Genomic DNA, 112923 nt, shown 5'->3' on the forward strand with positions numbered 1-112923 from the left:
GCCGCGCAGCGGCAGGTGCAGCCGGCCTCGGATGCGGGTTCGTATCTGGTGATGGGTTCGGACTTCGGGCGTGCGATCTGTGTGCAGTACGGGACGGCGCATGTGGTGGCCGTGCCGGTGGAGGCCGGCCCGGGTGGTCAGCCGGTGCCGCCGCAGTTCGTGAATTCGGGGCTGCCGGAGTTCGTCCGGTCGCTGGCTCTGCTGGGCCGGATGTGGCGGCTGCGGTTCGGGCTGACTCCGGAGCAGGCGGGCCGATGGACGGTCGATTTCCAGGCGCAGCTGATGATGCTGGATCCGGCGGCGCTGGGTTCGCCGGAGAGCTGGTGGTCGGTGCTGCTCGAGCAGATGTGGGACGGCTTGCTCTGAGCAGTTGAGCTGATCGTGTGGGTGAGGCGCCCGGCCGCATTGCGGTCGGGCGCCTTCGTCGTGTGCGCTGCTGTGTCCGGATGCGGGGGTTGTTCGGCGCCGTGATGCCGACTTACGGGGCGAGGTGACGCATCCTGGTGGGATGGGATGGGCGGAGTGTCGCATTATGAGTGCTTCGTGGTGTTCCAGCAAGATGTGCGCGAGTTGCGCCGAGCTGCGTTGAGTGTCGTACCGGTGCTTTGCGGGGTGCTGTGTCGGTTGCCGAGTCGCGTGCCGTGTCGCGTGTCGTGTCGAAGAGGGGCTTGAAGGATGAGTGCAGCATCGGAGTCACCGCATGGCTTCGCGGGTGTGCGGGGCCGCGGGTACCGGGCGGAGCAGGTGGACCGGTTCGTTGCCGGGCTTTCCGCGGAGCGTGATGAGGCGTGGGAGCGGGCGGCGCGGCTGACCGTGCTCGAGAAGGAGATGGCGGCTGCCACGGCGGAGCTGGCCGAGCAGGTGGCGGCGCTGCCGCCGCAGACGTACGAGTCGCTCGGGGAGCGGGCACAGGCGATGATCGCGCTGGCCACCGAGGAGGCCGATGAGCTGCGGTCGGAGGCTCGGGCGACCGCGCAGCAGTTGCACGACGAGACGGGTGCGGCGGCGCGGCAGGTGCGGGATGCGGCACGTGCGCATGCCGATGCGGTGCTGGCGTCGGCGGAGGCGCATGCCCAGCAGGTGCTGGCGGCCGCGGCGGCCGAGTCGGAGAAGCTGCGGGTCGGGTCGCGGCAGGATGTGAAGCAGTGGCGTGCGGAGGCGCTGGCCCTGTTGCGGGAAACGCGGGAGCGGACGGCGGGAGAGCTGGCCGGGCTGGAGAAGGGTCACCGGAAGCGCTGGGAGAGCGCGGAGCGTGAACTCGTGGCGAGGGACGTCGAATTCGACACCCGGCACGCCGAGTTGATCACCCGGGCCGAGGCTCGTCTGGTGGATGCTCAGCGGGCCCTGACGGAGACCGAGGAGGCGGCCAGGCACGGTCAGGAGGAAGCTGAGGCCCGGGCCGCGGAGCTGGTTTCGCGGGCGGGGGTGCGGGCGGAGCGGGTGGAGCGGGAGACGGAGCGGCTGCTCCGGGAGAACGCGGCCGCGCAGGAGGAGCTGCGGGCGCATCTGACGCACGTGCGCAGCAGCCTGGCGGCGCTGACCGGCCGGGCGCCGGCGGAGGGCTGACCGGCTTTCCCGGCCCCCGCCCGGGCCGGGTGCCGCCGGTGACCCCGAGAGCCGCCCCGCTCGCGGGGTGAGGTCCCTTAAGGTCCGTCCCCTACTGATGGCCGGGGGGCTGTTCGTCCACGCGGAGGACGAGCGGAGCCCGGCCGGTCCTTAGCGTTTGTTGATGGCTGCCGGGGCGTCCGCCCGAGGGTTCGGGTGGGGAAAACCCCAGGGCGCAGTCGGATACGTGCACCAGTGTGCGGGCGTGGTGAGCTCGGCAGACTTCTGGTGTACCGGCTGACCGGCACGTGAGACGGACCGACTGAGGAGATTGACCGTGACAACGGCTGTGAGCATTCCCAGGCACGGGGGCACTGGAGGGCGTACGGCCGTTGCCGCGCGAGCGCGGCAGGTCGTCAAGGCGTACGGGTCGGGGGAGACCCGGGTGGTTGCCCTGGACCATGTCGATGTGGACATCGCCCGTGGCGAGTTCACCGCGATCATGGGTCCTTCGGGCTCGGGCAAGTCGACCTTGATGCACTGCCTGGCGGGTCTCGACACGGTCAGTTCGGGGCAGATCATGCTGGCCGATACGGAGATCACCGGGCTGAAGGACAAGAAGCTCACGCAGTTGCGCAGGGATCGCGTCGGTTTCATCTTCCAGGCGTTCAATCTGCTGCCGACGCTGAACGCGATCGAGAACATCACGCTGCCGATGGACATAGCGGGCCGCAAGCCTGACGCCCCGTGGCTGCGTCAGGTGGTGGAGACGGTGGGTCTCGCGGACCGGTTGAAGCACCGGCCGACGCAGTTGTCCGGTGGTCAGCAGCAGCGGGTCGCGGTGGCGAGGGCGCTGGCGGCGCGGCCGGAGATCATCTTCGGTGACGAGCCGACCGGGAATCTGGACTCGCGGGCCGGCGCGGAGGTGCTGGGCTTCCTGCGGAGGTCGGTGTCCGAGCTGGGGCAGACCATCGTGATGGTCACCCATGACCCGGTGGCCGCCTCGTATGCGGACCGGGTGCTGTATCTGGCGGACGGCAGGATCGTGGACGAGATGTACGGTCCCACCGCCGACCAGGTCCTCGACCGCATGAAGGACTTCGACGCGCGCGGGCGGACGTCATGACCGTCTGGAAGACCTCGATGCGCAACTTCTTCGCGCACAAGGGGCGGATGGCGCTTTCCGCCATCGCGGTCCTGTTGTCGGTGGCGTTCGTGTGCGGCACGCTCGTTTTCACCGACACCATGAACACCACGTTCGACAAGCTTTTCTCGGCCACGGCCCCGGATGTCACCGTCTCGCCGAAGTCCGCGAAGGGCGCGGACGACACCCCGCGGAACGGCAGGCCGGTGTCGTTGCCGGCTTCCGCGGTGCGGCAGGTGGCCAAGGCCGACGGCGTGAAGTCGGCCGACGGCACGGTCAGCAGTATGAGCGTGACCGTCGTCAACAGCGCCAACAAGAACATGGGTTCCAGCACCGGCGCGCCGACCATCGCGGGTAACTGGACGACGAGCGACGCCAAGTCGATGGAGGTCACCTCCGGTCACCGGCCGCGTGGTCCGGGCGAGGTGATGGTGGACGCGGACACCGCGAAGAAGCACCACCTGGAGATCGGTGACCCGCTGCGCACCATCGCGGTGACCGGTGACATCCGGGCCAGGATCTCCGGTATCGCCACCTTCAAGGTGACCAATCCGGGTGCGGCCATCGTGTACTTCGACACCGCGACGGCGCAGCAGAAGCTGCTGGGCGGGCCGGGCCTGTTCACCGGTATCGCGGTGACCGCGAAGCCCGGCGTCAGCGATGTCCAGTTGAAGCGGAACGTGGCCGCGGTGCTGCCGGGTCCGTACAAGTTCCAGACGCAGAAGGAGAACGCGGACGCCAACCGTGACTCCATGGGGTCGTTCCTCGATGTGATGAAGTACGCGATGCTGGGCTTCGCGGGGATCGCTTTCCTCGTCGGCATCTTCCTGATCATCAACACGTTCTCGATGCTGGTGGCCCAGCGGACCCGGGAGATCGGCCTGATGCGGGCCCTGGGGTCCAGCCGCAAGCAGGTCAATCGTTCGGTGCTGGTCGAGGCCCTGCTGCTGGGCGTGTTCGGTTCGGTGCTCGGGGTCGGTGCGGGGGTCGGGCTCGCGGTGGGGCTGATGAAGCTCATGGGCGCCGTGGGGATGGACCTGACGACCGGTGACCTGACGGTGAAGTGGACGACGCCGGCCGTGGGTGTGCTGCTCGGCGTGCTCGTGACGGTCGTCGCCGCGTACGTGCCGGCCCGGCGGGCCGGGAAGACCTCGCCGATGGCGGCGCTGCGGGACGCCGGTACGCCGGCGGACGGCCGGGCGGGGCTGGTGCGTGCGGTGATCGGTCTGGTGCTCACCGGCGCCGGTACGGCGGGTCTCTTCCTGGCGGCGGGCGCCGACAAGTCGGGTGAGGGTTCGCTCTGGTTGGGTCTGGGCGTGGTGCTCACGCTGATCGGTTTCGTGGTGATCGGCCCGCTGCTGGCGGGTGTGGTGGTCCGGGCGATCAGTGCGGTGGTGCTGCGGTTGTTCGGTCCGGTCGGGCGGCTCGCGGAGCGCAACGCGCTGCGTAACCCGCGGCGTACCGGGGCGACGGGTGCCGCGCTGATGATCGGACTGGCGCTGGTGGCCTGCCTGTCGGTGGTCGGCTCGTCGATGGTCGCTTCGGCGACGGACGAGCTGGACAAGTCGGTGGGTGCGGACTTCCTGGTGCAGAGCGACGCCGGCGGGCCGATCGTGCCGGCGGCGGCGAAGGCGATGGCGTCGGTGCCGGGTCTGGATCACGTCACCCAGTACAAGGTGATCGACGCGACGCTCACCGCGCCGAACGGGGTGATGGAGACCACCACGGTCACCGCCGCAGACCCGTCGTACCAGAAGGATCTGCAGCGCAAGACGGTCTCGGGCGATCTGGCGGGTGCGTACGCCAGGAATTCGATGTCGGTCGGCGACGGCTACGCCAAGGCCAAGCACGTCAAGGTCGGTGACCGGCTGAGCGTGGCCTTCCAGGACGGGCGCACGGCGCGGCTGACGGTCGCGGCGATCACCTCGGACGACACCGTCGTCGACCAGGGCGCCATGTACATGAGCATCTCGACGGCCGAGAGTTACGTCCCGGCCGCGAAGATGCCGCTGAACCAGATCATGTTCGCCGGAGCCAAGGACGGCCAGGAGAAGCAGGCGTACGCCTCGCTCAAGCACGCCATGGCCGCCTACCCGCAGTACCAGGTGCGTGACCAGACGGACTTCAAGCAGAACCTGAAGGACCAGATCGGTCAGCTGCTCAACATCGTCTACGGTCTGCTGGCGCTGGCCATCATCGTCGCGGTGCTGGGTGTGGTGAACACCCTGGCCCTGTCGGTGGTGGAGCGGACCAGGGAGATCGGCCTGATGCGGGCGATCGGCCTCTCGCGCCGTCAGCTGCGCCGGATGATCCGGCTGGAGTCGGTGGTCATCGCGCTCTTCGGTGCGCTGCTCGGCCTGGGCCTCGGGATGGGCTGGGGCGCCACCGCGCACCAGCTCCTCGCCCTGGAGGGCATGCGGGTGCTGGACATCCCGTGGCCGACGATCATCGGGGTCTTCGTCGCCTCGGCGTTCGTGGGACTGTTCGCCGCGCTGATCCCGGCGTTCCGGGCGGGCCGGATGAACGTACTGAACGCGATCGCCAGCGACTAGGTCCTGCCCGGCGGAGATCGGCCGGACGGGACCTGGCGAAGCCGGGGGAACGGGGACGGGGGTGCGGCCCCGGTGAGCGCCAGGTGCGCTTGCCGGGGCCGGATCATGTCCGGCCCGGCCGGGGCGGGGCGTCAGCGGCGGTCGGCTCCGAGCGGCGGCCGGCGCTCGTCACGTCGTACGCTGGAGAGCCCCGGCCCGTGACACGTGTCGGGCCCTTCGCGTTGCCCCCCGCGTTGCCCCCGGACGGAAAGCGTTCTTCATGAGCCTGCACGGTCTGCTCGATGCCACTCTGTCGGACCCCGCGCTCGCCGAAGCGGTGAAGGCCGCCACCGACGGGCAGCGGAGCCATGTCGACCTGGTCGGTCCGCCCGCCGCGCGGCCCTTCGCCGTCGCGGCGCTGGCGCGGGAGACCCGGCGGACCGTGCTCGCGGTGACCGCCACCGGGCGGGAGGCGGAGGATCTGGCGGCGGCGCTGCGTTCGCTGATGCCGGCGGGCCACGAGGACGCGGTGGTGGAGTACCCGTCCTGGGAGACGCTGCCGCACGAGCGGCTCTCCCCGCGCTCGGACACGGTGGGCCGGCGGATCGCGGTGCTGCGCAGGCTTGCGCATCCGCAGGCGGACGACCCGTCGGCGGGGCCGGTGAGCGTGGTCGTCGCACCGATCAGGTCGGTGCTGCAGCCGCAGGTCAAGGGGCTCGGTGACCTGGAGCCGGTGTCGCTGCGCTCAGGGCGGTCGGCGGACCTGAGCGAGGTGACCGAGGCGCTCGCGGCGGCCGCGTACGCCCGGGTCGAGCTGGTCGAGAAGCGAGGCGAGTTCGCCGTCCGCGGCGGCATCCTCGATGTGTTCCCGCCGACCGAGGAACATCCGCTGCGGCTGGAGTTCTGGGGCGACGAGGTCGAGGAGATCCGTTACTTCAAGGTCGCCGACCAGCGTTCCCTGGAGGTCGCCGAGCACGGTCTGTGGGCGCCGCCCTGCCGTGAGCTGCTGCTGACCGGTGAGGTGAGGGAGAGGGCCGCCGCCCTGGCGCTGGCCCATCCCGAGCTCGGCGAGCTGCTGAACAAGATCGCCGAGGGGATCGCCGTGGAGGGCATGGAGTCGCTGGCTCCGGTGCTCGTCGACGACATGGAGCTGCTGCTCGACGTGCTGCCCGCGGGTGCGATGACCGTGGTGTGCGACCCGGAGCGGGTACGCAGCAGGGCGGCGGACCTGGTGGCCACCTCGCAGGAGTTCCTGGAGGCGTCCTGGGCGGCCACCGCCGGTGGAGGCGAGGCACCCATCGACGTGGGGGCCGCATCGCTGTGGGGGATGGCGGACGTCCGCGACCGGGCCCGTGAGCTCGGCATGATGTGGTGGTCGGTGAGCCCGTTCGCCGCCGACGAAGAACTCGACGGGGACACCCTCAAACTGGGCATGCACGCCCCGGAGTCCTACCGCGGCGACACCGCGCGGGCCCTCGCCGACACCAAGGGCTGGCTCGCCGAGGGCTGGCGCACGGTGTACATCACGGAGGGCCACGGCCCGGCCGGCCGTACCGTCGAGGTGCTCGGTGGCGAGGGCATCGCCGCCCGCCTCGACCAGGACCTCGGCGAGCTCGTCCCGTCGGTGGTGCACGTGTCCTGCGGGTCGATCGACTACGGGTTCATCGACCCGGCGATCAAACTGGCCGTGCTGTCCGAGACCGACCTCACCGGTCAGCGCACCGCGTCGAAGGACCTGGGCCGGATGCCGGTGCGCCGCAGGAAGACCATCGACCCGCTGACGCTGGAGACCGGCGACTTCATCGTCCACGAGCAGCACGGTGTCGGCCGCTACATCGAGATGGTGCAGCGCACGGTGCAGGGCGCGACCCGTGAGTACCTGCTCGTCGAATACGCCCCCGCCAAGCGCGGCCAGCCCGGTGACCGGCTCTACATCCCCACCGACCAGCTGGAGCAGGTCACCAAGTACGTCGGCGGTGAGGCGCCCACCCTGCACCGGCTCGGCGGCGCCGACTGGACGAAGACCAAGGCACGGGCCAAGAAGGCCGTCAAGGAGATCGCCGGGGACCTGATCAAGCTGTACTCGGCGCGGATGGCGGCGCCCGGCCACGCCTTCGCCACGGACACCCCGTGGCAGCGGGAGCTGGAGGACGCCTTCCCCTACGTGGAGACCCCCGATCAGCTGTCCACCATCGCCGAGGTCAAGGAGGACATGGAGAAGACGGTCCCGATGGACCGGCTGATCTGCGGTGACGTCGGTTACGGCAAGACCGAGATCGCGGTGCGCGCCGCGTTCAAGGCGGTCCAGGACGGCAAGCAGGTGGCGGTGCTGGTCCCCACCACGCTGCTGGTCCAGCAGCACTTCGGTACCTTCACCGAGCGGTACGCGCAGTTCCCGGTGGTCGTGCGGGCGCTGAGCCGTTTCCAGACCGACACCGAGGCGAAGGCCACCCTGGAAGGTCTGCGGGACGGCTCGGTCGACTTGGTCATCGGCACGCACCGGCTGTTCTCCTCGGAGACCAGGTTCAAGGACCTCGGCCTGGTCATCGTGGACGAGGAGCAGCGCTTCGGTGTGGAGCACAAGGAGCAGCTGAAGAAGCTCCGCGCCAACGTCGACGTGCTGACGATGTCGGCGACGCCGATCCCCCGGACGCTGGAGATGGCGGTGACCGGCATCCGTGAGATGTCGACGATCACCACGCCCCCCGAGGAGCGCCACCCGGTGCTGACGTTCGTCGGGCCGTACGAGGAGAAGCAGATCGGTGCCGCCGTCCGGCGTGAACTGCTGCGCGAGGGCCAGGTCTTCTACATCCACAACCGGGTTGACTCGATCGACCGGGCGGCCGCCCGGCTGCGCGAGATCGTGCCCGAGGCGCGGATCCGTACCGCCCACGGGCAGATGGGGGAGAGCGCGCTGGAGCAGGTCGTGGTGGACTTCTGGGAGAAGCGGTTCGATGTGCTGGTCTCCACGACGATCGTCGAGTCCGGTATCGACATCTCCAACGCGAACACGCTGATCGTGGAGCGCGGCGACAACTTCGGGCTCTCCCAGCTCCATCAGCTGCGCGGCCGGGTGGGCCGCGGCCGCGACCGGGGGTACGCGTACTTCCTGTACCCGCCGGAGAAGCCGCTGACGGAGACCGCGCACGAGCGGCTCGCGACGATCGCCCAGCACACCGAGATGGGCGCCGGCATGTATGTGGCGATGAAGGACCTGGAGATCCGCGGCGCGGGCAACATGCTCGGTGGCGAGCAGTCCGGCCATATCGCGGGGGTCGGTTTCGACCTCTACATCCGGATGGTCGGCGAGGCGGTGGCGGACTACCGCACCGCGATCGACGGCGGTGCGGAGGAGGAGCCCCCGCTGGAGGTCAAGATCGAGCTGCCGGTCGACGCGCACGTCCCGCACGAGTACGCCCCCGGCGAGCGGCTGCGCCTGCAGGCCTACCGGTCGATCGCCTCCGCCAACTCGGAGGAGGACATCAAGGCGGTACGCGAGGAGCTGACCGACCGCTACGGCAAGCTTCCCGAGCAGGTCGAGAACCTGCTCCTGGTGGCCGGCCTGCGGATGCTGGCGCGGGCCTGCGGGGTCGGCGAGATCGTCCTGCAGGGCCCCAACATCCGTTTCGCTCCGGTGGAGTTGCGGGAGTCGCAGGAGCTGCGCCTCAAGCGTCTCTACCCGCGTACGGTCATCAAGGCGCCGGCCCGTCAGATTCTGGTGCCGCGCCCGACGGCGGGGCGGATCGGTGGCAAGCCGGTGGTGGGCCGCGAACTGCTGTCGTGGACCGGGGAGTTCCTGGCGAGCATTCTGGGCTCCTGACCGGCTGTCCTGACCAGCCGTTCCGACCGGCTGTCCTGACCGGCTGTCCTGAGGGCCGGTCGGATGCCCGGTCGGCTGCCCCGTCAGTGCTCCCGGTTCCGGCGGCGCTTCTGCAGGTGGCGGGCGACGAACACGGCCAGGGCCACGGCGGCCGCGACGACGACCCAGATCGTGTAGCGGCTGATCTGCTCGTAGATGGTCCCGATGTGTGTGCCGGTCAGATAGCCGAGGCTCGCCCACAGCCCGACCCACAGCACCGCGCCCAGCGTGTTGAAGACGAGGAAGCGCCGCCAGGGCATGCCGCTGGTTCCGGCGATGATGCCGTTGGCCTGGCGCAGTCCCTCGATGAACCGCGCGACGGTGACGACCTTGCCGCCGTGCCGGGTGAAGAAGTCCTCGGCCTTCTGGAACCGGGCGGGGGTGAGGAAGACGTAGCGGCCCCAGCGGTGCACGAAGGCACGGCCGCCGGTACGGCCGATCAGGTAGCCGATGTTGTCGCCGAGGACGGCTGCCAGCACCGCGATCACGGCGACCAGGATGATGTTCAGCTGCCCGGCTCCGGCGTACACGGCGGCGGCGATCAGGATCGTCTCGCCGGGTACCGGGACGCCGAAGTCCTCGATGCAGATCACCACACCGACGGCCAGATAGCCGTAGTCGTCCAGCAGCGGAGCCAGGGCGGCCAGCGGGCCGGGCAGCGGCGGGGCCATGCGCTTCACCCTACGCGCGGGCCGCCGGTGTCGCCGGTACCGGCGCGATCACGTCAGCCGGTGGATTTGGCCGGCGCCTCGGTGGGGTTGCCGCCCGACGGCAGCTTCAGGTCCGGGCAGCCCTGCAGCACCCGCCCCATTGCGTCCTTCTCGGCCTGCGTCACCCACACCCCGTACTTCTTCTTGACCGCCGTCTGGCCCGCCACATAGGTGCAGCGGTAGGACCTGTTGGCGGGCAGCCAGGTCGCCGCGTCGCCGTCCCCCTTCTGGCGGTTGGCGGAGGAATCGGCGGCGACCAGATTGAGCGGGTCGTTGGCGAAAGCACGCCGCTTGCCGTCGTCCCACTGCTGCGCGCCCTTCTGCCAGGCGTCCGACAGAGCGACGAGGTGGTCTATGTCGACCTTGCTGTGCCCTCGTACGTAACGGACGCGGGTGCCGGTGTAGGGGTCCGGCTCGAGCGTGCCGCCCAGTACCTTGCAGCCGTCCGACGCCCGGGTGACCGACCGGAGCTGATGGGCCAGGATGTCGTCCCTGGTGCCGCAGCCGTTGTGGTCGGTATCGGCCCAGGCGGCGCCGAACTTGTCCCGTTCGTAGCCGGTCTTGGGCGCCCGCCCCTTCACGGGGAGACGTTCGACGGCGTGCAGCGCGGTTCCCGCTGCCGCAGTTCCCGATTGCGAGGTTCCCGTTGCCGTGGAGGCGGTCCCGGGGTGCGAGTCCGCAGGCCCGGTATCAGCCTTGCAGCCGGCCAGCGCGAGTGCGCCCGTCAGCAGGACGGCGACCGGTATGAGAGGGCGGGTGCGGCGGGTGGCACGAGGAGGTATCACGGCGGTCCAGGGTGAGGTGTCGACGGTGGGAGCCGGCGCTCATGTCGTGTCTGCGCCACAAGTTCCACCAGTATGCCGCCGTGCGGCGTTGGAGGGTACCGGCGGTCGGCGCCGACGGTGGTGCGGCCGGACAGCGGCAGAGTGACCCGGGGGACCCCCGGGCCCGCTGGTGTGAGTTGATGTGATCAGTCGGACAACGGTTCCGTACAACCGATGACCGGTTGTCGGTGTCGGTGTATACGCTCGAATCCACGTCCCACCAGGTCCCAGGAGCAGCCATGTTCGGCCCCAGCCCCGCGCCGCCTGCGCCGCCTTCGTCGAGGGCGGGCAGCAGGATCGCTCTGCGCGTGGTCTTCGCCGTCGCTGCCTTTCTGACCTGTGGCCTGCTCTCCTGTCTCCCACTGTTCCGGATCGCGATGATGCGGGGACGCTGGTACGACTGGACGGCCGCCTGGCTGAGTCTGCCGGTGTCCATCGGCGCTTTCGCGGTGGTCGGTTCGCTGCCCGAATCGAGCCACGGGACCGATGTGGCCATGTCCTGTGTCCTGCTGCTCGGGGCAGGCAGCGCCGTCCACTTCGTCATCTTCGACATACGGGACCTGCAGCGGCAGCGGGCGGCGGCCCCGTCGTACTTCGCGTCGCGGCCGGGGTACAGCGCCCCGACGCAGCCGCAGGTCGGTTACGGATACCCGCCGCAGGCCCCGACACCGGTCCCGGGCGCGCAGGCGCACCCGCAGAGGCAGCAGCCGCAGGCGCCCCGGCCCCCGTTTCCGCAACAGGCTCCGTACGCCCAGCCGCAGCCGCAGCCGCAGCCGCAGCCGCAGCCGCAGTCGCTACCGCAACCGCAGCCGCAGTCGCTACCGCAACCGCAGCCGCCCCTTCCGGCGGACCGGCCGGCGCATCGCATCGACCAGGTCCGTGCCGAACTCGACGAGCTCAGTGACCTGCTGCGCAAGGACACCGACGGACGCCGGGGGGAGGGCCGTTGACCAGTGGACGCGTCGTCGCCGAGCGCTATGAGCTCGCTTCGATCCTCGGCCAGGGCGGCATGGGTCAGGTCTGGACGGCGTACGACAAGCGACTGGACCGCCGGGTCGCGGTGAAACTGCTGCGCCCCGACCGGGTCGCGGGATCCGCCGACGCCGAGGAGTTGCGCCGCCGCTTCGTGCGGGAGTGCCGGGTCACCGCGCAGGTCGATCACCCCGGTCTGGTCACCGTGCACGACGCGGGCAGCGACCACGAGGACCTCTACCTCGTCATGCAGCACGTCGAGGGCGCCGACCTCGCCGACCACCTGGCCGAGCACCCCCCGTACCCCTGGCCCTGGGCGGTGTCCGTCGCCGCCCAGTTGTGTGCGGTGCTGTCCGCCGTGCATGCGGTGCCGATCGTGCACCGTGACCTCAAGCCGCGCAACGTGATGGTGCGTCCGGACGGTACGGTCACCGTGCTCGACCTCGGGGTCGCCTCGGTACTCGACACCGAGACCGACACCACCCGCCTCACCCACACCGGTACGCCCATCGGTTCCCCGGCGTACATGGCCCCGGAGCAGGCGATGGGCGGCGCGGTCGGCCCGTACACCGACCTCTACGCCCTCGGCGTGGTCCTGCACGAACTCCTCAGCGGGGACGTGCCGTTCGCCGGATCGACCGCGCTGGGTGTGCTGCACCGCCATCTGTACGAGCCGCCGCTGCCGGTCCGCCGGGCCCGGCCGGAAGTCCCCCCGCAGCTGGAGAACCTCGTACTGCGCCTGCTGGCCAAGGACCCGCAGCACCGGCCGGCGAGCGCCCAAGAGGTGTACGAACACCTCATACCGCTGCTGCCGGCCCGGGGCTCCGGACAGCCGTCCGGCCCGCTGGACCCGACCCGCCCGTTCCTGCGCCCGCAGGCGCCGTGGCCCGACCGCGTCACCACCCCGCCCGCCGCGCAACCGGCCCCGGTGACGGCCAAACCGGATGTGGCGGCCGCGGTCGACGAGGTCAAGAAGCTGCTCGGGGAGGGCCGGATCACCCAGGCCGTCGACATCCTCGGCGGCATACTGCCGGCCGCGGCCGAGCAGCACGGCGAGCGTTCACCCGTGGTCCGCATCCTGCGCAAGCAGTACGCGGCCACTCTGATGGACGACGGCCAGTACCGCCGGGCCCTGCCCGAACTGCGCAAACTGACCGACATCCGCGCATCGGAGTCGGGCACCGCGGACGAACAGGCGCTGCAGTTCCGCTTCGACGCGGCGCAGTGCCTCGAGCAGCTGGGTGATGCGGCCGCCGCCCTGGCCGAATACCGCGCGATGCTGCCGTACTACAGGAACCAGTACGCGACCGGCACCGACCCGGCCCGCTCCTTCGAGATCCGCCACCGCATCGGACACCTGCTGCTCGCCCTGGGCGACCACGCGGAGGCGCACCGCCAGCTCGAGGAACTGCTCTACGACACGGAACGCCTGTACGGCCCGCACCACCCGCTCCCGGTGGAACTGCGCCGGGCGCTGCTGCGGAACCGCGAGATGCGGCGGGGCTGAGGCGCGGGCCGGCTTCGTCGGCGGTTGTGGTGCACGCCACATGAGGCCGGCGCAAAGATGCGGCAACCTTTCACAGCTTTCACAGGTCACACATGCGCAATCAACAGCCCCGCCCGTGTGCCGCCACATCCACCAGGGGCCCTTCATCGTCGGCACGGCGCACCACCTGGTACGCCGCATCATTACGAGGTCTGCATGAAGCTTCGCCATGCCATAGCCGTCGCTGCCGCGACGGCTGCCATCGCACCGGCCGCTCTCCTGGCGGCTCCGGCCGCGTTCGCCGCCGACGACCCTGCTCTTGGGCACTCGGCTCCGGCCGAGAGCGGGAGCACATCCCCGAGCGCTTCCGAGTCGGTGGACACCACGGCTCCGGACACGGCGTCCGACGACACGGCGTCCGACGACACGGCGTCCGACGACACGTCGAGCAACGACACAGCCTCAGACGACACGCCGTCCAAGGACGGGAAGCCGAGTACGACGGCGTCGACTCCTTCCGGGAAGGACACGCCGTCAGGCACCCCGTCGGACGCTGCGAGCACGCCTCCCGGCGGTGACGAGCCGCCCAAGGCGTGTGACAAAGCCCAGCTCGACGGGCCTGCCGGGCAAGATCTCCGCAGGCAGCGGATGGCACAAGTTCACGCTGAACGTCTACAACTCCTCGGACGCGGTCGCGAAGGGCGTCGCCTTCTTCGCCGGAGCGTCTCCGGACAAGAACGGTGAGAACTTCTTCGCGTCCAAGAAGGTCGCACTGCAGGCCCTCAACCCGCAGACCAACGTCTGGGAGGACCTCAGCGAGAACGGCCGGGCGGTCGGCTACGTCGGAGAGACGGAGCAGCTGAAGCCGGACTACGAGGTCAACATCCCGCTGCGGATCAACGTCACGTCGTCCGCCCCCGCCGGAGCCGGCTTCACGCTCGGCGCGGGCATCTATCTCGGGGCCGACGACTGTGTGGGCTCCGACGACGTGGCGTACAAGTTCCGGATCGTGGCCGCCGGTACTGACACCAGTGGCACCAAGCCGCAGGAGGGCGGCGAGGCTCCGGTCCCGACCAAGAAGCCCGACACCTCCACCACCGTGCCGGTCGAGGGCAGCCTCGCCGAGACCGGTTCGTCGTCCATGGTGCCGACCATCGGGATCGCGGGCGGCGTCGCCGTGGTGCTCGGTGCCGGTGCGCTGTTCGTCGTGCGCCGCCGCAAGACCGGGCCCGTCGCCTGACCGGTGACCAGGTAGCCGTATGAGCAGGCAGGGGCCGCACTCGCGACGAGTGCGGCCCCTGCTTTGTCTGGCAACCGTCCGCGCGTGGGCGGCTGTTCGGCAATGGATTCACCAAACTTCCGCAATATATTCGCGCATCACCTGCACCAGGGGTTCTACCAGGGGTTCGGCGTGAGATTGTGATCTGCCGCCGAGCCCGCTGTCGATGCGCGCGGCTCGGCTCCCCCTTCTTTTCTTCTTCGAGAACCGTCGAGGTCTCTGTGTCGAATCACCGCATATCCAAAAAGCGGCGTTATATCGGGATGTCCGTGGCGGGCCTGGCCGTTCTGGTCGGTGGCGCGTTCGCCGCCGAGGCCGCCACCGCGACCACGGTCACCCGGCCCGCTCCGAAGATCTTCACCGGTCATGTCTTCGACACCTGCACCGCCCCGTCGCTGACCGCGATGAAGGGCTGGTACGCCACGTCGGTCTACCGCGGGGCCGCCGTGTACGTCGGTGGGAAGAACCGGGGCTGCGCCCAGCCGAACCTCACCGCCTCCTGGGTGAAGTCGGTCAGCGCCACCGGCTGGAAGCTGGTCCCGCTGTACGTGGGCGCGCAGCCGCCCTGCCAGACCAGCAACAACCCGGAGAAGATGACCGCGTCGAACGCCACCTCGCTGGCCGCCGCCGACGCCGCGGACGCGGTGAAGAAGGAGTCGGCGCTCGGGATGAAGGCCGGCAGCCCGGTCTACCTCGACATGGAGTACTTCGACCCGAAGAACACCTCCTGCGTGAACACCGTCCTCTCCTACATCCGGTCCTTCGACAAGACCGTCAAGGCCAAGGGCTACTGGTCCGGTTTCTACGGCTTCAGCAACTCCAGCGCCGCCGTCGTCGCCAACGCCAAGACGCGTACGGACCTGCCGGAGATTCTCTGGTACGCCCGCTACGACGACGTCTACTCGACCACCAAGGGCTTCCCGTACGCCTCGACGCTGTACACCGGGCACCGCCGCGGACATCAGTACGCCGTCAACAAGAAGGTCACCCACACCGGGGGCACCCTCACCATCGACCGCGACGCGTGGGACGCGCCGGTCGCGATCGTGGCGTCATGAACAGCCGTCGGAGACGCCAGGTCCTGGACGCCGCCACCACACTCCTCATCGCGGGCGAGCAGATCGAGTTCACCGGTCTGGCCAAGGTCGGAACCGTATCGGTGAAGCGCCAGGTGCTCACCAGCGCACTGGTCGGGGTGCTCAGCGCGGGCACCGTCATCGCCACCGTCCAGCCGCGGCCGATGTATCTGGCCCTGACGGACCGGCGGTTGCTCTTTCTCGACGGCGCCACCACGAGCGGCAAGCCGGGAAAGCCCCTGATGTCGCTGGAGCGGGGGCTGCTCGCCGCGGCGCCGCTGACCAAGGCGCTGCTCGGTCTCGGCCTGAAGACGGTCATCACCGTGCAAGGTGAGACCGACGGCCTGAAGTTGGTCTTCCCGCCCGCCTTCAAGGCCGACGGCCGTGAGCTCGTCACCAGGCTCCCGGTCGGTGCCTGAGCGGCTGCCGCGCGGTGTGGCACGGAGGAGGGGCGGTCCTGGTGGACCGCCCCTCCTCCGCCTGTGCCCGGTGCTGCTACGGCGCCTTGTTGTAGACGGCGACGTAGTCGACGTTCATCCGGCCGCCGGACACCGTGGCCGCGTTGGGGCCGCCGCCGAACGCGTTGGGGAAGCCGCCGCCCATGGCGAGGTCGTAGATGATGAAGAACGGGTGGTCGACGGCGCTCGACCAGGTCGCAGCGTCGACCTTCGTGGAGTCGATGCTGAAGTACTGCTTGCCGTCGAGGTAATAGCGGATCTGCTCCGGCGAGACCGAGCGGTCGATCTGCACGGCGTACGTGTGGTAGCCGCTCTGGCAGCCGGCGCAGGCGTGTTCGCCGCTGCCGATGCCGGTGCTCTCGTTGCAGGGGCCGCCCGGGTTGGTACCGCAGTGCAAGGTGCCGAAGACCGAACTGCGGCCGTTGATGTCCTCCATGATGTCCACCTCGCCGGAGGTCGGCCAGGTGGTGCCGGTGCGCAGCGTGGAGCCCAGCATCCAGAAGGCCGGCCAGTATCCGGCGCCGTTGGCGGTGCTGACGTCGGGTTGCTGGATGGACGACACCATCTCGACCACCCCGCCGGCCGGGGCGCCGAAGGTGGCCGCCTGGGTCTCGACCCGTCCGGAGGTCCAGCCCGCTGCCGGGTCGCCGCCGGTGTGGTTGGCGCGCAGGACGAGGTGGCCGTTTCCGTCGTGGAAGACGTTCGCGGTGGAGTCGGTCATCGTCTCGATCTCACCCGTGCCGAAGCTGCTGCCCGGCCCGGTGTCGTACTTCCAGGTGCCGGTCTCCAGCCCGGTGCCCGACGCGCCGTTGAAGTCGTCGCTCCAGGTGGTGGTGAAACCGGCGGGCGGCGCCGGCACTTCGCTCTGCGCCGCGGCGGCCTTCACGGCGGCGGCCGTCGGGGTGGCCGCGCCGCCGGGCGCCGCGATGACCCCCAGGCCTGCCGCGGCCAGCGCGCCGACCGCCAGCGCGGCGAGCGTGATCCGCGCCCGTGACCGCCGCGACCGGTGGGTGCCGCCACTTCCCTGGCTGGGTATCCGTTCCTGCTCCGGTGTCTGTCCGAGGTGCATACGGTGCTCCTGAGGTGGGGGATGCGCCCGTGCACGGTGGGGGGTGCGGTGGGGGGTACGGCAGCGGGCGCATGACGGGGAGGCCGACTTCTCGTTGAGAGCGCTCTCAAAGAGGCTTGTTGTCTACAACTCTGACTGGTCCACGTCAAGCTTTTGGTCATCACTCGCAGGTCGGACGGGTCGCCCCCATCGCCCGCGCCGGCTCAGTCGCTGTCCCGCAGCGTCGGGTTCGACTCGGCCTTCAGCTCCAGCATCCTGCGCGCTCCGTCCGACCGGAGGATCTCGCTCCGTACCACCGTCTCCAGGTCGCGCAGGAACTGTCCGCGGTCCTCGTTGACGAGCACGTAGTCGTACACCCAGGCCCAGGTGAGCTGATCGGTGCGGATGCGCAGCCGCTGGTTGGCCTCGTCACCCTGCCCGCGGCGGTGCAGCCGCTGCCGCAGTTCGTCCTCGGAGGTGGTGGTCACGAAGATGCCGATCACCCGGCGCCGGGAGGCGGCCCGCACCCGTACGAAACCGCCGGGGTCGAGCTCGGTCAGCAGCGGATCGGCCTGGTCGTCGGCGAGCAGCCGCTGCGGAGAGCCGTAGTAGCTGGCGGAGTACGTCCGGGTGTACTCGAAGATCGTTCCCTCGTGGTGCAGCCGGAAGAACTCGTCCTCGCCCACGAAGATGTAGTCCGTCCCGGGTTTCTCGTGCGTGCGCGGCTGCCGGGTGGTGTACGTGGGGACCCGCTGGAGCAGGGGCGCCCCGGTGAGGAACCGCAGCGCCGTTCCCTTACCGGCGCCGCTGGGGCCGGAAATGACGAACATCAGTGGCCGCGCGTCCAAATGCGTCATTGCTCGCGCTCCTCGATCGCTCACGGGAGTGGTCTGTCGATTCTTGCCCGGCAGAGCATCATCCCGCTCGGTCAGAGATCGTCGGGCAGGATCCGGAAATGCGTGCGCCTGCCTCCCAACGGCCTGACGGTCCGGAAATCGCGGATGTCCCGGGTCAGGACGGCGTCCGTCTCGTACTCGGCAGCCAGAGCCACGTTCACCGCATCGACCAGATCCAGGTCGAGGGCTCCGTATCTTGCCCGCACGGAGAGAGCGGAATCCAGGATTTCGGGCGTGGACGGTGCCAGCACCAGGCACATCGCTTTGCCGCGAGGCGCATCGAGCGGTCGTTGGCGGTCTGGGTGTACAGCACCACCGGCTCGCCGGGACGCGCGTGGGCGAACCAGCCGAGCGCTGCCGCGCACGCCTCGGTGCCGTACCCGCGTCCCCACGCCCCCGGCAGGAACAGGTAGCCGAGCTCGGACTTCCCGACATTCGAACGGACGTGCCCCGCACCCTCCGCGCCGTGCCGTTTGAGCTCGACCATGCCGATCATCGTTCCGTCGAGATCGATCACGAAAAGGCCAGGCCGCCGTTCGGGTATCTCGGGCATCTCCCGCTCGAGCTCATGACGCGATCGGGGGCCACCGAGGGCGGCCGCCGCGCCCCTGCTGGCCGTCTGCCCGGCGGGTCTTGCCGACGGCGTGCGCACGGACGTCGTCCTCAGCCCTGCGGATCTGCTTGCCGCCTGGCGGAGCTGAGTGGCACGGTGGAGCGGCCCCGGCGGACCACCGGCGCGGCTCGTATCCCTGGGGAGCAAGCAGATGACCGGCCGCCTCGCGCAGATGGTGCGCTTCGCCTGCGTGGGCGTGGTGAACACCGCCACGTACTACGCGTGCTACCGGGTGCTGCTCACCGGGCTGCCCTATCTCGCCGCACACACCCTGGCGTTCTGTCTCAGCATGATCGGGTCGTTCTTCCTCAATGCCAGGTTCACCTACCGGGTGCGGCCGACCTGGCGGAAGTTCCTGCTGTTCCCGCTGACCAACGCGGCGAATTTCGTGATCACGACGAGCGGGGTGTACCTGCTGGTGGGCCTCGGCAACGTCAGTAGTCACTACGCGCCGCTGATCGCGGCAGGGGCGGCCGTTCCGATCACATTTGTCGTCTCGCGGACGATCATGCTCCGTCCTGACAACCGGGAAGCCTCCGAATCGTTGGTCGAACCAGTGGCCCCCGCCACGCCAAGTGCCTAACATCATTTCCCGCAAGGTCTTGTGAACCGAGGCACAAACTCGCGCCCCCCAGGAGGCCCCTTTGCACCGCCGCCGTCGCACTGTGCTCTCCGTATCCGCTGTTCTTGCCGTCGCGTCCCCGCTGCTCGCTGCCTGCGGCAGCCAGGCCCATCCGGGAGCGGCCGCCGTCGTGGGCAAGGAGCGGATCACGGTCGCTGCCGTTCAGGCACAGGTCAGGGACGTGCGTGCGGCCCAGAAGAAGTCGCCGCAGGCCGCTGAGATGATCAAGAGTAGTAACAACCTCACCGGCATGAAGCTCGGCAACATGATCTTCGACCGGGTGCTCGCCCGGGCGGCGAAGGACGCCGGTGCGACGATCAGTCGCAAGGAGGTGCAGGACGCGCGGGCGCAGCTCGTGCAGCAGGCCGGCAGCGAGGCGCGGCTTCAGCAGGTGTATCTGGAGCAGAACGGTGTCGCCCCCGGTCAGATCGACCAGGCGCTCCAGGAGCAGGTCACCGCGAACAAGCTGGCCCGGGCGCTCGGCGCCGATCTGGGCAACGCGGCCGGGCAGGCGGCCGTGCTGCAGGCCATGACGAAGGCTTCCAAGGCGCTGGGCGTGGACGTCAATCCGCGGTACGGGGTGTGGGACGCCAGGAAGAGCCAGCTCGGCCCGTACAAGGCTCCGTGGATCACCCAGGTCACCCAGCAACAGTCCGCATCGGCGGGCGCGTAGCCGGGGGAGGTAGTTTCGACGGGTGACCGTTGAAAACGCCCCCGACACCGCCGACCAGGCCGACGGCTCCGGCCGGATCGTGCTGCTCACCACCAGCCACCGGGTCGCGCCGGGGCTCCTGTCCTGGCCCGCCTGGCAGCTGCTGCACGCCGCCGACCGGGTGCTGTGTCCGGACGAGGCGCACGCCCAGTTGCCGTACCTGCGCGAGGCCGGCGTCACCGTCGAGCATGTGTCGCCCGACGCGGAGCACCTGGTCGAGGAGTGCGCGGGCGGGCGTACGGTCGTGGTCGTCCTCTCGGGCGAGGGCGACCGGCGGCTGACCGACGGTCTGGCCCGGCTGGCCGGCAGCGGCCGGGTGCGCATGCCGGATCTGGAGCTGCTGCCCGGTTCGTACGACCTGCCGGGCGCGCGACTGCTGGACCTGGTGCAGGTGATGGACCGGGTCCGCCGCGAGTGCCCGTGGACGTCGCAGCAGACGCACCAGGGGCTCGCCAAGTACCTCATCGAGGAGGCGTACGAACTCGTTGAGGCGATCGAGGCCGGTGACCGGGAGGAACTCCGCGAGGAACTGGGCGATGTGCTGCTGCAGGTCGTCTTCCACGCGCGGATCGCGCAGGAGGACGCGGAGGAGCCCTTCTCGATCGACGATGTGGCCGGCGGCCTCGTCGAGAAGCTGATCCACCGCCACCCGCACATCTTCGGTGACGAGACCGCGGAGACCGCGGAGGACGTGCACGCACACTGGAACCGTACGAAGGCGGCCGAGAAGCAGCGTGACTCGGTGACCGAGGGGGTGCCGGTCGGTCAGCCCGCGCTGGCGCTGGCCGCCAAGCTGGCGTCCCGGGTTCGCGGCGGTGGCCTGGAGGTTCCGCTGCCGGAGGGGGAGTCCGTCGGTTACCGGCTGCTCGCGATGACGGTGCGGGCCGAGGCCGCGGGCACCGACCCGGAGGCCGCTCTACGGGCCGCGGCGCGGGCGTACCGGGACGCGATCCTGGCCGCGGAAGGGGCCGGCAGGTGACGGCAGGACCCCAGCCCGAGCTGTTCACCTGGGAGTTCGCCACCGATCCGTACCCCGCGTACGCCTGGTTGCGGGAGAACGCGCCGGTGCACCTGGCGGCGCTGCCCAGCGGGGTCGAAGCCTGGCTGGTGACGCGCTACCAGGACGCCCGGACCGCCCTGGCCGAGCCCCGGCTGTCGAAGAACCCGGCGCACCACGCCGCGTCCCCGCACGCCAAGGGCAAGACCGGCATCCCGGGGGAACGCAAGGCGGAGTTGATGACGCATCTGCTGAACATCGATCCGCCGGATCACACCCGGCTGCGGCGGCTGGTGTCGAAGGCGTTCACCCCGCGCACGGTGGCGCGGTTCGCGCCGCGGGTGCAGGAGCTGACGGATCAGCTGATCGACGCGTTCGTGGAAAAGGGAGAGGCCGACCTCATCCATGAGTTCGCTTTCCCTCTCCCTATTTATGCGATCTGCGATCTGCTGGGTGTGCCGCGGGAGGACCAGGACGAATTCCGCGACTGGGCCGGAATGATGCTGCGCCATACGAAAGCGGGCCAGGGCGGCGGCCCGCGCGGTGGTGTGGCCCGCTCGGTGAAGAAGATGCGCAGCTATCTCGCGGAGCTCATCCACCGCAAAAGGGAGAACCTGGGCGACGACCTCATTTCCGGGCTGATCCGGGCGAGCGACGGCGGCGAGCATCTGACGGAGAACGAGGCCGCCGCGATGGCGTTCATCCTGCTCTTCGCCGGTTTCGAGACGACCGTCAACCTCATCGGCAACGGCGTGTACGCGCTGCTGCGCAACCCGGACCAGCGCGCGCGGCTTCAGGAGTCACTCGCCGCCGGCGAGACCGAGCTGCTGGCCACCGGGGTCGAGGAACTACTCCGCTATGACGGGCCCGTTGAGCTCGCCACCTGGCGGTTCGCCACCGAGCGGCTGACCCTGGGCGGCCAGGAGGTGGCCGAGGGCGATCCGGTGCTGGTCGTGCTGGCGGCCGCCGACCGGGATCCCGAGCGCTTCACCGAACCGGACACGCTCGACCTCGCGCGCGTCGACAATCAGCATCTCGGTTACGGGCACGGCATTCATTACTGTCTGGGCGCCCCGCTGGCCCGGCTGGAGGCGCAGACCGCTCTCGCCACCTTGTTGCGGCGGCTGCCGGATATACGGCTTGCGGTGGATCCGGCCGATTTGCGCTGGCGCGGTGGACTCATCATGCGGGGATTGCGCACGCTACCGGTGGAGTTCGACCGTCATGCGTACTGACTCGCCGTCAATACTGTGACTTTCACGTGATCTGCGCTGCATCGACTTGTGATGGGCATTCGACTACGGCTACGTTCACCGTTCGAATCATCCGTCACACGGAAGGCCACCGCATGCGCACCGGGAACGGTCGGCACCGACGCCCCCGTCAGGCTCCAGCCATCGTGGTAGCGGCAGGAGTTACGGGATCCGCCATCGCCATTCCGCTGCTGGGCGCAGCCGGCGCACACGCAGCCGATGCCACCACCTGGGACCGCGTCGCGCTCTGCGAGACCGGCGGCATCTGGAGCGCCGACCTCGGCAACGGCTACTACGGCGGCCTGCAGTTCTCGCAGGACACCTGGGACCAGTACGGCGGTGGGCAGTACGCGTCCCGGCCGGACCTCGCCAGCCGCTCCCAGCAGATAGCCGTGGCCGAGAAGGTCTACGCGGCTGAGGGCGCCAAGCCCTGGCTCAGCTGCGCGACCGTCTCCGGCCTGACGAAGGACGACGCCGCCACGGCAACGGTGGACCCGGGCGTTCCGGACACCGCGAGCCCTACGCCGTCGGACGAAGCCTCGGACGAAGCCTCGGACGATGCGTCGGCCTCCGCGACACCGTCGGACTCGGTCGACGGTGCGCACACGGGCTCCGATGCGGGCTCGGACACCAGTTCGGCCTCGCCGTCCGATGCGCCGACGGCCGCCGCCACCGACCCCGCCGCCGACTCCGGTTCGGGTTCCGGCTCGGACGCGGCCGGCAGCCGGCGGTCATCGGATGCCGACTCCCCCGAGCCCACCGACTCCGCGACGCCCTCCGACCCGGCGTCGGCCTCGACGGGCACGCCGGCGCCCTCACGGAGCGCAACCACCGGCAAGCACCGCGGCGACGAGGCCAACGAGCCGTCGCACGACGCCCGGGCGGGCGACGACAACGGCCGGCACGCGTCGCGGTCCGAAAGCCCGACACGCGGCGACGCTCGTTCGGACGACAGCTATACCGTCCGCCCGGGTGACAATCTCTCGGCAATTGCGGATGCACACGATCTGCCCGGCGGATGGCCCGCGCTGTATGCCGCGAACCACCGCACGATCGGTGGCGATCCGGACCTCATCCTCCCTGGCCAGGCCCTTGATCTCAGCCCGAAACAGGGCTAGTTGATCCGACTATGTCCGGTTTTGGCGGCGGTGAGACATGGCTCTCGTCCGTCGCTACGAATGTCCGGGCCGACTGCGCCGCCCATGCCGCGCCTCACCTGCGGAAATGCCTTCTGCACAGGTGCGACGCGCCGTGCACTCCCTCCGATGTTCATCTTTGAATATCGGAGGGATTTGTGTTTCGGTCAGAACCGCTCGCACCGCGGGCACCCTCGATCGTCACGCCGAATCCTGCCATCGGTCGGGGGAAGACACAGTCGACGCGTAACGCGCCGTAGGCAGGAGCGGGGGACCCAGGTAAGCGCCGGGTCCGGCCGCCCACGCGGAGTCCGAATCATCGGAATCCGGGACGGGACGGACGGAAACGGCTTGGGGTGAAGCTGTGCGCAGGTAGCGCAGCCGGGCAACTCATTGGCCCGAACCCGACAGCTCACCTCGTAGGCGTCGGTGAGGAGATACGTCATGCTCTTTTCTGCCAGCAAGTCCAAGCACCGCCGCCCGTCCAAGGCCGTCCGCTACGCCACGCTTGCCGGCGTCACCGGTGCCGCCGTGGCCGTACCGCTGCTGGGCGCGACCTCCGCTTCGGCCGCTTCCGTCTCCACCTGGGACGCTGTCGCCCAGTGCGAGTCCGGCGGCAACTGGTCGATCAACACGGGCAACGGCTACTACGGTGGCCTGCAGTTCTCGAACTCCAGCTGGGCCGCCGCCGGTGGTACGAAGTACGCCCCGCGCGCCGACCTCGCCACCAAGGACCAGCAGATCGCCGTCGCCGAGAAGCTGCTCGACATGCAGGGCCCGGGTGCCTGGTCCTGCGCGGGTGCCGGCGGCCTGACCAACGATGGTGTGGACCCGGGCGTGAACCCGTCCGGTGCGAGCGCTGGTTCGAAGACCGCTCCGCAGCAGGAGACCCACAGCAACGCGCAGTCCGCTTCGCGCAGCGAGGCCCGTAAGGCCCCCGCGAAGCACGCCGCCCCGGCGAAGATCAAGAAGGGCGACGGCGAGTACAAGGTCAAGGCCGGCGACACGCTCGCCCGGATCGCCAAGTCCCAGCACCTTTCCGGCGGCTGGGAGAAGCTCTACCACCTGAACAAGGACATCGTGCAGGACGCCGACCTGATCTTCCCGGGTCAGCAGCTGCACCTGAGCTGATCCCGGCTCCCCCTGAGCACCCCGGTCCGGCGCGACTCCCCCGTACGCGCCGGACCGGGGTTTCTTTCGGTCAGTTCGGTTACCAGCAAGTATATTTGCCGAGCTTCGGGTAGTAATAAGGTCTTTTGGGCGCTTTTTCGTCCCAGGGGCCGGGCGCCCGGCCGGTCGGGGGCCGCGGGCCGGTTAGGCTCATGTCGCAAGGCCAAAGAGACCCTGCACCCATAGCGTCACATCCCAGAAGGAGATGCTCGTGCCGTCCATCGACGTCGTCGTAGCCCGGGAAATCCTGGACTCCCGAGGTAACCCCACGGTCGAGGTCGAGGTCGGCCTCGACGACGGCAGCACGGGTCGTGCTGCAGTTCCGTCCGGCGCCTCCACCGGTGCCTTCGAGGCCATCGAGCTTCGTGACGGTGACCCCAACCGTTACCAGGGCAAGGGTGTCGAAAAGGCCGTCCTCGCCGTCATCGAGCAGATCGGCCCGGAGCTCGTCGGTTACGACGCGACCGAGCAGCGCCTCATCGACCAGGCGATGTTCGACCTGGACGCGACCGACAACAAGGGCTCGCTGGGCGCGAACGCGATCCTCGGCGTTTCGCTCGCCGTGGCACACGCCGCCTCCGAGGCGTCGGACCTGCCGCTCTTCCGCTACCTCGGTGGCCCGAACGCGCACCTGCTGCCGGTGCCGATGATGAACATCCTCAACGGTGGGTCGCACGCCGACTCCAACGTCGACATCCAGGAGTTCATGATCGCGCCGATCGGCGCCGAGTCCTTCTCCGAGGCGCTGCGCTGGGGCGCCGAGGTCTACCACACGCTGAAGAAGGTCCTGAAGGCCAAGGGTCTGGCGACCGGCCTCGGCGACGAGGGCGGCTTCGCGCCGAACCTCGATTCGAACCGGGCCGCGCTCGACCTCATCCTCGAGGCCATCACCGAGGCCGGTTACGTCCCGGGCAAGGACATCGCGCTCGCGCTGGACGTCGCCGCGTCCGAGTTCTACAAGGACGGCTCGTACGAGTTCGAGGGCAAGTCCCGTTCGGCCGCCGAGATGACCGAGTACTACGAGGAGCTCGTCGCCTCGTATCCGCTGGTCTCCATCGAGGACCCGCTGTTCGAGGACGACTGGGCCGGCTGGCACGTCCTCACCGAGAAGCTGGGATCCAAGATCCAGATCGTCGGCGACGACCTCTTCGTCACCAACCCCGAGCGGCTGGCGCGTGGCATCGAGGAGGACTCGGCCAACGCGCTGCTCGTCAAGGTCAACCAGATCGGTTCGCTGACCGAGACGCTGGACGCCGTCGAACTGGCCCAGCGCAACGGCTTCAAGTGCATGATGTCCCACCGCTCCGGTGAGACCGAGGACGTCACCATCGCCGACCTGGCCGTCGCCACCAACTGCGGCCAGATCAAGACCGGCGCCCCGGCCCGCTCCGAGCGCGTCGCCAAGTACAACCAGCTGCTGCGCATCGAGGAGATCCTCGACGACGCCGCGGTGTACGCGGGCCGGTCGGCCTTCCCGCGGTTTCGCACGAACAGCTGAGCGCCGCGGGGCTGATGCCGAATCACCCAAAAAGAACTGAATAAGCAGCAAAGGCGCAGCGCAGTGCAGCCGTCCTCGTACGCGGTCCCGTACCGTGTCCGGGGACGGACGTGCGTGCGTATACGGGGAGGCGGCATGGCAGGGGACCGGGACCGGTTCTCGACCGCGACCAGGCTGAAAGTGCTGGGCGAGCAGACCGCCGCCCGGGTCTACCGCTCCCAGTCCAGGCGTCAGGCCCGCCGCCCGCGGCTGACCGGCCGGGCGGCGATACTGCTGATGGTGCTCTGCACGCTGGTCGTCGCCCTCGCCTATCCGATGCGGCAGTACGTCTCGCAGCGCAACGACATCGCCGACCAGCGGCAGCAGGTGCGCGACGCGAAGGCCCGGGTCGAGCAGTTGCGGGACGAGAAGGCGCGGCTGCAGGACGACGCGTACGTGGAGCGGCTGGCCCGTGAACATCTGCATTACGTACGGCCGGGGGAGACGAGTTACACCGTCATCGACCCGGACGCGCGCAAGCGGGCGCCGCGGGACCGGGGGGCCACGGACCGGCCCTGGTACACCAACCTCTGGGACGGCGTGGACACCGCGGACCGGGCCGGCGACCGGTGACCGGCTTCCGGTAGGCGCCCGCCTGACACCCTCACAAGTAGATCTGGATTCAAGGCACCATGGAAACGCCCCCTCCGCAGACCGACCGCACCGAGCCGACCGACGTGGACATCGCCGCGTTCCAGCAGCAGCTGGGCCGCCCGCCGCGCGGCCTCCGTGCGATCGCGCACCGCTGCCCGTGCGGAAACCCCGACGTGGTGGAAACCGCGCCACGCCTGGAGGACGGCACGCCGTTCCCCACCACGTACTACCTCACGTGCCCGCGGGCGGCTTCGGCGATCGGCACGCTCGAAGCGAACGGCGTGATGAAGGAGATGACCGAACGCCTCGCCGCCGACCCGGAGTTGGCGGCCGCGTATCGGGCAGCCCACGAGGACTACATCGCCCGGCGGGACGCGATCGAGGTCCTCGAGGGCTTTCCCAGCGCCGGCGGTATGCCGGACCGGGTGAAGTGCCTGCACGTCCTGGTCGGCCACGCACTGGCCGCCGGTCCGGGGGTCAACCCGCTGGGGGACGAGGCGATCGCGATGCTGCCGGAGTGGTGGGCGAAGGGCCCGTGCGTGACGCCCTGCCCGGAGAACGGCTGAGCGGCACGGGTGGTCAGGCCGGAGGGTGCAGGTGGCTGCGCTCTCCGTCGTGGTCGAGGATGACCAGGATCTCCGCCGGTCCGCCGTGCGCTTTGATGGCGTGCGGGATCATGGTGGAGAACTGGGCCGCCTGGCCCGTCTCGACGTGGATGGTGCGCTCGCCGAGCAGCAGCGTGACGGTTCCCGACAGGACGGTGAACCAGTCCTTGCCGGGGTGCACCCCGAGCTCATCGGTCCCGTCCCTGCGGGCTTCTTGGGTGATGCGCATCTTGGCGACGGTGGCCCCGGACGGCCCCGGCCCGCGGCTCAGCAGCCAGGTGGTCACCCCGCGCTGTTCGTCGCGCTGGGGCCGGATCACGATGTCGTCATCGTCGACGGACGCCACCAGCTGATCGAGGGACGTACCCAGCGCGCGGGCCAGTGAGGTCAGCTGGTCGAGGCTGATGCGCCGGTGCCCGGTCTCGATCCGGCTCAGCGTGGAGGGACTGAGGAAGGCGCGCTCGGCCAGGTTGTCCAAGGACCAGCCGCGAGCCTGCCGCAGTCCCCGGATGCGCAGGCGGACGGTGCTGTCCAGATCGCTTTCTTGCGCCATACGCAAGAGTGTATGCCGTGCCGGCATGGCGGCGTTAGCGTCGGCGTATGAACGACGCGAACAGCACGGGCATGCACGGCACCCACCGGGATCACGAGCCGGCAGGCGCCGGCACCTTCGCCATGGCGGAGCTCCTGGATCTCGACGCCGAGGTTCTGCACGCCCACCTCGACGAGCTGACCGGTTGGCTGGCGGAGCTCGCCACCCCGGCACCCAGTCGCATCCTCGACCTGGGCAGCGGAACCGGGACGGGCACGCTCGCCCTGCTGAAGCGCTTCCCGCAGGCCGGGGCCAGCGCCCTGGACGTGTCTCCCCAGATGTTGCACCACCTCTCGAAGAAGGCTCACGCCCTGGGCCTGGCGGACCGGCTCGACACCGTCCGGGCGGACCTGGACGCCGACTGGCCCGGCCTCGGGCCGGCCGACCTGGTGTGGGCGGCCTCCTCGCTGCACCACCTGGCCGATCCTGACCGGGCGCTGGCCCGGGCCTTCGACGCGCTGCGGCCAGATGGCCTGCTGGCGGTGACCGAGATGGACTTCTTCCCCCGCTTCCTGCCCGACGACACAGTGCAGGGCGCTGTCGAGGCCCGTCTGCACGCGGCACTGAACGACCGTCCCGCCGTCGACTGGACGGACCACCTCACCCGAGCCGGCTTCCATCTGGAAGAGCGGCGGCCCTTTGCCATCGATCTGCGCGCCCCGCTGCCGGCGGCCGCCGGCCGCTATGCGCAGGCATCCCTGCGCATACTGCGCTCCCACGCGGACGGCCGGTTGTCCGAAACCGACCTGGTCGCGCTCGACACCCTGCTGGACGGCGACGGCCGGCACAGCATCCTGCGGCGCCAGGACCTCACCGTCCGCTCCGCCCGCACCACCTGGGCCGCCCGCCGCCCGTGATCCTGCGGCGGCCGGGGGCCTCCCGGCGGTAGCCGGTGGCGATGGAGGTCATGATTGAGGCAGGGACGGCGCGGCCCGCGCTCGAGCGGGCCGGTCGTCCCTGGGTTGCCCCCGACCACCGGGGGCGGGCCCGGGTAGCGGAGAGGAACCCCTTATGACCCGCGTTGCCGCGATCGACTGCGGTACGAACTCCATCCGGCTGCTTGTCGCGGACGCCGATCCGGCAACCGGTGAGCTCACCGACCTCGACCGGCGGATGACCATCGTCCGGCTCGGCCAGGACGTCGACAGGACCGGACGGCTCGCCCCGGAAGCACTGGAGCGGACGTTCGCCGCCTGCAAGGAGTACGCCGAGGTGATCAAGGCGCACGGCGCCCTGCGCACCCGCTTCGTCGCCACATCCGCCTCCCGGGACGCCGAGAACCGCGACGAGTTCGTCCGCGGCGTGGTGGACATCCTCGGCGTCGATCCGGAGGTGATCACGGGGGACCAGGAGGCCGAGTTCTCGTTCACCGGGGCCACTCGGGAGCTCGCGGGCCGGGGCGGCAGCTATCTGGTCGTGGATATCGGCGGTGGATCGACCGAGTTCGTCGTCGGTGAGGAACACGCGGGCGCCGCCCGGTCCGTGGACATCGGGTGCGTGCGGCTCACCGAGCGGCACGTCCGGCACGACCCGCTGACCCTCGGCGAGATCACCGCGATCCGGGCCGACATCGCCGCCGCGCTCGACCTGGCGGAGGAGACCGTCCCGCTGACCGAGGATCGTACGCTCGTCGGGCTCGCCGGATCGGTGACCACCGTCGGCGGCATCGCGCTGGACCTCGACGCGTACGACTCCGCAGCCATCCACCACTCGCGGATCACCGCCGAGCGGGTGGGCGAGGTCGCCGCCATGCTGCTCTCCTCGACCCACGAGGAGCGCGCGGCGATCCCCGTGATGCACCCCGGGCGGGTCGATGTGATCACCGCGGGGGCGCTGATTCTGCACGAGGTCATGCGGCGGACGGGGGCCCGCGAAGTGGTCGTGAGCGAGCACGACATCCTCGACGGGATCGCTTGGTCGATCGCCTGACGGGGGCCGCCCGAGAAAGTTCGTGAAGTTCTTCACAAGGAATCGGGGCCCGGCGGCCGAAGTTTTTCCGCCGTTGGTCCTTTACGGGGGGCCAGAGGCCCCGGGGCCGGGCGGGCCGGACTACCCGACGTATGTGACGGACGGATGAACTCCGGCCGTGGTTCGGTTGGTCCGGTGCGGTGAGGTCCAGCTCAGGAGGGGTGGGCGGCGAGTATCCGGTGCTGTGGTTTCCCCGTGAGGCGATGGCCTCCGTGAAGCGAGCCGCGCAGTGTAGCAGAGAGGGCACCCGACCTTGTGAAGGGGCGCACGAGGTACCCCCCTCCATGAGGTGGATACTCGTTGCCATGAGCACCACGGAGCGTCCCAGGATCCTCGTTGTTGGAGGCGGGTACGTAGGCCTGTACGCAGCTCGTCGCATTCTGAAGAAGATGCGCTACGGCGAGGCGACCGTCACGGTCGTCGACCCGCGCTCGTACATGACGTACCAGCCCTTCCTCCCCGAAGCTGCTGCCGGCAGCATCTCGCCTCGGCATGTCGTCGTCCCGCTGCGACGCGTGCTGCCCAAGGCTGAGGTTCTCACCGGCCGAGTCACCACCATCGACCAGGACCGCAAGGTCGCCACGGTCGCGCCGCTCGTCGGCGAGGCCTACGAGCTGCCGTTCGACTACCTGGTCATCGCGCTCGGCGCGGTCTCCCGTACCTTCCCGATTCCCGGCCTCGCCGAGCAGGGCATCGGCATGAAGGGCGTCGAGGAGGCCATCGGTCTCCGCAACCACGTGCTCGAGCAGCTCGACAAGGCCGACTCGACGAACGACGAGGATGTCCGCCGCAAGGCGTTGACCTTCGTCTTCGTCGGCGGTGGCTTCGCAGGCGCGGAGACCATCGGCGAGGTCGAGGACATGGCGCGGGACGCGGCCAAGTACTACACCAACGTCAAGCGCGAGGACATGCGCTTCGTGCTGGTCGATGTGGCCGACAAGATCCTTCCGGAGGTCGGGCCGAAACTCGGCGCGTACGGCAAGGAGCACCTGGAGTCCCGCGGTATCGAGGTCTACCTCAAGACCGGCATGGACTCCTGCATCGACGGCCATGTGGTCCTGAACAACGGCCTTGAGGTCGACTCCAACACCCTGGTGTGGACCGCGGGCGTCAAGCCCAACCCGGTGCTGGCCCGCTACGGCCTGCCGCTCGGCCCCCGTGGCCACGTGGACACCTCCGAGAAGCTCCAGGTGCAGGGCACCGACTACATCTGGGCCGCGGGCGACAACGCCCAGGTCCCGGACGTGGCGGCCCGCGAGGCCGGCGTCGAGAACGCCTGGTGCCCGCCGAACGCCCAGCACGCGCTGCGCCAGGCCAAGGTCCTCGGCGACAACGTCATCTCGGGCATGCGGGGCTTCCCGCAGGGCACCTACAAGCACGCCAACAAGGGTGCGGTGGCCGGCCTCGGCCTCCACAAGGGTGTCGCGATGATCGTCATGGGCAAGATGAAGATCAAGCTCAAGGGCCGTCTCGCCTGGTACATGCACCGGGGCTACCACGGTCTGGCGGTGCCGACCTGGAACCGCAAGATTCGCGTCGTCGCCGACTGGACCCTCGCGATGTTCCTCAAGCGCGAGGTGGTCTCGCTGGGCGCCATGGAGACCCCCCGCGAGGAGTTCTACGAGGCGGCCAAGCCCGCTCCGGCTCCGGTCGCGGTCAAGCCCGAGAGTGAGAAGGCCAAGGCCTCCTGACCCGGCGTCAGCAAGTCGGGTTCCTTCCGAAGGGGCCGTCCGCCATCCGTGGTGCGGGCGGCCCCTTCGGCGTTCCGCGCGAAATGTACATGTATTAACCATGGATTTTACGGACCCGTTATGTGGTATTGGGACTTCAGGGGCAGGTATTCGTTGTTCTCCTGCTGTTGAGCCTTTCCGCGTCTGTACGGAGGTGTGCGCCATGGCCGACGCCGCGCTGCGGCTGACCACTCTCGCCGAGGACCTGCTGGGAGCCCCGCTCCCGATAAGGATCCGGGCCTGGGACGGCAGCGAGTCCGGACCTCCGGGTACGCCCGTTCTGGTGATCCGCCATCGCCGGGCCCTGCGCAGGTTGTTGTGGAAGCCGGGCGAGCTCGGACTCGCCCGCGCCTGGGTGGCCGGTGAGATCGACGTGGAGGGAGATCTGTACGCGGCCCTGGAACTGCTGGCCGGGCTGATCTGGGAACACGACGACGAGCAGGACAAGAAGCGGCCGCTGCACCCGCTGCTCGACTCGAGGCTGCGGACGGCCGCCCGCGGGCTGCTGGACCTCGGCGGGCCGCTGCCCCCGCCGCCCCCGCCGGCCGAGGAGATCCGCAGACGCCGCGGTCCGATCCACACCAAGCACCGCGACAAGCAGGCCATCAGCCACCACTACGACGTGGGCAACGACTTCTACGAGTTGGTGCTCGGTCCTTCGATGGTCTACTCCTGTGCCTACTGGGCCGACGACTCCACCCTGGAGACCGCGCAGCGCGACAAGCTCGACCTGGTCTGCCGCAAGCTGGCGCTCAAGGAGGGCATGCGACTGCTCGATGTCGGCTGCGGCTGGGGCTCGATGGCCATCCATGCGGCCCGTGAGTACGGCGTTCAGGTCACCGGTGTCACCCTCTCGCGTGAGCAGGCGGCGTACGCCCGTAAGCGCATCGCCGACGAGGGGCTCACCGACCGGATCGAGATCCGGGTGCAGGACTACCGGGACGTCAAGGACGGTCCGTACGACGCGATTTCGTCGATCGGCATGGCCGAACACGTCGGCTCGGTCCGCTACCGGGAGTACGCCGACGATGTGTTCGCCCTGCTGAAGCCGGGCGGCCGTCTGCTCAACCACCAGATCGGCCGCCGCCCCGAGCGGGACGAGTCCGCCTACGAGATCGACGGCTTCATCGACGCCTACGTCTTCCCCGACGGGGAACTGGCGCCGCTGGGCCGCACGGTGGCGACCCTGGAGGAGGCGGGCTTCGAAGCCCGCGACGTACAGGCGCTGCGCGAGCACTACGGGCTCACCCTGCGCCAATGGGTGGCCAACCTGGAAACGCACTGGCAGGAGGCGGTACGGCTGACGAGCCCGGGGCGGGCCCGGGTCTGGCGCCTCTACATGGCGGCGTCCGCACTGGCCTTCGAACGCAACCGGATCGGTGTCAACCAGATCCTGGCGGTGAAGACTCCGGCGGAAGGCGCGTCGGGGGTGCCGCGCCGGGTGTACGACTGGCGCTGAGGAGCTACGCACCGGTGGGGCCGGCCCGGAACATCGTCCGGGCCGGCCCCACCTGCGTATCCGACTATCCGCGTGCCGCTACTCGGTCTTGATCGCCGTCAGCATGTTCAGCCGGGCGGCGCTGCGGGCCGGCCACAGCGAGGCAAGCACCCCGACCAACGCGGCGAGCAGCAGGAAGACGCCGATCCGTGTCCACGGCATGACCAGCACGTAGTTCGGGATGCTCGACTTGATCGTCTGTCCGATCGCCCAGGCGAGGAACGAGCCGAGCCCGATGCCGATCACCGCGCCGAAGACCGAGATCACCACCGCCTCCAGCCGGATCATCCGCTTCACCTTCGCACGGTCCAGGCCGATCGCCCGGATCATCCCGATCTCCTGCTGGCGTTCGAAGACCGACATCGCCAGGGTGTTGACGACCCCGAGCACCGCGATGATCAGGGCCATCGCGAGCAGCCCGTACATGATGTTCAGCGCGGTATTGATCGCGCCGCCGAACTGGTTGCGGATGTCCTGCTGATTCCAGATGGAGATGGCGGGGTTGTCACCCATGGCGTCCACCAGGGCCTGCTGGTTGGCCTTGCTCTCGCCGCCGTCCGTCTTCACGAAGATCTGCTGGATTTCCGGCTTCTTCTCGTGCCGGGCCAGCACGTCGGTGGCGGCCAGCACGGGGGAGACGAAGTCGTTGTCCTTGTAGACCGCGCCGACGGTCAGCTCGCCCTTCTTGTCGTCGAGGTATGTCACCGGCAGCTTGGTGCCCGTCTTCCAGCCCTGCTTGTCCGCGGTCTTCTCGGCGATCGCGATCCGGCCCCGGCCGAGCGAGTCGAGCGAACCGGAGACGGTGTCGAGGGTGAGGACCTGCTGGATGTCGCCGGGGGTGACGCCCGAGACCGATTCGTCCCGGCCGTCGATGGCGATCTGGCTGCCGCTCTGCGGTGACGCGGCGGTGACCCCCTTGGCCTTGTGCAGGGCGGTGACCGTGGCAGGGTCGAGCGACATGCCGTTGGCCATCTCGACCATGTAGTCGCCCTTGAAGTTGTCCGTGGTCATCCGGTCGACGGCCTGGCCCATGGTGGCGCCCAGTACCGAGAGCCCGGTGACCAGGGTGAGACCGATCGCCAGCGCCGACGCGGTGGCCCCGGTGCGGCGCGGATTGCGCACCGCGTTCTGGCCGGCCAGCTTGCCGGACACCCCGAACAGCCGGTGCAGCAACGGCCGTACGACGGCGATCGCCGGGCGGGACAGCAGCGGGATCAGCACGATCACGCCGATCAGCGTCAGGAACGCGCCAGCCGCGATCATCGTCCGGCCGCCGGACCCGGCGGCCGCACCCGCGACGATCACCGCGGCGCCGAGCAGGGTGATGACACCGCCGATGGAGTTCCGCACCACCAGGGACTTGGTGGTCGCCGGGAGGTGGGCGCTGCCCATGGCCGCCACCGGGGGGATCTTCGCCGCTCTGCGGGCCGGCAGCCAGGCGGCCAGCATGGTGATCACCACGCCGACACCGAACGCGGCGAGCGCGGTGGTGGGCGCCACGACCAGCGGGCCACCGGGCACCTTGGCACCGAAGGCTCCCATCGCGGAGCGCAGCCCCACGGCGAGGCCGATTCCCAGGACGAACCCGATCGCCGATGCGACCGCGCCGACCACCAGGGCTTCGGCGAGTACCGATCGGGTGACCTGCTTGCGCGAGGCGCCGACCGCACGCAGCAGAGCCAGCTCCTTGGTGCGCTGGGCGACCAGCATGGTGAAGGTGTTGGAGATCAGGAAGATGCCGACGAAGAGCGCGACCCCGGCGAAGGCAAGCAGTAGCTGGCTGAGCCCGGACATGCCCTTCTCGATCTGCTTGGCCTGGTCGTCGGCGAGCTGCTTGCCGGTCTGCGCGTCGGCGTTCTTCGGCAGCAGCGGCTTGACGTCGGCCAGGATCCGCTGGGCCGATGCGCCGCCGGCGGCGGCCACGTTGACGTCCTCGAAGTAGCCCGGCTCCAGATACAGCTTCTGCGCCACGGACGTGTCGAAGAGCACCAGGCTGCCGCCGGCGCTGACCGCGCCGTCCTCGGTGTCGAAGATGCCGGCGAGTTCGTACTCCCGCACCGGCCCGTTGGTGGCGACCCGCACGGTGTCGCCGACCTGGTAGCCGCCCTTGTCGGCGGTGGACCGGTCGAGGGCGATCTGGCCGTCGCGCACCGGGCCAGAGCCGTCGGTGAAGGTGTACTGGCTGTCCTTGCCCTGCTTGTCCGGGGCGTAGTTGCCCCCGGTGTTGGACCAGCCGTTGCCGATCAGCTTGCCGTGCCGGTCGGCGACGCCGGCGAATCCGGAGACCCGGCCGGTGGCGGAAGAGACGCCGTCGAGGCCGCGTATCCGCTCCAGAGTCTTCGCGCTGACGCCGGGGTTCTGGTGGGCGCCGCTGTCGTCGCTGTACGAGGTGACGGAGACCGCGACATCGTCGTAGCTCTTCGCCGACTGGTTGCGGTAGGCGTGGCCGAGGGTGTCGGTGAAGACCAGGGTGCCGGAGACGAAGGCCACGCCGAGCATCACGGCGAGCAGCGTCATCAGCAGCCTGGCCTTGTGCGCGAGCACATTGCGCAAGGCGGTACGGAACATGGTGTTGTCAGTCCTGAAAGTTGTGGAGGCCCTGGAGTGGTGGAGGCGCGGTACGGGCGGCGGAGCCCGCCGGTGTCAGCTGGTCCGGCCCCGGGCGTCGAACTCCTTCATCCGGTCGAGCACGCCGTCGGCGGTGGGGGTCAGCATCTCGTCGACGATCCGGCCGTCGGCGAGGAAGATCACCCGGTCCGCGTAGGCCGCGGCCACCGGGTCGTGGGTCACCATGACGACGGTCTGGCCCAGCTCACGCACGGAGTTGCGCAGGAAGCCCAGCACCTCGGCGCCGGAGCGGGAGTCCAGGTTCCCGGTCGGCTCGTCACCGAAGATGATCTCGGGCTGCGAGGCCAGAGCGCGCGCCACTGCCACCCGCTGCTGCTGGCCGCCGGACAGCTGGGTCGGCCGGTGCTTGAGCCGGTCCCCGAGGCCGACCATCTCGATGACACTCGCCAGCCACGCCTTGTCGGGCCGGCGGCCCGCGATGTCCATCGGCAGCGTGATGTTCTCGGCCGCGGTCAGCGTGGGCAGCAGGTTGAACGCCTGGAAGATGAAGCCGATCTTGTCCCGGCGCAGCTGGGTGAGCTGCTTGTCCTTGAGCGTGCCGAGCTCGGTCTCGCCGATCCGTACCGAGCCGGAGCTGAAGGTGTCCAGCCCCGCCACGCAGTGCATCAGCGTCGACTTGCCGGAGCCCGACGGGCCCATGATCGCGGTGAACTCGCCCTGCCTGAAGTCCACGGTGACCTGGTCCAGGGCAACGACCTGGGTCTCACCCTGTCCGTACACCTTGGACAGTTCGACGGCGCGTGCGGCCACCGCGGTGGCGCGGCTGGCGGTGGTGTACGTGGTCACGGTGAAGCTCCTGTCGGGGCGGTCTGCGGGGACTTCTTCATCCTCGCTGCCGCCCGGCGCCCGGACGTCCCTCCGCATGCCCGTTCCCGGGGCCGCCTTGAGACTGACCGGGGAGCCGCCGCCTCCTCCTCGGGTATGACCCGACCCCCGAGGCGGCCCCCCAGCGGTAGCTTCTCAGCGCCTCGCGGCCCGGCGCGGCGCGGCGGTGCGGTGCTGCCGCCAAGGGAACAGCCGGGCGGGCGCGTCCTCGAATCCGGACGGTTCGCCGCCCGCGATCAGGTCCAGCAGGGCGCGCGCATGACCGGTGTCACCCTCCTGATCCGGCCACCCTCGGCCCGCACCCGCTACCGCGCTGCGTCAACGACCGCACCGGACGGCCCGCACCGTCCCCCTGGCCGGGCGGCGACTTTCCGTCATTCCTGTACTCCCGGGTACGACCCCGTCACGGCACGTGGCAAGTGCCAATGGCGTTCCCGCCCACTGACGAGCCCTCAGGTACCAATAAAATAAGACAACATCGGGATCTTATCCGGCTGACCAGGGGTCACCTCCGGATAGGCTCTGATCTCACGTAACGCGGAGCCGCGCGCCTTGCCCGGATGGTGGAATGCAGACACGGCGAGCTTAAACCTCGCTGCCCTCTCGGGGGCGTACCGGTTCAAGTCCGGTTCCGGGCACCTCTCCGAGCAAGGCGTTGATCTGCGAAAACGGCTCATACCTGCCTTTAGTGCGTTCGGTGCACCGCGGGTGCACCACCGTGCCTACGATCCGGGCATGGCGCACATCGTGGAGCGGCAAAACAAGGCTGGCGAGGTCTCGAGCTACCAGGTGAGGTGGCGGCTCAGCGGTTCCCGTTCGGCGCCCGTCCAGACCGAGCGGTTCGACGACGTGGATTCGGACGAGTGCCAGCAGCAGTGGCACTCGTGAGACCCGGCCGCGGGCACGGTCGGCGGCGGCGGAGATCACCATCCCGCCGTAGCTGTGGCCGACCAGCGTCGCGCTGGTGATGTGAGCGCCATCGAGGAGGTGCAACACGTCGTCAGCGTGGGTGTCGAGGTCGGCGGTCGCAACCGTCGCGTTGTCGTCGTCGGGGCGCAATCCGGTCAGGTCAGGGCGTGAACGGTGTGACCGGCACGCTCCAGCAGCGGAACTACCGGGTCAAATGACCACGCGCCGTGCCAACCGCCGGGCACGAGGACGTACGTCGCCATGGGCTTCTCCTCTCTTCAGCCGCGTCATCGAGGCACGCCCCCGGTGACGTGTGGTTCTGCAAGCCGTTGTCCGCGGCGCATGACCACCCCAGACCATCACGTCGGGGCATGGCTGACTACCGAAAAACTGCACCCCCTGCTACGGCGGTGAGTACGCGTACTCATGTGCGCCAGGACGCCGGTTGGCAGGCTCCGCGGTATGACGAGTGGCAGAGGGGCGCTCACGGCCCTGCATCTCTTTCTGGTCTGGGCGGTGATGACGGCCGTGGTGCCGGCGCTCGGCTTCGGGCTGCTGGCAGCGGCCTGGGGCGGCGGTGCCGGTGCGCTGCTGCTGGTCTTGGCATTGGGTGTGCCGCTGACAGTGGCTCTGCTGACCGCAGCGGGCCAACCGGCGAAAACCTTGGTGCCGCTGTGCGGCTCACCGCGGCGGCGGTGGGGCTGGGCAGTACTGGTCTTCGTCCCCGGCACGATCGGCGTCCTGGCAGGTCTGGCCGCCTACGGTGGGGACGTTGATCTCGGGAGCGCCGGTGCCCGGATCACGCTGACGGGGGTGCCGTACGCGGTGGCCGCGGCGTTCTTCGTGCCGAGCCGGTGGGTGCGGTCAGGGGCACTGGCCGTGCTGGCGGCCGGGGTCGCCTACGGGGGCTACATCGGTCCGGCGCAGGCACAGCAACGTCAACACGCGGCGGAGGTCGCGCAGTACCGGGAGAAGCCGGAGCTGCTGTACCTGGGCGCTGCGCCGCCGGGCATGCACGTATCCCGTGCCGAGCTCGGCCCCGCCTCCTTCCTCGTCGACTACCGCCCTCTCCGGGAGGGGTACGAGTTGGGCTATGTGGACCTCGTGGTGCGCTCACCTTTCACTCCGTCACCCGGATGTCCCGCGACTGCGGAGAAGGGCGTGACCTGCACGGTGGACGCACACCGTGAGACGGTCACGGTCCGCGACCTGTCCGGCGGCGCCCGCGAGGTCACCCTTACCCGCCGCCACCGGAACACGGAGTTCGAGGTCAACAGTCAGACCCTTGACGAACCCGGTCTACGCCATCTCCTGGACACTCTGCACCCGTTGTCGGACGCCGAGTTGGGTGAGCTGATGCGGGAAAAGAAGATCGACCATGGATTTTGAGCCAGGTTCGCTCCGGGGTTACGGGCGGACCGGGCTGCTGATGGCGTGACCAAGAGATGGCGTGACCAAGACCAGGTTGAGGGCGTTCTCATGAACGGCGCCACCTCCGGCGCCGACACGAAGGAACGGAGCAACCTTGATGCGTGGAACAAGGCTGGGAGCAGCCGCGTTGCTGTCCGGCGCCGCGATCCTGTGCGGTGCCACGACGGCCACGGCAGACCCAGGACAGACCGACTTCGCCCAGGACAACCCCGTGACCCGGCTCGTGGGCACCGTCAGGGGCCCGCTGGCCAACTCTCCGGCGCCCTGCGCTGCCCCGTATGTGGGGCATCGCATCCTCCTGGGCGACCGTGGCGGGTGCACAGACGTGCAGATCAACCGGGCCTGACCATACCGGCGGTGCCGGGAACTGCGATCACGCAGGGCACGTCGGTAAGGGCATGAAGGAGCGAGCAGAGCCCGCGAGTGGCATCGGCTGCCTCGTGGCGGCCATCGGTATGGGTGTCGGGTTCGGGGTGTGGCTGCGGGGTGCCCGCCCGGCTCTTCAGGGGAGTTTCGAAGGCCGGCGGGACTGGAGCCTGCTGTATGTGGAGCTGCCGTTCATGCTGTTCGGGGTGCCGGTGATCACGCTGGCGGCCTGGGCAGTCACCAGCGGCCTGCTCCGCCGCCGGGCCGGGAGAAGCGCGCGGACCGCGGCATCGGGTGGGGTGGCCGCGGTCACGATGGCCGCCCTCGCATGGGCCGGTCTCGCGTGGTTGGACATCCGGGTCGACGTCTTCCTCCAGGGCGACGCGTGACCCGGGACGCCGGGCCAGGACTTCCCGCGAGGCGGCGGAGCAGACGCGGTGGACGGCCGTCTTTTCCGCTTGATCGCGGCTGGACGAGACTGGTGTCCTTGGATTTCGTGGGGTCGGCAGGGACGAGTGATGACCACGATGAGAACCGGTACCGGCCGGAGGGAAGACGGAACACCGCGCCCGTCAAGGGCCGGCCCACGCCTGCTGATGGGTGCGGTGCTGATCGTGTCGTCACTGGCCGCCACACTGACCTGCTACTTCGTCTTCGTCACCTGGCTGCCCGCCGATCGTGTCCGCTACCGGGAGTACAAGGCAGCCGAGGCGTGCCCCGCACGCACGGTGATACCGAGGTCGGAGGACTGCCTCCGGAAGCTCACCTTCACCGTCGAGGGCACCCGGAACAGCCCCAGGCACATGCAGGCGACCGTGAACGGCCCGGAGCCCTTCTCAAGGGTGGTCGTGCCTTTCGGTGACCCGGGGCCGGTGCTGAGCGGGCTCCAGCGGGGGGACCGGGCCACCGGTACCGTCTGGCGTGGTGTCATCGTCGTGGTCGCTCAGGGGGACACCCGGCAGAATTCCGCCGACGCGCCTCGCGATGAACCGCAGATGGCCGCAGCCGTCGGCACGTTCGCGGGCCTGCTGGCGGCGTTGGGGCTGATGTTCGGTGCGGTGCGGCTGGCCCGGCCGCGCGGCCCCGGACTCTTCACCTGGCGCCCGTACGGCAAGTGGCTGCTCATCGTCTCGGGTGCCACCTGCGCCGTCGTGGGTCTGACCACCGTGTGGACGGGCCTCCCGTGGTTGCTCGTGCCCACGGTCTGCGGGGCGGCCGTCGCAGGTACGGCGTGGTTTCTCCATCGGGGTCTGCGGCACGACCAGGCCGGCCGGTAGAACGGACTCGCAACCGGGGACGGTAGCGGTGGAGCGCCGGTGGGCGGACTGCTCGGCCACCGGATCAGCTACCGGTGCGCCTGTGGACGGGCCTGTCCGGCGCGGTCATGCAGGCACTCGTGGATGAGTGGCGGCTCAGGGGCGGGGCGCTTTCTCGCCGTGAACGGCTGTGTATTCGGCGGCGAGCCAGGGCCCCAGGTCGTCGATGAGCATGCTGAGTACCGCCGGATCCGCGGAGGGAGCGCGGCCGGTGGCCGCGGCCACGCGCATCTGCTCGACGCGCTCGGGGTAGTAGCGGCCGAAGAGTTCGGCGGACTCGCTGAGGTCGCTGGTCCAGCCGCCCCAGCGAGGCATGATCAGGGTGAATCCGGTGCGCACGACCTTGCGGGCGGCGAGACGGCTGAGGGTCCTGCGGTCCGCGTCCGTGGCGGCTTCGGTCGCTCGCTCGCGCCAGCGTGGGAGGGCGAGCGAGAGGTCACCGTTCGTCTCGCGGGCGAGCAGGGTAGTGGGGTGGTAGCGGGGAAGCTGTCCGGCGAGGTCGCTGCCCAGCAGCGGGGTGCACAGACAAGCGACGAAGAAACCGCCGTCATGACGCTCGAGTGAACTGAGCAGGACGCGGCTGCTGGACAGGAGGATCCCGACGCCGTTGATCTGGGTGAAGGAACCATCGAGAGTGGCCTCGATCGTCCTGGCGTCCGACCGGTCGGCCTCGGTGGGCTCATGGCGGAGGGCGAGAAGCAGGTCGAGGTCGGATACGCCGGGGATGGCGGCGCCGCGGGGGATGCTGCCGTAGAGATAGGCGCTGTGCAGCCGGGCGCTGTCGAACATCTCGGTGATCCGAGCGCGGGCGGCTTCGATGACGGGGGCGAAGGTTTCCGGCACACGGCTCAGTGCACCTTCCCGTGCGATCGTCCCGTCCTTCTCCAGCCCGCTGCCGCTCATGGGGCCACTGTGCCCTGTGTCCTCGTCCGCTGCCGAGCGGTTTTCCGAGGGGCATGTCAGCGCTCGCCCCACTCGACCAGGTGGTACGAGCCTGCTCGGCCTGGTGCCCGCCCGGCTCCCTCTGCAAGACCCACGGGACCGGGCCGGTGTTCGTATGCAAACGTTTGTGAGCGCTTCGGTTCGCGACGTAGCGATGCGGTCGGGCGGTCCGTTATCGATGTCTCTGACCACATCGGTCGAACCACTGAGAGCCGCAAGGAGGACGAGCTGATGAGATCGCCTCACCACGCGACAGCTCGCGGAGCCGTGTTCACCCTGTTCAGGCTGCTTGCCGTGTTCGCGCTGGCAGTAGGAACTCTGACGACATTCGGGTCGGGCCAGGCGCACGCGTCCACCAACCAGTACAGGGGCGTGAACTGGGCCGACCCGCGGGACAACTTCGTCAACGGCGTGCTGTACCCGTCCGGTCTCAGCTCGTCGGACACACACGCGTCGGCAGCAACCGTGGCGGATCGGGTGGTCGGCCAGATGTACTCGATCACCGGCGCGAACACCGTCCGCATGCCGATCAACGAGCCCACCGTCTCCAGCTATTGGCCGACGTACACCGGGGCCATCGACAAAGCGCTCAGCAAGGGCAAGGTCATCCTGGCCTATTGGGCGTACGCCAACGGCAAGCCGGCCGACACGGCCGGCTTCAACCGGATGTGGGACACCGTCGTCGCCAAGTACGGGAGCAACCCGAACGCCTACTTCGAGGTCATCAACGAGCCGTACGCCTACGGCACCTCAGCCCTCGACGACCTGTACAACGACTGGCTGTCCAGGTACCCCAAGGTGCCGCGCGGCAGGGTGATCCTCGACGGCGCCGGCTACGCACAGAACGTCGCGGCGGTCGGAGGGGACAGCCGTCTGAACAACACACTGCTCGCGGTGCACGACTACTCGTTCTTCGCGAGCTACGAGGACGAGACCAGCTGGGCGAACCACCTCGCCGGCTACATCGGCGCATACGCCGGCCGGACCATCGCCACCGAATGGGGCGGCCCGATGAGCCCCGGCAGCAAGAACGGCGTCCAGTACAACACCATCGACTACAGCATTCCGAGCGGATCGTTCTTCGCCGACTACATCAGGGGTGTCAGCAGCGAACTGCACAACCTCGGTATGGGCAGCGTGTACTGGCCCGGTCTGCGCGACGGTGACTGGTACAGCTTGACGACCAGGAGCGGAAGCGGCGCGGGTATCAAGCTGTCGCTGGTCAACACCTCCGGGCTGACCCGGCTGCGGTACGCGTGGGGCATCGGCAACGGAGGCGGCACCTACGTCAGGATCACCAACGCTGCCACCGGCCTCTACATCGACGGCGCCGGCCGCACTGCCAACGGATCCAACGCCGACCTGTGGGGGAACAGCGGCAGCCGCTACGAGGAGCAGTGGACCATCGAGAACGACGGCAACTTCGTACGCATCAGGAACCGTGCCACCGGGCTCTACCTGGACGGCCAGGGCCGCACCTCCAACGGCGCCGCGGTGGGCCAGTACGACGGGACCGGCAGTACCAACCAGCAGTGGTCGGTCCTGACCGATGCGAACAACGTGCGCATCAAGAACCGAGCCACCGGCTTGTACATCGACGGTATGGGCCGCACGGGTGTCGGCTCCGACCTGGGGCAGTACAGCGACTCGAACAGCAGCAACCAGCAGTGGCGGATCACGGCAGTCGGCTGACCGGGCGTTGACCCCGCTTCGCTCGGGTTCATCCCGCCCGGCGATGGGCACCGGACATGCCGATGGAGTGAGCGTTCCGGTGGCCGATCGTGAGCCTGACCGAAGCATGTCCGGGCCGCGGCCGACGGACGCACAGCCCGGTACGGCCGGGCCGGGCGAGGGTCCGTCGGCCGGGTCGCCCCGAGTCGTCCTGGTGGTGATGTGTGCGGGGTACTTCCTGACCGCACGCCAGACCGGCGGAGCCGTGGGCACTGCCCGCGTTCGGCGCGCTCGCGGGCAGCGCCGCCCACCCGCCGTCCTTCCTCACCGGCATGCACCAGGCGGCTTTTGCCGCTGCCGGGCTCTACCTGGCAGCCGCGCTGGCCACCCTCGCCGCCGTTCCCCGCCGGCTCCCGTCCGAAGGCTGACCCCCCGGGCGGTGGATCCGACGGCAGCGGCTCCCGCTGCACGCCGGGCGGGAACAGGGCTTCAGCCCTTGGCGGTCACGGAGACGGTGTGCGCGAGGCTGTCCGTCAGTGCGCACAGGGCGTCCGTGTGCGCGACGGCGCGCCACGAGCTGATCAGCACGAGGCCCCACTTCTCGGCCGGGCAGATGCCGTAGGCGCAGGTCTCCATGACGGTGCCCGTCCCGTCCCGGTCGGAGTCCTGAACGTACGCGTGCCGCACCCGGACCGAGGGGCCGGCGGGAAGGGTCCGCAGCTCCGCCTCGGGCGGACGGAGTGAGATGTCCGTCGGAGTGGTCAGGTAGCGGTGGAGGAGATCGACGGTCATGGTGGGGTACGTCTCGTCTGCCACCAGCGCCGACAACTCGATGCGGGCCAGTTCTCCGAGCTGTGGGTCGGGGACGTACGACAGCGCAGTGACCGGCCCGCGAGCGCGCGAGTCCACGGCGGCCTCACGCAGTTCGGTGGCGAGCGCCTCGATCAGCCGCTTGTCGCCTTCGGGGCCCACCCGCAGCCGGGCCGCGTCAGCGGCCCAGGAATCCAGGTCGACCAGTTCACGCACCGGTAGGGAGACGGCGTCGTCCGGCGCCTGCATGCGTACCGTGGAAGCGGCGAACTCGGGCATCAGGCCATCCATTGCAGGGTGTGGGCGATCGAGTCGAAGAGTGTCACCAGCGCGTCCGCGAGCGGCTCCATCGACGTCGGCGTCGGGGTGGAGAACGAGAGCAGCAGGCGCTGCCCACTGCACGGCACCGCCAGGTAGAGGTCCAGGTGCGTGAGCGGCAGCTTGTTGCCGTCCGGGTCGTCGGCGGCGGGACGTTGACGGTGGAGGTGGCGCACGGCCGGGCCTGCGGGCAGGTCGGTCATGGTGACGTCGGCGCCGCGCGCCGCCAGGGACAGGGCGATCTCGGACAGGTCCGCCGCCGCGGTGTCCTGCGGGGGCTGCAGGACGGTGACGACCAGGCCGGCGGACACCGGCACCTGGCCGATGATCTGGTTGACGACGTACATCTCCACGCCACCGTTCGCGTGCGCGGCCTCGGCCTGCTCCCGGAGCCGGTCGGCGAGCGCGGCCTTCAACTGCGGATTGGCCTTCGTCCGGCGCAGCCCGCGGTTGACCACCTTGTCGATGCGGTGGGTCCAGCGGTCGGGGTCGAGGACGACTCGTTCCCAGCCTTCGGGAACGGCTATGCGGTAGTCGGAAGGGGGTGCGGTGGCCGTGCGGCCCCTGTCGGAGGGCGTGCTGCCCGAACCGGGAGATGTGGTCACGCCGTCATTCCGCTCGGTCGATCGTCTCGGTTTCGCCGTGGCCTGCCGATGACAGCGCCCGCCGGTGCCAGAACCAGTACGGCGCCCGCTGCCAGGGACACGACGGTCTCGACGGTGTCACCTAGGTCGGACTCGGGGCCGAGGAACGGGCGGAAGCGACCGGACGGATCGACCACGGCGGTACTCGTGGCCCCGATCCGGTCGGCGCAGTCCTCCCTGTTGCGGAACACCTGGTGGACGGTACCGTCCGGCAACCGGACCCGGCAGTGCGTCTGGCGAGACCCGTGGGCCCACTGGTGGCTGGGCACGGTGATGGTGACCGTCTGCTCCACTCCGCGCAACTGCAGGTACCACTCCTGGGCGGAGTAGGAAGCGACGAGGATCAGGACGAAGTACGCCGCCACCGTGAGCCACCGCAGGACCAGTCCCCCGTGCGACTCCCGGGTCCCGAGTGCCGCGAAGATGACACCCACTCCGCCGAGGACCCCCACCAACAGGGAGAGCCCGGTGCCCAGCACGAGGGTGGACAGTTCGCACAGGACGAACCCGGCGACGCCGGCCAGCAGCAGTCGCAGCCAGGGCCACACGGCGGTCCGCTCTGCCGGGCCCTCGTCGTCACCCGGGCGTCGCGGATCGGCTTCGGCGGTGAACTCGGAGAGGATGCCGCGTACTCTCCGCATGCCGCCGTCGCCGACGGAGATACGGCGCAGTTCCGGCAGTCCCATGCCGATCTCTTCCAGCGTCCGCCGCCCGTCCTCCGGCAGCTCCGCGAACAGATCGTCGACGGTTCGCTCATCCTCACTCGCCACGTGGTCCTTGCTTTCCTTGCTCAGTGAACCTGCTCTGCGGCGGCGTTCCGTGGAGTCCCGCAGCCGATCGGGTCAGCCGCCGTCCCCGGGTGTACTCCAGCGCCAGTTGTAGAACGGTATTCCTCCGGCCCCCAAGCCCGGAATTTCCTTCACCCTGCCCAGGCCGTCCGGCCCGGTGACCCACGACTCCCCATCGCTGACCGGTGCGAGGTTCGACCAGCCGGCCGCGAGCGGCAGTGTCTGGCTGCTGATGAAGAGCCCCTTGCCGTAACCCGCCATGCTTTTGAACGAGGAGCCGGTGATCTGCGCGAGCTTGGGAGCACCCTCGGTGACCAGGCTTTCCTCGCCCGGCAGTTTTCCGGCGGCTACCCGGACGTCGTTGACGTAGGCCTTGGCATTCAGGGACTCCTTGACCACGGACCGCATCCGCGGAAGGAGTTCGGCGGGCCCCTCGGCCAGGGCCTTGCCGATTTGGCCAGGTTTGATGCCGTTGAGAGACTCGGCGAGTCCGCGGGCCGCCGCCGGGTTCAGCCCGATGTCCCGCGCCAGCTGGACGTCCTTGACGGCGGAGGAGCCGCGCGCCGCCACGGCCGCCTCCTTCGCCGTAGTGCCGAGGATCCGGCCGGCACCGAAGGACAGGACACCGATCGCGTCGATGGCGACGTCCAGCCAGGTGCCTTTGCCGTCCAGGGCCGAGATCGTGTCGCAGACCAGAGCGACCACCGAGGCCACCAGGGCCAGCGCCGCGAGAACCTCACCGAGGACGGGCACCCAGCTCAGGACGAGGGCCAGCACACCCAGAATGGCCGCGGCCACCCCGGCCCAGTGGCCGATCTTCGCGACCCAGTCCTCCACACTGTCCCACCAGTGGTGTTCGGGATCCTTCAGCCCGTCGTGGTCGACGGCGTCGTGAATGGCCGACTTGGCGTAACCGGCCTGGGTGTCCCGGTAGGACAGCGCGTGACGGAGGTCCGTCTTGGCGTCCTCCAGGTCCGAGTCCGCCGACGTCTTCTGCTTCTGCAGCTTCTGCTTGCCGGGGTGGTCGTCGTGGCCCGGATGGTGGTCGATCTGCTTCTGATAGTGGCTGCCGTCCGCATCGGCTGCTTTGGCCTTCTTGAGCGCCGTACGGACCAGGTTCTGCGCGTGGTTGAGGGCGGTGGCCCAGTTCTCCCGCGCCTCGTCGGAAACGGGTTCGAGGCCCACCGAGGAGCCGAGAGCACCGGCGGCGGCCGCGTACCGCTGGTGCGACTTCGTGAGCAGCCCGACCGTTTCCGCGGTCTTCTTCGTGAACTCACGCCCGGCGTCGGAGTCCCAGCCGTTGCCGTCGACCAGGTTGTGCAGCTTGGTGGCCTGATCCTGGATCATGGCGGCGGTGTCGGCGATGCGCTTGCCGAGCCGGGCCACCTCATAGGGGTCGCCGGGGGTGAATTCGTTGTCGTCGTAGCGGGCGGTCTGCCAGTCGACGCCCGAGAAGTCGTCGCTCATTCGCCCTTGCCACTCTTCGGCTCGGATTTCAGCAGGGCCTGAGCGAGGTGCTGGTCGAGGCCGTCGTAGGCCTTGGCCGCCGCGCCGGCCGTTTTGCCGAGGAACTCCAGGCCGTCGCAGAGCTGCTTGCGCTTCTTCTTCCAGTCGTCCGCGAAGTCATCGAGCGCGCTCGCGACATCGCCCGATCCCATCTCCGTGTCGTAGGAGTCGACCAGGTCCTTGGCATTCTCGAAGTGCGACTTCAGCTTCGCCACCGACCGGCTGATTTCCCGCAGTTCCGTCGTGGACACCGCTATGTGGTCCGCCACTCCGACCCCCGTTACTCGTGCTCTCCGGCGGGCTGTCCGTCCGCCTCGTCCGGCTCGTCCGGCTCTCCGGCCGGGAACGACCGCGCTTACTGTCCTGCATGGCCTTCCGGCTCAGCAACCAACGGAATGCAAAAGCAGCGTCCAGCAGGAGGGGCCGGGCGGCAGGGCCAGGTTCTCCGCGGACCCGGCGGCAGACTCCGTGCTGGGGGAAAGGCCCTGCTGGTAGGCGGCGAGAGCGGCCTCGGCGATCAGCGCGTGCGGCTGCTTGTCCCAGCCGTCGAAGGACTCCGCAGGGTGCCGGTGCCGGCGGTCGGCGGCCGGGCGGCCCGTGAGGGCCGTGCGGGTGGCTCGGCGTCGAGGCCGGGATGAATCCCCCCGATCGGCGTCATAATCGTGAAAAGATCCTTCCTGGGCAGTAGAGCCTCCCTTTGCTGTCCCATTACTCTTGTTGCGAGGCCACGCCCGGTGGCCACTGAGGAGTGAGATGAGGAGCAGCAACCCGGTCTTCTCGCGACGGGGCTTCAGCCGTGACACCGGCTACGCGGGCTTCAACGCGGCGCCGCAGGCCGGGGGCCCGGCGGTAGGGACCAACCCGTACGCGACCAACCCGTACGCTACCGACCCCTACGCCCCGCCAGCGCCTCCGCGCACCAACGTCATGACGATGGACGACGTCGTCACCCGTACGGCCATGACGCTCGGCACCGTGGTGCTCGGCGCCGTACTGGCCTGGGTTGTGCTGCCGGTCACCGCGACCAGTTTCGGTCTGGCCTTCGGGTCCGCGCTGGTGGCCTTCGTCTTCGCCATGGTGCAGTCCTTCAAGCGCAAGCCGGTGCCCGCGCTGATCTTCGGTTACGCCGTCTTCGAGGGCATCTTCCTCGGCGTGATCAGCGAGATGTACAACAGTCAGTGGTCCGGCGCGCCCTTCCAGGCGGTGCTCGGCACGATGGCGGTCTCGGCCGCCACGCTGTTCGCGTACAAGCAGCGCTGGATCCGGGTCACCGCGCGGTATGCGCGGATCGGCATGACCATCGCCATCGCCTTCGTGATCGTGATGATGGTCAACCTGCTGCTCGTCGTCACCGGCGTTGCCGACCACGGCGGCCTGCGCAGCTTCGGGCCGCTCGGCCTGGCCGTCGGGGTGCTGGCCATCCTGATCGGCTGCTTCTTCCTGACCCTCGACTTCAAGCAGATCGAGGACGGCATCGCCTACGGCGCGCCGCGTGAGGAGTCCTGGCTGGCGGCCTTCGGTCTGACGATGGCGCTGGTCTGGATCTACATGGAGATGCTGCGCATCGTCGCGATCTTCAACCGCTAGCGGTCTGCGGTGCTGTGAGGGCCCGTCCGGATTCGTCCGGGCGGGCCCTTCCGTACGCCTCAGGCCAGTCGCCGCGCGGCGCGCCTCAGGTCGTACTCGTGGATGATGGCTTTGGCGTGACCGTAAGCCAAGTGGTGTTCGGTTCTCAGCCAGCTGACCTTCTCGTCGAAACGGACGAGGGTGGGTCCTTCGTCGACGGCACGGAGCCAGTCGGACACTTCCCGCCCTGTGCACTGGGGGATGCGGGAGAGCAGATTGCGATGGGTCTCATCGGAGAAGACTTGGGACATCGGCGCCTCCGGAGGCATTGCGCTGAGTCGGCCGTAGACCGTCCTTCCATGCACCGTGCCTGAGCTTCGGCCCGTTGGCAACAGTCGGGCGCGGGCGCGTAGGGTCGCGGCGTGCTTGATACGACCCCCCTCACTACCGCGGTGGCCCGGTTCGCCGACCGCCTGCGGTCCGCCCCGCAGAGCCGGCTGCAGCGCGGCGCCGCCGCCGAAGGGCTCGCGCTGGCCAGAGAACTCTCCTTGCGGGCGCAGCGACTTGAGGATCCGGACGCACCGGTGCGGATCATGCCGGACACCGGGATGTTCGTCGTCGCCGATCAACTCGCCGTCGCCGGGAACGACCTGGCCCAGGAACTGCGGACGGCCCCGTCCGAGGAGCTGGACGAGGCCGTGAGGATCGTGGAAGCGGCGGCGGTGGCAGCGGGACTGTGACGGCGGACCGCTGCGCGTGGGACGCCCGGGGCGCGGGAGTCCCGGTGGGGGCTCCCGGCGGGACTCAGAGTGAGGCTATGACGCGGTCGGCGAGGATGTAGACGTTCTCGTCCCCGCACGTGAAGGTCAGTGCGAACGCACCGGAGATCCCGGAACCGCCCAGCAGGACCGGGGCTTCACCCAGACGGAGTGCCTCGGCCAGGCGTTCGGCGGTCTCCCGGTGGCCCGGCGTCATGCAGAGCGTGGTGCCGTCCGTGAAGACGTACACATCGAGGGTGCCGAGCGGCCCGGGGCGCACGTCGGTGAGCGCGGTGCGGGTCTCGGCGAGTGCCTCGAGCCGGTTGACCATGCGCTCATGGTCCGACACGGCGGGTGCCTGGGCCGGAACGAAGTCCGGATGCGAAGGGTGACGCCGGCGGGCCGCGGCCAGTTCGGCGCTCTCGTTGGCGAATTCGTCGGCGGCCGGTTCGTCGTCGGTGTCGACGGCCGGCTCGGCCGCCGGCTCCAGCTCGGCGCCGAATCCCGTCTCGAAGGCGGTCTCGAGGCCGGTTTCGGCGGCGGCGTCGAAACCCGCGTCGAAGCCGGTGAAGTCCGCCTGGCGGGGCAGGAAGAACGCGGTGTCCTCGCCGAGTCCGGCCAGACCGCCGAGCAACGACGGCGCGTCCGCGCCGTCGCGGGACTCCTGCGCGGCCCAGAAGGCTCGCGCTTCCGCCAGTTCACGTTCTCGTTCCTCGGCCAGCGCTTCGGCGACCGCGGCGCGTATCTCGACGGCCGGAGTCTCCCGCGCGGCGGGTACGGTCACGCCCCGGGCGCCGCCGGCCGTCACGGCCAGTTCGCCGCGGAGTGCGGCGATCTGGCGGCGCAGGCCGTGTGCGGCGTGCAGGGACGCAGCCCCGACAGCCGTGGCGGCGGCCGTCGTCAGCAGCAGGGCAATAGACAAGGCGCTCACTGACTTACTCCCGGATTCAATGGTTCCCCGACTTACTACATCAGCTTGTCGTGGGAGTGTGCTGCCTGTCAGTGCATTACGTCATGAATTGGACAGGTCTTTGGGCCCGAGGTTAATCAGCGATACCCCTGTGACCTGCGGGAATAGCTCTCCCCCAGGAGATAGGTCACATCCTGGGGGAGATTCGGTCACGACCGGGACGCGAAAGGTGTATTCGCCGTCCGATTGTCACAGCCCGGTGTTCCGTGATGCCCCTGGGTGATCGAAACAACGGTGCGGCGGGACGATCGCAGCAGGCCGGGGGCGGTGCGGCAGGCGGCCCGGGTCAGCTCAGTCGCTCGATGACCATGGCCATGCCCTGGCCGCCACCCACGCACATGGTCTCCAGACCGAACTGCTTGTCGTGGAACTGCAGGCTGTTGATCAGCGTGCCGGTGATCCGCGCGCCGGTCATTCCGAAGGGATGGCCCACAGCGATGGCGCCACCGTTGACGTTCACCTTGTCCAGGTCGAGTCCCAGGTCCCGGTACGACGGGATGACCTGGGCGGCGAACGCCTCGTTGATCTCGGCGAGGTCGATGTCGCCGATGTTCAGCCCGGCCCGCTTCAGCGCCTGCCTGGACGCCTCCACCGGGCCGTAACCCATGATCTCGGGCGACAGGCCGGTGACGCCCGTGGAGACGATCCGGGCCAGCGGGGTCAGGCCGAGCTCGCGCGCCTTGGTGTCGCTCATGATGACCAGCGCGGCGGCGCCGTCGTTCAGCGGGCAGCAGTTGCCGGCGGTGACCCGGCCGTCGGGGCGGAAGACCGGCTTCAGACCCTGCACGCCTTCCAGGGTCACTCCGGCGCGCGGGCCGTCGTCCTTCGAGACCACGGTGCCGTCCGGAAGGGTGACCGGGGTGATCTCGCGCTCCCAGAAGCCGTTCTTGATGGCTTCCTCGGCGAGGTTCTGCGAGCGGACACCGAACTCGTCCATGTCCTGGCGGCTGACGCCCTTGAGGCCGGCGAGGTTCTCGGCGGTCTGGCCCATCGCGATGTACGCGTCGGGCACCAGGCCGTCCTCACGCGGGTCGTGCCAGGTGGCGCCCTCGGTCTGCGCGACGGCCTCGGTACGGGCCTCGGCCTCCGCGAACAGCGGGTTGTGCGTGTCCGGCAGGCTGTCCGAATTGCCCTTCACGAAGCGCGACACCATTTCGACGCCGGCCGAGATGAAGACGTCGCCCTCGCCCGCCTTGATGGCGTGCAGCGCCATCCGGGAGGTCTGCAGGGACGACGAGCAGTAACGGGTGACCGTACAGCCGGGAAGGTGGTCCATCCCCATCTGTACGGCGACGATCCGGCCGAGGTTGTTGCCCTGCTCGCCGCCGGGCAGGCCGCAGCCGAGCATCAGGTCGTCGATGTCCTTGGGGTCCAGTTCCGGGACCTTGGCGAGTGCGGTGCGGATGATGGTCGCGGTGAGGTCGTCGGCGCGCAGGTCCTTCAGTGACCCCTTGAACGCACGACCGATCGGGGAGCGGGCGGTTGAGACGATCACGGCTTCGGGCATCACGTGCTCCAGAGGGCTCGGGGTGGCAGGCGCGGGGCCTGGTGGGTGGATCCGGTCAGCGGTGGGCAGGCTGTCTGGAAGTTACCCGCCCGTAGCGCAGAGGTCACCGGACATGGCGTGTGATACGGGACTCTTTTCTAAGCGACCGCTCAGAATGTAGTCCGTTTGCGGCCGGGCCGCCAGAAGGCCCGGCGGCGCCGAACCCGCAGGACGGCGGTGAGGGGGCCACTTCGGTGAGGGGACCCACTTCACCCCTGCGGCGCGGTGTCCGCCGGCTCCGACGCGTCGGGCAGCCGCCGCCGGCGGCGGTGCTTCAGCAGCGCCCACGGGGCCCGCGCCCCGGTGACCTCCGTACCGGACTCCGCCGCGGCGGCCGAAGCGGCCTTCGCCACCGGCAGCATGTCCTCGTCGCGCGTGGCGTCCAGGTGGTCCGTCTCCGGCCACAGCCCCAGCGCCGCGCACAGCGTGGGCAGCACGGCCATCGCTGCCGTCGCATATCCTTCCGCCGACGGGTGGTAATTGTCCGGCCCGAACAGCTCACGGGGGTTCGCGGCGAACTCGGGCCCCAGCAGCTCGCCCAGCGACACCGTGCGCCCGCCCTGCTCGATCACCCCGATCGTCTGCGCCGCCGCCAGTTGCCGGGAGACCCGTCGCGCCAGCCAGCGCAGCGGCTGGTACACCGGCTCCACCGTGCCCAGATCCGGGCAGGTGCCCACGATGACCTCGGCGCCGGCCGCGCGCAGCCTGCGCACCGCCGTGGTGAGGTGGCGGACCGACTGGGTCGGCGGCATCCGGTGGGTCACGTCGTTCGCGCCGACCATGATCACGCACACTTCCGGGAGGCGTCCCGGATCATCGAGGATCAGGGCCACCTGGCGGTCCAGATCGTCCGACATCGCACCCGGCAGGGCCACGTTTCGCAGATCCACCGGACGCTCCGCCACCGCGGCGAGCCCCGAAGCCAGCAGCGCGGCCGGCGTCTGACCGGCCCGCCGCACGCCCTGCCCCGCCGCAGTGGAGTCGCCGAGCATGGCCAGCCGCAAGGGCTCCAGGTGTCCGCTGCGCCCGGCGAACGCCAATCCGTACCGCCCGTCCGCGTTCGGCGCCTGGGGGGCACGCCCACCGCCCACGGACCGCTTCGCCAGCTGCACCTCGGCGAGTAACACGCCCACCGCTGCCGCCCCGACCAGACCGATGCCGCCTCCGCCGTATGCCGCGCCCGCGGCGATCCGCCGTGCCACCCTCGCTCTCGACACCGCCACCTCCTCATAGCCGTACATCACCTAACTGCCCGGAGACAGGTGCCGCCCAATCTTGTCCAATACGCTGAGCGTCATGGTGCACTTTCACGACTCGATGATCAGCCTCGTCGGCAACACCCCGCTGGTGAGGCTCAACAACGTGACCACAGGTATCAGGGCGACCGTCCTGGCCAAGGTCGAATACTTCAACCCGGGCGGTTCGGTGAAGGACCGCATCGCCGTCCGCATGATCGAGGCGGCCGAGCAGAGCGGCGAACTGCAGCCCGGCGGCACGATCGTCGAGCCGACCAGCGGCAACACCGGCGTCGGACTTGCCATCGTGGCCCAGCAGAAGGGCTACAAGTGCATCTTCGTGTGCCCGGACAAGGTCTCCACCGACAAGATCAACGTCCTCCGGGCGTACGGCGCCGACGTCGTCGTCTGCCCGACCGCGGTGGACCCGGACCACCCCGACTCGTACTACAACGTCTCCGACCGGCTGGTCAGGGAGACGCCGGGCGGCTGGAAGCCCGACCAGTACAGCAACCCGAACAACCCGCGCTCGCACTACGAGACCACCGGTCCCGAACTGTGGGAACAGACGGACGGGAAGATCACCCACTTCGTCACAGGCGTCGGCACCGGCGGCACGATCTCCGGTACCGGCCGCTACCTCAAGGACGTCTCGGACGGCCGGGTGAAGATCATCGGGGCCGACCCGGAGGGTTCCGTGTACTCCGGCGGCTCGGGACGCCCGTACCTGGTCGAGGGTGTCGGTGAGGACTTCTGGCCGACGGCGTACGACAGCTCCGTCACCGATGACATCGTCGCGGTGTCCGACAAGGACTCCTTCCAGATGACCCGCCGTCTCGCCAAGGAGGAGGGCCTGCTGGTCGGCGGCTCCTGCGGGATGGCGGTGGTGGCTGCGCTGCACGTGGCGAAGGACCTCGGTCCGGACGACATCGTGGTGGTACTGTTGCCGGACAGCGGGCGCGGATACCTCAGCAAGATCTTCAATGATGAGTGGATGAACGACTACGGCTTCCTGGAGCAGCCGGGGACCGATCCGCGCGTCGCCGACGTACTCGAGTACAAGTCGCACGGCATCCCGCATCTCGTGCACATGCACCCCGAGGAGACCGTCGGCGAGGCCATCGACGTGCTGCGCGAGTACGGCGTCTCGCAGATGCCGATCGTCAAGCCGGGTGCCGGACATCCGGACGTGATGGCTGCCGAGGTCATCGGCTCCGTCGTCGAACGCGAGCTGCTCGACGCGCTGTTCACCAAGCGGGCCCTGCTGGGGGACGCCTTGGAGAAGCACATGTCCTCCCCGCTCCCGCTGGTCGGGTCCGGCGAGCCGGTCGGGGACCTGATGTCGGTGCTGGGCAAGGCGGACGCGGCGATCGTCCTGGTGGAGGGCAAGCCGACGGGTGTGGTGACCCGGCAGGACCTGCTGGCCTTCCTGGCCAAGGCCGACGCGTAGCAGCCGCGAACGCCCGGTTCGGACAGTGGTACGAGCGCGACATGTGCACGCAGCACGCTCTTAACACGGGCCGGGCACAGTGGTGGATGTCGGAAGGACGGCCTTCCGGCGGCACGAACGGCGTCACGGACCTCCGGAGCGGCTCCCGGCCTCCAGGACGCCATGGACGCGGCAACGGTCCCTGACCCGTCACCGCGTCCTCGCGGGGACCGCCGTCGTCCCGCCCTCCGGTTCGCCGGGGGTGCGGCGGTCCCCGCGGTCGTCCGTGCCGGATCACTTCCGCGCGGGAGTAATCCAACTCCCCAGCAGGGCAAGGCGTTCCGCCGTCGCCGAGCCGGGCTGCGGGGTGTAGGCCACCAGCAGTTGGTCCGGGTCGCCGGGCAGGGCGAGGGTTTCGTACGGAAGGGACAGCTCGCCCACCACGGGGTGAGCGATGCGTTTCACTCCGTAGGTCTTCTCCTTCACCAGGTGGTCCGCCCAGAGTCGGCGGAAGTCATCACTTTTCAGCGACAACTCACCCACCAGAGCCGCCAGTTGCTTGTCGCCGGGGTGGCGGCCCGCGTCCAGTCGCAGATGGGCGACCGTCTCGGCCGCCACCGCGTCCCACTCCGGGTACAGCTCGCGGGCCTCCGGGGCGAGGAACACCTGCCGGGGCATGTTCCGATTCTCCGGCGTCATCCGGCCGAAGCCGCAGACCGCGTCCGCCAGAGCGTTCCAGGCAAGGACATCCATGCGGCGGCCGAGAACGAAGGCGGGCGCCCGCTCGATGGTGTCGAGCAGCAACTGCAGCCCGGGCCGCACCCGCCGGCGGGCCACGGGCGAGCCGCGGCGCGGGCGGGCCACCTCGCGGAGATACTGCTGTTCGGTCCCGTCCAGCCGCAGGACGCGGCCGACCGCGTCCAGTACGGCGTCCGAAACGCTCGGTCCGCGGCCCTGCTCCAGACGACAGCCCTTAGCTAGGACATGGCAGCGGCGCCAACCTGGTACTGGCAGACCCAGGAAAAGGTCAGCCCTGGGTAACCCGCCGGACCCCGAGCAGAGTGGTCTCCGTCAGCAGGAACACCCCTGCGGAACCCCGCAGGAAGCCAAGGGAGCCACGCATCATGACGTACGAGAACCTTTCCGGCCGGACCGCGGTGATCACCGGAGCGGCCAGCGGTATGGGGGAGGCGACGGCCCGGCTGCTGGCCGCCCGCGGCGCCCGGGTGGTGCTGCTGGCCCGGCGTGCCGGGCGGCTCGGGGAGCTGGCCGAGAAGATCACGGCCGAGGGCGGTCACGCGCTGGCCGTGACCGCGGATGTCACCGACCAGCGGTCGGTGGACGCCGCCGTGGCGCGCGTCCATGAGGTGTACGGGCCGGTCGATCTGCTGGTGAACGGCGCCGGCGTGATGCTGCCGAACCCGGTCGACGACGGCCGCATCGACGAGTGGCAGCGGATGCTGGACACCAATGTGACCGGCGCGCTGCGCATGATCCGTGCCTTCACTCCGGATCTGCTGGCCGCCGCTGCGGACGGCCGGACGGCCGACCTGGTCAACATCTCCTCGATCGGCGCGCACGTGATGTTTCCGAACTACGCCGTCTACGGCGCGACCAAGGCCGCGCTCACCTATCTCTCCGAGTCGCTGCGCACCGAACTGGGCCCGCGCGACGTCCGGGTGACCAATATCGAGCCCGGCCTGACCGACACGGAACTCGGCGGGCACATCGACAACGCCGAGTTGTCGGGGCAGCTGAACGGCATGTTCGACGCCATCGGAACGCTGGCGTCGGACGACATCGCGGACCTGGTCGGGTACGTCACGAGCCGGGCGCGGCACATCAACCTGCGCCAGGTGATCGTGCTCCCGACGCGTCAGGCGTGAGCCCGGACGCCGTACCCCCTCACTCCTCCCAGTCCGACGCGGAGGAGGACTTGCCCCGGCGGTGCGGGAACAGGCCGCCGTCGCGCGCCGCGTGGACCACGTTGACGCCGACGATGCCCGCCCAGGTCACCAGCAGTCCGGGGAGGTGGGCCTGTACGACGCCGATCGCGGACAACGGGATGGACACGATCAGCGTGATGATGCCGAAGCCGAAGCGCTCACCGAAGCTGCTCTCGGACTGCGGCGGGCGGCTGCCCCGGGCCACCACCAGTTGCTGCTCGGCCAGCTGGCGGCGCACCCGGCGGTCCACCGTGCCGTCGAGACGCTGCTCCACTTTCTCCAGGAACGACTCGACCAGCGCGGTGTCGTAGTCCGCGCCGAGCTCCCTGCGGGCGTGCAGGGTGGCGTCGAGTTCCTTCTTCAGCTCCGGTTCGCTGGCTTCCATGTGAATACGGTACGAATCCCGGGCCGCCGGGGCAGTGGGGCTAGCCCCCCAATGCGGTGGGGGCCTTCCTCCGGACGGGGCCCCGGCGCGCTAACGGGCCACCGGTGTGGCGGGTGCGGTGCTGCGGATGGTGGCCGGCGGGATGTGCGCGGTGTTGCGGTGAGCCAGCAGCCAGTACAGCGTCGCGGGGATCAGCAGACCCACGATCCAGGAGATGTCCGCTCCGCCGAGTGGGTCGACCAGGGGGCCGGTGTAGAAGGACGTGGCCAGAAAGGGGAACTGGGCCAGCAGGCCGACTCCGTAGACCAGCAGGGCGTCCCAGCGCCAGGAACCGTAGCGGCCGTGCGGGTCGGACAGGGCGGGAATGTCGTAGCGCTCCCGGGAGATCAGGTAGTAGTCGACCAGGTTGATCGCCGACCACGGGGTGAAGAAGGCCAGCAGGAAGAGCAGGAAGTCCTTGAAGGAGTTCAGGAAGCTGTCCTTGCCGGCCAGGGCCACCACGGTGCCGGCGATCATGATGATCAGGATGTAGAGGGTGCGGCCGCGCGGGGTGAGGGTCTTCTGGCCGCGGAAGCCGCTGACGCTGGTCACCATCGACATGAAGCCGCCATAGGTGTTCAGCACGTTGATGGTGAGTTTGCCCAGCGCGATGACGAAGTAGAGCACCGAGGCCATCAGGCCGGTGCCGCCGAGGCCGACCACGTATCCGACCTGGCTGTTCAGGAAGGCGTCACCGGCCGTGGCGGCCACCAGGACGCCGAAGGTCATCGACCACTGGGAGCCCAGCGCGCTGCCGCCGAGGGTCCACCAGAAGGTGGCACGGCCGCTGGTGGTCCTGGGCAGATAGCGCGAGTAGTCGGCGACGTAGGGGCCGAAGGCCAGCTGCCAGGAGGCGGAGAGGGAGACGGCGAGGAGGAAGAGGGGGAAGGAGAAGCTGTGGTCGTGCAGGACGGTCGAGAGGTCGACGCGGTCCAGCAGCCGGATGCCGAGGTAGACGAAGGCGATGGCGCAGACGATGCTCGCGACCCGGCCCAGGGTGTGGATGATCCGGTAGCCGATGACGGCCATGGCGGCGGTGACCACGGCGAAGATGATGATGCCCGTGGTGTCGCCCAGGTGGGTGAGTTCGCCGACCGCCTGACCGGCGAGCACCGTGCCGCTGGCGAAGAAGCCCACGTACATGAGGATGACCAGGACGAGCGGGACGACCGCTCCCTTCACGCCGAACTGGGCGCGCGAGGAGATCATCTGCGGAAGGCCGAGGCGGGGGCCCTGCGCGGAGTGCAGGGCCATGACCGCGCCGCCGAGCAGATTGCCCAGGAGCAGTCCGATGATCGACCAGAGCGCGCCGCCGCCGAAGACCACGGCGAGCGCGCCGGTGACGACCGCGGTGATGTGGAGGTTCGCGCCGACCCAGAGGGTGAACTGGGAGAAGGCCGTGCCGTGGCGCTCCTCGTCGGGTACGACGTCGATCGATCGCTGTTCCACCAGGCCTGCCATGGACGGCCTTCCTCTCGTTCCCCGCATCACTGCGCCGCATCCCCGCGATGTATCGATCTATGCAGAGTGGTCCGAGATGAATGGAAGGTCAATAGGTGCAGGCTGCGGAGTGTGTCTCGTCAGGCGGCCGACGCGTCCATCGGGCGTAGTTCGTCCGCATAGGAGACGGATGTCCGGCGCATCAGTCCGTCGTCGCTGATGTCGTACTGGCCGAGCCGCCAGAGCGGCGGCGAGTACGCGTGGATCGACACCGCGTCGTCGCTCGCGCCGGTCAGCCGGTGGATGTGGTCCGGGCCGAAACAGAACGACTCGCCGGCGCCGACGGCGGTCGCCAGGTGACGGCCGCCGATCCGCGGATTCGACTCGGTGAGCAGCCCCTGCACGACCCGGACCGCGCCGGACGAGATGTCGTGGTCGTGCCAGCCGGTGTCGTTCTGCCGGGTCCAGCAGAGCAGCCAGATGTCGACGTACTCGTCTCGGTGCAGGGACGCGTAATGGCGGTCGGTGTCGGAGAAGGCGACGTCCGAGCGCCAGAGCTCCGGCCTGGCGGCGAGATCGTCGACCAGTGCCTGCAGTTCGCGCTTGTCGAGGTTGCGGTCGGGCAGTGCGGCGTCGTACGTCATAGGGCTGCTCCCTTCAGGAGGCGGGCGGGGTTGGTGGTGCGCAGGGCGTGGACGGCGGCGTCGGCGCCTAGGTCGGGAGTGGTGGGGGGTGCATACGGGCGGTCGCTGCCGGCGACGATCGCGTCGATGCCGACCGCTCTGACCAGGGCGTCGACGGCGCGGGTGCCGTACGACGAGGTGTCGTAGAAGACATCGCGGTCGACCGTGCCGCGGCCGCCGCCGCGCGCGGCGAGCCGCTCGCCGTGCAGCGGGGCGAGGCCCGCCAGCGCGGCGAAGCAGACCCGCAGGGTGGGGTGGGCGCGGCGGCCGAAGGCGCGGAAGGCGAACCAGGCGGAGTGCAGTTGCTGGACGTACGGCACCAGGGCCGGCCACCAGGGCGGCGCGCCGGGCGCGCCGGGCGGGGCGGCGCCGGGGTGTACGAAGAGCGGCTTACCGGTGTCGGCGAGGGCGTCGATCAGCGGCGCGCAGCGCGTCCAGCCGGCCTCGTCGAGCAGTGCGGTGGCGGGGAGTTGCAGGCCGACGCAGCCGCGGGCCAGATCGCGGGTGAGCGCGTCGGGGTCCGGAGTGCGGAGGTGGGCCGACGCCCAGACGCCGAACGGTGCGGGGAGGGCGAGCGCGCCCTCGTGAAACGCGGTCAGCAGCGGGCGGGCCTCGTCGGCCGGCAGGTATTCGATGCCGAGCGGGCTGGAGAGCGAGACGAGTGCCAGCCGGAGGCCGTCGGTGCGGGCGAGCGCGGTGCGGGCCGCGATGTCGTGATCGGCGGGGGCCACCCGGTACGGAGGCTCACCGTGCAGGTGCAGCGTCCAGCCGTCGAGGTACGGGGCGGTGGTGCGGGTGCGCAGCAGTTCGGTGAAGGCGGGTGGCCAGATGTGCTGGTGGACGTCCGTGGACAACGTGCCCCTTTCCTGTCGAGTGCCTGCCTTGTTGAGTACCTGCCTTGTTGAGTGGCGGCCTGTTAAGCGCTTCAGTGATGCGCTTAAGTGAATCGCTTAACCGAGCGGACTGTCAAGGGCGCCCGGTAGGCTTCGCGGCATGGCCAGGCCCAGCAAGCGCACCACCCTCCGCGAGGTGGCCGAGGCCACCGGCCTCTCCACGGCCGCCGTCTCCTACGCCCTGCGCGGCAAGCAGGTCTCCAAGGAGACCGAGGAGCGGGTCCGTAAGGCGGCGGCCGAGCTCGGTTACGAGGCGGACCCCATCGCCCGGGCCCTGGCGAGCGGCCGCACCAGCATGGTCGGCGTCCTGGCCGGCGACCTCCAGGACCTGTGGCAGCAGCAGCTGATGGCGGCGATCGGGCGGGAGCTGCTGGCGGGCGACCGCTACGCGCTGATCCTGGACGCCGGTGGCGACCCCGGGCGGGAACTGGCGCTGGCGAAGCAGTTGCGCGACCAGCGGGTGGACGGTCTGCTCGTCTCGCCCGTCGACCCGTCGGCCGAGGGCTGGGCGCGGATCGCCGACGCGGTGCCGGTCGTCTCGATAGGCGACTCGCTGCGGCAGGCCCGCACGGCCGGCGAGGTGCTCTTCGACAACCGCGCGGGAATCGACGCGGTGCTCACGTATCTGACGGGGCTCGGGCATCGGTACGTGACCGTGCTGACCCCCACCGGACCCAGCACGCCCGACCGGCCCGCCGACGTGTATGTGCGGGAGGCCGCGGACCGTCTCGGCCTGGTGGTGGAAGTCCTGCCGTGTGCACAGGAGTTGGGCGAGGCGACCGTGGTCGCCCGGGACGTGCTGGCGGGCCGGTCCACGGCGGTGTTCTGTTTCTCGGACTCGATCGCGTACGGCGTGTACGCGGCGGCCGCGGAGGCCGGCCGGGTCGTCGGCCGGGACGTCTCGTTGGTCGGCTTCGACGACCATCCGGTCTCGCGGGTGCTCACGCCGGCGCTGACCACGCTGGACTGGGGGCTCGCCGAGATCGCCGCCGGGGCGGCGCGGCTGGCGGTGGCGGCGATCGAGGGGCGGCGGGTGCGGAGCAAGCGGGTGCTGTGCGCGCCGCGGTTGGTGGAGCGGCGCTCGGCGGGCGCGCCGCCGCCGGGGCCACGGGCCTCACCCGCCGGCCGGGCTTGAGGGATGGCCTCAAACGCCGGCCGGGCTGAGAGATGGCCGGTGGGGTGACCCGTTGCGCCTTCAGGCCACCAGCTTCTGCTTCTTCAGCCACGCCTCCGCGACCCGGTCCGGGTCCTGCTTCTCCTTGTCGACCAGGCGGTTCAGTTCCGTCAGCTCTGCCGTGGTGAGGACGTTCCCCAGCCGGGCCAGCGCCTTGCGGACCTTGCCGTCCGCCTTGCGGGCGGCGATCAGCGGGACGACGTGCTGGGCGGGCACCAGGTGCTTCGGGTCGGCGAGCACCACCCAGTGGTTCGCCGCGACGTCGACGTCCGTGGTGAAGACGTTCGCGATGTCGACGTCGCCCTTCTTCAGCGCGCCCTTGACCAGCGGGCCCGACGAGTCCAGGGCCTTGAACTCCTTGAACTGCACGCCGTACTGCTCCTTGAGGCCGACCACCCCGACGACCCGCTTCTTCATCTCGGCGGCCGCGCCGAAGACCAGTTTGCCGTTGGCCTTCTTCAGGTCGGCGAGGCTCTGCAGGCCGTACTTGTCGGCGGTCTCCCGGGTGACCGCGAAGCTGTCGCGGTCCTCGGCCTCCGCGTAGGGCAGCACCTCCAGACTGGCCGGGAGCACCGTGGCCAGGGCGTTCTGCATGGCGCCCGCCTCGGTCTCGGTGGCCTTCGGGTTCAGGTAGAGCAGCAGGCTGCCCTGGTACTCGGGGAGCAGGTCGATGTCACCGCCCTTCAGCGCGGGGACGATGATCTCGCGGGAGCCGAGGTTGGGCTTGACGGTGGTCTTGATGCCGGCGGCCTTGAGCACACCCGCGTAGAGGTAGCCGAGGATCTGGTTCTCGGTGAAGTTGGCGGTGCCGATGACCAGGCCGCCGGCGCTGGACCCGGTGTCGCCGCCGGACCCTTGTCCGTCGAGCGAGGTGATGCCGGACGAGCAGGCGGCTAGCAGCGGCGCCGAGGCGCCGGCCAGGAGTGCGGTGAGAGCGGTGCGGCGATTCATCTGAGGGTCTCCAGGAAGGGCTGGGAAGTCATCGGGCGTTGGCGGGGCGGCCGCGGAGCAGCAGCCGCTGCACCCCGCCGAGCGCCAGGTCCGCGGCGACGGCGAGTACGGCGACGAGCACCGCGCCGCCGAGTACCTGCACCAGGTCGCGCTGGGCCAGGCCGTCGAACACGTACCGGCCCAGGCCGCCGAAGCTGACGTAGGCGGCGATGGTCGCGGTGGCCACGACCTGGACGGTCGCCAGCCGGATGCCGGTCATGATCAACGGCAGCGCGAGCGGGAGTTCCACCTGCCAGAGGACCTGGTGGCCGCGCAGGCCCACCCCCTTGGCCGCGTCCTTGACCTCCGGGTCGACGGCGGCCATGCCCGCGTACGTGTTGGTGACGATCACCGGTACGGCGAGGGCGACCAGGGAGATGTACACCGGCCAGATGGAGAGCCCACCGGCCAGGAAGACCAGGGTGACCAGGCCGACGGTCGGCAGCGCGCGGCCGAAGGAGGCCAGGTTGACGGCGATGAAAGCGCCGCGACCGGTGTGGCCGATGAGCATCCCGATCGGCAGTGCGATGGCGGCCGCGATCACCGTGGCGAGCAGCGAGTACTGGAGGTGTTCGACGAGCCGGTTGGCGATGCCTTCCGAGCCGGACCACTGGGACGAACTGGTCAGCCAGGAGGCCAGGTTCTTGAGGAGTTCCAGCACGGGTCAGGCACCTCTCTTCGGTGAACGGCCCCGGCGGGTCCACGGTGTGCACAGCCACTGGACGGTGACCAGCAGCGCGTCCGCCACCAGGGCGAGCAGCAGGGTGAGGATCACTCCGGCGACGACCGGGGTCGGGTAGTTGCGCTGGAAGCCGTCGATGAAGAGCTGGCCGAGGCCGCCGTAGCCGATGTAGCTGGCCACGCTGACCAGGGAGATGGACATCACGGTGGAGACCCGGATGCCCGCCATGATCACCGGAAGGGCGAGCGGGAGTTCCACGGTGAGCAGGGTGCGCAGCGGCCGGGTGCCCATGGCGGTGGATGCCTCACGCACCTTGGCGGGCACCGCGTCAAGGCCTTCGACGGTGTTCCGTACCAGGACGACCAGGGTGTAGGCGGTCAGTCCGGTGATCGCGGTGGTCCTGGTCAGTCCGGTGATCGGGAGCAGCAGCACGAAAAAGGCGAGGGAGGGAATGGTGTAGAGGATGTTGGACAGGCCGAGGACGAAGCCGCGCAGCGGCCGGATCCGGTGGGCGATCACCGCGAGGGGGAGCGATATCAGCAGGCCGATGAGGACGGCGGGGACCGCGGTGGAGAGGTGGTCGGCGGTGAGGTGCGCCATCTGTCCGGTGTGGTCGGGGAACCAGCCCCAGTCGATGGTCATACCGAGGTGCCCGTGGGCGCCGCGGCGCCGGCCGTGAGGTGTGCCTCGCCCGCGTGGTGGTGGATGTCGGCGCGTGCGGTGACACCGGTGAGGACGCCGTCGGCGTCGACCCGGGCGACCAGACCGCTCGGTGACGACACCGTCTCGTTGAGCGCGGAGAGCAGTGAGTCGGTGTCGCGCAGCGCCCGTACCGGCAGCAGCGGGGCGTCGCCCGCGGTGCCCGAGGCGGGTGCCGTCTCGGTGTCGAGCCAGCCGAGCGGTCTGCCTTCGGCGCTGGTGACGAGCTGCCAGCGGTCCGCCCGCTTCCCGGGTGACATCTGCTGGTCGGCCTTCATGCTGACGGCCGCGGACTGCGGTACGGCGGCAAGGGTGGTCAGCGACAGCAGCTTCAGGCCGCGTTCGGCGCCCAGGAAGTCCGACACGAAGGCGTTGGCGGGGCGGGCCAGCAGTTCGGCCGGTTCGGCGCACTGGACGAGGTGGCCGCCGGTGCGGAAGACCGCTATTCGGTCGCCGAGCCGTACCGCCTCGTCGATGTCGTGGGTGACGAACACGATGGTCTTGCTGAGTTCCTGCTGCAGCCGCAGCAGCTCGTCCTGGAGCTGGGTGCGGACCACCGGGTCGACCGCGCCGAACGGCTCGTCCATCAGCAGCACCGGTGGATCGGCGGCCAGCGCGCGGGCGACGCCGACGCGCTGCTGCTGGCCGCCGGAGAGCTGGTGCGGGTAGCGCTTGCCGGTGTCAGCGGTCAGACCGACCGTTTCCAGGAGTTCGGCGGCGCGGGCGCGGGCCTTCTTCCTGCCCCAGCCCAGCAACAGCGGGACGGTGGCGACGTTGTCCAGAATGGTCCGGTGCGGGAAGAGCCCGGACTGCTGGATGACGTAACCGATGCCGCGCCGCAGCTCGGCGGCGTCCGCCTGGAGAATGTCCTTGCCCGCGAGACGGATGGTGCCGGAGGTCTGGTCGACCATCCGGTTGATCATCCGCAGAGTGGTCGTCTTGCCACAGCCCGAGGAACCGACGAGGACCGTGATCTGTCCCTCCGGCATGTCCAGGGTGAGGTCGTGGACTGCTGTGGTGCCGTTCGGGAAGCGTTTGTACACGGCTTCGAATTCGATCATCGGTCATCCCTTGCCCGGCTGCATATGGTCATGCAGAGTTCTCGTTGTCTGAATAACTTGTCAATGGGCTGCGGTAAAACACTGGTTACGGTGGTCCGGCGGGCAAGACCGTATGTCGCAAAAAGGAGGCGTTCGCGCATGATGCCATCCCACATGGTGGACACTCCGACCAGCATCGTGGTCCTCGACGGTGAGTCCCTTCCGGTCGCCGATGTGGTGCGCCTCGCCCGCGGCACGGCCAGGCCCGTACCCGGAACCGAGGCATTGAAGCGCGTCGAACTGTCGTGGGACGCGGCTCGTGAGCTCGCCGCGTCGGGTCGGGTGTACGGCCGTTCCACGGGTGTGGGTGCCAACCGTAACGAATCGGTTCCCTCGAGCGCAGCGGCCGACCACGGATTGAGGCTGCTGCGCTCGCACGCCGGAGCCATCGGCGACCCGCTGCCCGCGCACGAAATCAGGGCGATGCTCGCGATCCGGGCCAACCAGCTGCTGGCGGGCGGGGCCGGGCTGCGGCCCACCGTGGTCACCGCACTCTGCGAGGCGCTGGAGTCCGGCGCCCACCCGGTGGTCCATGAATTCGGCTCGGTCGGCACCGGCGACATCGCCGCCCTCGCCCAGATGGGTCTGGCCCTGGCGGGCGAGCATCCGTGGCGGGGCGGCGCCCCGCCCGAGGCCCAGCCCCTCGACAACAACGACGCCCTTGCGCTGATCAGCAGCAACGCCCTCACCCTCGGCCAGTCCGCGCTCGCCCTCGACGAGCTGCGCCGCCTGGTCGCCGCGACCCAGGTGGTGGCCGCGCTGTCGCTGCTGGCCGTGGACGGCTCCTTCGAGGCGTACGCGGAGCCGGTGCACGCGGCCCGCCCGCACCCCGGCTCGTACGCGGTCGCCGCCCGCAGTCGGTATCTGCTCGGCGCCCCCGAGCGGCCCACCCCGCCGCTGGGCCGCATCCAGGACCCGTACGGCTTCCGCTGCGTCCCGCAGATCCACGGCCCCGCGCAGGACGCGGCCGACCTGCTGGAGCGGACCATCACCATCGAGATCAACGCGGCGGCCGAGAACCCGCTGATCTGCCCCACCACCGCGCTCAACCACAGCCCGGCCGCCTATCACCACGGCGGCTTCTACCTGGCTCAACTGGCACTGACCCTGGACCACTTCAGGCTGGCCGTCACCCAGGCGGCGCGGCTCTCCACCTCCCGGCTCGCCGCACTGAACGAGCCGGCTCTCACCCGGCTGAAACCGTTCCTGGCGGACGGTGAGGCGGCCTCTTCGGGTGTGATGATCCTGGAGTACGCCGCCGGTGCGGCGCTCGGCGACCTGCGGGCGTTCTCCGCGCCCGCGTCGCTCGGGCACGCTGTCCTCTCCCGCGGTGTCGAGGAGCAGGCCAGCTTCGCCTCGCTGGCCGCCCGGCAGTCGCTGCGGGCGGGGCGGGCCTTCCGGTATGTCGTCGCATGCGAACTGGTCGCCGCGGTACGGGCGTTGCGCCAGCGTGATCTGCGGATCGACCCCGCACTGCCGGTCGGCCGCGCCTTCGACCTGGCGGACGCGGTGCTCGACCCGGACCTCGCGGACCGGCCGCTGACCGATGATGTCGAGACGGCGACCACGCTGCTCGACCGGTTCAACGAGCTCTGACGTCCGAAATGAACGAACGAGAAGCGAACGTGGATCTTGAGGGGAACGGTATGAGCGACAGCGCGGCCGCACGGCTGCAGCAGCTCTTCGAAGGGCACCGGCTGACACCGACGCAGCGGCGGATCGCGCACTGCATGGTGCGCCGGGCGGCCGACGCGCCGTTCCTCTCCTCGGTGGAGCTGGCCGAACTGGCCGGGGTCAGCCAGCCGTCCGTCACCCGCTTCGCCGTGGCGCTCGGCTTCGACGGTTACCCGGCGCTGCGCAGGCACCTGCGGGAGGTCGCGCCGGCCGGACGCGCGGCCGGCGGGGACAGCCTCAACGAGTACCAGCAGGCCGTCCAGGCCGAGATGGAGAATCTGCGGCAGCTGGCCGAGATGCTGGCCGATCCGGTGCCGGTGGAGCGGGCGGGGCGGTTGCTCGCCGACTCACCGGTCCTGCCCGTACTGGGACTGCGCGCCGCCTCCTCGCAGGCCCGGGGATTCGCGTACTTCGCGGCCAAGGTGCACCGGGACGTCCGGCTGCTCGACGAGGGCGGCACGATGCTGGCCGACCGCGTCGACGCCTCGGTACGCGCCGGCGCCACGGTGCTGCTCTGCTTCGCGCTGCCGCGCCATCCGCGCGAGGTGGTCGAGGCGCTGGCGTACGCCAAGACGTCCGGCCTCACCGTGATCACCGTCGCCGACTCGGCCTTCGCCCCGGTCGCCCGGGACAGCGACATCCTGATCCCGGCGGCCGTCGGCACCGGGCTCGCCTTCGACACGGCGTGCGGGCCGATGCTGCTCGGGCGGGTGCTGCTGGAGGCGATGTGCGACGACCTGCCCGAGGCGCAGGCCCGGCTGGAGGAATTCGACGCGCGGGCATCGGCGCGGGGCCTCTTCGTCGAGTGACCGGCGGCGCCGCGCACCTTCTCAGCCGGTACTCAGAAAACCTCGGTAACCTCCCGCTCGTTTCGGACCGGACCGCGGAGGGAGTACGGAAGTGGGGCGCGCAGCGGCGCAGGGACAGCGGCAGGGACAAGGTCAGAGGCAGGGGCAGAAGCAGGGCCGGGCGCGGGCCGTGGCGCGTGTCGCGGTGCTGGTACGGGCCGGCGCGGCCCCCATGGGGTGGCTGGGGCTGCTCGCCGCGGCTCTCGGCGTGCTGCTGCCCGGACTCACCGGGCGCAGGATCGGGCTGCAGGCCGGGGCGGCGCTCTTCCTGATCACCGCGGCGGCTGTGGCACTGGTCCGCCGACGCCGGTTCGAGCACCTGTCGAAGACGCCGGTCCGGGCCGGCCGTTCGGACTTCCTCCAGGACCGGGCGGTGACCCTGCGGAACTGGCGCCGCTCGCACCGGTGGTGGCTGCTCGCCGGGTTCGCCGCGGCGCTGGCCTCCTCCCTCGCCCTCCCCGCCGCCGGGGGCCTCACCCTCGCCGGGGCCGGCGCCGGACTCTGGCTGAAGGCGGTCCGTCTCGGGCGCCGGGAACGCTCGGACGACCTGCTCTTCTGGGTCCGTACGGACTGGATCGCGCGGGGACCCGCCGGCCGGCCGGTCAAGGGGTACCGCTGCACGGGTGTGCTCGCGGGCGACGCCGCGCCGGGCGGGGCGCGGCGTCGCTGATATCCACGGGACCGGCCGGTCTCACATCTCCAGCTCGGTCTCGATCCTCTTCAACTGGTGCCGGGCCATGGCCAGGTTGGCGCGGCCCCTGTCGAGCGCGAGATAGAGGAACAGGCCGTTCTTGCCCCGGCCCCTGAGCAGCCGGATCAGGTGGTACTGCTCGCCGAGGGTGATCAGGATGTCCTCGATCTCGTCCTTCATGCCGAGGAGTTCCATGGTCCGCACCTTGGCGCGCACCACATCGGTGTTCCCCGCGGCGGCCACTGCCAGATCGAGGTCCTTGCCGCCGCCGAGAGTGCCGAGGGCCATCCCGCTGGTGTAGTCGACGAGGGCGGCTCCGAGTGCCCCCTCGATCGAGGTCATCGCTTCCTTGAGTGTGGTTTCGGTGTTCGCCATGAGGCTCGTACTGCCTTTCTTCCTGGTGTTTCCGGGTTGGGTGGACCCGGTTCGGGTGGTCCTGGTCTGAGTGGTTCTGGTCTGCGGCGTCCTGGCCTGTGTGGGCTTGGACCGGGTGGGTCGGGGCGGGATGTCGGTCATGGGCTCTCCGGCCGTTCGAGGGCGCCGTCGACCAGTTCGCCGATCCGGGCGCCGGCCCGGCGGGCTTCCAGGTGCAGACGGCCTACGTTGATGCGCGGCTGAGCGAGCAGCGTGAGCACCGCGGACGGGCCGGCGGCGTAGGTGGCGACGTAGCCGTGTTCGCCCCGGAGGAGCAGTTCGCGGAAGTCGCCCTGGCCCGTGGTGTCCGTCAGCCGCTGGGCCACGCCGAGGGCCGCCGCGGTGAGCGCCGCGATGGACTCGGCCTCCGACGAGGCGGTGTCCTGGGCCAGCACCAGCCCGTCGGCGCTGGCCGCGAGCGCCCCGACGACCAGCGGGACCCGGGCTCGCAGCCGGTGCAACTCGTCGAGGACCTCGGCCTCCGCGGACATCAGCTGTCTCCTCTCGGCTCGCTGCCGCAGGGCGCGGATCACAGCGTGGCCTCCAATGCGTCTCGCAGCCGGCGGAGCAGGGCGACATCCGGGTCCGGCGTCATCCCGGCGACCCACGCGGGGACGGGGGGCGCCTGCGGTACGGGTGCGCGCGGGGTCTCGACCGCGCCGGCGGCTGCCAGCCTGCGGATGTCGATCAGAATGTGGAACGCCGGACGGCCCAGCGCGCGGGCGATGTCCTGCGGGGTCATCGCGCCGTCCGCCAGGGCGAGCACGGCCCGCTGACGTGCTGTGACCGGGGTGTCCGGGCGGCGGCGGGCCCGTACCACCGGGGCGTTGTCGACGTCCGGATACGGCCAGAGCCGGTCGAGCAGGTCCCTCCGGCGGGCGGCTTCGCGTTCCACCACCGCGGCGGACACCGGGTGCACCGGACCGATCCAGTGCGCGACCCCGTAACGGAAGCGGGTGGGCCCGCTGCTGGGGGCCAGGGCGAAGAACGCCGCGTCGTGCAGGGCGCCCAGATGGCATATCTCCAGTTCCCCGTCGGCCACCTGGCCGCTCTCCACGAGGAATCTGCCGACGAAACCGCGGGCGCCCGCCCGGTCGACGGCCTGCTGCCAGCCCTCGGGCCGCAATCGCCCGGTGGCGGTGAGCAGAATGTCGATGCCCGGTGCGGCGGGGCTCTCGGCGTGCACCACCTGGCCGTCCACCAGATAGAGCGTGCCGCGGTCACGGAGCAGGGCGCCGGTCGCGCGTTCGCCGGCGAGCCGGACCAGCATGGGGGACACGGTGGCGGGGCTCATGCCAGGACCAGTCGCTCGGCGAGATCGCCGAGCCGTAACCGGGCGAGGGCGAGGTTGCCCTGGTCGCGGTCGAGCCAGAGGTGCAGAAAGACGCTGCTGTCGAAGGTCGTCTCGACGAAGCGCAGGATGTGGTACCCGGTGCGGGTGGTGATGATGACGTCCTCGACCGGAAGCTCCCGGGCCGCGGCTTCGTCGCCGGGGACGGGCTCCTCCGGAGCGAAGGCGGGATGTTCGGCGGCCATCCGCGCCAGCTCGGCCGTCTCGGCTGCCGTCGCCTCATGGTCATTGGTCGGCGAGTCGCCGATGGTGCCGAGGGCGAGCCCGCTGGTCCAGTCGACCACGGCGGCGCCCATGGCACCGGGCAGCCGCATGGCTTGCAGCAGACACTCGTCGATTCCGGGCACGCGTGACTCTCCCCCCCAGCGTGGTATGCGGCAGCGTGGTGTGCGGCAGTAACCGTGAAGTTACGCAACGTTCGCTCTGCTGGTGGGAGTTCTGGCATTTTCCGGCGGAACATGCGGCGTGGGGCTAAAGTCCGGGTTCCGCCGCTCGGTTGCGAGTGTCGGCCGGGCGGTCATGCCCTGCGGGGGTCACTCCGGAAGCAGCGCGTCCCGGTGCGCCCCGCCCGCCTCCGCCACGATCTCCGCCACCGTCTGCGCCTCCCGCACCACCACGAACCGCACTCCGTCCTCCCCGGCCGCGAACCCGTAAACCGCCGGCCGGCCAAGGCTGTTGTACGCATAGTGGTGGGCGAAGTAGTACGCCCCCGTATCGAGCACCACCGCATAGTCCCCGGGCTCCAGCATCGGCAACTCCCGGTTCACCGCCAGCAGATCACCGGCGAAGCACGCGGGCCCCGCCACGTCCTGCGCCACCGCGGGACCGGACTTGGGACGGCCCTTGGCGTCGTGGGCGGCGACCCGCAGTGGCCAGGAGGCGGGCGCGTACACGGTGCGGGTCGCGACCTGGACGCCCGCGTGGGTGACTGCGATCGGCCGGCCGCCGGCCGACTTGGTGTATTCGACGCGGGCCAGGATCGTGCCGTGCTTGGCGAGCAGCGAGCGGCCGAACTCGGTGATCAGCCCGTAGCGGCCGTCGAACAGTCCGGGGGCGGTCTCCTTGAGGAGGCGGGCGTAGTCGGCGTAGCCGGGGGTCTCGTCGTCGGAGGAGAAGTTGACGGGGAGACCCCCGCCGATGTCGATGGTGTCGATCTGCTGCCGGCCGGCTGTCGCGTTGATCTCCTCGGCGAGCTCGTGGACGGTCCGGACGCCTTCGGCCATCAGGGCGAGCGGTACGCCCTGCGAGCCGGAGTGGGTGTGCAGGCGTTTGAGCCACGGCCGGTCCAGGTAGGCGCGGACGACCCACTCGCGGGCGCCTTCGTCGCGCAGCGCGACCCCGAACTTCGATGTCGCGGTGGCGGTCGACAGTGCCCCGATGGACCCCGCGCCGATCTGCGGATTCACCCGCAGGCCGAGCGGGGAGCCGGTCGGTGTGGAGGCGACCAGTGCGTCGATGCGGGCCAGCTCCTGCGGGTTGTCCGCGTTGACCGCGATTCCCAGCGCCAGGGCTTCGCGCAGTTCGGCCGGGGTCTTGGCGGGCGAGTCGAGCACGGTGTGCTCCGGGCGTACGCCCGCGGCGCGGGCCAGTGCCAGCTCGCCGGGGCTGGCGACTTCCGCTCCGATGCCCTCCTCCCCGAGCAGCCGCAGCACCGGCACCAGGGGTGCTGCCTTCACGGCGAAGGCGTGCAGCACGGGTGTGCCGGCCGGGGTGACCGCGGCGAACGCGGCGTGCAGGGCGGCCGCGCTGCTGCGGATGCCGGCGATGTCGAGGAGTCCGACGAGGGGGGCTTCCGGCCCGGTGATGCCGGTTTCCACCGCTGCCAGGACGGCCTGCTCGCGCCGTAGGGCGGCGGCTCGTCCGTGCGGTGTGTGGTGTGTGTGGTGTGCCGGGCTGGGGGCCGGGCCGTGCGCTGTGCCGGGGAGCTCGGCGCTAGCCGTCTCGGGGGCCGATTCAGAAGCCATGGGATCCAGCCAATCATCCGTCCGGGTGCAGTGGGATGCCGAGCCGTATTGACTAGCTCTATTCAGCAAGTCAAGATGTGAATAGTTACTGCAAATAGTCGTGGATCGAGGAGGCACGCCATGTCAGGACCCCGGCCGGTACGGGCACCGCGCGGTACGGAGCTGAGCGCCCTGGGATGGCAGCAGGAAGCCGCCCTGCGAATGCTGCAGAACAACCTCGATCCCGAGGTCGCCGAACACCCCGACAAGCTCGTCGTCTACGGCGGCACCGGCAAGGCCGCCCGTGACTGGCGCTCCTTCGACGCGATGGTGCGCACGCTGCGGACGTTGAAGCAGGACGAGACGATGCTCGTCCAGTCCGGCCGCCCGGTCGGCGTGATGCAGACCCACGAGTGGGCTCCGCGGGTGCTGATCGCCAACTCCAACCTGGTCGGCGACTGGGCGAACTGGGAGGAGTTCCGCCGTCTCGAGTCACTCGGTCTGACCATGTACGGCCAGATGACCGCGGGTTCCTGGATCTACATCGGCACCCAGGGCATCCTGCAGGGCACCTACGAGACCTTCGCCGCGGTCGCCGCCAAGCGGTTCAACGGCACTCTCGCCGGGACGATCACCCTCACCGCCGGTCTCGGCGGCATGGGCGGTGCCCAGCCGCTGGCCGTGACGATGAACGACGGCGTCGCCATCTGCATCGACGTCGACCCGCGCGCCATCGAGCGCCGCATCGAACACCGCTACCTCGACGTGAAGGCCGACAACGCGGAGCACGCCCTGCGGCTCGCCGTCGAGGCGCGCGACGCCCGCAAGCCGCTCTCCATCGGATTGCTCGGCAACGCGGCCGAACTGCTGCCCCGGCTGCTCGTCGAGGGCGCTCCGATCGACATCGTGACGGACCAGACCTCCGCCCACGACCCGCTCGCCTACCTCCCGGTCGGCATCGACTTCGACGACATGGCCGCGTACGCCGCGGAGAAGCCGGCCGACTTCACGCTGCGCGCTCGCGAGTCGATGGCCCGGCACGTGGAGGCCATGGTCGGTTTCATGGACGCCGGCGCCGAGGTCTTCGACTACGGCAACTCCATCCGTGGTGAGGCCCAACTCGCCGGTTACACGCGGGCGTTCGACTTCCCGGGCTTCGTACCGGCCTATATCCGCCCGCTGTTCTGCGAGGGCAAGGGCCCGTTCCGCTGGGCGGCGCTGTCCGGCGAGGCCTCGGACATCCACAAGACGGACAAGGCGCTGCTCGAGCTCTTCCCGGAGAACGAATCGCTGCACCGCTGGATCAAGATGGCAGGCGAGCGGGTGCACTTCCAGGGGTTGCCCGCCCGGATCTGCTGGCTCGGCCAGGGCGAGCGCGACAAGGCGGGCGCGCTGTTCAACGACATGGTGGCGGACGGCACCCTGGCCGCCCCGCTGGTCATCGGGCGCGACCACCTCGACTGCGGCTCGGTCGCCTCCCCGTACCGCGAAACGGAGGCCATGCTCGACGGCTCCGACGCGATCGCCGACTGGCCGCTGCTCAACGCCATGGTCAACGTCGCGTCCGGTGCCTCCTGGGTCTCCATCCACCACGGCGGCGGAGTCGGCATGGGCCGCTCCATCCACGCCGGCCAGGTGTCGGTGGCGGACGGCACGGCGCTCGCGGGCGAGAAGATCCGCCGGGTGCTCACCAACGACCCCGGCATGGGCGTCATCCGCCACGTCGACGCCGGATACGACATCGCCGAGCGGGTGGCCGACGAGCGCGGCGTCCGCATCCCGATGCGTGAGGACTCCGAGTGACGTCGAGCAGCGCGGCGCCCGGCAGCCCGGCGAACCCCAGTGTGCCGCCCGGCAGCGCGGCGCCCCGCAGTATGCCGTCGAGCCGTGACATCGGCTCGGGCGCGACGCCGTCCTTCCAGGACATGTGGCGCGACCTCGCCCCCATCGGCCGCGACGCGGACAGCGGCGGATACCGCAGGTACGCCTGGACCGCGGCGGACGCCGACTGCCGCGCCTGGTTCAGGGACCAGGCGGAACGCCGGGGCTTGACGTACGAGCTCGACCGCAACGGCAACCAGTGGGCCTGGCTCGGGGACCCGGAGGGCGCCGATGCCGTCGTCACCGCCTCGCATCTCGACTCCGTCCCGGACGGCGGCGCCTTCGACGGCCCGCTCGGCGTGGTGTCGTCCTTCGCGGCGCTCGATGAACTCCGCAGCCGGGGCGTGGCCTTCACCAGGCCGCTGGCCATCGGGAACTTCGGCGACGAGGAAGGCGCCCGCTTCGGCCTCGCCTGCGTCGGCTCCCGGCTGGCGGCCGGCCGGCTCACCGTCGAGAACGCGCACGCGCTGCGCGACGGCAACGGCATGTCGCTGCCCCGGGCGATGGAGCAGGCCGGATACGACCCCGAGTCGATCGGCCCCGACCCGGAGCGGCTGGCCCGGATCGGCGCGTTCGTCGAACTCCATGTGGAGCAGGGCCGCGCCCTGGACCTCAGCGGCGACCCGGTCGGCATCGCGTCCGCCATCTGGCCGCACGGTCGCTGGCGGTACGACTTCCACGGCGAGGCCAACCACGCGGGCACCACCCGCCTGGTGGACCGCCGTGACCCGATGCTGACGTACGCCGAGACCGTGCTCGCCGCCCGCAGGGAAGCGGAACTCGCGGGCGCCGTAGCCACCTTCGGCAAGATCTCCGTGGAGCCGAACGGCGTCAACGCCATCCCCTCGCTGGTCCGAGGCTGGCTCGACTCGCGCGCCGCCGACCAGTCCACGCTGGACGCGGTCATCGCCGGTATCGAGCAGGCCGCCAGGGAGCGCGGCGAGCGCGACGGGGTGGACGTCCGGGTCACCCGGGAGTCCTTCACTCCCGTGGTCGAGTTCGAGCACGCGCTGCGCGACGAACTCGCCAAGATCCTCGGCGGACGCGACAGCGGCCGGGACGGCCGAGGCATTCCCGTTCTCGGAACGGGAGCGGGACACGACGCCGGAATCCTCTCCGCTTCGGTCCCTACCGCCATGCTGTTCGTACGCAACCCCACGGGTGTTTCGCACTCCCCGGCGGAGCACGCCCGGGAGGACGACTGTCTCGCCGGGGTGACCGCACTCGCCGATGTTCTGGAGGGCCTGGCGTGCAGGTGACGTACTGGCTGGAGCATGCCTGGCTGGACACCTATGTCGAGCCCGGTGTCGTCCTGGAAACCGACGGCGGCCGGATCACCGCCGTCCGCAAGGAGGTTGCCACACCCCCACCAGGGGCGACAGCGCTGCGCGGCCTGACGCTGCCCGGCCTCGCGAACGCGCACAGCCATGCCTTTCACCGCGCCCTGCGCTCCTCCGTCCAGGTCGGCTCCGGCACCTTCTGGACCTGGCGCGATGTGATGTACGGGGTGTCCGCCCGGCTCACCCCGGACAGCTACCACGCGCTTGCCCGCGCCGTGTACGCCGAGATGGCGCTGGCCGGTATCACCGCCGTGGGCGAGTTCCACTATCTGCACCACGGGCCGGGCGGCACGCCCTACGACGACCCGAACGCGATGGGGGAGGCGCTGATCGCGGCCGCCGCCGACGCGGGCATCCGCATCACCCTTCTCGACACCGCTTACCTCGCCTCCGGACTGGTGGACAGGCGCCGGGGCGCCACCCCCACCCAGCACCAGCAGCGCTTCTCCGACGGCACCGCGCAGACCTGGGCCGAGCGGGTGTCGCTGCTGAAGGACCGCGAGTACGCCCGGATCGGCGCGGCCGTCCACTCGGTGCGCGCGGTGCCCGCGAGCCAGCTCCCCACGGTGGCCGAATGGGCCGGTGCGCGCAGCGCGCCGCTCCATGTGCACCTCTCCGAACAGACCGCCGAGAACGAGGCGTGCCAGACCGCCCACGGCTGCACGCCCACGCGGTTGCTCGCCGACCACGGGGTGCTCGGCCCGCAGACCACAGGCGTCCACAACACACATCTCACCGCGGGCGACATCAGCCTCATCGGCTCGACGCAGACCGGTACCTGTATGTGCCCGACGACCGAACGGGACCTCGCCGACGGCATCGGCCCCGCGGTCCGGCTCCAGCAGGCGGGCAGCCCGCTGTCTCTCGGCAGTGACAGCCATGCCGTGATCGACATCTTCGAGGAGGCGCGGGCGATGGAGCTCAACGAGCGCCTGCGCACCCGCACTCGCGGTCACTGGACGGCGGCCGCCCTGCTGCGCGCCGCCACCGCCGGCGGCCATGCGGCCATCGGCTGGCCCGAGGCAGGGACCATCGAGCCCGGCGCTCTCGCCGACCTCACGACGGTCGCGCTGGACACGGTCAGAACAGCGGGGCCGCTGCCGCGGCTCGGCGCGGAGACCGCGGTATTCGCCGCCTCCGCTGCGGACGTTCGCCACACGGTCGTGGGCGGACGCCAGGTCGTGCGCGACGGAGTGCACGTCCTGGTCCCGGACGTGCCGCAGGCCCTGGCCCGGTCCATCGACGCCCTGCACGCCTGACCCCGGACTGCCCGGGCCGGGACCGCCCGAGCCCCGCCCCGTACGCGTAGGAGCACACTGCGATGACGACGACCACCGCACTCACCAACATCGCCACCCTGGTCACCAACGACCCCTCCCTCGGACGCGGGTCTTCCCGCTCGAGCAAATCCGCGAGTGGGGGAAGCTCCCCTCTCGGACTGATCCAGGACGCGGCGCTCGTCATCGACGGCGACCGCATCGCCTGGGTCGGTGAATCCAGCAAAGCACCCGCCACTGACAATGCGGTCGACGTCGGCGGGCGTGCGGTGATCCCGGGCTTTGTCGACTCCCATTCACATCTGGTCTTCGCGGGCGACCGGACAGCGGAGTTCAACGCCCGCATGTCGGGCCGCAGCTACTCGGCGGGCGGCATTCGCACCACGGTCGCGGCCACCCGGGCGGCGTCCGACGAAGAACTGTCGGCCAACGTCCAGAAGTATCTGCGGGAGGCGCTCCGGCAGGGCACCACCACCCTGGAGACCAAGTCCGGTTACGGCCTGACCGTGGACGACGAAGCGAGGGCGCTGCGCATCGCAGCCTCACACACCGACGAAGTCACCTATCTGGGCGCCCACGTAGTGCCGCCCGAGCAGGCTGACGACCCGGCAGCCTATGTGGCACTGGTGACCGGCGCGATGCTCGACGCCTGCGCCCCGCACGCCCGGTGGATCGATGTGTTCTGCGAGCGGGGAGCCTTCGACGGGGATCAGGCCCGCGCGATCCTCACCGCGGGCCGGGCCAAGGGACTGCATCCACGGATCCACGCCAACCAGCTCAGCTATGGTCCCGGTGTCCAGCTGGCGGTGGAAATCGACGCGGCGTCGGCCGACCACTGCACCCATCTCACCGACGCGGACGTGACCGCCCTGGCGAGCGGCAACACGGTGGCCACGCTGCTGCCCGGGGCCGAGTTCTCCACCCGGGCCGCCTGGCCGGACGCCCGCCGACTGCTGGACGCCGGCGCCACGGTCGCCCTCTCCACCGACTGCAACCCCGGTTCGTCCTTCACGTCCTCCATGCCGTTCTGCATCGCGCTCGCGGTACGGGACATGGGGATGACCCCCGACGAAGCGATCTGGTCGGCCACCGCGGGTGGCGCGGCCGCCTTGCGGCGCACCGACGTGGGCCGCCTCACCCCGGGCTCCCGCGCCGACCTGGCCCTGCTCGACGCACCGTCACCGGTCCACCTCGCCTACCGCCCCGGCGTCCCGCTGGTCTCAGCGGTGTGGCAGCGCGGTGAGCGCAAGCTCTGACCGGGCCCTACGGTGGTCGGTCACGCCCCGGGCGTTTCGACCGGCGGGCCACGGTCGGCGGCAGCGGCCGCGAGCCGTTTGTCGTGGGTCACGAAGGCCGTGAGCGCCTGGTCGAGGTGGGCAGCGCTCGCAAGGTGGATGGCGTCCAGCGTGCACAGGCGGGGGATGGGGAACGTCTCGGCGATTCGCAGCACGGGATCGGTGATGCGGATGCGCAGCGTCCTGTCGATCAGCTCTTCCGGAGCAATCCCCAGCACGTTGCGAGACCCGGGTCCGAACGCGGAAGAGCCGGTCCCGACGAGCGGGGCCGGCTCTTGAGCCGAGGGGCCGGGGGCCCCTCGTGGGTACTCACTGCTCCAGGGTCAGTCCCTTGCGCAGTTTCACCAGCGTGCGCGACAGCAGCCGCGACACGTGCATCTGCGAGATGCCCAGCTCTTCGCCGATCTCGGACTGCGTCAGATTGGCGACGAAGCGCAGTGAGAGGATCTGCCGGTCGCGGGCGGTCAGCCCGGCGATGAGGGGCTTCAGCGATTCGATGTACTCGACGCCTTCGAGGTCGTGGTCCTCGTAGCCGATCCGGTCCGCCAGCGCGCCTTCCGAATCGTCCTCCTCGGGCTGCGCGTCGAGCGAACTCGCGGTGTAGGCGTTGCTCGCCGCCATCCCCTCGACGACCTCTTCCCTGCTGAGGTCGAGCCGCGCGGCGAGTTCTGCCACGGTCGGGGAGCGGTCGAGCTGCTGAGCGAGTTCGTCGCCCGCCTTGGCGAGGTCGAGCCGGAGCTCCTGGAGGCGGCGCGGTACCCGTACCGACCAGGAGGTGTCACGGAAGAAGCGCTTGATCTCGCCGATGATGGTCGGCATCGCAAAGGTGGGGAACTCCACACCCCTGCTGAGTTCGAAGCGATCGATCGCCTTGATCAGGCCGATGGTGCCGACCTGGATGATGTCCTCCATCGGCTCGCTGCGGGAGCGGAAGCGGGAGGCGGCGAACTTGACCAGTGCGAGATTCAGCTCGACCAGCGTGTTCCGTACGTAAGCGTGTTCGTATGTTCCCTCTTCGAGGGACTCGAGACGCGCGAAGAGCGTCTTCGACAGGGCCCTGGCATCCAGCGGGCCCACCTCGTCGTACGGCGGAATCTCGGGGATGTCCTCGAGTCCGGTCTCGATCCGGTTGGGCTGGTCGGTCTGGTTTGTCGACGCACCACTGCGGTACTCGTCGAGCCGGGGTGACATGGTGTCCTCCATGGTTCTCGGCGTATGGCTGCCGATGCCTGTTCGTTCGTCCGCGGTGTAGCGGCGCCTCCAAAGCCGGTTGTTTCGAATGTTGTGCGTACTACCCCTATCGGCTGGGTAGGTACAAGCGCAAGTGGCAAATGTCCGTATTAGTCCTGCTTGTTGGGGTTGTTCGGCTACCGGACGGCGTGCTGAAGGCGTAGTCTTCGTTGCTGCACGTCAAGGACATCTCCCACCACGGCGAAGAGGGACGGACACGGACATGGACCGCGGGACCGTCGGCAGCGCGAACAGGGGCCGGCTTCTGGTCGAGGTCCGCACCGAGGGCCGGAGTGAAGTCGTGACTCCGGCGGGTGAGTTGGACCACCACACTGCCGAATTGCTCAGCGAACCACTGGACGAAGCTCTGGAGCGCGGCCGCACCCGTCTGGTCGTCGACTGCTCCGCGCTCGAGTTCTGCGACTCCACCGGCCTCAACGTGTTGCTGGGGGCCCGGCTCAAGGCGGAGGCCGCCGGCGGCGGGGTCCACCTGGCGGGAATGCAGCCGGTGGTGGCCAGAGTGTTCGAGATCACAGGCGCCGAGGCGGTCTTCACCGTGCACGATTCCCTGGACGACGCTTTGCGCGACTGAGGCCGCACACTCTGTCGAAAGAAATAGGTGTTGTCACCATTCGGCAGGGCAGGAGTCCCTCCGCAATCTTATGTACCGCTGACTTTCTTGAACCGGTGAATCGGTGAGGTGAAGCGCTGATGAGCACCACCCGGCAGCAGCCGCCGGGGGACCTCGGCCCCGAGCGCGACGGCGCCGGACCAGGCTTTACCATGTCCGCCGACGGCCGCAGTCGCACGCTCTCCCTGCAGAGCGCCAGCGGCATCGTTCCGCTGGCGCGTGACTTCACGCGCCAGGCGCTCTACGACTGGGCCTGGCTGCCCGCGGAGGGCGCCGACCGGCGCGCCGCCGCGGAGGACGTCCTGCTGGTGGTCTCTGAGCTGGTCACCAACGCCTGCCTGCACGCCGAGGGGCCCGACGAGTTGCGGGTTTCCTACGGGCAGAAGGTGCTGCGGCTGGAGGTCGCCGACCGCGGCGCGGGTCAGCCCACTCCGCGCAGCCCGCACCGGGCGGGCCGGCCGGGTGGGCACGGCATGTTCATCGTCGAGCGGCTCTGTGTGGACTGGGGCGTCGTTCGCACGCCCGGCAATCCCGGCAAGATGGTCTGGGCGGAGCTCGCTGCTCCCGCATAGCCGCATCCCGCACGTCTCGCGACGTGCACGTCTCGCACCCCGCACGTCCCACGCCGCGACGGGTCTCACGGCCGCGCACATGTCACCACGCGCACGTCTCACGGCCGCGCACGTCCCTCATCACCGACGTCCGACGACAAAAGAGGGCCCGGCCGCAGCGAAATCGGTGCGGCCGGGCCCTCCGTACAGCGTGCGGGCCTCGTCAGTGGACGTCGCCCATGAGCTCCTTGACCTTGCTGCGGTTCATCCACACGGCGACGCCGGCGAGCACCGCGACGATCGCCTCGATCGCGACGATGCCGCTCTTGTTGAGGTCGAGACTGAACGGCGGCAGGGAGAGCATGCCGGTGATGCAGTCACCCGCGGTGACGGCCAGGAACCAGACACCCATCATCTGGCTGGCGTACTTCGCCGGGGCCATCTTCGTGGTGACCGACAGGCCGACCGGGGAGAGCGTCAGCTCGCCGACGGTCTGCACGAAGTAGATGGCGACCAGCCACAGCGCGCCCGCCTTCGCGCCGTCCGTGGCGATCGCCAGCGGTGCCAGGAAGACGAAGAACGAGGCGCCGATCAGCACCAGGCCGGAAGCGAACTTCACGACCGTGCTGGGCTCCTTGCCCTTGCGGTTCAGCGCCAGCCAGAAGGCGGCGAAGACCGGGGCCAGCGCCATGATCAGGACCGGGTTGACCGACTGGTACCAGGAGACCGGGAAGTTCCAGCCGAAGACCGCGTTGTGGGCCGAGGAATCGGCGAAGATCGACAGAGTCGATCCGCCCTGGTCGTAGATCATCCAGAAGACGGCGGCGGCGACGAAGAACCAGATGTAGCCGGACATCTTGCGCTGCTCGGTCTCGCTGAGTTCCTTGTCCCGCTTGATACGGGTCAGCACCACGAGCGGAATGATCAGGCCGGCCAGTGTGATCGGCATCAGCACCCAGTTGAGGGTGTAGACGCCGGTGACGACCGTACCGAGGTAGAAGACGGCCGCGACCGCCATCCACATCATCGCCTTGCGCAGGGAGGACGACCGCTCGGCCGCGGAGAGCGGCTTCGGGACGACGCTGCTGCGCTCGTTCAGGTGGCGGGTGCCGATCAGGAACTGGACGAGGCCGAGCGCCATGCCGAGTGCGGCGAGCGCGAAGCCGAAGTGCCAGTTGACGTTCTCGCCGACGGTGCCGATGGTCAGCGGCGCGGCGAAGGCACCGAGGTTGATGCCCATGTAGAAGACGGTGAAGCCACCGTCGCGCCGGGGGTCGTCCGGGCCGTCGTACAGGTGCCCGACCATCGTGGAGATGTTGGCCTTCAGCAGGCCGGAGCCCAGTGCGACCAGGCCGAGACCCACGAAGAAGGTGCCCTGCGAGGGCAGCGCCAGTGTCAGGTGCCCGAGCATGATCACGGCGGTGGCGACGGCGACCGTTTTGCGCGGGCCCCAGACCCGGTCACCGAACCAGCCGCCGGGCATGGCGAGCAGATACACCAGGGACAGATAGACCGAGTAGATCGCGGTGGCCGTCGCCGGGTTCATGTGCAGCCCGTTGGGCGCGATCAGATACAGCGGAAGGAGGGCGCGCATGCCGTAGTAGGAGAATCGCTCCCACATCTCGGTCATGAAGAGAGTCGCCAGGCCGCGGGGGTGGCCGAAGAAGGTCTTCCCGGTATCGGCCGTGCTGGCCGGGTCCTTCGTCAGGCTGGACGCCATGGTCGTTCCTTGCTTTTCGGGACGCGCCGCGAAACGGAGCAGCGCCCGGTGGGGGGTGGCCGGCACCGGCGTGGCCCGTCCCCGCCCACGCCCTGGGGTCCCGGCCGGAGATGCTCCGGGCCGAGGGGGAAAACCACACCGGGATCTACACCCCGCACGCGCTTCGGCGTGCGCGGCCCGGCCGCTAGGTCATTCGCTGGTCATTCACTGTCCACGAGGCCGGCGATGCCAACCTCACACAGAAAAAGGACCTTTGGCGTGTCATAGCAGGCCAAAGAGTCCCGAGTGGTGCTACAGGCGTATCGCCACCATAAGGAGCAGGCCACGGCATTTGGAAGTACTTGAGACATGGATCACAGGTGAACATGGAACCACGATCCCACATTCGAAGGTTCAAACCGGTGTTCTGGCGTACAGCCGCAGGGGTTGTCGATCACCACACGAGCAGTAGCCGTCGCGGACTACCATCACCCCCATGACCCGTGTACTGCTCGCCGAGGACGACGCATCCATCTCGGAGCCACTGGCCCGCGCACTGCGTCGGGAGGGCTACGAGGTCGAGGTGCGGGAAGACGGTCCGACCGCGCTCGACGCCGGCCTCCAGGGAGGTGTGGACCTGGTCGTCCTGGATCTGGGTCTGCCCGGCATGGACGGTCTCGAGGTGGCACGGCGGTTGCGTGCCGAAGGGCACGCCGTGCCGATCCTGGTGCTCACCGCCCGCGCCGACGAGGTGGACACGGTGGTCGGCCTGGACGCCGGTGCCGACGATTACGTCACCAAGCCGTTCCGGCTGGCGGAGCTGCTCGCCCGGGTGCGGGCCCTGCTGCGGCGCGGCGCCTCCGAGACGGCCCCGCAGCCCGCCACCCACGGGGTCAGGATCGACGTCGAGTCGCACCGCGCCTGGATGGGCGACGAGGAGCTCCAGCTCACCGCGAAGGAGTTCGACCTGCTGCGGGTGCTGGTCAGGGATGCCGGCCGGGTCGTCACCCGGGATCAGCTGATGCGTGAGGTGTGGGACACGACCTGGTGGTCCTCGACCAAAACCCTCGACATGCACATCTCCTGGCTGCGCAAGAAGCTCGGTGACGACGCGGCGAACCCGCGCTACATCGCCACCGTGCGCGGCGTCGGCTTCCGATTCGAGAAGAGCTGACGCCGCGGTTGGCGCTGAAGCTCCGCAGGAGCTGACGCTCCGCCCCGGAGAGCGGCTGCGACACTTGGCGGCATGCGCCGCCGCCTGATCAGTTCCACGCTCGCCGTCGTGCTCGTCGTGATCGCCGTCTTCGGCGTCTCGCTCGTCATCGTTGAGACGCGCACCATCAGCAGCAGCGCCCAGGAGAGCGTGGACTCCGAGGCGCTGCGGCTGTCCAGCATCGTGGAGAGCCGGCTGGTCGGTGACGAGCGGGTCACCAAGGAGATCCTTCGCGACCAGGTGGACGCCAACCGCTACGCGGTGGTCCAGATCCCCGGCAAGGGAACCATCCGGCTCGGCACGGAGCCGGCGGGCAGCGTCATCCGCGGTACGGCAACCGGCGGGCGGGGCGAGAAGGTCTCCGTCGAGGAACCGGCCTCCACCGTCACCCGCGAGGTGGGCCGGACCCTCCTGATCATCGCGGCGGTCGCGCTGCTCGCGATCATCTCGGCGGTACTGCTCGCCGTGCGCCAGGCCAACCGGCTCGCCTCGCCGCTCACCGATCTCGCCGAGACCGCCGAGCGTCTGGGGTCCGGCGACCCGCGCCCTCGACACAAGCGGTACGCGGTACCCGAACTGGACCGGGTCGCGGATGTGCTGGACTCGTCGGCCGAGCGGATCACCCGCATGCTGACCGCCGAGCGCAGGCTCGCCGCGGACGCCTCGCACCAGCTCCGCACGCCGTTGACCGCGCTCTCCATGCGTCTGGAGGAGATCACCCTCACCGACGACCTGGACACGGTGAAGGAGGAGGCGACCATCGCACTGACCCAGGTGGAGCGGCTCACCGATGTGGTGGAGCGGCTGCTGACCAACTCCAGGGACCCGCGCACCGGCTCCGCTGTCACCTTCGATCTCGACGAGGTCGTCAAGCAGCAACTGCAGGAATGGCGTCCGGCGTACCGCAGCGCGGGACGCGCGATCGTGCGGTCCGGGAAGCACGGCTTGCGCGCCGTCGGCACCCCCGGCGCGGTGGCCCAGGTGATGGCCGCGCTGATCGAGAACTCGCTGATGCACGGCGGGGGCACCGTCGCGATCCGCACCAGGGTCACCGGCACCCAGACCGTTGTCGAGGTGACGGACGAGGGCCCCGGGGTGCCGCCCGAGCTGGGGGCGCGGATCTTCGAGCGGACCATCAGCGGCCGCAACTCCACCGGAATCGGACTTGCCGTGGCCCGCGACCTGGCCGAGGCGGACGGCGGACGTCTGGAAATGCTGCAGCAGCACCCGCCGGTCTTCGCGCTCTTCCTGAGCCGGGTGTCGCAGGGGCTGACGGCAGCCTCCGGTCCGCATCAGGAGAAGCCGACGGTCAGGTGAGGCGGGTCACCGCCCGGCGGTCTGCATCGCTTCCTGGGCGGGCAGCGCCCGAAACACCCAGGTCCGGTAGGACCAGAAGCGGAAGACGGTGCCGAGACCGAGACCGACGACGTTCTTGGCCATGTTGTCGGCGAGCGTCGACGTGAGGCCGAAGCCGTAGTGCGACAGGGCCAGCGTGCCGTTCTCGATGACCAGACCGATGCCGCTGAAGAGCAGGAAGAGCGTCAGCTCCCGGGTCCGCTTGCTGCGGTCGGTATGCCGGTAGGTCCAGTAACGGTTGCCGACATAGTTCGTCGTGATGGCGACGCAGGTGGCGATCACCCCGGACCGCACCACGGCAAGATCAAAAGAGTGCGTGCAGATGTTGAAAACGACCGCATTGACCACAAAACCGATCGCCCCGACCGCACCGAACTTGGCGAGCTCGCGAGCCAGCGCGTCCAGCCGTATCCGCAGCGCGCCCCATTCGCTCATGGTGTGGCTCAGCCCCGTCCCCTACCGCCGGCGGGTGCGCCGGTCGCCTGCCCGTGACTCGGTCGTCAACCCCGCCATGCTAGACGAGCGCCTGCCGGCCCGCGCCGCGGGCAGCCGAGCAGTGGCAGGGCTGTGACAGACCGGCGGATACCCTGGGTGTGTGACGTTTCCCGTAGTCGGCATGGTCGGTGGCGGACAGCTCGCCCGTATGACCCACGAGGCAGGCATTCCCCTCGGCATCAGATTCAAGCTGCTCAGTGACACCCCGCAGGACTCGGCTGCTCAGGTGGTGAACGAAGTCGTCGTCGGCGACTATCGCGATCTGCCGACGCTGCGTGCCTTCGCCCGCGGTTGCGACGTGATCACTTTTGATCACGAGCATGTGCCGGTCGAGCATTTGCGGGCCCTGGAAGCCGACGGCATTCCCGTCCGGCCCGGGCCGGACGCCCTGGTGCACGCCCAGGACAAGGGGGTGATGCGCGAGCGGCTCACGGCGCTCGGCGCCCCCTGCCCCCGGCACCGGATCGTCTCGGATCCCGCCGACGCGGTGGCCTTCGCGGACGAGGTGGGTGGCTTCCCGGTCATCCTCAAGACCGTCCGGGGCGGTTACGACGGCAAGGGCGTGTGGTTCGTACGCTCCGAGGTGGACGCCGAAGCGCCCTTCAGGGCGGGCGTCCCGGTACTCGCCGAGGAGAAGGTGGACTTCGTACGGGAGCTCGCGGCGAACGTCGTGCGCTCCCCGCACGGCCAGGCGGTGGCCTACCCGGTCGTGGAGTCCCAGCAGGTCGACGGGGTCTGCGACACGGTGATCGCACCGGCCCCCGGACTGGACGAGGAGCTCGCCGGCCAGGCCCAGCAGCTCGCGCTGCGGATCGCGGCGGAGCTGGGGGTGACCGGTCACCTCGCGGTGGAACTCTTCGAGACCCGTGACGGCCGGATCCTGGTCAACGAGCTCGCGATGCGCCCGCACAACTCCGGTCACTGGACCCAGGACGGTTCGGTCACCTCGCAGTTCGCCAACCACGTGCGAGCCGTGCTCGACCTGCCGCTGGGCGATCCGCGTCCGCGCGCCCGCTGGACGGTCATGTGCAACGTCCTCGGCGGCGACTACCCGGACATGTACCAGGCGTATCTGCACTGCATGGCGCACGATCCGCAGCTGAAGATCCACATGTACGGCAAGGACGTGAAGCCCGGACGCAAGGTCGGCCACGTCAACACCTACGGTGACGACCTGGACGAGACGCTGGAGCGCGCCCGTCACGCCGCCGGATACCTGCGAGGGACACTGCTCACATGAACGAGCCCGTCGGCACGACCACCCCGCCCATCGGCATCGTCATGGGATCGGACTCCGACTGGCCGGTCATGGAGGCCGCCGCCGAGGCGCTGGACGAGTTCGAGATCCGCTACGAGGTCGATGTCGTCTCCGCACACCGGATGGCCCGCGAGATGATCGCGTACGGCGAGGAGGCCGCAGGACGTGGCCTCAAGGCGATCATCGCGGGCGCCGGGGGAGCGGCCCACCTGCCGGGCATGCTCGCTTCGGTGACCCCGCTCCCGGTGATCGGCGTGCCGGTGCCGTTGAAGTACCTGGACGGCATGGACTCGCTGCTGTCCATCGTCCAGATGCCGGCCGGCGTCCCGGTGGCGACGGTCTCGGTGGGCGGCGCGCGGAACGCGGGCCTGCTCGCCGCGCGTATCCTGGCCACCGCCGATCCGGAACTTCTCGACAAGATGCGGGAATTCCAGCAGGAGCTGAAGGAGCAGGCCACCGAGAAGGGCAAGCGGTTGCGTGCGAAGGTCGAGGGGGCAGGTTCCTTCGGATTCGGAAAGTAGGCGGAAGCCATGTCGGCTCATCTCACCGAGGCCCTCGATGTGCTCGCCGACCACCCGGTCGTCGACGGACACAACGACCTGCCGTGGGCGCTGCGCGAACACGTCCGTTACGACCTGGACAAGCTCGACATCGCGCGCGACCAGACGGGCCGGCTCCACACCGATCTGCACCGGCTGCGCAAGGGCTGTGTCGGCGCCCAGTTCTGGTCGGTCTACGTCCGCAGCGACCTGGCGGGCGACGAGGCGGTCAGCGCGACGCTGGAGCAGATCGACGTGGTGGACCAGCTGATCGCCCGCTATCCGGGTGACCTGGTCCGGGCGCTGACCGCTGACGACATGGAATCCGCCCGCGGTCAGGGCCGTATCGCCTCACTGATGGGGGCCGAGGGCGGCCACTCCATCAACAACTCGCTGGGCACCCTGCGCGCGCTGTACGCGCTCGGTGTGCGGTACATGACCCTCACCCACAACGACAACATCGCCTGGGCGGACTCGGCGACCGACGTGGAGAAGGCGCACGGGCTGACCGCCTTCGGCCACGAGGTGGTACGGGAGATGAACCGCACCGGCATGCTGGTGGACCTCTCCCATGTGTCCGCGAAGACGATGCGGGCCGCGCTGGAGACCTCCACCGCGCCGGTGATCTTCTCGCACTCCTCGGCCCGCGCGGTCTGTGACCATCCGCGCAACGTCCCGGACGACGTGCTGGCCCAGCTGCCGGTGAACGGCGGGATCGCGATGGCCACCTTCGTTCCGAAGTTCATCCTCCCCGAGGCGGTCGAGTGGACCGCACGGGCGGACGAGAACATGCGCGCCCACGGGCTGCACCACCTGGACACGACCCCCGCCGGTATGAAGGTGCAGCGCGCCTTCGAGGAGGCGCACCCCCGGCCGATGGCCACCGTGTCCACCGTCGCCGACCACCTCGACCACATGCGTGAGGTCGCCGGTGTCGACCACATCGGCATCGGCGGCGACTACGACGGCACCGCGTTCACCCCGGCCGGTCTGGAGGACGTGGGCGGCTACCCCCAGCTGATCGCCGAGCTGATCCGCCGCGGCTGGTCGGTGGACGAGCTGTCCAAGCTGACCTGGCTGAACGCCGTACGGGTGCTGCGCGCCGCGGAGGACGTCGCGCGCGACCTCCAGTCGCAGCGCGGCCCGTCCAACGCGACCCTGGCCGACCTGGACGGCTGACCGCCCGGCGGCCGCGGCCTACGCCCGCGGCCGCCCCATGGCGCGGTACGTCCACCCGGCGTCCCGCCACGCCACGGCGTCCAGCGCGTTGCGCCCGTCCAGCAGTATCCGCTCGGCGGCCACCGCCCCCAGCTCCACGGGGTCCAGCTCGCGGAACTGGCGCCACTCGGTCAGGTGCAGCACGACGTCCGCCCCGCGCACCGCGTCCAGCGCGGTCTCCGCGTACCCGAGCGTCGGGAAGAGACGGCGGGCGTTCTCCATGCCCTTGGGGTCGTACACGGTGACCTGACCGCCCTGCAGATGGATCTGCCCGGCGACGTTCAGCGCGGGCGAGTCCCGTACGTCGTCCGAATCCGGCTTGAAGGCCGCACCCAGTACCGCGACCCGCTTGCCCAGGAACGAACCGCCGCCGACCGCTTCCCGGGCCAGCTCGACCATGTGCCCACGCCGCCGCATATTGATCGAGTCGACCTCGCGCAGAAACGTCAGCGCCTGGTCGGCGCCGAGCTCGCCGGCGCGTGCCATGAAGGCCCGGATGTCCTTGGGCAGACACCCGCCGCCGAAGCCGATACCGGCCCGCAGGAACTTCTTGCCGATCCGTTCGTCATGGCCGAGTGCCTCGGCCAGTTTCGCCACATCGCCTTCCGCGGCCTCGCACACCTCGGCCATCGCGTTGATGAACGAGATCTTCGTGGCCAGGAACGAGTTCGCCGCGGTCTTCACCAGTTCGGCGGTGGGGAAGTCGGTCACCACGAACGGTGAGCCCTCGCCGATCGGCCCCGCGTACACCTCGCGCAGCAGCTTCTCGGACCGCTCGCTCCGCACCCCCACCACGATCCGGTCCGGGCGCAGGGTGTCCTGCACGGCGAAGCCCTCGCGCAGGAACTCCGGGTTCCAGGCCAGCTCGACGGCGTCACCCGCCGGGGCGAGCCCGCTGATCAGCTCCGCCAGCCGTGCCGCGCTGCCGACCGGCACGGTGGACTTGCCGACGACCAGCGCGGCCCGCTTCAGATGCGGGGCAAGCAGGCTGAAGGCACGGTCCACGTACGACATGTCGCAGGCGTACTCGCCGTGCTTCTGCGGGGTGTTCACGCAGACGAAGTGCACATCACCGAACTCCCCCACCTCCTCCCACGAGGTGGTGAACCGCAGCCGCCCGGTGGACCCGTCGAGTCCCGCGACGTGACGCTGCAGGATCTCCTCGAGCCCCGGCTCGTACATCGGGACCCGCCCCTGTGAGAGCAGCTCGATCTTCTCGGGCACCACATCGAGTCCGAGCACGTCGAAGCCCAGCTCCGCCATGGCCGCGGCATGCGTGGCGCCGAGGTAGCCGGTGCCGATCACGGTGATTTTCAGGGCCATCAGCATGCTCCAGGGGGCGTACGGGTTCGGGTGCGCGCCCGAGCATATCCGGGGCACTGCCGGCGGCCGGATTCCCGCTGTCGCCAACCTCACGTAGGACGGCGATATACCCGCGGTGGCTCGCCGTCTAAAATGAAGTTACTTAACGGTAGTTAGCATCGACGGTAGTCAGCATCCTGGGGAGTGAGTGACCTTGGCAGGTTCGCCCGATTTCGACCTGTACCGCCCGGCCGAGGAGCACGCCATGCTCCGTGACTCGGTCCGCTCCCTGGCCGAGGCGAAGATAGCGCCGTTCGCCGCGGCGGTCGACGAGGAGGCCCGCTTCCCGCAGGAGGCGCTGGACGCCCTGACCGCCGCCGACCTGCACGCGGTCCACGTACCGGAGGAGTACGGCGGCGCGGGCGCCGACGCGCTCGCCACGGTCATCGTCATCGAGGAGGTGGCCCGCGTCTGCGCGTCGTCCTCCCTCATCCCCGCCGTGAACAAGCTCGGCTCCCTCCCGGTGATCCTGTCCGGCTCCGAGGACCTCAAGAAGAAGTACATGACTCCGCTCGCCCAGGGCGACGGCATGTTCTCGTACTGCCTCTCCGAGCCGGACGCCGGATCGGACGCGGCGGGCATGAAGACGAAGGCCGTCCGCGACGGCGACTTCTGGGTGCTCAACGGGGTGAAGCGCTGGATCACCAACGCCGGTGTCTCCGAGTACTACACGGTGATGGCCGTCACCGACCCCACCAAGCGCTCCAAGGGCATCAGCGCCTTCGTCGTCGAGAAGTCCGACGAGGGCGTCTCCTTCGGCGCCCCGGAGAAGAAGCTCGGCATCAAGGGCTCCCCGACCCGCGAGGTCTACCTCGACAACGTCCGGATCCCCGCCGACCGCATGATCGGCGCCGAGGGCACCGGCTTCGCCACCGCGATGAAGACCCTCGACCACACCCGCATCACCATCGCCGCCCAGGCCCTCGGCATCGCCCAGGGCGCCCTGGACTACGCCAAGGGTTACGCCCGGGAGCGCAAGCAGTTCGGCAAGCCGATCAACGACTTCCAGGGCATCCAGTTCATGCTCGCCGACATGGCCATGAAGATAGAGGCCGCCCGCCAGCTCACCTACGCGGCGGCGGCCAAGTCCGAGCGCCTCGACAGCGACCTGACCTTCGCGGGCGCCGCGGCCAAGTGCTTCGCCTCCGACGTCGCCATGGAGGTCACCACCGACGCGGTCCAGATCCTCGGCGGCTACGGCTACACGCGGGACTACCCGGTGGAGCGGATGATGCGGGACGCGAAGATCACCCAGATCTATGAAGGCACGAACCAGGTGCAGCGGATCGTCATGGCCCGCAACCTGCCGTAACCCGGCGGATCACCGGCCCGGCCAGGGGCGCCCTCCGGGGCGCCCCGCGGCGTTCGCCCGGCCGGGCCTCAGGAGTTCGGGGCCGCTCGGTCCGCAGTCGCCCGGTCCGGGATGGCGCTGCCCGCCGGAGCGTCGCTGCGGCCGTAGTGGTGGGTGGTGAACATGTACAGGAGCCCCACGAGCAGGACCACTCCGCCGCACAACAGGACGATCCAGTTGTCGTACCACGGGGCCTCGGGGGTGCGGGCCCAGGAGATGTTGACGATGGCGAAGATGCCGTAGGCCAGCGCCGCCACGTTGACCGGCAGGCCCCACCGCCCCATCCGGAACTCCCCGGCCGGCTGCCAGCCCTTGAGCCGGGCCCGCAACGAGGCCAGCACGACCATCTGGAAGGACGTGTAGATGCCGAGGATGGCGAACGAGACGATCTTGGTGAGGGCGTCCTCCGAGAACAGCGAACCCAGCGCGATCAGGGCGGGGACGACCGCAGCCAGCAGCAGGGCGAACTCCGGTACGGCACGGGCCTTGGAGAAGCGGCGCAGCAACTGGTGACCGACGATCATCTCGTCGCGGGCGTAGGAGTAGATGAGGCGCCCGGCCGCGGCCTGCAGGCTGATGGTGCAGGACAGGAACGAGATGAGGACGACGGCCATGACCAGCCGGGCCCCGGCCTCCCCGAGCGCGTCGAAGAGGACGCGCACCACCGGGTCGGTGTCCTTGCCGGAGATGACGGCCCGGTAGTCGGTGACGGACAGCAGCAGGCTCAGGCAGGTGAACGTGGCCGCGGCGCCGCCGACGTAGATGGTGCGGCGCATCGCCCGGGGGATGATGCGCCCGGGGTGGTTGACCTCCTCGGCGGTGTCACCGCAGGCCTCGAAGCCGTAGTACTGGTAGAAGCCGATGATGGCGGCGGCCAGGAACACCGGCGTGTACGAGCCGTTGCCGGAGGTCCCGAAGTCGTCGACGATGACGCCGATGCCGTGCTCGCGGTGGGTGGACAGCAGGTAGACGCCGACGATGAGGGCGCCGATCAGCTCGGCGCTGAAGCCGATGATGGCGGCCATGGACAGGGCTTTGGTACCGGCCCAGTTGACCAGCGCGGCGATGAAGATCAGGACGATGGTGCACAGCACGGTCGTGTGCACGGTCGGCCGGAAGCCGATGAGGATGGCGATGTACGGGCCGGCGCCGTACGCCACGCTGGTGATCGTGACGAGCAGCGCCCACATGTACATCCAGCCCGTCATCCACGCCCAGCGCTTGCCCCACAGGCGGCGCGCCCAGGGGTAGACGCCGCCGGCGATGGGGAACTGGGCGACGACCTCGCCGAAGACGAGTGTGACGAGGAACTGTCCGGCGCCGGCCATCAGGAACGCCCAGATCATCGGCGGTCCGCCGGTGGCCAGCGCGGTGCCGAAGAGGGTGTAGGTGCTCACCACGGGTGAGAGGTAGGTGAAGCCGAGCGCGAAGTTGGCCCAGGGCCCCATGTCCTTGCGGAACTCTGACTTCTCCGCCCCGGCCGCCCCGGCGCCCCCGCCGTGCTCGCTGTTCCCGCCGTGTCCGCCGGGCTCCTCCGCCGCGCCGCCGGTCTGCGGCAGTCCGGGCGCCATCAGCGTTCCGTTCCGGTGGGCTTGGGGCCCTCACGGCCGGTCAGGAGGTCCGCCGCGCGTTCGGCGGCCAGCAGAACGGTGACCATCGGGTTGATCGTCGGCATGGCCGGGAAGAGCGAGGCGTCCACCACCCGCAGACCGTCCTGCCCGCGCACCCGCAACTGCGGGTCGAGTACGGCCGTCGGATCGTCATCGGCGCCCATCCGGCAGGTGCCGGCCGGGTGGTAGACGGTGTGCGCGGCTCGGCGCCCGTACTCCGAGAGCTCCCGGTCGGTCCGTACGTCCGGGCCGGGCGCGACCTCGCGTCGCAGCCAGTGCCGCAGCGGTTCCGTGGCCGCCACCTCGCGGGCCAGCCGCAGCCCGTCGACGATGGTGCGTTCGTCGTGGCCCTCGGGGTCGGTGAAGTACCGGAAGTCCAGGGCGGGTTTGTCGCCCGGGTCGGCGCTGCGCAGCCACAGCCGCCCGACCGAACGGGCCTTGGGCACGTTGGGCGTCATGCAGACACCGTGGTCCGGCGTCGGGTAACCGAGCCGGACCGTGTTGAGGGTGAACGGCACCTGGTAGAAGTGGAACATCAGGTCGGGCCGCGACAGCGCCGGATCCCGTCGTACGAACAGTCCGGCATCGGAGTCCATGGCGGAGTTGGGCGGCAGCGGCCCGTCGGTCTCCCACACGATGACCGACTCGGGGTGGTCCAGCAGGTTCTCGCCCACACCGGGCAGATCGGCGAGTACGTCGATGCCGAGGGCGCGCAGCTGGTCGGCGGGGCCGATGCCGGACAGCAGCAGAAGCCGGGGCGTGTCGATCGCCCCGGCGCACAGCAGCGTCTCGCGCTCGGACCTGAGGGTGGCGGTGCTGCCGTCCGCGTGACGGACCTGCACGCGGGTGAGGCGCCCGGAGGCGTCCGGCAACAGGCGGTACGCCCAGGTCTCCAGCTTCAGCGTGAGGTTCGGCCGGTCGAGCACCGGGTGCAGGTAGGCGACGGACGCCGACGAGCGGTGGCCGGTGGCCGGGTCGTAGGCCACCGAGAAGAAGCCCGCGCCGTCCGCGAACGGGCGGCGGTTGAAGTCCTCGACGACGGGCACGCCCAGGGCGTCGGCGGCAGCGGTCACGAAGTCCCGGGCGATCGGGTTCCGGTCCTGCTCCGCGACCGGGACGATGTGGTTCAGCAACCGCTGCCGGTAGGGCAGCACGGTGTGGGCGTCCCAGCCCGTGCAGCCGCGCAGCGCCCACTCGTCGAGGTCTTCGGGGAACGGCAGGAAGCTGATGAGCGTGTTGTGCGAGGAGCAGCCGCCGAGCACCCGGGCCCGGGAGTGCAGGATGTGCGAGTTGCCGCGCGGCTGCTCCTCGGTGGTGTAGCCGTAGTCGAACTCGGAGTCGAGCAGGTTGATCCAGTTGCGCAGCTCCAGGATGCGCTCGTCCCCGACATCGCTGGGGCCGCCCTCCACGACGCACACCCGGCAGTCCGGGTCCTCGGTCAGCCGGGCGGCCAGTACGCAGCCGGCTGTCCCACCGCCGACGATGACGTAGTCGTATCCGCTCTCGTCACTCATGCCGTCACTCATGCCGTCCTGTTCGCCCTTCCGGTGTGCGCTTCCGGAGTTCTTCCGAGCGCCGCGTCGTCACCCCTTGAACCAGCCGGAGGGCGCGGGGCGAAGGTTCTGGTAGATGTGCTTGGCTTCCTGGTACTCGCGCAGACCCGTCGGCCCGAGCTCCCGTCCGACGCCGGAGCGGCCGAATCCGCCCCACTCGGCCTGCGGTACATAGGGGTGGAAGTCGTTGATCCAGACCGTGCCGTGCCGCAGCTGGATCGCGACCCGCTGGGCGCGGCTCGCGTCGCTGGTCCACACGCCGCCGGCCAGCCCGTAACGGGTGTCGTTGGCCAGCTCGACGGCCTCTTCCTCGGTGCGGAACCGCTCCACGGTGACCACCGGGCCGAAGACCTCTTCCTGCACGATGCGCATGGACCGGTCGCAGTCGGCGTAGATCGTGGGGAGCAGGAAGTAACCGCGGGCCAGTCCGGGATCGTCGGGGCGGCGCCCGCCGGTGACCAGCCGCGCCCCTTCGGCGCGGGCGATCTCCAGGTAGCTCTCCACCTTCTCGCGGTGCCCGGCGGAGCTGAGCGGTCCGCTCTCGGTCTGCGGGTCCAGGCCGTTGCCGAGCCGGATGGCCTGCGCGCGGGCGGCCAGCCGCTCCACGAAGCGGTCGTGGACGGTGTCCTGGACGATGAGCCGGGAGCCGGCCGAGCAGACCTGCCCGGAGTGCAGGAACGCGGCGTCCAGCGCGTAGTCGACGGCGGCGGCGAAGTCGGCGTCCTCGAAGACGATGTTGGGGTTCTTGCCGCCGAGTTCGAGTGCGATGTTCTTCACATCGGGCGCCGCGGCCTCCATGATCCGGCGCCCGGTCGCCAGTCCGCCGGTGAAGGAGACCAGGTCCACCTCCGCGTGCGCGGACAGGGCCGCGCCGACGGTGGCGCCGGGGCCCAGCACCAGGTTGGCGACACCGGGCGGCGCGCCGGCCTCCTCGATGAGCCGGATCATGGCGATGGTGCTGAGCGGCGTGGTCTCGCTGGGCTTGAGGACGAAGGTGTTGCCCGCCGCGAGTGCCGGCGCCACCTTCCACGAGGCCTGCAGCATCGGGTAGTTCCAGGGCGCGATCAGGGCGCACACGCCGACCGGCTGGTAGACGACCCGGCTGAAGACGTCGGGGCCCACGTCCACGACGCGACCACCGTCCTTGTCGGCGATCTCGGCGAAGTAGCGGAAGGCGTTCGCCACGTCCTCGACATCGATCCGTGCCTCGGTCAGCGTCTTGCCGGTGTCCAGGGTCTCGGTGCGGGCGATCTCCTCCTGGTCGCGCAGCAGCAGATCGTGCACGCGGTGCAACAGGTCGGCGCGGCGGCGGGTCGGCGAGCCGGACCAGTCACCTTGCTCGAAGGCACGTTTCGCCGCCCGTACGGCGCGGTCGACGTCGCTCGCGTCGGCTTCCTCGACGGAGGTGATGACGGAGGCGTCGAACGGGTTGATCACGTCCCGCCGGCCGCCTGCCGCCGCCCGGACCCATTCGCCGTCGATGTACAGCTGAGTCACCGCCTGCTCCCTCACCTCGCGTGGCGCCCGCGGGACGGCCGGCCCGCGGCCCGTGCACGGTCCCAGCGGCCCGTAAGTCCGTACGGGTACCAACTTGGTGCAGGGCGCGGACAGTGGGCGCGGGGCACACCGCAGGGCAGGCGGGCGAGGCGGCTACGTGACCGGGACGGCCTAACGGCGGAGCGCGACGCGCGGGAGGGGCCGCCTTCGGAGCCGGGGCGCCTGCGCAGGGTCGAGGTGGAGCGGCACTAGTTCCCCGACACCGTCACCTTGTCGTCGTTCTGCAGCTCCTGCACCAGCTGCTTGACCTTGGTCTTGTCCCAGACCAGGTTGCCGCCGGTGGAGCCGGAGACCGGCATGTTCATCTGCTTGCCGTCGCCGCCCGAGACGCCCTTCATGGCCCAGAACATGGACGCCAGGTTCCACAGGCTCATGTCCTTGTCCACGATCACGGTGTCCAGGCCCGCGCCCATCACGGGGTAGAGCTTGAAGGGGTTCAGGACCGTGGAGGGGGTGGCGGTCTGGCTGGCCAGGGCTGCCAGGAACTTCTGCTGGTTCTTGGTGCGCTGCAGGTCGCTGGCTGCGAAGGCGTGGCGGGTACGGACGAAGGCGAGGGCCTGCTGGCCGTTGAGGGTCTGCTTGCCCGACTTGAAGTCGGCGCCCGAGTACTTGTCCTTGAAGCCCTGCGGGAGGTTCATCTCCACGCCGCCGACCGCGTCCACGATGCTCGCGAAGCCGTCGAAGCCGATCTCCGCGTAGTGGTCGATGTGCAGACCGGTGTTGAACTCGATGGTGCGCACCAGTAGCTCCGGGCCGTCCTCGGCGTAGGCGGCGTTCAGTTTGGTGTGCTTGCCGGTGCCCGGGTAGGTCTTGCCGGACTCCGAGCCCTTGAACGTCGGTATCTCGACGTCCGAGTCGCGGGGCAGCGAGACCATCGTGTTCCCGTTGTCCCCGACATGCAGGATGATCATGGAGTCGGTGCGCTTGCCCTCGGCGGAGCCGGTGTGCAGCTTCTTCTTGTCGGCCGCGGACATGCCTTCGCGGCTGTCCGAACCGACGATCAGGTAGTTCGTGCCCTTGCCGGTGGCCGGGCGGTCGATCACCTTCGACAGGTCGACCTCACGGCGGAGCTTGCCGTCGGCCCAGAAGTAGGTGCCGATGGAGACACCGAGGATGGCGACGACCAGGACCAGCGCACCGACCCTGATGCGACGGCCCCAGTTCGGAGCGGCGCCGGGGCGCTCGCCGGAGCGGGGGCCCGGAATGCGGGGGCCGCCGGGATGGCCGGGGCCCCTCCGGCCGTCCTGGCCGTAGACCTGGCCGGTGTTGTAACCGCTGTCGTACGGGGCGTCGTAGCCGTCGTCGTATCCCTGGGCGGGCGGCGGCACCCGGCGCTGCCCCTGAGCCCGGGGCGCACGCGGCACCTGCCGCATGACCCGAGCGCCCTCGGGTCGCGCACTCTCGCTGCCGCGTCCGTAACGGTCCCTGTCGTTCATACGGACCAGTGTGCAGTGACCCGGTGTGCTCATCACAGGGCGGGTGAGGGATCGGGGCAGGGCTGTTGCGAAGCTGATGCAAAATGGCGGCCCCGGAGCCCGCATAAGCTGGCACGTATGACAGATCTTCCGGGCAAGCCCACCTCGGCCTCCCGTACCACCTTGAGCCACATCATGACGGGCACGGACACCAACCTCCTCGGCACGGTGCACGGTGGCGTCATCATGAAACTGGTGGACGACGCGGCCGGTGCCGTGGCAGGCCGGCACTCCGGCGGGCCCGCGGTCACCGCCTCGATGGACGAGATGGTCTTCCTGGAGCCGGTGCGGGTCGGTGACCTGGTCCATGTGAAGGCCCAGGTGAACTGGACGGGCCGGTCATCGATGGAGGTCGGTGTCCGGGTCCTGGCCGAACGGTGGAACGAGTCGTCCCCGGCCCAGCAGGTCGGCAGCGCCTACCTGGTCTTCGCCGCGGTCGACGCGGACGGCAAGCCCAGGGTGGTACCGCCGGTGCTCCCGGAGACCGAGCGGGACAAGCGCCGCTACCAGGAGGCCCAGATCCGGCGTACGCACCGGCTCGCCAGGCGGCGCGCGATCAAGGAACTCCGCGAGCAGCGGGCCGCCGACGGTTTCGACGACTGAGCCGCGTGCCGGCTGACAGCCCTTAGTGGCAGACCACTTCGTCGCCCTTCACCGCGTCGAACTTGTCCGCCGCCGGCTCGTCCGCCCGGACTCGGGTCACCGAGTCGAAGTCCGACCCGATGGTCACCTTGATCGTCCCGCCGATGCCGTTGACCGCCCGTAGTTCGGCGCCCGGCAGCGCTGCGGCCACCGACTTGACCGAGCGGTCCCAGCGCGGGTCGTACTCGATGACGGTGTGCGGGTTCGGCTGCTCGGTGGCCGGGCTCGTGGCGGCCGCGGCGGCGGCGGTCGTGGTGGTGGGGACCGGGACGGCGGGGGCGGCCGGGGCGGTGGGCGCCACCGAGGCGAGGAAACCGGTGTCGTGCAGCTCCTGGACGGCCCGGGTGGCGAGGCCGTTCTTCGCCGTTCCGTTGGTGACCTGTACCAGGATCTGGTCCGGCGGCACGTCGACCCGGGTGGCCTGCCGCTGCTCCGGCAGCGGGGCCGCGATCGGCCGGTCCTCACGCAGCGCGCCGAAAAGCGCCGCGGCCTTCGACGTGTCCCACTTCACGGTGGAGCCGAGTCCCTTCACCGGGAAGCTCGGGTCGCCGACCGGCACCGAGGAGAACTCGGACGATGCCGGGGTGAAACCGCGCATAGCCTGGCCCAGTGCGAGCATCTCGTCGGTGCCGAAGCTCTTGTCCGCGCGGACCGAGTCGAAGATCGTGGAGGCCACCTCGCGGAACTTGACCGGGTTCAGCAGCACGCCGCTGCTGGTCGCCCTGGCGATCAGCGAGGCCAGGAAGCGCTGCTGGCGCTGCATTCTGGCGAGGTCGGACGCCGCGTCGAGGTGCCGGGAGCGTACGTACTGCAGGGCCTCGCCGCCGTCGAGCCTGGTGGTGCCGACCGGCAGGTCGAGGCCGGTGTACGCGTCCTGCAGCGGGTGGGCGGTGCAGACGTCGACCCCGCCGAGCACATCCACCGTCTTCATGAAACTGGTGAAGTCGACCTCCAGATAGTGGTCGATCTTCACATGGGTCATCTGCTCCACGGTCCGCACAGTGAGCCCGGGGCCACCCTCCGCATAGGCGGCGTTGAGCTTGATCGGGTGGGCGGCGCGTTCCTTCCCGGTGGCCGGGTCGGTGCGGGCGGGCACCACGGCGTAACTGTCCCGCGGCAGACTCACCACGCTCACCCGTGAACGGTCGGCGGAGACGTGCACGATCATGATCGTGTCGGTGCAGTGACAGGGGGCGCCGCCGAGGTGGTACTTCGCCTTCTCGGCCGGCGTGATCTCGTCCCGGCCGTCGGTGCCGACGAGCAGCACGTTCATGCCGCGGCCACCGGCGGGGCGGTTCTTCATGTCGTGGAAGGGATCGACCCGGCCGATGTCGTCGAGCCGGCTGACGACCGCGTGGCCGACGCCGCCGGCACCCAGCACCAGGACGGACATCGCGGTGGCCATCCGCGTGCCCCAGCGGGGCCGTGCTTTCCGCCTGCTGCGGCGGGGTGAAGGCACGGGGGACATGGGGACACCTCCGCGGAAGTCGGGCAGGGGACGCGAGCACCGTAGGCCGCTGTGATCAGCGTCCCGGGGAAGCGACCCGGGCGCCGCGCCCGGTGTCCCTCGTTCGCGGTAACGTGACCTCCCTATGAACGCCACGCCCGCTGTTTCTGTGATCATGCCGGTCCTCAACGAGGAGCGGCATCTGCGCAACTCGGTCCGCCACATCCTGGAGCAGGAGTACGACGGCGAGATGGAGGTGGTGATCGCCATCGGCCCGTCGTCGGACCGCACCGAGGAGATCGCCGCCGAGCTGGTGCGTGAAGACCCCCGGGTGCACACCGTCGCCAACCCCACCGGCCGTACCCCGGCCGCGCTGAACGCCGCGATCAAGGCGTCCCGGCATCCCGTGGTGGTGCGGGTCGACGGTCACGGCATGCTCTCGCCGAACTACATCGCCACCGCCGTCCGTCTGCTGGCGGAGACCGGCGCGATGAACGTCGGCGGCATCATGCACGCCGAGGGTGAGAACGCCTGGGAGGACGCGGTCGCCGCGGCGATGACCTCCAAGGTCGGCGTCGGCAACGCCGCGTTCCACACGGGTGGGCAGGCGGGTCCGGCCGAGACCGTGTACCTGGGTGTCTTCCGGCGGGAGGCGCTGGAACAGCAGGGCGGCTACAACGAGGAGTTCATCCGCGCCCAGGACTGGGAGCTGAACTTCCGGATACGGGACGCGGGCGGCCTGATCTGGTTCTCGCCCGAGCTGCGCGTCCAGTACCGGCCCCGGCCGTCCGTCCGGGCACTCGCCAAGCAGTACAAGGACTACGGCCGCTGGCGCCATGTCGTCGCCCGCTACCACGAAGGTTCGATCAACCTCCGGTACCTCGCGCCGCCGGCCGCGGTCTGCGCGATCGCCGCGGGCATCGTGGCCGGCGCCGCCGTCACGCCGTGGGCGTTCCTGGTGCCGGCCGGCTACGTCGCGGCCATCGTGGCGGGATCGCTGCCGGCCGGCAAGGGTCTGTCGCTGAAGGCGCGGGCGCGGATCCCGGTGGCCCTGGCCACCATGCACATGTGCTGGGGCTTCGGCTTCCTGACCAGCCCCCGGGCGCTCGCCCGGAAGGTCATCGCCAGCCGCCGCCCCGCGGTGCGGACGACGGTCTGACGCCGGCCCGGCCACCGAAGGACCGGACCGGCTTCACTCAGCACGTCACCAGGTGTACGCCGGGTCGACGTGCATGCACGCCGTCTTGTCGTCCCCATGGATCACGTCGGCCGTTCCCGGGGTGTTGCCGTCGTCTGCGGCGGCGGACGTGTAGATCGTGCCGGTGCGCCAGTCGCTGCCCACCACCACGGTGACCCCGGAGACGTCGGTGGACTTCTTCACCGAGCTGAGCGGCACCCCGATGGCCTGAGCCACGGACTGGGCGTCGCCCTCGAGGCCGGCGCTGGGGAAGAGGACCGAGGTCGTCTTCTGCGGATCCTGCCGGGTGTGGGAGGCGGCCCGGGTGAAGCCCTGGCCGCGGAGCAGGGTGGCGACGTCTGTCGCACGGTGACTGGTCGGCGTTGCCCCGTCCCCGCCGGTGCCGTTCCACACGGTGATGCCGATCCGGTCCTTGGCGGCCGCCGGATCGTCCGAGAGCTTCGGGGTCTTCTTCTTCGACGCCTTGCCGTCCAGTGGTGTGTCGTCGCGGACCATCGCGAACAGCTTGTCCGCGTCGCCCGCCTTGGGATCGACCTTCTGACCGAACCCGGGCCGGGTGGAGTTCACATTCGGCATGGTGGTCATGGTGATCCGGGACGTGGGGACCTTCTGCAACTCGCCGGCCAGATCGTAGAGCTTCTTGACGCTGCCGATACCGGTGTCGACGGTGAGCGCCTTGGTGGCCGCCTCGGCCAGGTCCATCAGCTTTCCGGGGTCGGTGAGCTTGGTGCCCTTGCGCAACTGCCGGACCATCGAGTTCATGTACTGGTGCTGGGCCCTGGTGCGTACGACGTCGGTGTCGGGCCAGAATCCGTACCGGGTCCGCAACCACTGCAGTGCCTGCTGGCCCTTGACCGACGTGGTGCCCTCCGGCAGCTTGAGTCCCGAGCCGTGACCGTCGTGGGTGTGCGAGTACACGTTGGCGTCCACACAGACCGGCACCCCGCCGATGGCGTCCGCCATGGAGACCACCCCGGAGAAATCGATCTTCATGAAGTGGTCGATGTGGATGTCGGTGAGCTGTTCCCAGGTGGCGACGGTGCAGCCGGGGCCGCCACGGCCGAGCGACTCGTTGGCCAGCGTCCACCCGGTCGCGGGGTATTTCCTGCCCTGCGGGTCGGTGCACTTGGGGATCTTCAGCACGGTGTCGCGCGGCAGGCTGACCACCGACATGTTGCTGCGGTCGGCCGAGACGTGCAGCAGCATCTGCACGTCCGCCAGCGGAGCGGCGCCGAACGTGTTCTTGGCGCCGCCGAGCTCCTGGTTCTCCTTGGAGTCCCGTGCGTCCGAGCCGATGAGCAGGATGTTGAGCGGCGTCTGACCCGCCGCGTTCGCCTTCGCCTGGGGAGCCCGGTGGTCCCCGAGATTGAGCGCGTCCTTCTGCAGATTGCCGTTGAGATGGCGGTAGTAGAGATAACCGGCGCCTGCGGTGCCGATGATCACCAGGGACACGACGGCCGCCACCCAGCGAAGTATTCGGCGTTTCCCGCGCTTGCCGCGCCGACGGCCTCCACCGTGTCGACGACCCCCGCCGCCCCCCGTGCGCGATCCGGGCCGGTCGGCGCCGCGTTGCCCGGGCAGGCCGCCGGGCCGGACGGTGTCCGGAACGCGTGGTCGCGCCCCCTCCCTCCGTGCGCTGCTCTGTGCCACCGGTCCCCCCTGCTATTCAGGTGTTTCCACGCCCCGGTGACCTGGCGTCACTTGGCGCACACGGATTTGTCGGCATGTGTTTGCGGGATGTCCTTCGGCGCCTTCGTCGGAGCGGTGATGGGTGTTCCCGCTGCCTGGAAGTCGGCTCCCAGGATGAGAGTCATCGGAGTGAGACCGACCGCGTCCTTGGTACCCGGCTTCATCGCCGCCGCGGGCAGCCCCATCATGTCGGCGAGTTTGCGGGCCTGGTCGGCCTGGTTCGGCGCGTACTTCAGGATGGTCTTCTTGAGATCCGGCTGGTAGTTCCCGCCGTTCTCGGACTTGAGTACGCCCTCGGTGTTCTGCAGCCAGTTCAGCGTGGTCTGCGCCGAACCCGCCACGGCGCCGCCGTTGAGCACCTTGACCCGGACGTCCGATGCGGCGGCCTGGGTCCCCTTGAGGAGCGCGTCCTGCTTGCTCTTGGCCGCGTTCGCCTTCTGCTTCACCTCGGTGAGCGAGACGTCGTCGTGCATCATCGAGAACAGCGGATCGGCCAGGGTGGGGTTGATGACCACCGTCGCGTGGACCTTCTCCGCCGGGTTGTCGAGGACCGGCAGGGTCGTGAACGTGACGTTCTTCGGATTGACCTTCTTGAGGTCCAGCGCCAGGGACTTGAGTTTGCTGATGCTGCCTATCTGGCTGTCGACGGTGAGCGCCTTGGTCGCCGCGTCCGCCAGCTTGTACAGCTTGGTGGGGCTGGTGAGCATGTCGCCCGAGGTCATCTTCCGGATCAGCGAGGAGAGGAACTGCTGCTGCACCTTGATGCGGTCGAGGTCGCCCTGGTTGCCGAAGCTGTGCCGGGTCCGTACGAACGCGAGCGCCTGCTCACCCTTCACCACGGACTTGCCCTCGGGCAGTTTGAGGTGTGATTCCTTGTCGTCGACGGGGTGGGCCACGCAGACCTCGACTCCGCCCACCGCCGTGCTCAGCGTCTTGATGGCGTTGAAGTCGGCCATCATGAAGTGATCGACTTTGAGGCCGGTTATTTTCTTCACCGTCGCCATGGTGCAGCCGGGGTCGCGGCCGTCCTGGCCGAGGCTGGTGTTGAAGCGGACCTGCTGGGTGCCCGGGATGGTCTTGACGCTGCCGTCGGGCTGCTTTGTCGGGCAGTCCGGGATGTCCGTTATCAGGTCCCGCGGGATGGACAGCGCGGTGGCGTTGGTGCGGTCCTTGGAGACGTGGAACAGGATGTTGGTGTCGGCGTGGCCGACGCTGCCCTTGTCGCCGTAGCCCTCGTTGCCCTTGCCGGTGCGCTTGTCCGTACCGATCAGCAGGATGTTGACGGCTTGGTTGGCGGTCGAGCCGTTGGTGCCGCCGACCACGTCGACGGTCTTGATGTTGCCCTGGAAGTGCTCGTAGAGGAGATACGCCCCGACCGAGCCGCTGACGAGGACGAAGGCCATCACCCCGCCGGTCCAGATCAGCGCCTTCCGCTTCCGCGACTTCTGCGGCTTGCGCTTGCGGCGTCCGGGCTGCGGCGGGCCGTGCAGAGCCTCCTGGCCGGCACCGGACCGCCGACTGCGCTGCGCCGGTACGTCGCGATGCGAGGGCTGCTGTGGCGCAGTCCGGCGCGACTGGCGGCCGGCCTGTCGGGGCGGCGTGGCTCTGCGAGGGGCGGATCCGGCAGCCGACCCGGAATCCCGGTTCCCCGCGCCTCCCGATTGCTGACCGGAAGGGTTCAGTCGCAGTTCGTAATTGCCGGTATCCGGGTTGAGCACCCATTGGTCTGCGGGATCGATATCGTCCGCCCGCCCACGGCTATGCGCGTCCACGGTTGCCTGTGTCCTCCGTCGGTGCCACGCGAGGCACCCTCCCCCCGGGCGCTCGGTCATTCGGTCCTGCGATCCTGCAGTGCGCGACCACTTGGCCGGATGCACCGGATCGCGTCACACTATCCGCCCACTTCAACCTCGAGCGACGTGCGTGACACATTCCACGTCCCTTACAACCGGGCATACCACCCAATCCACATGCGTCACAGATCCCGGCTTGAGAATTGTTTTACCCGCAGGCCCCCGCTGCGGCGTCGGTTCCCCTGAAAGTGGGCTGGGGGCTGGCTGTCTTCTTCTCGCTTCCCTCCCGCCCGCCGTCCGACGAGGCGCTCGCCGACGGGTCCGGCGAAGCGCTCGCGGAGGCGTCGGCACGGCCGTGGCTGATCACTATCGGGGTGTCGTCGCGCAGCAGCTGGAAGAGCTTCTTCGCGGCCGGCTGCTTGAGCTGGTCCCGGTTCGGGTCGGAGGTGTACGGCTCCCGCGGCACGGTCAGAAACTTGATGTTCTGCGTCGGGATGTCCCGGACCCGCCGTGTCAGGTCGTACAGGTCCTTGAGCGTGTCCAGTCCCGGGTCCGTGGTGAGCGACTTGGTCGCCGCGTCGAGCACCGGGTAGAGCCGGGTCGGATTGAGCAGTACCCCGTTGCTCTGCACCTTCTTCACCAGCGAGCCCAGGAACTGCTGCTGGCGGTCCATGCGTTCGGTATCGCTGCCGTTGCCGATGGAGTGCCTGGCACGGACATAACCGAGGGCCTGCTCACCGTTCAGCGTCTGGCGACCGGCCGGGAGCTTCAGGTGCGCGTCCTTGTCGTCGACCGGTTTCCTGAGACAGACCTGGACCCCGTCGACGGCGTCCACCATGCCCTTGAACCCTTCGAAGTCGATCACCATGTAGTGGTCTATGCGGACGCCCGTCATCTTCTCGACCGTGCGCACGGTGCACGCCGTCCCGCCGAACTCGAACGCCCAGTTGAACTGCGCGAACTGCTGCTTGGTACGGGTACTGTCCGGCTTGGCGCAGCTGGGGATGGTGGTCATCAGGTCGCGGGGGATCGAGACGGCCGTAGCGTTCTGCTTGTCCGCCGACAGGTGCAGCACGATCGTGGTGTCGGAGCGCTGCGTCCCCGAATCCCTGCCGTACTTCTTGTTCTCTCCCGAGCGCGAGTCGGAGCCGATCAGCAGGATGTTCTCCGCCCCGGCGGCGACCGGCGTCGGACGCTCCTTCTCGTAGGTCCGCAGCTCCGCCGTCGCGGCGTTGTCCGTCCTGATGTTGCGGTCGAGCTTGTGGTAGAACCACCAGCCGGTGCCCGCGGTGGCGAGGACCACGACCGAGACGCCGACCGCGGTCCAGCGCAGCCAGTGCCGCTTCCGTCCGACGGGGGGCAGGACGGGTGCCGCCGGGTCACCTTCCGGCGCATCCTTCTGCCGCTCGTCGTCGGGCTTGCCGGCACTGTCCGTCACGTCTGCGTCCATCCTTCACGGAGTCGGCGACGCGCTGGGTCGCCGGTCGAACGGATAGACGACTGAACCCCGCGCTTGGTTGTGCTCTCTCCCGATCATGTACCTGTGAGTGTGTGTCTCCTTGAGGACTCGGCACGCTTGGGCCGGACGAGTGGCGTTTCCGCCGCCGGGTTTCCGTTCGCGGCTACGCCACGGAGTGCGTGACCCGCTCGCTTTCGACGCGCTTCGCCAGGCCGTCCGGCGCGAGCTCCGTCAGGTTGCGGCAGAGCACCACGGAGGCACCCGCTGCCAGCGGAGCGAAGAGCCCGGCGGACAGGCCGTCCCAGCTGTCGTACGGACGGCCCGACAGGAGCCGTGCGCCGGGGGTGAGTCCGAGCGCGGCCGCGTCCTCGCGGGCCCTCCCGACCAGTTCCGCGCCGGACAACCGGACTCCGCCCACCGTGAGCGCTGTCGCGTCCGGGTCCACCGGGGCGTACGGAGCGAAGCGGTCGCCCTGCGCGGGCACCTCCACCGCGTAATCGGCGAACCCGGCCGGCGTCTGCGGGAAGCGGCCGCCCAGCGGCCGCAGGGCCAGCGCGACCCGCTCCCCGCCGCAGGCCCGCGCCCGGTCCAGCGTGTCGGGGCCGCTCACCACCACATCGGCCTGCGCCGGATCGCCGTCGATTTCCGCGACCACGCCCACGGACGAACAGGCGAGCAGCCAGACGGCGCTCTGCCAGTGCGCCGGGAGCAGCAGCGTGAGCCGGTCGCCCGGCCCGGCGGCGAGCTCGCCCTGGAGCAGATTCGCGGTCTTGGCCACCCAATTGGCGAAGGTCGCGACAGAAAGTTCGACGCGCTCGCCGGTGGCGTCGTCGTAGAAGGTGACCAGGGGGCGGGCCGGGTCCGCAGCGAGTGCGGATCGCAGCAGGTCGGCGGGGGTGCGGTCGCTGGAAGTCATCTGCGCAAGGGTACGCGGCGGGGCGGGCCGGAGGCTGCCTTGCGGGCGGATCACGCTCGCCGGAACGGCCGATGGGCCGTCAGTTTCTGGATGGACACGGTTATCTGACTATGACGAGGATTGCGGGTATGCGTTCACTTATGTCCTCTGCTGTCCTGTCCGTCTCGATCACCGTGGTGTCTGCCGCCGCGCTGGCCCTGCCGCTCGCCGCACCGGCCGGCGCTGCGACATCGGCCGCCAGGGTGTCCGCAGCCGGGGTCCCCGGTTCCACGCAGTCGCTGCGGCTCACCCCCCTCGCCTCCTCCGACCGTTCGTCGGTGGCCACCGTCGTTGGGCTGCCCCAGCGGTCCGTCACAACGTTCTCGCTGGTCGGCGTGGTCTGGGACGACCCGAAGGCCGCGCTCGACGGCAGCGCCCAGGTCCGGACCCGGCCGGTGGGCTCCAGCACCTGGACCGGCTGGCAGAACATCGAGATCCACAACGACGACCATGCCGCCGACCCCGGCACCGCGGAGGCCGACGCCCCCACCGTGCACGGCTCCACCGCCCCGCTCTGGGTGGGCCCTTCCAACGGTGTGCAGCTACGGGTCCAGCAGCACAAGCCGACGTCCGCACGGGCCACCGTGACCCCGCTCCCGCACGGGCTGCACCTCGACCTCGTCGACCCCGGGCCCGACCCCGCTCCGCAGAGCGCCGCCGATGCCCCGGCGGCCGGCAGCGCGGCCCGCGCGAGCTCCGAGGCGAACGCCGGGCTCGCGCCGCTCGGTGCGACCAGAATCCCGGCGCTCAGGAAGGAGGCCACCGAGAAGGCGCTGAACGACGCCACGAAGACCACCCCCGCCCCGGGCACCATGGGCACCGCACACACCACCGGCTTCAAGGCCTCGTTCATCGGACCCCGCCCGGACATCATCACCCGAAAGGGCTGGGGCGCCGACGAGAGCATCAGAGAAGGCAGCTTCCTCTACACCGACACGGTCAAGGCCGCCTTCATCCACCACACCGCGACCGGCAACAACTACACCTGCGCGCAGGTACCCTCACTGCTGCGGGGTATCTACCGCTACCACGTGAAGAGCAACGGCTGGCGGGACATCGGCTACAACTTCGCGATCGACAAGTGCGGCACCATCTACGAAGGCCGCGCTGGCGGGGTGGCCAAGCCGGTGATGGGCGCCCACACGCTCGGCTTCAACACCGACACCACCGGAATCGCGGTCCTCGGCACCTTCTCCACAGCCGACCCGCCCAAGGCCGTGACGGACGCTCTGACCGATCTCACCGCCTGGAAGCTCGGACTGACCGGCGCCAACCCGGGCGGCAAGGCCACGCTGACCTCCGGTGGCGGCAACCGCTACCCGAAGGGCAGCAAGGTCAGCCTCGACGTGATCTCCGGACACCGCGACGGTTTCGCGACCGAATGCCCGGGAGCGCGTCTCTACAGCGAACTCGGCGCGATCCGCACCGCGTCCGCCCTGGCACAGGGCCGCTGACCGCGGCCGCCCGAGTACAGGGCCGCTGACCGCGACAGCGATCCGCACCTCTGCCCGCAACGGCCCGGTCCCCTCTGCATACACTGGCCAGCCCGTGAACGGCCGACCCCAGCAGGAAGCAGAGACGTCAAGGTGACAGAAGCGATACTCCTGGTCGGCGGCAAGGGCACGCGGTTGCGCCCGCTCACGGTCAACACCCCCAAACCGATGGTTCCGGCGGCGGGAGTCCCCTTCCTCACCCACCAGTTGGCGCGGGCCCGGGCCGCCGGAATCGACCACATCGTGCTGGCCACCTCCTATCTCGCGGAGGTCTTCGAGCCGTACTTCGGCGACGGGTCCGCACTGGGCCTGCACCTGGAGTACGTCACCGAGGACGAACCCCTGGGCACCGGCGGGGCCATCCGCAATGTCGCCTCGCGGCTGCACTCCGGCCCGGACGAGCCGGTGCTGATCTTCAACGGGGACATACTCACCGGCCTGGACATCGGCGCCCTCGTCACCACCCACGAGACGTCCGGCGCCGACGTCTCGCTCCATCTCACCCGGGTCGAGGATCCCCGCGCCTTCGGCCTGGTGCCGACCGACAGCACCGGCCGGGTGACGGCGTTCCTGGAGAAGCCGCAGACGCCGGAGGAGATCGTCACCGACCAGATCAACGCCGGCGCCTATGTCTTCAGACGCTCGGTCATCGACACCATCCCCACCGGCCGACCGGTCTCGGTGGAACGCGAGACGTTCCCCGATCTGCTGGTCGCCGGTGCCCACCTCCAGGGCATGGTCGACTCGACGTACTGGCTCGACCTCGGCACCCCGCAGGCCTTCGTCCGGGGCTCCGCCGACCTGGTACTGGGCCGCGCACCGTCCCCCGCGGTGGCGGGCCGCTGCGGTGACCGGCTGGTGCTCGACACCGCGTCGGTCGCCGTCGACGCCAAACTCACCGGCGGCACCGTGATCGGCGCCGGCGTGGTGATCGGCCCGGGCGCCCGGATCGACGGCAGCACGGTGCTGGACGGTGCGGTCGTCGAGGCGGGCGCGGTGCTGGCCGACTCGCTGATCGGCGCCGGGGCGCGGATCGGTGCCCGTACGGTGCTGTCCGGTGTGGTCATCGGGGACGGCGCACGGGTGGGCGCCGACAACGAGCTGCGCGCGGGGGTGCGGGTCTGGTGCGATGCGGTCCTGCCGGACGCGTGCGTGCGTTTCTCGTCGGACCAGTAGCCTCTACCGGGTGGCAGGACGTTTCATCGCGAGGCGCGGCCCCGCCGACCTCGGACTGGTCCTCGGGGTGCTCCGTCGCGGCCAGGGGGACCCCACCTTCCGGGTGACCCCGGACGGTGCCGTCTGGCGCGCCAGCCGTACCCCCGAGGGCCCCGGCACCTTGCGGGTCGCGGATGACGGCGCGGAGGCCTGGGGCCCCGGTGCGGACTGGCTGCTCACGCAACTCCCCGCCTTCCTGGGGGAGTTGGACGACCATGCCGCGTTCGTGCCACGGCACAGGCTGCTCGCCGACGTACACCGCCGGCACCCGGATCTCCGGCTCTGCCGCACCGGTCTGGTGCTGGAATCGCTGATCCCGTCGATCCTCGAGCAGAAGGTCACGGTGAACGAGGCGTACCGGGCCTGGCGCCTCCTGGTCCGGAAATTCGGCACCCCGGCGCCCGGCCCCGCCCCCGAGCACATGCACGTCATGCCGGACCCGCGGACCTGGTCACTCATCCCGTCCTGGGAATGGCACCGCGCGGGTGTCGACAACAAGCGCGCATCGACCATCCTGCGAGCGGTACGGGTCGCCCGCCGCCTGGAGGAAGCCGCCGCGATGCCCCTGGCCGAGGCGGTCCGCCGCCTGGAACTCATCGCCGGCATCGGCCCCTGGACCTCCGCGGAAACCCTCCAGCGATCCATCGGCGCCCCCGACGCGGTGACCGTCGGTGACCTGCATCTCCCCGGCATCGTCGGTTACGCGCTCACGGGCCGCCGGGGTGTGGACGACGCGGGGATGCTGGAACTGCTGGAGCCGTACGCCGAGTCCGGGCAGCGGCATCGGGCCGTACGGTTCATTCTGCTGACGGGGCGGGTGCCGGGGAGGCGCGTGCCCAAGATGCCACGGGTGGACATCGCGCGGCTGTGACCCCCGGGGGCTCCGCCCCGGACCCCGCTCCTCAAGCGCCGGAGAGGCTGGACAGCACAATCAAGCCCGTCCATGGGCCCCTCCGTGGGGGTCCCGCCGGACGGAGTGTGGGGGGAGGTAGCTGGGGGAGATGGAGGACAAACGGGGGCGGAGCCCCCGCAGGGCCCGCACACCTCACCGCACCACGACGAACGCCTCCGCGTCCCGCGCCCCCCGGGCCGGAGCCGCGGCGGCGGGATGGCCCACCGCCACCGCCCCCATCGGCTCCCACTCGGCCGGCAACGACAGCGCGTCCCGTACGACGTCCCGGCAGAACATCGTCGAGGACACCCACGCCGACCCCAGCCGCTCACCGGCGAGCGCCACCAGGAAGTTCTGCACCCCCGCTCCCGTCGCGACGACGAACATCTCGCGCTCCGCCGCATCTCGCCGAGCGTGCCCGTAGGTGTGGGAGCCGTCCATCACCATGCACGGCACCACCAGGTACGGCGCCCGCCGCAGCACATCGCCCCGGCGCACCCGCTTGGCGATCGACTCCTCCGATTTGCCGTCGCGCCGCAGATCCGCGATCCAGGCGTCCCGCATCGCGTCGAGCAACCGGATGCGGGACTCCGCGGACTCCAGCAGGACGAAGCGCCACGGGGTGGTGTGATGCGGCGCGGGGGCGGTGACGGCCGCGGCGACCGCGCGGCGTACCGCACCGGGGTCCACCGGTTCGTCGGTGAAATCACGGACCGTGCGCCGCTGGGTGACCGCCTCGCGTACCGCCTCCGAGGTACCGAGCCGGAACATGTCGTCGGCGGCGATCCGTACCATCGCGGCGGCGCCCTCGTCCGTGGGGGCGACGACATGGGGGAGACCGCGGACCACCGCGACGGGAAGGCCCGCCGCCTTGCCCTTCACCAGGTCGCCCGCCGCGGCGAGTTCATCGGCGGTGGCGACGACCGTGGCGCTGAGCGGATTGCCGTGCGCGTCCGTGCCGCCGCGCAGGTCATCGAGCACCCGGACTCCGGCGGCCCCGATCGCCACATCGGTGAGCCCGTTGCGCCACGGCCGCCCGAAGGTGTCCGTGACGACGACGCCCACGTCCACGCCCAGAGCGTCCCGCAGCCCCTCGCGGATCGCGCGCGCCGAACGGTCGGAGTCCTCCGGCAGCAGCAGTACGGTCCCGGCAGGGGTGTTCGAGGCGTCGACGCCGGCGGCGGCCATCACCAGGCCCTGCCGGTTCTCGACGATGCGGAGCGTGCCACGGCGGGCCACCACGCGTACCGTCTCGGCGTCGATGGCCTCTTCGCGGTCCGCCGCCCTGACGATCCGGCCCTCGGCCTTCGAAACGATCTTCGAGGTGACGAGGACGACATCGCCGTCGACGAGTCCCGGTGACGTGCCGGCGATCAGCTTGGCGAGGTCGTCGCCCGGTTGCACCTCGGGGAGCCCCGGCACGGCCCAGACGCGGTAGGAGGTCACACCCGTACCTCTTCCGCCAGCGCCAGCGCCTCGCGGGCCATCGCCGCCGTGGCGTCCAGGTCGGACATCATCAGCGGTACGGCGCGGCACCGGATCCCCGCTTCCTCGACCCGGCCGGCGGCGGATGCGTCGACGGTGTCGACGAGCCAGCCGTCCAGCAGGCCCGAACCGTAGTGCTCGGCGACCGCGGCTGCCGTGGACTCGACTCCGACCGCCGCGAGTACCTTGTCGGCCATCCCGCGCACGGGTGCGTCCCCGACGATCGGGGAGAGTCCGACGACGGGCACGCCCGCATCAGCGATCGCCTCACGGATGCCGGGCACCGCGAGGATGGTGCCGACCGAGACGACCGGGTTGGACGGCGGGAAGAGTACGACGTCGGCGGAGGCGATGGCCTCGAGCACTCCAGGCGCGGGCTTGGCCTGATCGGCGCCGACCGGGACCACGGCATGCGCCTCGACCGAGGCCCGCAGCCGCACCCAGTACTCCTGGAAGTGCACCGCCTTGCGCTCGCCGTCCACGTCGACCGCGACATGGGTCTCGACGCGGTCGTCCGACATGGGGATGAGCCGGACACCGGGCTGCCATCGCTCGCACAGCGCCTCGGTCACCGCGCTGAGCGGGTAGCCGGCGCTCAGCATCTGGGTACGCACGATGTGCGTGGCGAAGTCACGGTCGCCGAGGCCGAACCACTCGGGTCCGACTCCGTAGGCGGCGAGTTCCTCCTTCACGGCGAAGGACTCGTCGGTACGTCCCCAGCCCTGCTCCTCGTTGATGCCACCGCCAAGGGTGTACATCACCGTGTCGAGGTCGGGGCAGACCTTCAGCCCGAACAGATGGATGTCGTCACCGGTGTTACCGATGACGGTGATGTCCGCGTCGGGCGCGGCCTGTTTGAGGCCACGCAGAAATCGAGCACCACCGATACCGCCGGCCAGAACCACAATGCGCATGCGGACAGTGTGTCAGGCGTGGTGGTCGGGCCCGGGGCACCTCCCAGCGGTAGCTGGGGGAGGGGGCTGTCAGGCCACCCCTGATCCCATGAGGGAAGCCGGGGCACACCGGGCGTTGTGCATCGGCATCTCGGTCAGGCCCGGGAAGTAGACATGCAGGCTGACCGCCGGCTCCAGCGATTCGTTGACCACTTCGTGGGCGTAACCCGGGGCGAAAACCCTCTGTGTGCCCCCGCTCAGCGTGCGGGTGCCGCGTGCGCTGTGCTCGGTCAGCCGGCCTTCGAGGACGGTGAGCACACCGGAGGAGCGGCCGTGATCGTGCAGCCCGCTGCCCTGACCGGGGACCCAGCTGAGCAGCCAGACCTCGTAACCGAGTGGGGACCGGCCGGCCCGAGCGGAACCGGGGGCCTGGGGAACGCTGCGCAGCCGGTGATACCAGCGGGAGGTCGCGTCGTACTCGACGAGGTGCTCCCACTGGGAGCGGTCGGCGGCGATGGAGCGGGCGAGGCCGGCGAACTCGGCCACGGTGGCCGGGTGTTCGGGCGCGGGCCGGAGCAGATGCTGGACGGAGAGGATGTCGCCCGCGATCTGCAGGTCGCTCTCCGTGGACACGGGACGAGGGCCGACCGGGGTGCGGCCGCCGGTGGTGAGGCTGTTGCTGTTCATGGTGCGGGGGTTCCTCGGCGGTCAATGCGCTGGGTCGCAGGCCGGGCCGTCACGGAGCGTGCGGACGGTGCTGCGGGAAGGGCGCTGGAGCTTCAGTGGCTGGGAACAGTCAGTGGCTTCAACAGCTGGAACAGCAACAGCGTGCCTGGACAGCGCTGCGGAACCCACGCACGTGGGTTGCGGAGAGCGCTGCGGTCGCTGGCATGAGGTCAAGGAGAACGGCTCGAGGTCCGGTTGTCAACTCGATGGACGATTCGGCCGCAATGTTTCACCACATCCGGTTACTCCTTCCGGAGAAAGGTTTGTCCGGAAGGGCGGGTGGAGATGTGGCGCACCAAGTCCCGTCGTAAACGCTGCGGCACTCCCGTGATCGGACTGTGATCCGGGTCGCTTCCCCGGACGGGGCGCAACAAGATCGATCTCTGTGGCGTCTTCTCCCGATGAGTGGGAAGACGTGCGGGTGAGCCTGGGGCGCGTGTCAGGTTTTTAGTGATTTGAACACTTTCTGCCTAGCCTTGGTTCTGCAGAGTGAATAAGGGACCCAATAGCAGATCTCGGCTTGACTGGCTCGGATCACACGCTTGTAATTTCACTCGTGTCGTTCGGCCGAAATCGGTAGCGACAGCAACACGGGGACGCAAAGACGGACAAGGGGCGCACATGACCGAGCTGTTCCAGCAACTGCTGGTCGAGGACGCGGACGAGGAATTCGGCTGGCA

The 112923-nt window shown here is 69.9% G+C and carries 103 protein-coding genes, 1 tRNA gene, 3 pseudogenes and 1 riboswitch (2 of these 108 only partly in view); of the genes and pseudogenes, 55 read left to right on the plus strand and 52 right to left on the minus strand.

From position 1 onward, the window contains the following. From AB0M87_RS24085 to mfd, 5 genes are all read left to right on the plus strand, one after another. Window positions 1–366 carry the 3' portion of an SUKH-4 family immunity protein gene (locus tag AB0M87_RS24085; protein ID WP_365856210.1) on the plus strand. The gene continues 2115 nt to the left of window position 1, outside the view, so the window shows 366 of its 2481 coding nt (coding positions 2116–2481); its start codon lies beyond the left edge, outside the window; it ends in the stop codon at window positions 364–366. A 309-nt stretch (window positions 367–675) separates the two neighbouring features. Continuing rightward, a complete protein-coding gene (locus tag AB0M87_RS24090) occupies window positions 676–1566 on the plus strand; it encodes a cellulose-binding protein (RefSeq protein WP_365856212.1) in 891 nt (296 codons plus the stop codon). Between the two features lie 316 nt (window positions 1567–1882). Then, complete coding sequence (locus AB0M87_RS24095) at window positions 1883–2671, plus strand: ABC transporter ATP-binding protein (protein ID WP_365856214.1); 789 nt, start codon at window positions 1883–1885, stop codon at window positions 2669–2671. After that, entirely contained in the window at window positions 2668–5241 is a 2574-nt protein-coding gene (locus tag AB0M87_RS24100) for an FtsX-like permease family protein (RefSeq protein WP_365856216.1), read from the plus strand. Before AB0M87_RS24095 ends, AB0M87_RS24100 begins: the two co-directional genes overlap by 4 nt. A 259-nt stretch (window positions 5242–5500) precedes the next feature. Beyond that, window positions 5501–9040: a transcription-repair coupling factor gene (gene mfd, locus AB0M87_RS24105; RefSeq protein WP_365856218.1), complete on the plus strand. Its 3540-nt coding sequence runs from the start codon at window positions 5501–5503 to the stop codon at window positions 9038–9040. An 83-nt stretch (window positions 9041–9123) separates the two neighbouring features. Here the strand turns inward: mfd and AB0M87_RS24110 are convergent, their stop codons facing one another. After that, a complete protein-coding gene (locus tag AB0M87_RS24110) occupies window positions 9124–9750 on the minus strand; it encodes a DedA family protein (protein WP_365856220.1) in 627 nt (208 codons plus the stop codon). A 53-nt stretch (window positions 9751–9803) separates the two neighbouring features. After that, complete coding sequence (locus AB0M87_RS24115) at window positions 9804–10574, minus strand: HNH endonuclease family protein (RefSeq protein ID WP_365856222.1); 771 nt, start codon at window positions 10572–10574, stop codon at window positions 9804–9806. Window positions 10575–10852: 278 nt separating this feature from the next. On the opposite strand from AB0M87_RS24115, the gene AB0M87_RS24120 reads away from it, so the two are divergent. Both AB0M87_RS24120 and AB0M87_RS24125 read left to right on the plus strand, forming a co-directional pair. Further along, entirely contained in the window at window positions 10853–11563 is a 711-nt protein-coding gene (locus AB0M87_RS24120; RefSeq protein ID WP_365856224.1) for a hypothetical protein, read from the plus strand. Next, entirely contained in the window at window positions 11560–13092 is a 1533-nt protein-coding gene (locus AB0M87_RS24125) for a protein kinase (RefSeq protein WP_365856226.1), read from the plus strand. The genes AB0M87_RS24120 and AB0M87_RS24125 overlap by 4 nt, the downstream gene beginning before the upstream one ends. Window positions 13093–13274: 182 nt before the next feature. Here the strand turns inward: AB0M87_RS24125 and AB0M87_RS24130 are convergent, their stop codons facing one another. Beyond that, on the minus strand, window positions 13275–13634 hold the full coding sequence (locus AB0M87_RS24130; RefSeq protein WP_365856228.1) for a hypothetical protein: 360 nt from the start codon (window positions 13632–13634) through the stop codon (window positions 13275–13277). A gap of 32 nt (window positions 13635–13666) precedes the next feature. Between AB0M87_RS24130 and AB0M87_RS24135 the strand changes: the two genes are divergently transcribed. The 3 genes from AB0M87_RS24135 (at window position 13667) to AB0M87_RS24145 (ending at window position 15845) form a co-directional block, all read left to right on the plus strand. Further along, a complete protein-coding gene (locus AB0M87_RS24135; protein WP_365856230.1) occupies window positions 13667–14311 on the plus strand; it encodes an LAETG motif-containing sortase-dependent surface protein in 645 nt (214 codons plus the stop codon). A gap of 260 nt (window positions 14312–14571) precedes the next feature. Beyond that, window positions 14572–15408, plus strand: a complete 837-nt coding sequence (locus AB0M87_RS24140; RefSeq protein ID WP_365856232.1) for a glycoside hydrolase domain-containing protein — start codon at window positions 14572–14574, stop codon at window positions 15406–15408. Further along, on the plus strand, window positions 15405–15845 hold the full coding sequence (locus tag AB0M87_RS24145) for a hypothetical protein (protein WP_365856234.1): 441 nt from the start codon (window positions 15405–15407) through the stop codon (window positions 15843–15845). Before AB0M87_RS24140 ends, AB0M87_RS24145 begins: the two co-directional genes overlap by 4 nt. Before the next feature lie 76 nt (window positions 15846–15921). On the opposite strand, the gene AB0M87_RS24150 is transcribed toward AB0M87_RS24145, so the two are convergent. The 4 genes and pseudogenes from AB0M87_RS24150 to AB0M87_RS24165 form a co-directional block, all read right to left on the minus strand. Further along, a complete protein-coding gene (locus AB0M87_RS24150; protein ID WP_365856236.1) occupies window positions 15922–16953 on the minus strand; it encodes a glycoside hydrolase family 16 protein in 1032 nt (343 codons plus the stop codon). Window positions 16954–17156: 203 nt separating this feature from the next. Next, on the minus strand, window positions 17157–17789 hold the full coding sequence (locus tag AB0M87_RS24155; RefSeq protein WP_365856238.1) for a hypothetical protein: 633 nt from the start codon (window positions 17787–17789) through the stop codon (window positions 17157–17159). A 71-nt stretch (window positions 17790–17860) separates the two neighbouring features. Then, a pseudogene (locus AB0M87_RS24160) lies at window positions 17861–18100 on the minus strand (VapC toxin family PIN domain ribonuclease); the annotation flags it as partial. Beyond that, the gene (locus AB0M87_RS24165) at window positions 17986–18588 is read right to left on the minus strand and encodes a GNAT family N-acetyltransferase (protein WP_365856240.1); all 603 of its coding nucleotides are present in this window, start codon (window positions 18586–18588) and stop codon (window positions 17986–17988) included. The gene AB0M87_RS24165 and the pseudogene AB0M87_RS24160, both read right to left, overlap by 115 nt. Before the next feature lie 4 nt (window positions 18589–18592). Here AB0M87_RS24165 and AB0M87_RS24170 point away from each other — a divergent pair, with 4 nt between their 5' ends. The 9 genes from AB0M87_RS24170 (at window position 18593) to AB0M87_RS24210 (ending at window position 27028) form a co-directional block, all read left to right on the plus strand. Next, the gene (locus AB0M87_RS24170) at window positions 18593–19024 is read left to right on the plus strand and encodes a GtrA family protein (RefSeq protein ID WP_365856242.1); all 432 of its coding nucleotides are present in this window, start codon (window positions 18593–18595) and stop codon (window positions 19022–19024) included. Between the two features lie 61 nt (window positions 19025–19085). Continuing rightward, entirely contained in the window at window positions 19086–19736 is a 651-nt protein-coding gene (locus tag AB0M87_RS24175; RefSeq protein ID WP_365856244.1) for a SurA N-terminal domain-containing protein, read from the plus strand. 22 nt (window positions 19737–19758) lie between these two features. Further along, window positions 19759–20754, plus strand: coding sequence for a nucleoside triphosphate pyrophosphohydrolase (locus AB0M87_RS24180; protein ID WP_365856246.1), 996 nt, complete (start codon window positions 19759–19761; stop codon window positions 20752–20754). Beyond that, complete coding sequence (locus tag AB0M87_RS24185; protein WP_365856248.1) at window positions 20751–22007, plus strand: cytochrome P450; 1257 nt, start codon at window positions 20751–20753, stop codon at window positions 22005–22007. Before AB0M87_RS24180 ends, AB0M87_RS24185 begins: the two co-directional genes overlap by 4 nt. Window positions 22008–22171: 164 nt before the next feature. Continuing rightward, window positions 22172–23143: a transglycosylase family protein gene (locus AB0M87_RS24190; protein ID WP_365856250.1), complete on the plus strand. Its 972-nt coding sequence runs from the start codon at window positions 22172–22174 to the stop codon at window positions 23141–23143. A gap of 260 nt (window positions 23144–23403) precedes the next feature. After that, a riboswitch (cyclic di-AMP (ydaO/yuaA leader) is annotated at window positions 23404–23602 on the plus strand. Window positions 23603–23605: 3 nt separating this feature from the next. Then, window positions 23606–24292 carry a transglycosylase family protein gene (locus AB0M87_RS24195; RefSeq protein ID WP_365856252.1) on the plus strand — a complete coding sequence of 229 codons (687 nt, stop codon included), beginning with the start codon at window positions 23606–23608 and terminating at the stop codon, window positions 24290–24292. Between the two features lie 244 nt (window positions 24293–24536). Next, the gene (gene eno / locus AB0M87_RS24200) at window positions 24537–25829 is read left to right on the plus strand and encodes a phosphopyruvate hydratase (protein ID WP_365856254.1); all 1293 of its coding nucleotides are present in this window, start codon (window positions 24537–24539) and stop codon (window positions 25827–25829) included. 135 nt (window positions 25830–25964) lie between these two features. After that, window positions 25965–26441 carry a septum formation initiator family protein gene (locus AB0M87_RS24205; protein WP_365856256.1) on the plus strand — a complete coding sequence of 159 codons (477 nt, stop codon included), beginning with the start codon at window positions 25965–25967 and terminating at the stop codon, window positions 26439–26441. A 59-nt stretch (window positions 26442–26500) separates the two neighbouring features. Continuing rightward, window positions 26501–27028, plus strand: a complete 528-nt coding sequence (locus tag AB0M87_RS24210; protein ID WP_365856258.1) for a DUF501 domain-containing protein — start codon at window positions 26501–26503, stop codon at window positions 27026–27028. A 13-nt stretch (window positions 27029–27041) separates the two neighbouring features. Here AB0M87_RS24210 and AB0M87_RS24215 read toward each other — a convergent pair whose 3' ends face one another. Beyond that, window positions 27042–27620: an XRE family transcriptional regulator gene (locus tag AB0M87_RS24215; RefSeq protein WP_365856260.1), complete on the minus strand. Its 579-nt coding sequence runs from the start codon at window positions 27618–27620 to the stop codon at window positions 27042–27044. 47 nt (window positions 27621–27667) lie between these two features. Between AB0M87_RS24215 and AB0M87_RS24220 the strand changes: the two genes are divergently transcribed. The 4 genes from AB0M87_RS24220 (at window position 27668) to AB0M87_RS24235 (ending at window position 32816) form a co-directional block, all read left to right on the plus strand. Next, window positions 27668–28516 (plus strand): class I SAM-dependent methyltransferase, encoded by an 849-nt coding sequence (locus AB0M87_RS24220; protein WP_365856262.1) that lies wholly within the window; start codon window positions 27668–27670, stop codon window positions 28514–28516. A gap of 154 nt (window positions 28517–28670) precedes the next feature. Beyond that, window positions 28671–29588, plus strand: coding sequence for a Ppx/GppA phosphatase family protein (locus AB0M87_RS24225; protein ID WP_365856264.1), 918 nt, complete (start codon window positions 28671–28673; stop codon window positions 29586–29588). A 344-nt stretch (window positions 29589–29932) separates the two neighbouring features. Then, window positions 29933–31318 carry an NAD(P)/FAD-dependent oxidoreductase gene (locus AB0M87_RS24230; RefSeq protein WP_365856266.1) on the plus strand — a complete coding sequence of 462 codons (1386 nt, stop codon included), beginning with the start codon at window positions 29933–29935 and terminating at the stop codon, window positions 31316–31318. Between the two features lie 202 nt (window positions 31319–31520). Continuing rightward, a complete protein-coding gene (locus AB0M87_RS24235; protein WP_365856268.1) occupies window positions 31521–32816 on the plus strand; it encodes a cyclopropane-fatty-acyl-phospholipid synthase family protein in 1296 nt (431 codons plus the stop codon). Between the two features lie 78 nt (window positions 32817–32894). Here AB0M87_RS24235 and AB0M87_RS24240 read toward each other — a convergent pair whose 3' ends face one another. Further along, on the minus strand, window positions 32895–35423 hold the full coding sequence (locus AB0M87_RS24240) for an FtsX-like permease family protein (protein ID WP_365856270.1): 2529 nt from the start codon (window positions 35421–35423) through the stop codon (window positions 32895–32897). A gap of 75 nt (window positions 35424–35498) precedes the next feature. After that, window positions 35499–36269, minus strand: a complete 771-nt coding sequence (locus tag AB0M87_RS24245) for an ABC transporter ATP-binding protein (protein WP_365856272.1) — start codon at window positions 36267–36269, stop codon at window positions 35499–35501. A 593-nt stretch (window positions 36270–36862) separates the two neighbouring features. Here AB0M87_RS24245 and AB0M87_RS24250 point away from each other — a divergent pair. Continuing rightward, window positions 36863–36946: transfer RNA gene (locus AB0M87_RS24250), tRNA-Leu, on the plus strand. A 172-nt stretch (window positions 36947–37118) separates the two neighbouring features. Here the strand turns inward: AB0M87_RS24250 and AB0M87_RS24255 are convergent. After that, window positions 37119–37367, minus strand: a pseudogene (locus AB0M87_RS24255) (alpha/beta fold hydrolase); the annotation flags it as partial. A gap of 312 nt (window positions 37368–37679) precedes the next feature. On the opposite strand from AB0M87_RS24255, the gene AB0M87_RS24260 reads away from it, so the two are divergent. The 4 genes from AB0M87_RS24260 (at window position 37680) to AB0M87_RS24275 (ending at window position 40291) form a co-directional block, all read left to right on the plus strand. Further along, window positions 37680–38606, plus strand: a complete 927-nt coding sequence (locus AB0M87_RS24260) for a hypothetical protein (protein WP_365856274.1) — start codon at window positions 37680–37682, stop codon at window positions 38604–38606. 139 nt (window positions 38607–38745) lie between these two features. Next, the gene (locus tag AB0M87_RS24265) at window positions 38746–38994 is read left to right on the plus strand and encodes a hypothetical protein (protein WP_365856276.1); all 249 of its coding nucleotides are present in this window, start codon (window positions 38746–38748) and stop codon (window positions 38992–38994) included. Window positions 38995–39046: 52 nt separating this feature from the next. Beyond that, window positions 39047–39403 carry a hypothetical protein gene (locus tag AB0M87_RS24270; protein WP_365856278.1) on the plus strand — a complete coding sequence of 119 codons (357 nt, stop codon included), beginning with the start codon at window positions 39047–39049 and terminating at the stop codon, window positions 39401–39403. 129 nt (window positions 39404–39532) lie between these two features. Beyond that, complete coding sequence (locus AB0M87_RS24275; protein WP_365856280.1) at window positions 39533–40291, plus strand: hypothetical protein; 759 nt, start codon at window positions 39533–39535, stop codon at window positions 40289–40291. 135 nt (window positions 40292–40426) lie between these two features. Here the strand turns inward: AB0M87_RS24275 and AB0M87_RS24280 are convergent, their stop codons facing one another. Next, window positions 40427–41233 carry a nucleotidyltransferase domain-containing protein gene (locus AB0M87_RS24280; protein ID WP_365856282.1) on the minus strand — a complete coding sequence of 269 codons (807 nt, stop codon included), beginning with the start codon at window positions 41231–41233 and terminating at the stop codon, window positions 40427–40429. Window positions 41234–41503: 270 nt separating this feature from the next. Here AB0M87_RS24280 and AB0M87_RS24285 point away from each other — a divergent pair, with 270 nt between their 5' ends. Next, window positions 41504–42964 carry a ricin-type beta-trefoil lectin domain protein gene (locus tag AB0M87_RS24285; protein ID WP_365856284.1) on the plus strand — a complete coding sequence of 487 codons (1461 nt, stop codon included), beginning with the start codon at window positions 41504–41506 and terminating at the stop codon, window positions 42962–42964. 468 nt (window positions 42965–43432) lie between these two features. Here AB0M87_RS24285 and AB0M87_RS24290 read toward each other — a convergent pair whose 3' ends face one another. The 5 genes from AB0M87_RS24290 to AB0M87_RS24310 form a co-directional block, all read right to left on the minus strand. Further along, window positions 43433–44032, minus strand: coding sequence for a hypothetical protein (locus tag AB0M87_RS24290; RefSeq protein WP_365856286.1), 600 nt, complete (start codon window positions 44030–44032; stop codon window positions 43433–43435). Further along, a complete protein-coding gene (locus AB0M87_RS24295; protein ID WP_365856288.1) occupies window positions 44032–44676 on the minus strand; it encodes a hypothetical protein in 645 nt (214 codons plus the stop codon). Before AB0M87_RS24295 ends, AB0M87_RS24290 begins: the two co-directional genes overlap by 1 nt. Continuing rightward, window positions 44673–45485: a hypothetical protein gene (locus tag AB0M87_RS24300; RefSeq protein ID WP_365856290.1), complete on the minus strand. Its 813-nt coding sequence runs from the start codon at window positions 45483–45485 to the stop codon at window positions 44673–44675. The genes AB0M87_RS24295 and AB0M87_RS24300 overlap by 4 nt, the downstream gene beginning before the upstream one ends. Before the next feature lie 72 nt (window positions 45486–45557). Then, window positions 45558–46970, minus strand: coding sequence for a hypothetical protein (locus AB0M87_RS24305; protein WP_365856292.1), 1413 nt, complete (start codon window positions 46968–46970; stop codon window positions 45558–45560). Next, complete coding sequence (locus AB0M87_RS24310) at window positions 46967–47260, minus strand: hypothetical protein (RefSeq protein ID WP_365856294.1); 294 nt, start codon at window positions 47258–47260, stop codon at window positions 46967–46969. The genes AB0M87_RS24305 and AB0M87_RS24310 overlap by 4 nt, the downstream gene beginning before the upstream one ends. 502 nt (window positions 47261–47762) lie before the next feature. Between AB0M87_RS24310 and AB0M87_RS24315 the strand changes: the two genes are divergently transcribed. Next, the gene (locus tag AB0M87_RS24315) at window positions 47763–48596 is read left to right on the plus strand and encodes a Bax inhibitor-1/YccA family protein (RefSeq protein WP_365856296.1); all 834 of its coding nucleotides are present in this window, start codon (window positions 47763–47765) and stop codon (window positions 48594–48596) included. 59 nt (window positions 48597–48655) lie between these two features. Here AB0M87_RS24315 and AB0M87_RS24320 read toward each other — a convergent pair whose 3' ends face one another. Continuing rightward, the gene (locus AB0M87_RS24320) at window positions 48656–48886 is read right to left on the minus strand and encodes a DUF4287 domain-containing protein (protein WP_365856298.1); all 231 of its coding nucleotides are present in this window, start codon (window positions 48884–48886) and stop codon (window positions 48656–48658) included. A gap of 111 nt (window positions 48887–48997) precedes the next feature. Here AB0M87_RS24320 and AB0M87_RS24325 point away from each other — a divergent pair, with 111 nt between their 5' ends. Further along, window positions 48998–49315, plus strand: coding sequence for a hypothetical protein (locus AB0M87_RS24325; protein WP_365856300.1), 318 nt, complete (start codon window positions 48998–49000; stop codon window positions 49313–49315). A 64-nt stretch (window positions 49316–49379) separates the two neighbouring features. On the opposite strand, the gene AB0M87_RS24330 is transcribed toward AB0M87_RS24325, so the two are convergent. The 3 genes from AB0M87_RS24330 to AB0M87_RS24340 all read right to left on the minus strand — a co-directional run bounded on the left by AB0M87_RS24330 (window position 49380) and on the right by AB0M87_RS24340 (window position 53051). After that, on the minus strand, window positions 49380–50264 hold the full coding sequence (locus AB0M87_RS24330) for a hypothetical protein (protein ID WP_365856302.1): 885 nt from the start codon (window positions 50262–50264) through the stop codon (window positions 49380–49382). A 325-nt stretch (window positions 50265–50589) separates the two neighbouring features. Continuing rightward, complete coding sequence (locus AB0M87_RS24335) at window positions 50590–51810, minus strand: acetyl-CoA C-acetyltransferase (RefSeq protein WP_365856304.1); 1221 nt, start codon at window positions 51808–51810, stop codon at window positions 50590–50592. Between the two features lie 248 nt (window positions 51811–52058). Continuing rightward, complete coding sequence (locus AB0M87_RS24340) at window positions 52059–53051, minus strand: SGNH/GDSL hydrolase family protein (protein ID WP_365856448.1); 993 nt, start codon at window positions 53049–53051, stop codon at window positions 52059–52061. A gap of 97 nt (window positions 53052–53148) precedes the next feature. On the opposite strand from AB0M87_RS24340, the gene AB0M87_RS24345 reads away from it, so the two are divergent. Further along, window positions 53149–54534 carry a cystathionine beta-synthase gene (locus AB0M87_RS24345; protein ID WP_365856450.1) on the plus strand — a complete coding sequence of 462 codons (1386 nt, stop codon included), beginning with the start codon at window positions 53149–53151 and terminating at the stop codon, window positions 54532–54534. A 273-nt stretch (window positions 54535–54807) separates the two neighbouring features. Here AB0M87_RS24345 and AB0M87_RS24350 read toward each other — a convergent pair. Continuing rightward, window positions 54808–55479 (minus strand): annotated as a pseudogene (locus AB0M87_RS24350) (transcriptional regulator); the annotation flags it as partial. Between the two features lie 158 nt (window positions 55480–55637). On the opposite strand from AB0M87_RS24350, the gene AB0M87_RS24355 reads away from it, so the two are divergent. Beyond that, entirely contained in the window at window positions 55638–56399 is a 762-nt protein-coding gene (locus tag AB0M87_RS24355) for an SDR family oxidoreductase (RefSeq protein ID WP_365856306.1), read from the plus strand. A 19-nt stretch (window positions 56400–56418) separates the two neighbouring features. Here the strand turns inward: AB0M87_RS24355 and AB0M87_RS24360 are convergent, their stop codons facing one another. From AB0M87_RS24360 to AB0M87_RS24375, 4 genes are all read right to left on the minus strand, one after another. After that, window positions 56419–56844: a hypothetical protein gene (locus AB0M87_RS24360; RefSeq protein ID WP_365856309.1), complete on the minus strand. Its 426-nt coding sequence runs from the start codon at window positions 56842–56844 to the stop codon at window positions 56419–56421. Window positions 56845–56934: 90 nt separating this feature from the next. Further along, window positions 56935–58344 carry a cytosine permease gene (locus tag AB0M87_RS24365; RefSeq protein WP_365856311.1) on the minus strand — a complete coding sequence of 470 codons (1410 nt, stop codon included), beginning with the start codon at window positions 58342–58344 and terminating at the stop codon, window positions 56935–56937. A 119-nt stretch (window positions 58345–58463) separates the two neighbouring features. Further along, window positions 58464–58967, minus strand: coding sequence for a cysteine dioxygenase family protein (locus AB0M87_RS24370; RefSeq protein WP_365856313.1), 504 nt, complete (start codon window positions 58965–58967; stop codon window positions 58464–58466). Beyond that, window positions 58964–59860, minus strand: coding sequence for an amidohydrolase (locus AB0M87_RS24375; protein WP_365856315.1), 897 nt, complete (start codon window positions 59858–59860; stop codon window positions 58964–58966). The genes AB0M87_RS24370 and AB0M87_RS24375 overlap by 4 nt, the downstream gene beginning before the upstream one ends. A gap of 139 nt (window positions 59861–59999) precedes the next feature. Here AB0M87_RS24375 and AB0M87_RS24380 point away from each other — a divergent pair, with 139 nt between their 5' ends. After that, entirely contained in the window at window positions 60000–61034 is a 1035-nt protein-coding gene (locus tag AB0M87_RS24380; RefSeq protein ID WP_365856317.1) for a LacI family DNA-binding transcriptional regulator, read from the plus strand. 60 nt (window positions 61035–61094) lie between these two features. Here AB0M87_RS24380 and AB0M87_RS24385 read toward each other — a convergent pair whose 3' ends face one another. Genes AB0M87_RS24385 through AB0M87_RS24400 form a run of 4 tightly spaced genes read right to left on the minus strand, consistent with a single transcriptional unit; the run spans window position 61095 to window position 64505 of the window. Further along, window positions 61095–62024, minus strand: a complete 930-nt coding sequence (locus AB0M87_RS24385) for an ABC transporter substrate-binding protein (protein ID WP_365856319.1) — start codon at window positions 62022–62024, stop codon at window positions 61095–61097. Window positions 62025–62052: 28 nt separating this feature from the next. Further along, entirely contained in the window at window positions 62053–62724 is a 672-nt protein-coding gene (locus AB0M87_RS24390; protein ID WP_365856321.1) for an ABC transporter permease, read from the minus strand. A gap of 3 nt (window positions 62725–62727) precedes the next feature. Continuing rightward, a complete protein-coding gene (locus AB0M87_RS24395; protein ID WP_365856323.1) occupies window positions 62728–63387 on the minus strand; it encodes an ABC transporter permease in 660 nt (219 codons plus the stop codon). After that, window positions 63384–64505 (minus strand): ABC transporter ATP-binding protein, encoded by a 1122-nt coding sequence (locus AB0M87_RS24400; protein WP_365856325.1) that lies wholly within the window; start codon window positions 64503–64505, stop codon window positions 63384–63386. Before AB0M87_RS24400 ends, AB0M87_RS24395 begins: the two co-directional genes overlap by 4 nt. 141 nt (window positions 64506–64646) lie before the next feature. Here AB0M87_RS24400 and AB0M87_RS24405 point away from each other — a divergent pair, with 141 nt between their 5' ends. The 3 genes from AB0M87_RS24405 (at window position 64647) to AB0M87_RS24415 (ending at window position 67736) form a co-directional block, all read left to right on the plus strand. Further along, on the plus strand, window positions 64647–66140 hold the full coding sequence (locus tag AB0M87_RS24405) for an aromatic amino acid ammonia-lyase (RefSeq protein ID WP_365856452.1): 1494 nt from the start codon (window positions 64647–64649) through the stop codon (window positions 66138–66140). 50 nt (window positions 66141–66190) lie between these two features. Beyond that, entirely contained in the window at window positions 66191–67027 is an 837-nt protein-coding gene (locus AB0M87_RS24410) for a MurR/RpiR family transcriptional regulator (protein WP_365856327.1), read from the plus strand. 211 nt (window positions 67028–67238) lie between these two features. After that, on the plus strand, window positions 67239–67736 hold the full coding sequence (locus AB0M87_RS24415; protein WP_365856454.1) for a hypothetical protein: 498 nt from the start codon (window positions 67239–67241) through the stop codon (window positions 67734–67736). 21 nt (window positions 67737–67757) lie between these two features. Here the strand turns inward: AB0M87_RS24415 and AB0M87_RS24420 are convergent, their stop codons facing one another. The 5 genes from AB0M87_RS24420 to AB0M87_RS24440 form a co-directional block, all read right to left on the minus strand. Then, the gene (locus tag AB0M87_RS24420) at window positions 67758–68132 is read right to left on the minus strand and encodes a hypothetical protein (RefSeq protein ID WP_365856329.1); all 375 of its coding nucleotides are present in this window, start codon (window positions 68130–68132) and stop codon (window positions 67758–67760) included. 137 nt (window positions 68133–68269) lie between these two features. Then, on the minus strand, window positions 68270–68662 hold the full coding sequence (locus tag AB0M87_RS24425; RefSeq protein ID WP_365856331.1) for a roadblock/LC7 domain-containing protein: 393 nt from the start codon (window positions 68660–68662) through the stop codon (window positions 68270–68272). 38 nt (window positions 68663–68700) lie between these two features. Next, window positions 68701–69465, minus strand: a complete 765-nt coding sequence (locus AB0M87_RS24430; RefSeq protein ID WP_365856333.1) for a transcriptional regulator — start codon at window positions 69463–69465, stop codon at window positions 68701–68703. Beyond that, a complete protein-coding gene (locus AB0M87_RS24435; protein WP_365856336.1) occupies window positions 69462–69869 on the minus strand; it encodes a hypothetical protein in 408 nt (135 codons plus the stop codon). Before AB0M87_RS24435 ends, AB0M87_RS24430 begins: the two co-directional genes overlap by 4 nt. A 186-nt stretch (window positions 69870–70055) precedes the next feature. Next, window positions 70056–71486, minus strand: coding sequence for a diaminopimelate decarboxylase (locus AB0M87_RS24440; RefSeq protein WP_365856338.1), 1431 nt, complete (start codon window positions 71484–71486; stop codon window positions 70056–70058). A gap of 120 nt (window positions 71487–71606) precedes the next feature. Here AB0M87_RS24440 and hutU point away from each other — a divergent pair, with 120 nt between their 5' ends. From hutU to hutI, 4 genes are all read left to right on the plus strand, one after another. Then, window positions 71607–73268: a urocanate hydratase gene (gene hutU / locus AB0M87_RS24445; protein ID WP_365856340.1), complete on the plus strand. Its 1662-nt coding sequence runs from the start codon at window positions 71607–71609 to the stop codon at window positions 73266–73268. 71 nt (window positions 73269–73339) lie between these two features. Next, window positions 73340–74605, plus strand: a complete 1266-nt coding sequence (locus tag AB0M87_RS24450) for an allantoate amidohydrolase (RefSeq protein WP_365856456.1) — start codon at window positions 73340–73342, stop codon at window positions 74603–74605. After that, window positions 74596–75945 (plus strand): formimidoylglutamate deiminase, encoded by a 1350-nt coding sequence (locus tag AB0M87_RS24455; protein WP_365856342.1) that lies wholly within the window; start codon window positions 74596–74598, stop codon window positions 75943–75945. The genes AB0M87_RS24450 and AB0M87_RS24455 overlap by 10 nt, the downstream gene beginning before the upstream one ends. A 62-nt stretch (window positions 75946–76007) precedes the next feature. After that, a complete protein-coding gene (gene hutI / locus AB0M87_RS24460) occupies window positions 76008–77219 on the plus strand; it encodes an imidazolonepropionase (protein WP_365856344.1) in 1212 nt (403 codons plus the stop codon). A 20-nt stretch (window positions 77220–77239) separates the two neighbouring features. On the opposite strand, the gene AB0M87_RS24465 is transcribed toward hutI, so the two are convergent. Both AB0M87_RS24465 and AB0M87_RS24470 read right to left on the minus strand, forming a co-directional pair. Next, window positions 77240–77476, minus strand: a complete 237-nt coding sequence (locus tag AB0M87_RS24465; protein WP_365856346.1) for a hypothetical protein — start codon at window positions 77474–77476, stop codon at window positions 77240–77242. Between the two features lie 91 nt (window positions 77477–77567). Further along, window positions 77568–78461 (minus strand): RNA polymerase sigma factor SigF, encoded by an 894-nt coding sequence (locus AB0M87_RS24470; RefSeq protein WP_365856348.1) that lies wholly within the window; start codon window positions 78459–78461, stop codon window positions 77568–77570. A gap of 250 nt (window positions 78462–78711) precedes the next feature. Here AB0M87_RS24470 and AB0M87_RS24475 point away from each other — a divergent pair, with 250 nt between their 5' ends. Next, window positions 78712–79080 (plus strand): STAS domain-containing protein, encoded by a 369-nt coding sequence (locus tag AB0M87_RS24475; RefSeq protein ID WP_365856350.1) that lies wholly within the window; start codon window positions 78712–78714, stop codon window positions 79078–79080. Window positions 79081–79199: 119 nt separating this feature from the next. Then, on the plus strand, window positions 79200–79691 hold the full coding sequence (locus tag AB0M87_RS24480) for an ATP-binding protein (protein WP_365856352.1): 492 nt from the start codon (window positions 79200–79202) through the stop codon (window positions 79689–79691). Window positions 79692–79893: 202 nt separating this feature from the next. Here AB0M87_RS24480 and AB0M87_RS24485 read toward each other — a convergent pair whose 3' ends face one another. Then, window positions 79894–81390: an oligopeptide:H+ symporter gene (locus AB0M87_RS24485; RefSeq protein ID WP_365856354.1), complete on the minus strand. Its 1497-nt coding sequence runs from the start codon at window positions 81388–81390 to the stop codon at window positions 79894–79896. 475 nt (window positions 81391–81865) lie between these two features. On the opposite strand from AB0M87_RS24485, the gene AB0M87_RS24490 reads away from it, so the two are divergent. Beyond that, window positions 81866–82543: a response regulator transcription factor gene (locus AB0M87_RS24490; protein ID WP_365856356.1), complete on the plus strand. Its 678-nt coding sequence runs from the start codon at window positions 81866–81868 to the stop codon at window positions 82541–82543. Between the two features lie 72 nt (window positions 82544–82615). Continuing rightward, the gene (locus AB0M87_RS24495) at window positions 82616–83899 is read left to right on the plus strand and encodes an ATP-binding protein (RefSeq protein ID WP_365856358.1); all 1284 of its coding nucleotides are present in this window, start codon (window positions 82616–82618) and stop codon (window positions 83897–83899) included. A 6-nt stretch (window positions 83900–83905) separates the two neighbouring features. On the opposite strand, the gene AB0M87_RS24500 is transcribed toward AB0M87_RS24495, so the two are convergent. Beyond that, complete coding sequence (locus AB0M87_RS24500; RefSeq protein ID WP_365856360.1) at window positions 83906–84373, minus strand: GtrA family protein; 468 nt, start codon at window positions 84371–84373, stop codon at window positions 83906–83908. 160 nt (window positions 84374–84533) lie between these two features. Here AB0M87_RS24500 and AB0M87_RS24505 point away from each other — a divergent pair, with 160 nt between their 5' ends. Genes AB0M87_RS24505 through AB0M87_RS24515 form a run of 3 tightly spaced genes read left to right on the plus strand, consistent with a single transcriptional unit; the run spans window position 84534 to window position 87409 of the window. After that, a complete protein-coding gene (locus AB0M87_RS24505) occupies window positions 84534–85673 on the plus strand; it encodes a 5-(carboxyamino)imidazole ribonucleotide synthase (protein ID WP_365856362.1) in 1140 nt (379 codons plus the stop codon). Further along, entirely contained in the window at window positions 85670–86212 is a 543-nt protein-coding gene (gene purE / locus AB0M87_RS24510) for a 5-(carboxyamino)imidazole ribonucleotide mutase (protein WP_365856364.1), read from the plus strand. Before AB0M87_RS24505 ends, purE begins: the two co-directional genes overlap by 4 nt. A 9-nt stretch (window positions 86213–86221) precedes the next feature. Then, window positions 86222–87409 (plus strand): dipeptidase, encoded by a 1188-nt coding sequence (locus AB0M87_RS24515; RefSeq protein ID WP_365856366.1) that lies wholly within the window; start codon window positions 86222–86224, stop codon window positions 87407–87409. Between the two features lie 18 nt (window positions 87410–87427). Here the strand turns inward: AB0M87_RS24515 and AB0M87_RS24520 are convergent, their stop codons facing one another. Next, window positions 87428–88771, minus strand: coding sequence for a UDP-glucose/GDP-mannose dehydrogenase family protein (locus tag AB0M87_RS24520; RefSeq protein WP_365856368.1), 1344 nt, complete (start codon window positions 88769–88771; stop codon window positions 87428–87430). 193 nt (window positions 88772–88964) lie between these two features. Between AB0M87_RS24520 and AB0M87_RS24525 the strand changes: the two genes are divergently transcribed. Then, window positions 88965–90122, plus strand: coding sequence for an acyl-CoA dehydrogenase family protein (locus AB0M87_RS24525; RefSeq protein ID WP_365856370.1), 1158 nt, complete (start codon window positions 88965–88967; stop codon window positions 90120–90122). A 68-nt stretch (window positions 90123–90190) separates the two neighbouring features. Here AB0M87_RS24525 and AB0M87_RS24530 read toward each other — a convergent pair whose 3' ends face one another. The 4 genes from AB0M87_RS24530 to AB0M87_RS24545 form a co-directional block, all read right to left on the minus strand. Beyond that, window positions 90191–91732: an APC family permease gene (locus AB0M87_RS24530; protein WP_365856372.1), complete on the minus strand. Its 1542-nt coding sequence runs from the start codon at window positions 91730–91732 to the stop codon at window positions 90191–90193. Beyond that, entirely contained in the window at window positions 91732–93285 is a 1554-nt protein-coding gene (locus tag AB0M87_RS24535; protein ID WP_365856374.1) for a GMC oxidoreductase, read from the minus strand. Before AB0M87_RS24535 ends, AB0M87_RS24530 begins: the two co-directional genes overlap by 1 nt. A gap of 69 nt (window positions 93286–93354) precedes the next feature. Beyond that, the gene (locus AB0M87_RS24540; protein WP_365856376.1) at window positions 93355–94821 is read right to left on the minus strand and encodes an aldehyde dehydrogenase family protein; all 1467 of its coding nucleotides are present in this window, start codon (window positions 94819–94821) and stop codon (window positions 93355–93357) included. Between the two features lie 248 nt (window positions 94822–95069). Beyond that, complete coding sequence (locus AB0M87_RS24545) at window positions 95070–96317, minus strand: LCP family protein (RefSeq protein WP_365856378.1); 1248 nt, start codon at window positions 96315–96317, stop codon at window positions 95070–95072. Window positions 96318–96434: 117 nt separating this feature from the next. On the opposite strand from AB0M87_RS24545, the gene AB0M87_RS24550 reads away from it, so the two are divergent. Then, a complete protein-coding gene (locus AB0M87_RS24550) occupies window positions 96435–96959 on the plus strand; it encodes an acyl-CoA thioesterase (RefSeq protein ID WP_365856380.1) in 525 nt (174 codons plus the stop codon). 22 nt (window positions 96960–96981) lie between these two features. Here AB0M87_RS24550 and AB0M87_RS24555 read toward each other — a convergent pair whose 3' ends face one another. After that, window positions 96982–98466, minus strand: a complete 1485-nt coding sequence (locus tag AB0M87_RS24555; protein WP_365856382.1) for an LCP family protein — start codon at window positions 98464–98466, stop codon at window positions 96982–96984. A gap of 124 nt (window positions 98467–98590) precedes the next feature. On the opposite strand from AB0M87_RS24555, the gene AB0M87_RS24560 reads away from it, so the two are divergent. After that, window positions 98591–99604 (plus strand): glycosyltransferase family 2 protein, encoded by a 1014-nt coding sequence (locus tag AB0M87_RS24560; protein WP_365856384.1) that lies wholly within the window; start codon window positions 98591–98593, stop codon window positions 99602–99604. Between the two features lie 45 nt (window positions 99605–99649). On the opposite strand, the gene AB0M87_RS24565 is transcribed toward AB0M87_RS24560, so the two are convergent. The 4 genes from AB0M87_RS24565 to AB0M87_RS24580 form a co-directional block, all read right to left on the minus strand. Continuing rightward, window positions 99650–101293: an LCP family protein gene (locus AB0M87_RS24565; protein ID WP_365856386.1), complete on the minus strand. Its 1644-nt coding sequence runs from the start codon at window positions 101291–101293 to the stop codon at window positions 99650–99652. Window positions 101294–101340: 47 nt separating this feature from the next. Then, window positions 101341–103104 (minus strand): LCP family protein, encoded by a 1764-nt coding sequence (locus AB0M87_RS24570; RefSeq protein ID WP_365856388.1) that lies wholly within the window; start codon window positions 103102–103104, stop codon window positions 101341–101343. A gap of 229 nt (window positions 103105–103333) precedes the next feature. After that, window positions 103334–104575, minus strand: coding sequence for an LCP family protein (locus AB0M87_RS24575; RefSeq protein WP_365856390.1), 1242 nt, complete (start codon window positions 104573–104575; stop codon window positions 103334–103336). A gap of 172 nt (window positions 104576–104747) precedes the next feature. Beyond that, window positions 104748–105500: a TIGR03089 family protein gene (locus AB0M87_RS24580; RefSeq protein WP_365856393.1), complete on the minus strand. Its 753-nt coding sequence runs from the start codon at window positions 105498–105500 to the stop codon at window positions 104748–104750. 128 nt (window positions 105501–105628) lie between these two features. Here AB0M87_RS24580 and AB0M87_RS24585 point away from each other — a divergent pair, with 128 nt between their 5' ends. From AB0M87_RS24585 to AB0M87_RS24595, 3 genes are all read left to right on the plus strand, one after another. After that, entirely contained in the window at window positions 105629–106993 is a 1365-nt protein-coding gene (locus AB0M87_RS24585; RefSeq protein ID WP_365856395.1) for a peptidoglycan recognition protein, read from the plus strand. Window positions 106994–107125: 132 nt separating this feature from the next. After that, complete coding sequence (locus tag AB0M87_RS24590; protein WP_365856397.1) at window positions 107126–108208, plus strand: NDP-sugar synthase; 1083 nt, start codon at window positions 107126–107128, stop codon at window positions 108206–108208. A gap of 10 nt (window positions 108209–108218) precedes the next feature. Further along, complete coding sequence (locus AB0M87_RS24595; protein WP_365856399.1) at window positions 108219–109118, plus strand: DNA-3-methyladenine glycosylase 2 family protein; 900 nt, start codon at window positions 108219–108221, stop codon at window positions 109116–109118. 174 nt (window positions 109119–109292) lie between these two features. Here the strand turns inward: AB0M87_RS24595 and AB0M87_RS24600 are convergent, their stop codons facing one another. From AB0M87_RS24600 to AB0M87_RS24610, 3 genes are all read right to left on the minus strand, one after another. Further along, window positions 109293–110585, minus strand: a complete 1293-nt coding sequence (locus AB0M87_RS24600) for a coenzyme F420-0:L-glutamate ligase (protein ID WP_365856401.1) — start codon at window positions 110583–110585, stop codon at window positions 109293–109295. After that, entirely contained in the window at window positions 110582–111538 is a 957-nt protein-coding gene (cofD, locus tag AB0M87_RS24605; protein ID WP_365856403.1) for a 2-phospho-L-lactate transferase, read from the minus strand. Before cofD ends, AB0M87_RS24600 begins: the two co-directional genes overlap by 4 nt. Before the next feature lie 69 nt (window positions 111539–111607). Further along, window positions 111608–112150, minus strand: coding sequence for a cysteine dioxygenase family protein (locus AB0M87_RS24610; RefSeq protein WP_365856458.1), 543 nt, complete (start codon window positions 112148–112150; stop codon window positions 111608–111610). 714 nt (window positions 112151–112864) lie between these two features. On the opposite strand from AB0M87_RS24610, the gene AB0M87_RS24615 reads away from it, so the two are divergent. Beyond that, on the plus strand, window positions 112865–112923 hold the 5' portion of the coding sequence (locus AB0M87_RS24615) for a WhiB family transcriptional regulator (protein WP_164266780.1). Its footprint extends 205 nt past the window's final position; the window shows 59 of its 264 coding nt (coding positions 1–59); it begins with the start codon at window positions 112865–112867; its stop codon lies off the right edge, out of view.

The organism is Streptomyces sp. NPDC051320, from assembly GCF_040682175.1.
Taxonomy (GTDB): domain Bacteria; phylum Actinomycetota; class Actinomycetes; order Streptomycetales; family Streptomycetaceae; genus Streptomyces.

Coding starts and splice junctions, on each gene's coding strand:
- AB0M87_RS24090 (WP_365856212.1), top strand. CDS start 676: ATGAGTGCAGCATCGGAGTCACCGCATGGCTTCGCGGGTGTGCGGGGC.
- AB0M87_RS24100 (WP_365856216.1), top strand. CDS start 2,668: ATGACCGTCTGGAAGACCTCGATGCGCAACTTCTTCGCGCACAAGGGG.
- mfd (WP_365856218.1), top strand. CDS start 5,501: ATGAGCCTGCACGGTCTGCTCGATGCCACTCTGTCGGACCCCGCGCTC.
- AB0M87_RS24110 (WP_365856220.1), bottom strand. CDS start 9,750: ATGGCCCCGCCGCTGCCCGGCCCGCTGGCCGCCCTGGCTCCGCTGCTG.
- AB0M87_RS24120 (WP_365856224.1), top strand. CDS start 10,853: ATGTTCGGCCCCAGCCCCGCGCCGCCTGCGCCGCCTTCGTCGAGGGCG.
- AB0M87_RS24145 (WP_365856234.1), top strand. CDS start 15,405: ATGAACAGCCGTCGGAGACGCCAGGTCCTGGACGCCGCCACCACACTC.
- AB0M87_RS24150 (WP_365856236.1), bottom strand. CDS start 16,953: ATGCACCTCGGACAGACACCGGAGCAGGAACGGATACCCAGCCAGGGA.
- AB0M87_RS24155 (WP_365856238.1), bottom strand. CDS start 17,789: ATGACGCATTTGGACGCGCGGCCACTGATGTTCGTCATTTCCGGCCCC.
- AB0M87_RS24170 (WP_365856242.1), top strand. CDS start 18,593: ATGACCGGCCGCCTCGCGCAGATGGTGCGCTTCGCCTGCGTGGGCGTG.
- AB0M87_RS24195 (WP_365856252.1), top strand. CDS start 23,606: ATGCTCTTTTCTGCCAGCAAGTCCAAGCACCGCCGCCCGTCCAAGGCC.
- eno (WP_365856254.1), top strand. CDS start 24,537: ATGCTCGTGCCGTCCATCGACGTCGTCGTAGCCCGGGAAATCCTGGAC.
- AB0M87_RS24205 (WP_365856256.1), top strand. CDS start 25,965: ATGGCAGGGGACCGGGACCGGTTCTCGACCGCGACCAGGCTGAAAGTG.
- AB0M87_RS24210 (WP_365856258.1), top strand. CDS start 26,501: ATGGAAACGCCCCCTCCGCAGACCGACCGCACCGAGCCGACCGACGTG.
- AB0M87_RS24215 (WP_365856260.1), bottom strand. CDS start 27,620: ATGGCGCAAGAAAGCGATCTGGACAGCACCGTCCGCCTGCGCATCCGG.
- AB0M87_RS24220 (WP_365856262.1), top strand. CDS start 27,668: ATGAACGACGCGAACAGCACGGGCATGCACGGCACCCACCGGGATCAC.
- AB0M87_RS24225 (WP_365856264.1), top strand. CDS start 28,671: ATGACCCGCGTTGCCGCGATCGACTGCGGTACGAACTCCATCCGGCTG.
- AB0M87_RS24230 (WP_365856266.1), top strand. CDS start 29,933: ATGAGCACCACGGAGCGTCCCAGGATCCTCGTTGTTGGAGGCGGGTAC.
- AB0M87_RS24235 (WP_365856268.1), top strand. CDS start 31,521: ATGGCCGACGCCGCGCTGCGGCTGACCACTCTCGCCGAGGACCTGCTG.
- AB0M87_RS24240 (WP_365856270.1), bottom strand. CDS start 35,423: ATGTTCCGTACCGCCTTGCGCAATGTGCTCGCGCACAAGGCCAGGCTG.
- AB0M87_RS24260 (WP_365856274.1), top strand. CDS start 37,680: ATGACGAGTGGCAGAGGGGCGCTCACGGCCCTGCATCTCTTTCTGGTC.
- AB0M87_RS24265 (WP_365856276.1), top strand. CDS start 38,746: ATGCGTGGAACAAGGCTGGGAGCAGCCGCGTTGCTGTCCGGCGCCGCG.
- AB0M87_RS24270 (WP_365856278.1), top strand. CDS start 39,047: ATGAAGGAGCGAGCAGAGCCCGCGAGTGGCATCGGCTGCCTCGTGGCG.
- AB0M87_RS24275 (WP_365856280.1), top strand. CDS start 39,533: ATGACCACGATGAGAACCGGTACCGGCCGGAGGGAAGACGGAACACCG.
- AB0M87_RS24280 (WP_365856282.1), bottom strand. CDS start 41,233: ATGAGCGGCAGCGGGCTGGAGAAGGACGGGACGATCGCACGGGAAGGT.
- AB0M87_RS24285 (WP_365856284.1), top strand. CDS start 41,504: ATGAGATCGCCTCACCACGCGACAGCTCGCGGAGCCGTGTTCACCCTG.
- AB0M87_RS24290 (WP_365856286.1), bottom strand. CDS start 44,032: ATGCCCGAGTTCGCCGCTTCCACGGTACGCATGCAGGCGCCGGACGAC.
- AB0M87_RS24305 (WP_365856292.1), bottom strand. CDS start 46,970: ATGAGCGACGACTTCTCGGGCGTCGACTGGCAGACCGCCCGCTACGAC.
- AB0M87_RS24315 (WP_365856296.1), top strand. CDS start 47,763: ATGAGGAGCAGCAACCCGGTCTTCTCGCGACGGGGCTTCAGCCGTGAC.
- AB0M87_RS24320 (WP_365856298.1), bottom strand. CDS start 48,886: ATGTCCCAAGTCTTCTCCGATGAGACCCATCGCAATCTGCTCTCCCGC.
- AB0M87_RS24335 (WP_365856304.1), bottom strand. CDS start 51,810: ATGCCCGAAGCCGTGATCGTCTCAACCGCCCGCTCCCCGATCGGTCGT.
- AB0M87_RS24355 (WP_365856306.1), top strand. CDS start 55,638: ATGACGTACGAGAACCTTTCCGGCCGGACCGCGGTGATCACCGGAGCG.
- AB0M87_RS24360 (WP_365856309.1), bottom strand. CDS start 56,844: ATGGAAGCCAGCGAACCGGAGCTGAAGAAGGAACTCGACGCCACCCTG.
- AB0M87_RS24365 (WP_365856311.1), bottom strand. CDS start 58,344: ATGGCAGGCCTGGTGGAACAGCGATCGATCGACGTCGTACCCGACGAG.
- AB0M87_RS24370 (WP_365856313.1), bottom strand. CDS start 58,967: ATGACGTACGACGCCGCACTGCCCGACCGCAACCTCGACAAGCGCGAA.
- AB0M87_RS24380 (WP_365856317.1), top strand. CDS start 60,000: ATGGCCAGGCCCAGCAAGCGCACCACCCTCCGCGAGGTGGCCGAGGCC.
- AB0M87_RS24385 (WP_365856319.1), bottom strand. CDS start 62,024: ATGAATCGCCGCACCGCTCTCACCGCACTCCTGGCCGGCGCCTCGGCG.
- AB0M87_RS24395 (WP_365856323.1), bottom strand. CDS start 63,387: ATGACCATCGACTGGGGCTGGTTCCCCGACCACACCGGACAGATGGCG.
- AB0M87_RS24400 (WP_365856325.1), bottom strand. CDS start 64,505: ATGATCGAATTCGAAGCCGTGTACAAACGCTTCCCGAACGGCACCACA.
- AB0M87_RS24405 (WP_365856452.1), top strand. CDS start 64,647: ATGCCATCCCACATGGTGGACACTCCGACCAGCATCGTGGTCCTCGAC.
- AB0M87_RS24410 (WP_365856327.1), top strand. CDS start 66,191: ATGAGCGACAGCGCGGCCGCACGGCTGCAGCAGCTCTTCGAAGGGCAC.
- AB0M87_RS24415 (WP_365856454.1), top strand. CDS start 67,239: ATGGGGTGGCTGGGGCTGCTCGCCGCGGCTCTCGGCGTGCTGCTGCCC.
- AB0M87_RS24420 (WP_365856329.1), bottom strand. CDS start 68,132: ATGGCGAACACCGAAACCACACTCAAGGAAGCGATGACCTCGATCGAG.
- AB0M87_RS24425 (WP_365856331.1), bottom strand. CDS start 68,662: ATGTCCGCGGAGGCCGAGGTCCTCGACGAGTTGCACCGGCTGCGAGCC.
- AB0M87_RS24430 (WP_365856333.1), bottom strand. CDS start 69,465: ATGAGCCCCGCCACCGTGTCCCCCATGCTGGTCCGGCTCGCCGGCGAA.
- AB0M87_RS24440 (WP_365856338.1), bottom strand. CDS start 71,486: ATGGCTTCTGAATCGGCCCCCGAGACGGCTAGCGCCGAGCTCCCCGGC.
- hutU (WP_365856340.1), top strand. CDS start 71,607: ATGTCAGGACCCCGGCCGGTACGGGCACCGCGCGGTACGGAGCTGAGC.
- AB0M87_RS24450 (WP_365856456.1), top strand. CDS start 73,340: ATGCCGTCGAGCCGTGACATCGGCTCGGGCGCGACGCCGTCCTTCCAG.
- hutI (WP_365856344.1), top strand. CDS start 76,008: ATGACGACGACCACCGCACTCACCAACATCGCCACCCTGGTCACCAAC.
- AB0M87_RS24470 (WP_365856348.1), bottom strand. CDS start 78,461: ATGGAGGACACCATGTCACCCCGGCTCGACGAGTACCGCAGTGGTGCG.
- AB0M87_RS24475 (WP_365856350.1), top strand. CDS start 78,712: ATGGACCGCGGGACCGTCGGCAGCGCGAACAGGGGCCGGCTTCTGGTC.
- AB0M87_RS24480 (WP_365856352.1), top strand. CDS start 79,200: ATGAGCACCACCCGGCAGCAGCCGCCGGGGGACCTCGGCCCCGAGCGC.
- AB0M87_RS24485 (WP_365856354.1), bottom strand. CDS start 81,390: ATGGCGTCCAGCCTGACGAAGGACCCGGCCAGCACGGCCGATACCGGG.
- AB0M87_RS24490 (WP_365856356.1), top strand. CDS start 81,866: ATGACCCGTGTACTGCTCGCCGAGGACGACGCATCCATCTCGGAGCCA.
- AB0M87_RS24495 (WP_365856358.1), top strand. CDS start 82,616: ATGCGCCGCCGCCTGATCAGTTCCACGCTCGCCGTCGTGCTCGTCGTG.
- AB0M87_RS24500 (WP_365856360.1), bottom strand. CDS start 84,373: ATGAGCGAATGGGGCGCGCTGCGGATACGGCTGGACGCGCTGGCTCGC.
- purE (WP_365856364.1), top strand. CDS start 85,670: ATGAACGAGCCCGTCGGCACGACCACCCCGCCCATCGGCATCGTCATG.
- AB0M87_RS24515 (WP_365856366.1), top strand. CDS start 86,222: ATGTCGGCTCATCTCACCGAGGCCCTCGATGTGCTCGCCGACCACCCG.
- AB0M87_RS24520 (WP_365856368.1), bottom strand. CDS start 88,771: ATGGCCCTGAAAATCACCGTGATCGGCACCGGCTACCTCGGCGCCACG.
- AB0M87_RS24530 (WP_365856372.1), bottom strand. CDS start 91,732: ATGGCGCCCGGACTGCCGCAGACCGGCGGCGCGGCGGAGGAGCCCGGC.
- AB0M87_RS24535 (WP_365856374.1), bottom strand. CDS start 93,285: ATGAGTGACGAGAGCGGATACGACTACGTCATCGTCGGCGGTGGGACA.
- AB0M87_RS24545 (WP_365856378.1), bottom strand. CDS start 96,317: ATGAACGACAGGGACCGTTACGGACGCGGCAGCGAGAGTGCGCGACCC.
- AB0M87_RS24550 (WP_365856380.1), top strand. CDS start 96,435: ATGACAGATCTTCCGGGCAAGCCCACCTCGGCCTCCCGTACCACCTTG.
- AB0M87_RS24555 (WP_365856382.1), bottom strand. CDS start 98,466: ATGTCCCCCGTGCCTTCACCCCGCCGCAGCAGGCGGAAAGCACGGCCC.
- AB0M87_RS24560 (WP_365856384.1), top strand. CDS start 98,591: ATGAACGCCACGCCCGCTGTTTCTGTGATCATGCCGGTCCTCAACGAG.
- AB0M87_RS24575 (WP_365856390.1), bottom strand. CDS start 104,575: ATGGACGCAGACGTGACGGACAGTGCCGGCAAGCCCGACGACGAGCGG.
- AB0M87_RS24580 (WP_365856393.1), bottom strand. CDS start 105,500: ATGACTTCCAGCGACCGCACCCCCGCCGACCTGCTGCGATCCGCACTC.
- AB0M87_RS24585 (WP_365856395.1), top strand. CDS start 105,629: ATGCGTTCACTTATGTCCTCTGCTGTCCTGTCCGTCTCGATCACCGTG.
- cofD (WP_365856403.1), bottom strand. CDS start 111,538: ATGCGCATTGTGGTTCTGGCCGGCGGTATCGGTGGTGCTCGATTTCTG.